Raw genomic sequence first — 115,343 nt, 5'->3', positions numbered from 1 at the left:
GGCATCGAGGAAGAGGAAGGCCTGATCGCCCCGGCCGGCCTGCGCGGCGTCGTCGTGCACTTCGGCGTCGCCGAGCTGGACGAAAGCAAGGAAATCTATCTGGTCCAGTTCGAAAACGGCCCGGAAGGCAGCCTCGGCCACCCGGTCGGCTGCCTGCCGGAAGAACTGACCCAGGAAGAACCGGTCAGCGCCTGAGGAACCGCCATGCCCAGAATCGGCATTTTCTTCGGCACCGATACCGGCCGTACCCGGCTGATCGCCAAGCAAATCGCCAAGAAGCTCGGTGAAGCTGCCGCGCCGCCGGTCAATATCGGACGGGCGACGCTTGCCGAATTCCTCGCCTACGACGCCCTCATTCTGGGCAGCCCGACGCTCGGCGACGGCGAACTGCCGGGGCTGTCCACCGGCCTCAGCCAGCCGAGTTGGGAGGAGTTCCTGCCGCTGCTGGCCGATGCCGACCTGAGCGGCAAGGTGGTCGCCATCTACGGCCTCGGCGACCAGAAGAAATACCCCGACGAGTTCGTCGATGCCATCGGCCTGCTCCACGACGCCCTGGTCGCCGCCGGTGCCCGTGCCGTCGGCCGCTGGCCGGCGGCCGGCTATGAGTTCGCCGGCTCGCTGGCCCTCGATGGCGACGACTTTCTCGGTCTGGCCCTCGACCAGATCAACCAGCCGGTATTCACCGAGCAACGCCTGGATACCTGGCTGGCCCAAATCCGACCGGAGCTGATGCGATGAACGTGAATCCCTGGGCCGCCCCCAAATCCCGCGAAATCCGCCGGGTCCTCGTCTCGCTCGACGAACGCATCGCCCAGGCCTGCGACATCGTCCCCGACGACGGCGCCGACCCGTGCATCGTCACGCTGCGCCATACGGAGCTGGAAAAACTGCGCGCCCATGTTTATCTGCATGGCCAGCGCAGCGGCACCTACGGCATCTTCTACGAATACCCGCACCCGGTGCCGGGCATTCTCGAATCGGAAGAAAACCTGCCGCTGCCCAAGGTGCTGGCCAGCCTGGCCCTGCATTTCGACGCCTAGGCCGGCACCCCGAGCACGACGTGGCTGGCCTTGATCAATGCACAGGCCGGCACGCCCGGCTTCAGGCCAAGTTCCAGCACCGCCTCGTTGGTGATCACGGCGTGCACCAGCGAACCGCCGGCCAGCCGGATCGCGACATCGCTATTCACCGCCCCCTTGTGCAGGCTGTCGACCGTCCCCGCCAGCTGGTTGCGGGCGCTGAACCTGACGCCGCCTTCACCGGCCAGCAGCATCACCCAGGGCGCCTTGACGTAGGCGATGGCCGGCTGGCCAACGGCGAGGCCCAGCGCCTGCACGCTGCCCTCGGTAACGATGGCGACGATGCGGTCGCCACCCGGCGTCGTCACCTCCACCTCGGCATTGACCTGACCATCGCGCAAAGCCGTGATCTGCCCTTCGAATACATTGCGTGCGCTGATTTTCATGCTGCTCTCCTGAAACCGTTGGTAGGCTGGCCCGCTTTTCGCTATATACGAAACATCATAGCGAAACAAAGCAGGCACGTCGTCACTGTACTGAAGCCCGTTGCGCGATATCAACCATAGCGCCGCGGCAAAATCGGCAAATTTTCGACGTTCACCGCAGCAGTTGCGCTATCGTTATATACACGACAACACAACGTAGCAAAGGCGACAAAATGGATCAAATCGCACATCGCTTGCGCAGCAGGCTGGAGGTCGATACCGAGTTCGGCAGCTTTCTCGGCGACACCCGCATCCGCCTGCTCGAAGCCATCGACAAGCACGGCTCAATCTCGCAGGCCGCCAAGGCCGTACCGCTGTCGTACAAGGCGGCGTGGGACGCCATCGACGCCATGAACAATCTGGCCGACCAGCCGCTGGTCATCCGCTCGACCGGCGGCAAGAACGGCGGCGGCACCTTGCTCACCGAGCACGGCCACAAGACGGTGGCGCTCTACCGGGCGCTCGAAGCCGAATACCAGGCGGCGCTCGACCGCCTGTCGGCGAGCATGAACGAAGGCCTGGCCAGCGATTTCCAGCAGTTTCGCCAACTGCTGAAGCGGATGTCGATGAAGACCAGCGCCCGCAACCAGTTTGCCGGCCAGATCGTCGGCCTGCGCGAAGGCCATGTCGATTTCGAAGTCCGCCTCAAGCTCGACGACACCAACGAACTGGTCGCCGTCATCACCCGCGAATCGGCCGAAACGCTCGGCCTGAGCATCGGCATGGAGATCAGCGCGCTGGTCAAATCGTCGTCGGTGCTGCTGCTCAGCGACACGACCATCCGGACCACGGCGCGCAACCATCTGTGGGGCGAGATCACCCGCATCCACGACGGCCCGGTCAATGCCGAAGTCACCCTCGCTCTGCCCGGCGGCCGCAGCGTCTGCGCCGTCGTCACGCACGACAGCGTCGAAAAGCTCGGCCTCGCCGTCGGCGAACAGGCCTGCGCCGTGTTCAAGGCTTCCGCCGTCATTCTTTGTCTTTACGCCTGAAAGGAAATTTCCGATGAAAAATGCCCTTTTTTTCGGGTTGACCGTAGCAATCGCCACGGTCAGTCATGCCGACGAAGTCCAGGTCGCCGTCGCCGCCAATTTCACGGCACCGATGCAGCAGATCGCCGCCCAGTTCGAAAAGGACACCGGCCACAAGGCCGTGCTCGCCTTTGGCGCCACCGGCAAGTTCTACGCCCAGATCGTCAATGGCGCGCCCTTCGAAATCCTGCTTGCCGCCGATGACGAAACCCCGGCTCGCCTGGAAAAGGAAGCGCTCGGCCTGGCCGGCAGCCGCTTCACCTACGCCATCGGCAAGCTGGTGCTGTGGTCGACCGATCCGGCGCTGGTCGATGCCAAGGGCGACGTTCTGAAAACCGGCCAGTTCAAGCATCTCGCCCTGGCCAACCCGAAGACTGCGCCCTACGGCAGCGCCGCCATCGAGGCGATGAGCAAGCTCGGCCTGCTGAGCAGCCTGCAGCCGCGTTTCGTGCAGGGTGAAAACATTTCGCAGACGCAGCAATTCGTCACCACCGGCAATGCCGAACTTGGCTTCGTCGCGCTGTCGCAGGTCCTCAAGGATGGCAAGGTGAGCAGCGGCTCGGCCTGGATCGTCCCGGCCCACCTTTACGAACCGATCCGCCAGGACGCCGTGCTACTCGCCAAAGGCCACAACAAGCCGGCCGCCGGCGCCCTGCTCGCCTACCTGAAAGGCGACAAGGCGAAGGCGGTGATCCGCAGTTTCGGTTACGAGTTGCCCTGACATGAGCGCCGCCCATCTCCACCCGGCCGCAGCCGGGCCAACGGCGAGCCGCCGGCGCACCAGCCCGCCGCCCCTCGACTGGCAGCAGCACCTGCCGGCCGATTGGCGCCAGCAGGTGGTGGTCGCCCTCGACTTCACCGAGCACCGGGAGTACGAGATGCCGGCCAGCCGCACCCTCGGCCATGACGCCGAGGGCGCCCTCTGCTATTACGCCCACCGCTATCTGCTGGAGGAAAGCCGGAGCGACGACGACGAGGACTTCTACCGGGTCGTCGCCTACGGCGAGCAGGCCCATGCCTGGCGGCTGCGCGACGAGCGCTGGCTGATCTACCGGCAGGTGCAGAGCGGCGACGAGCAGACGCCGGGCCGCGCCTTCTACAGTTTTTCCGCGCAGCCGCCACGGTGATGCGATGAATCCCTACACCCTGCCCGACCGCGAGCTCGAAGCCCTGCTGCACGACGACGCGCCGTGCGGCGACGCGACCAGTTTCGCGCTCGGCATCGGCCCGCAGCCCGGCCGGCTGGTGTTTCGCGCCCGCTACGACATGGTGCTGTGCGGCAGCGAAGAAGCCTTGCGGATGGGCGAGCTGCGCGGCCTGCACCCGGTCGGCCGCGTTGCCGCCAGCGGTGAAACACTCGCGGCCGGCGCTGAGATCCTGAGCCTGGAAGGCGCCGCCGGCAGCCTGCATGGCGTCTGGAAAACGGCGCAGACGCTGATCGAATACCTGTCAGGCATCGCCACGGCGACGGCGGCCATCGTCGCCGCCGCCCGCCGTGGCCATCCCGACTGTGCCGTTGTCTGCACGCGCAAGAACTTTCCCGGCACCAAGCCGGCCGCAATCAAAGCCGTGCTCTGCGGCGGGGCCAGCCCGCATCGCCTGAGCTTGTCGGAAACCCTGCTCGTCTTCGCCGAACATCGCGCCTTTCTAGGCGACCAGCCGCCGGCGGCCAGCATTGCCCGGCTGCGCCGGCAGTGGCCGGAACGGGCCATCGTCGTCGAGGTCGCCGACGAGGCGGAGGTGCTGGCCTGGGCGGCGGCCGGCGCCGACATCCTGCAGCTGGAAAAACTGCCCGTGGAGGCGGTCGACCGCCTGCATCGGCAAATTCCGGGCACGCGACTTGCTGCGGCTGGTGGGGTCAACGCCGGAAATGCCGAGGCCTATGCCCGGGCCGGCGCTCAAATCCTCGTCAGCAGCGCGCCGTATTTCGCCGCGCCGCGCGACGTGGCCGTGACCCTGACAGCCCTGCCGACCACCACCGAGCCCTGAACCATGAAAATCGCCATCGCCACCAAGGACTTCTCCGCCGTCAGCGGCCATGCCGGGCAAACCCGACAATGGCTGGTTTACGACCTGAGCGAGCACCGCGCCAACCGCTTGCTGCCCGCCCCGCAGCGGGTCGATCTCGACCAGGACCAGGTGCTCCACGTTTTCGCAGACAACGCGCCCCATCCGCTCGACGGCATCGACCTCGTCGTCTGCGCCAGCGCCGGCGACGGTTTCATCCGCCACATGAAGAAGCGCGGCGCCGAAGTGTTGCTGACCGGCGAAAGCGACCCGGCCATCGCCATCACCCGGATCCTGGCCGGTGAAGCGCTGCCCGACCCGCGCTTCGACATCACGACCAGCCTGTGTAAACTGCGCGATCTCTTCTCACGCCACTGATCATGGAAAGTACGGACCTCGCCGCCGTCTGGCTGACGCTAAAGCTGGCCACGGTGGTGACGACACTGCTGCTCGTCGTCGGCACCCCCATCGCCTGGTGGCTGGCGCGCACCCGCTCGCCGTTCAAAGGCATGGTCGGCGCCATCGTCGCCCTGCCGCTGGTGCTGCCGCCGACCGTGCTCGGCTTCTACCTGCTGCTCACCATGGGCCCGAACGGGCCGCTCGGCAAACTGACCCAGGCGCTCGGCCTCGGCCTGCTGCCCTTCACCTTCCCCGGCCTGGTCATCGCCTCGGTGTTCTACTCGCTGCCCTTCGTCGTCCAGCCGATCCAGAATGCCTTTGAAGCAATCGGCGAGCGCCCGCTCGAAGTCGCCGCGACGCTGCGCGCCAGCCCGTGGGATGCCTTCTGGTCGGTCGCCGTGCCGCTCGCCCGGCCCGGCTTCCTGAGCGGCGCCATCCTCGGCTTCGCCCACACCGTCGGCGAATTCGGCATCGTGCTGATGATCGGCGGCAACATTCCGGAAAAAACGCGCGTCGTCTCGGTGCAAATCTACGACCACGTCGAAGCGCTCGAATACACCCAGGCCCACTGGCTGGCCGGCGGCATGGTGCTGTTCAGCTTTGTCGTGCTGCTCGGCCTGTACACCTTCAACCCGGCCCGCCGCAAAGCCCTATGAGTTCAGCCATCCAGGCCCGCTTCCGCATCGAGCGCCGCGATTTCAGCCTCGCCGTCGACCTGACCCTGCCCGGGCGCGGCATCACGGCCCTCTTCGGCCATTCCGGCTCCGGCAAGACAACCTGCCTGCGCGCCATGGCCGGCCTCGAACGAGCGGCCGACGGCTATTTCGCGATCGGCGACGAAGTCTGGCAGGACGAAGCGGCCGGCCGTTTCGTGCCGACCCACCAGCGCGCGCTCGGCGTCGTCTTCCAGGAAGCCAGCCTGTTCCCGCACCTGTCGGTGCGCGGCAATATGGAATTTGGCCAAAAACGCGCGTCCACCGCCGGCCTGCGCTTCGCGCTGCCCGAAATCGCCGAATTGCTCGGCATCGATCACCTGCTTGAGCGCAACCCGGCCCAACTCTCCGGCGGCGAACGCCAGCGCGTCGCCATCGCCCGCGCCCTGCTCGCCGGGCCGCAGATCCTGCTGATGGACGAACCGCTGGCGGCGCTCGACCTCAAGCGCAAGCGGGAAATCCTGCCGTATCTGGAGCGGCTGCACGATGAACTGTCGATTCCCATCATCTATGTCAGCCACTCGCCGGATGAGGTCGCCAGGCTCGCCGACCATCTGGTGCTCCTCGACACCGGCAAGGTCGTGGCGAGTGGCCCGTTGACCGAAACCTTGGCACGCACCGACCTGCCTCAGGCCTTTGCCGATGATGCCGGCGTCGTCATCGAGACGGTGGTTGCGGCGCACGAGGAGGATGACCTGACACAGCTCAATTTCGCTGGCGGGAGCATATATGTCACTAGCTGTTCGAAAGCGACAGGGCATCGGTTGCGTTGTCGAATTCACGCCCGCGATGTCAGTTTGGCGCTGGAAAAACCCGTGGCGACCAGCATCCTTAATGTCTTCGAAGGCGAAGTGAGTGACATTGGCGCAACCGACACCCCTGGTCATGTATTGGTGCAGCTACACATCAGCAATACGCCTCTCCTGGCCCGCATTACGGAACGCTCTCGAAAAGCACTCAACCTGCACGTCGGAAAACAGGTCTGGGCTCAGGTAAAAGCAGTAGCCCTACTCGGCTGAATTTGACCGTCAGCAAATGACTGGCGGACAGTTACGGTATAGCTACGGATACGGTGACGAATCCAATGCTGTCTTGTTTAGACGAGTTCAGTCTGCGCCATGTAAACCGTCCGACAGGTGACGAATGGAGTATTTCTGGGTCAGCTTTCCTTTCCTGCAAGCCCTTCCAGAATCGGGCAATCCGGACGCTCGTCGCCATGGCAACAACTGACGAGGTGCGCCAAGGCATGTTTCATCGATTGCAGTTCCGCCAGTTTCCTGTCCAGGAAGTCGAGATGCTGCTTGGCTAACGCTTTCACCTGACGACTTGGGCGAGTCCGGTCTTGCCATAGGCTAACCAGACTTCGAATCTCCTCAATCGAGAACCCGAGGTCACGCGAACGTCGGATGAACTGCAAGGTTCGTAGGTCTTTTTCGCCATATTGACGATAGCCAGCCTCGGTACGGCTCGCCGGAGGCAATAACCCAACACTTTCGTAGTGCCGAATCATCTTGGCCGACACGCCTGAGGCCTTGGCCGCTTCGCCGATATTCATCTTGTACTCCTCTCAGTACTCATTCAGTTGCCGCCCCTCGCCAACGGCGAAGGAGCAACGCATTGGTGACCACACTAACACTGCTAAAAGCCATCGCAGCACCGGCGACCACCGGGTTAAGCATGCCCAGGGCCGCGAGAGGGATGCCCAGCACGTTGTAGGCAAAGGCCCAGAACAGCCCCTGCTTGATTTTGCTGTAGGCCCGACGCGAAACATCGAAGGCGTCGGCAACCAAGCGTGGGTCGCCCCGCATCAGGGTGATACCCGCAGCCTCCATGGCCACGTCAGTGCCGGTCGACATGCTTAGTCCAACATCGGCGGCCACCAGACTCGGTGCGTCATTCAGTCCATCGCCCACCATGGCGACCACGTGACCCTGGCCGCGAAGCTCCTGGACGATGCTGGCCTTGTCTCCCGGCAGTAACTCAGCGCGCACCTCATCTATGCCGAGTGCCTTCGCCACGACATGGGCACTTCCCTGGTTGTCCCCAGTCAGCATCACGGTTTTGATGCCCAATTGATGCAGTCGGCTTATCGCCTGATAAGCGGATGGCTTGATGGTGTCGCCGAAGGCAAGAAGCCCGACTAATTCAGCCGAGGAATCATGCTGGCGTAGCAGCCACGATATCGTTTTCCCCTCGCTTTCAAGTACGGCGGCGCGGACACCTAGTTCTCCCGGATCAACATGGTGCTCCTGCATCAGCCGGGTGCTCCCGAGGAGCATTAGCTCGCCATCCACCCGGGCTTGAATGCCTCGCCCGGGCAAGGCTTTGGCATCACTGACCTCGGCTGCGACAATTTTGAGCTCCCTGACCTTCTCCAGCACGGCATGGGCCAATGGGTGCTCGCTGGTTTTTTGCAGCGAACCCGCAATCCGCAGCACCTCTTCGGCCGAGACGCCCTGAACCGCCTCAATGCTGACCAAGGATGGCTTTCCTTCGGTGAGCGTGCCGGTTTTATCGAAGGCCACCGCGGTTACCGAGTGCGCGACTTCAAGGGCCTCGGCATCCTTGATGAGAATGCCCTGGCGAGCCGCAACTCCCGTCCCCGCCATGATGGCCGTTGGCGTAGCCAGACCCAGGGCGCACGGGCACGCGATGACGAGGACGGCGACCGCGTTAATCAACGCCTCTTCCCAGTTCCCCGCGTACGCCATCCAGCCGGCAAAGGTGAGCAATGCAACAACTAGAACGACCGGGACGAATACTGCACTTACCCGGTCCACCATGCGCTGGATGGGTGCCTTGGCGGCCTGTGCGGATTCGACCAGGCGAATGATGCGGGCGAGCGTGGTTTCGGCACCAACCGCGCCGGTTCGGACGTGCAACAGGCCTTCACCGTTGACCGACCCGCCGGTCACCTGGTCACCGACCTCCTTCGAGACGGGCAAGCTCTCGCCGGTGATGAGCGCTTCATCGGCCTGACTTTGTCCGCTAACGACTTTGCCATCAACCGGGATGCGTTCGCCGGGACGGACCACGACGAGGTCGCCAATCGCAATCTGCTCAACCGGCATTGAAACCTCATTGCCGTCGATTAACACACGCGCAATGGTCGGGCGGAGCGCATTCAGTGCCCGGATGGCGTCGGCTGTCTGTCGTTTTGCTCGAGCCTCCAGCCACTTGCCCAGCAGGACAAGCGTGATGACGGCCGCCGAGGCTTCAAAGTAGAGATGATGAAGATGCCCACCTTCGCTCTGAGTCAGCTGATAAATCGACAGGCCATATGCGGCGCTGGTCCCCAGGGACACCAGCAAATCCATATTGCCGGTGCGTGCCTTGACCGCCTTCCATCCGGCCCGATAGAAGCGCCTGCCCAGCCAGAATTGAACCGGTGTCGCCAACACCAACTGGACCCAGCCGTTGAGCATCCAATCGATGCCGACAAACTGGATCAGCATCGGCGCGATCAAAGGAAGTGTCAGTAATGCGCTCGCGGCAACAGGCCACCACTCGGGAATAAGGCCTGGGGCAGTTTCCGGTTGTAGCGCTGCTACCGGCTTTGCGCTGTAACCCGCTTTGCCGACGGCTGCCGCCAAGGTGGCAAAGGTAACGCTGGATAGCACCTCAACCGTGGCCTTTTCCGTTGCCAGATTGACTGCGGCATGCAGCACGCCCGGCACCTTGAGCAAGGCTTTTTCGACCCGGCCGACACATGAGGCACAACTCATACCGTCAATCTGTAGCTCAACAGATTGAGTCATCACTTCATATCCGGCCTTGCGAACGGCGTCAGCCAGTTGACCAACGAGGACTTCAGGCATCGCTTTCAAAGACGCCTGTTCCGTCGCCAGATTTACGCTGACCTCAGTCACGCCGGGGAGCTCCTTGAGCGCCTTCTCGACACGAGACACACAGGATGCACAACTCATCCCAACAATACCAAGTCTTAACTCAAGCGCAGCACTGGAAACAGATGAGGGGGCCATTTGAATCTCCTTTCGGGTTACCAATAAACCCATGATGGACCTTCCAACCATGGGAAGGTCAAGGAGCTTTGTGCGACTTTTTTGATGGTTTTATTCGGTTGACCTTTCCTCTATGGGAACCATTGCCGATATGCTGTTCCTTGCGAAGGCCGACAACAATCTCTTGATTCCGCTCCGGGAAGAGGTAGACCTGCGGGCCGAAGTATCCAGTCTGCTGGAGTATTACGAAGCTTATGCCGACGAGAAACAATTGCAGCTTTCGTATTCAGGAGAGGCAGCCATCGCAGGTGACCGGTTAATGCTACGGCGTGCCATCGGCAATCTTCTGTCCAATGCAGTCCGCCACACACCCAAACGTGGTCGCATCGCTCTTGAACTCACGGAAACTCCAGATGGAGAGACCGTGGTTTCCGTGGAGAACACAGGGGAAACTATCGCCCCGGAACATCTACCAAGGCTATTTGACCGTTTTTACCGTGCAGATGCGTCACGCCAACACTACGGGGAAGGCTCTGGACTTGGATTGGCAATTACTCGCTCGATTGTCCAAGCCCATGGTGGCGAGGTCTCGGTTATGTCCGAGAACGGCTTAACTAGGTTTTCCATTCGCTTTCCTCGTTGACTGGCAGGTTGCAGCAACGGGTCAGTTGCCGCCCGAAGGACCGTTGCCACGAGCGCTGGGGCCGAGTTTGGTCACGAGCGGCCAATGGGAAGCGCCAGTTAGGCGCAACCACGACGCCCGCTTCTGGCGCCGAAGCGGAGTTAGTTTTGCTATCATCCAGACCCATAATCAGGAAGTGAGGACGACCTCACCTCTCCACTTCGCATCGGGGACGGCCCCTCATTCGTGAGGAGCGTTTCATGAACTGGGGAATTCTGTTGGTTGCCGGACTGTTTGAAATCGGCTGGGCAATCGGGCTTAAATACACAGAAGGTTTTTCACGCCTCTGGCCTACCGTCTGGACCATTCTATCCATGGCGCTCAGTGTCGGACTGCTCGGTGCGGCAATGAAAACACTTCCGGTTGGCACTGCTTATGCGATTTGGGTTGGAGTCGGCGCTATTGGCACCGCAATATTTGGAATGGTTCTGTTTGGCGAATCAACCTCCACGGCTCGACTGCTGAGCCTTGCCCTTATCTTCGCCGGTGTTGCAGGTCTCAAACTTTCCGCGCCTTAGCTGGGGATTTGCCCTTGGCTCGCCCTGCGCGCCCAGATCAAGGCAGTTGCCCTGCTCGCCTGAAAGAAGCCTATGATGCGCGCCTAGCACGGCCAAGGGCCACCGGCGCACCGCAATTGCACCATACTGGTGCCGCCAAAAGCCCCGCTTTTCGGCCGGCTGAAATCATTCAACGCAAAATCAGTCACTTGGCAAAGCAAGCCGGAATGCACGACTTTTGCTTGGTAAACTGATAACTCTTTCTTGAAATTCTCCGCGATGAACACAGTCATTCGACTGGAACCTACGCCAGACAACGACGCGACGCCGCCCGAAGGGACTCGACGCATCATCGAGCAACAGGAGCGGGTGTATTACGACGGCTACTGGGTCAAGACCTACCCGGTCCCGGCCGATTCGCTGCTCGCCAAGAAACAGCTGATCGAAGCGCTGACCCGGCGCCTGTTCAACCATACCGAGCACGGCCTGAACATTCCCGGCACCCGGCTGGCCGAGGCGCGCGCCACCTACGAGGCGGAAACCGACCCCGGCCGCCGCCGCGTCAAGGGCGCCATGCTGGCCGGCGCCATGTTCAACCGGGCGACCGACATTTTCCGCAAGCTGGTCGACCTGCAAGCCGACGGCATCGAGATCCAGAGCGACAACGCGCTGATGCGCGAATGCGGCCAGTGCCTGCTCGACGCCATGGAACTCGGCCGCTTCGTGCTGCACCGCAGCGGCGAGGAAGGCATCGACGAACTGTGGGGCGAGCCGTTCCGCGCCTTCTCGATTCCGGTCGAGGACTTCTACGAAAGCCGCTACATCAAGATCGGCCAGAGCATGCGCGATATCGACCGCATCGCCGAAGCGATGCGCGCCAATTTCACGCAGATCCCGATGTTCGAAGGCATCGAGGCACCGATTGCCGACTTTGCCACAGCCGCCAAGCTGAAGACCGAAACCCTGCGCACCGACCCGAGCATCTTCGATGTCTGGTCGCAACTGGTCACCGCCGGCGAACGGCTCGCCAACTTCACCCCGAAAGCGCCGCTCGATCTGGCCAAGACCAGTCCCGAGCGGATTTCCCACCGCGCTTCGGATGGTCTGTTGCTGCTGCGCAGCGGCCGCGACCTGGTGTTCTACATCACCCGCGCCCGGACGCCGATGCCGAAAAGCACCCGCGAATATATCGAACGCTGCGAGGCCTACCTGGCGACCGGCAAGGTGCCCTTCACGCCGGCCCCGCTGCCGGCCTGAGCGACCAGTTCGGCGAGGATCGCCAGGCCGCGCTCGATCTGCTCGACGCTGGCGTGGCTGAAATTGAGCCGCAGCGCACTGCAGGCGGCCGGACGCTCGGGAAAAAACGGCTCGCCCGGCATGAAGGCGACGCCGCGCTCGATGGCGACCGGCAGCAGTTGCCGGGTATCGAGCGGCACCTTCAGTTTGAGCCAGACGAACAGCCCGCCCGGCGGTACCTGCCAGTCGGCCAGGCCGCTAAAATAGCGCTCCAGTCCCTGCACGAAATGATCGCGCTTGCGCCGGTAGATCTCGACCAGCGCCGCAATCCGCGCCGGCCGCCCGGCATCGCGCAACTGGCCGAGCACATACCACTGGCTGAGCCGGTTGCTGTGCAGGTCGGCCGCCTGTTTCAGGCGAGTCAGCGGCGTCAGCAGGTCCGGCGAAGCGACCATGTAGCCGAGGCGCAAGCCGGGCGCCAGGCTTTTCGAGAAGGAGCCCTGATAGACCCAGGAAGCGCGCTGCAGACGGGCGCAGACCGGCGTTCGCTCGCAGGCGTCGTAAGCCAGGTCGCGATAGGGATCGTCCTCGAAGAGCAGCACCTGCAGCTCATCGCAGGCCTCGGCCAGCGCCGCCCGCTGCGCGGCGTCGTAGCAATGCCCGGTCGGGTTCTGGAAAGTCGGAATGGCGTAGGCGAAGGCCGGCCGCTCGTCGGTCGCCAAGCCGGCCGCCGGCAGGTCGGGATCGAGCGTCGTGAAGCGGGCGCCGAAATAGCGAAAGACCTGCAGCGCGGCAAGATAGGTCGGCGCCTCGACCGCGACCGGCGTGCCGGCATCGATGAACAGCTTGCCGACCAGATCGATGCCCTGCTGCGAGCCGGAGAGAATCAGCACCTGCGCCGGCGTGCAGGCCAGCCCGAGGGCGTTGAGTTCGGCCGCCACCGCCTGCCGCAATTCGGGATCGCCTTCGCTGGCACCGTACTGCAGGGCCGCCGGCGGCACATCAAGGCTCTGCATGTCAGGAAAGGTTTCCGGCGCCGGCAGGCCGCCGGCAAAGGAAATCATGCCCGGCCGGTCGATGATCGCCAGCATTTCGCGGATCGGTGAAGCTTCAAGGCCGGCGACGCGGCGGGAGAAACGGGGAGCACAGGTTTCGCTAGTCATGGATATGCGTCAATGTTATTGACCAATCGACAGCCTAAGCAGCACGACCTATTATGTCAACATGATTGACCAAAATGATTCCCGATCGCTGCGCGCCGCGGCCGAACTGTTTTTCTTCACCTACCGCGCCTTCACCTCGCGCCCCGACCGCCTGCTCGCCGAGCGCGGCCTCGGCCGCGTCCATCACCGGATTCTCTATTTTGTCGGCCGCCACCCGCAGCTTGCGGTCAATGCCCTGCTCGGCATCCTCGGCGTGTCGAAGCAGGCGCTGAATGCGCCGCTGCGCCAACTGGTGGAAATGCAACTGGTTGCTGTCGAAGTCGCCGCCCACGACCGGCGCGTCAAGCAGCTATCACTGACCGCCGCGGGTCAGGCCCTGGAAGACGAGCTGACCAGCGTCCAGACCCAGCACCTGGCGGCCGCCTTCGCCGCCGCCGGCAGCGAGGCCGCCGCAGGCTGGCAACAGGCGATGCGGGCCATTCTCGACCAGGCCTGAGGCCGGGTCGCCGCCTACTCCTTGTCGATCAGTTCGACGCGCCGCATCTTGGCCAGGCAGGCCGGCGAAGTGCAGGTATTGCTGTTTTTTTCGCCGCCCAGCGCGTAACGCTGCAACTGGCGGGCCGGCACGCCGTAGCTGCGCAGCAGGCGAAACACCGCATCGACCCGCTGCTCGGCGATCAGCAGGTTGTAAGAACTGCTGCCACGATCATCGGTATAGCCGACCAGGCGGACCTGCAGCTTGGGGTTCTCCTTGAGGCGGGCGGCATGCAGTTGCAGCTTCTGCTTGCCCGGCTCATCGACCATCGTCTGGCCGCTGGCGAAAAAGATGCTTTTTTCGTCGTCGACCGCAGCAATCACCTGTGCCTCGCTGAGCGGCTTGCCCTCGTCGACCTGCACGGCGGCTGGCCGCTTCCCTTTTTTATCCGGCGCTGACGGCGCGACTGACGGCTGGCCGGCACAAGCCGTCAGCAGACAAAGCACCGGCAAGACGCGGCAAAATCCTTGAACGGACATTTCAGTCATCCTCGCTTTCCACCTGTCCGAGCATGTCGGCCAGCGGCGTACCGGCACAGGACTCGTCCTTGCCGGGTAAATGTTGGATCAACTCATTTAAGTTGATATGCAATGTTTTCAGCACCACCTCCGGCAAGGCCGCCAGGGCCTCCGGCAGAATGCCTTCGGCCGAGCCCGGCAAGGCGGCCAGCGCCCCCTGCCCCTGGGCGGTCAGACGGAGGCCGACCCGCCGCTGATCGCCCTGGCGCCGCGCCTTGGACAGGAAACCGCCGGCCACCAGCTTGTCCACCAGCAGACTGCAGGTGGACTGGTGCACGCCCATGCGCTGCGCCAGTTCGCCGATGCCGATCTCGGTCGTGCGCGCCACTTCCTGCAACACCCACATCTGCGAACCGGGCATGCCGCAGCGCTCCTCGACCAGCCGGAAATACTGGCGCATCGAGCCATAGATCAGACGAAACTGCTGCAACACCTCCAGCGCAACGGTGGAAGACGGGGCATCGGCGGGTGAATTCACGAGAATATCCAGACTGGGCTTGCGCGAACCTTGGGGCGTAAATTATATTGTTTATCAAACTAAATTTCAGATTTTTACAATCCAGGAATTTTCACAGAGGAGAGGCGCGGGGCCGCTGCCCCGTTCACGCATGCTCAATTCGATCCAACTGTTCGGCATGGTTCTGCTCGGTGGCCTGGCGGCCGGCGAACTGGCGCGCCGGGTCGCCGCCCTGCCACGGACCACCGGTTATGTGCTGTTCGGGCTGCTGACCGGGCAAAGCGGCCTGGGCTGGATCGACCCGCTGCATATCGAGTCGGCCCAGTTGTTCATCGACCTGGCGCTCGGCCTGATTCTCTTCGAACTCGGTTACCTGGTGCCGCGCACACCGCGCCAGGTCGGCCTGAAACGTCTGGCGGCCGGCACACTGGTGGCGCTGAGCACCGGCCTGGGCGTGCTGCTTTTGCTGCTTTACTGGGGGTTCACCGCCGGCGACGCGCTGTTCGCCGCCGCCCTTTTGCTCGCCACCTCGCCGGCCATCACCATCGCCACCTGCAGCGATGTCGGCGCCCGGGGCGAGAAGAGCGGCCTGCTCTATACGCTGGTCGCCATCAACGGCTGCATCGCCTTTGCCGCAATCGCGCTGATGACGCCCTTTCTCGACCAGACCATTCAGGCCGGCCCGCTGCTGCGGCTGGCCGAAGCACTGGGCAGCATTGCCGGCTCGCTCGGCATTGGCGTCGGCGGCGCGTCGCTCGTCCTGCTCGGCGCCCGCCGCCTGGAAAAACAGCCGGAACACCAGCATCTGCTGATTCTCGGCGGCATTGTTTTCGGCGTCGGCACAGCGATTTATCTCGACACCTCGGTCTTCCTGCCGATGCTGATCTTCGGCTTTCTCGTTCGCGCTCTCGACCGTGAGCAGAAAGTCGTCGCCATCCGCATTGCCAGCGATGCCCGGGTCTTTCTCGTCATCACCTTCGTGCTGGCCGGCGCCGCGCTCGACATCGCCTACCTGCGCGACTACTGGCTGGAGGCGCTGGGCATCGCGCTCTGCCGCTTCCTGGCGCAATGGCTGCCGTGCTCCGCCGCCGCCCGCCAGATCGGCCTGACGCAACGCGAAGCGGCGTTCATGGGCATCGGCCTGCAACCGATGTCGAGCGTCGCGCTGGTCCTGCTGGCCAATACGCAAATGCTCTACGCCGGGCTCGACCCACAACTGACCGGCATCCTGCTCGCCGCCATCCTGCTCATGCAACTCTTCGGACCGCTGACCACTCAGACAGCGATCAAGGGATTCGGCGAAGCCAGCCGGCTGATGCCGCCGCCCGCAGCAACCGCCCCCCAAGGAGGTACGCCATCATGAGTCGACGACCGCTGCGCATAGGCCTGTCCGCCCGCATCTACCACCCGCAGCCCGGCGCCACCGGCCTGCAGTCGAAATCGCTGCACTATCTGGAACAGTCGGTCGCCCACTGGGTGATGTCGCGCGAGGTCATGGTGCTGATGATTCCCTCGGTCAGCGGCGACGGCATCGTCCATCGCAGCAGCATCCGTCTCTCCGACTACCCGCAGTATCTCGACGGCCTAGTACTGCAGGGTGGCGCCGACATCAGCCCGCAAAGCTACGGCGAAGAGCCGCTCAACGCCGAATGGAACGGCGACCGTCTGCGCGATGCCTACGAGATGGAACTGCTGCACGAGTTCATGGAGGCTAGCAAGCCGGTGCTCGGCATCTGCCGCGGCCTGCAACTGATCAACGTGGCACTGGGCGGCACGCTGTACCAGGACATCCCGACCCAGTACGACAATCCGGCGATTCACCTGCATGCCGACTACGACAAATACGCCCACGCCATCGAGTGGGACGCCGCCTCCGGCCTGAGCAAGCTTTACCCGGAGCAGACCGGCGGCGGCGTCGTCTCCATCCACCACCAGGCCATCCGCAGCCTCGGCCGCGGCCTGCGGGTCGAGGCGCGCAGCGTCGGCGACGGCTTGATCGAGGCCATTCGCCTCGACGGCAAGCCCTACGTCCTCGGGCTGCAATGGCACCCGGAGTTCCACCCGCCGGGCAGCCCGCAACTGCTCGACTGCACGCCGATCCTCGACGAATTCCTGAACGCTGCCCGGGGCCGCCGTTGGTAAGGGCCGGACAAGCCGAGGCCGGCGGTCGACTGTCGAAAAAGGGCAAAAATGCTTGAGACCCTGCGGACGGCGTGGGAAGCGCTGCTTGAGCGCCTGCTCTTCCTGCCCCCCTTCCCCGAGCAGCTCGATTCGCTGGCCCTGTTCAGCCTGCTGCTGGTCGTCGGCCTGCTGCTCGGCGAATGGCTGCACGCCCGCGCCGGCTGGCCGAAGGTGGTCGGCTACGTGCTGGCCGGCACGCTGTTCGGCCCGACCCTGCTCGGCTGGATCAGCTTCGAGGCGCTGGCCCAGGCGCGGCCACTGGCCGATGCCGCACTCGGCCTGCTGATGATGGAAGTCGGGCGTCGGCTCGATCTCGGCTGGCTGTTCCGCAACCCGGAATTGCTGCGCGCCACCTTGAGCGACATCACCCTGTCCTTTGCGCTGATCTTTGCCTTTGCCTTCTGGCTGATCGGCATGAGTCCGGGCTGGGCGGCGGCGACGGCTGCCGTGACCATGGCCTCGGCGCCCAGTGTCGTGCTGCTCGCCATCGAGGACGGCAAGGCGCAGGGGCTGGTCAGCGACCGCATCATGCTGCACACCGCACTCAGTTCGGCCGCTTCCTTCGTCGCCTTCACGCTGGTCCTCGGCATCATCCATGCCGAACACAGCACCGACTGGCTGAATGCCGCCACCCATCCGCTCTGGGTGGCCGGCGGCGGCCTACTGATCGGCTGGCTGGGCGCCCGGACCGCCATCGTCATCGCCCGCCGCCTGCCCAAGGGCTCGCTGGCCCAGGTCTTCGTGCTGGTCGCCAGCGCCCTGCTTGCCGTCGGCCTGGCCCGCATGCTGGCCGTGCCGGTCTTCCTCAGCCTGTTCCTGATGGGCATCCTGCTCGCCGCCGGCGACCGCCAGCAGGTACTGCGCTACACCAGCCTGCCGGAAGGCCACTGGCTGCTCGCCATCATTCTCTTCGTCATCGTCGGCGCCTCGTTGCCCTGGCAGGAATTCACCTGGCTGACCGGCCTCCAGGCGCTCGGCCTGCTCGTCGTCCGCGCCGCCGCCAAGAGCGCGGCACTGGCCTGGTCGGGTGGCAGCCTGCCCCTGCCCAAGCGCCTGCTGGTCGGCCTCGGCATCCAGCCGCTGTCGGCCACCGCCGTCTTCATGGCTTACGAAATCGCCGCCCTCTACCCGGAAATCGGCCGCTCGGCGCTGGCCTTGCCGCTGTTCGCCGCCGCCATCATGGAACTGGCCGGCCCCGCCCTGTGCCAGATGGCGCTGCGCCGTTCCGGCGAGTGCGAGACGACAACGACACAAGCAGGAGGTATCGCATGACGCAGGCGATCGGCGAATTCAAGCACAGCGCACCGCTGACGCTCGGCGTCGAACTGGAACTGCAACTGGTTTCCCGGCGCGACTTCAACCTGGTGCGCGGCGCCACCGACCTGATCGGCAGTCTCGACTACGACGGCCGCTACGGCGAGATCAAGCTCGAAATCACCGAAAGCATGATCGAAGTCAGCACCCAGCCGCAGGCCACGGTCGATGGCATCGCCGCCGACCTGGCCGGCCTGCGCGACACCCTGCGCCTTCACGCCGACCGCAACAACATCGCGATCTGCGGCGGCGGCACCCACCCTTTCCATCACTGGCCGGAGCGCCGCATCTGTCCGGGCGACCGCTTCGAGGCGCTGTACCAGCGCTATGGCTACCTGGCCAAGCAATTCACGGTCTTCGGCCAGCACATCCACGTCGGCGTCACTTCGGCCGACGACGCGATCTGGCTGACCCAGGCGCTCGGCGTCTACGTCCCGGCCTTCATCGCCCTCTCCGCCGCCTCACCCTATGTCGATGGCGTCGACAGCTTCTTCCAGTCGGCCCGCCTCAACGCCGTCTCGGCCTTTCCGCTAAGCGGCCAGTGCCCACCGCTGGCCGACTGGGCGGCCTTCATCGAGCACTTCAGCTTTCTGCAGGCCTGTGGCATCGCCAGCAGCATCAAGGATCTGTACTGGGATGTCCGGCCGAAACCGGAATTCGGCACCGTCGAAATCCGCGTCTGCGACACCCCGCTCGCCATCGAACAGGCCGCCTCGCTCGCCGCACTGGCCCAGTCGCTGAGTTGCTGGCTGCTGCGCACCCGGCCCGAATTGCAGGCAGCGAAACAGGTTTACGTCGCCCGCGCCAACAAGTTCCAGGCCTGCCGCTACGGCATGGATGCGGTGCTGGCCGATCCGGCCGGACCAAGCCAGGTGCCGCTGCGGCAAAGCCTGCTCGACCTGCTCGACACCCTGAGCGACGATGCCCGCCAGCTCGGCTGCGAACACTGGCTCAATGCGCTGCGCCCGATCGTCAGCGATGAAGCAGGCGACGCCGCCTGGCTGCGGCGCCGCCATGCCCAACACAACAACCTGAACGACGTGGTGCGCGACGCCTGCGAACGACTGATGCCGCGCTCATCCGACAAATCCTGGGAGAACATTCGATGATGCGCCGGCTGACCGTCCTGACGCTGTTATTCGCCCTGCCGGCCGCCGCCCCGGCAGCGGCGCCGGCCTGCCAGTTCGAGAAAGTGGCGAGCGGCCCGCAAAAACTCGGTCGCTGGATCAACAAAAGCAACTGGTTGAACGACGAAAACCTGCGCCTGACACTGCCCGCCGCCCACCTCTTCATGTCCGCCCTGCGTCGTCAGCCGGAAGCCGACGGCGAAGCCCTGCGCCCGGCCAACCGCCAGCTCGACCTCGCTGCCGCCAAGGCCACCGACCCGAGCGACGGCCGCGAACGCGACCTGGCCTTCCTGCTCGACAGCCGGCTGCAGGCGGACGGCGTACTGATACTGCAAAACGGCCGCATCATCGCCGAGCGCTACCGCAACGGCCTGCGCGCCGACGAGCCGCGTCTGCTCCAGCAGGCGACACGGCCGCTGCTCAACCTGCTCGGCGCCATCGCCATCGGCCAGGGCAAGCTTGCCGCCGACCGCCCGCTCAATCGCTATCTGCCGAGCCTGAGCAGCCAGCCCGGCATCCGCAAGCTGTCCGTCCAGCGCCTGCTCGAAAACGAGGAAGGCCACAATTGGAGCGCCGACGAGATCGCCGGCTGGCGCCAGGCCGGCGGCTGGACCGCCAGCAATGCCAGCGAGGGCATGCGCCCCTGGCTGAGCCAGCCCGGCCGCTGGAACGCGCTGCCGGACAAGATCGACCTCCCCGGCGCCGGCAGCCCGGACGACGACCTGCTCGCCTGGCTGCTCGCCGAGAGCAACGCGACACCGCTCTCCCGCCTCTTTTGCGAACAATTGCAGAGCCGCCTGAAACCGGAACATCCGGTCCTCTGGCTGACCGACCCGCAAGGCGTCGAACTGGCCGACGGCCTGGCCCTGTCGCTGCGCGATTTCGGCCGCCTCGGCAACGTCCTGCTCGAAGCCCGCCACACGCGCCAGCGCAGCCGCATCCCCGGCTGGTTCACCGAAACCCTGACCGCCTCGACCGGCCTGCGTAGCCCGGAAATTCCCGGTCTCGCCAAAGGCAGCGAGGCGCGCTACGGCTTCATCCACCTCGGTGGCGAAAACAACCGGGCTGCGCTGATCGGCCCGCACGGCACCAGTCTGTACGTCGACTTCGACCGCCGGCTGGTCATTGCCCTTTACGGCAGCTACCCGGTCGCCAGTTCGCCGCTGCTGCTGGCGACGCTGGAACAGTTCTGGAAAGCCGTCGGCAGCTCGGGGCTGGCGCTGCGCAAGCCTTGAGCCGAGGCCGGGATATTCGCGACTGACCGACAAAGCGCCCGACAACGCGCGCTACAATCGCTTTTTCGCTTGGATCGCACGCCATGGGCTTGACTGCTGAACTTCTGACAGGAATTCAGGAAATCGACGAACAGCACGAAACCCTGTTCGAAATTCTTGAAAAGCTCCAGGGCGTGGTCAAAGGGGGCGACAACTGGTCCGTCGTGTACTTTGCGCTGAACGAACTCAGCCACTTCACGCGCACTCATTTCGTCGTCGAAGAAGCCCTGATGCGGCTGCACGGCTACCCCGACCTGGAGCAGCATATCGCGGAGCATCGCGCCTTCTCCGCCCATCTGGCGCAACTGGAAGAACAGGCGGTACGCCAGGATGTCAGCCTGACGATCATCCATCTCGTCCAGAAATGGCTGGTCGAGCACATCGGTGTCAGCGACAAATCCTACGTCGCCTGCCTGCGGACGATGCCCGTCCGCTAACGCCCGGCTGGCGACTTCAGCTTGGGCTGGAAGAAATGGCAGGGCTGCCCTGAGGATTCGATGACATCGCGCTCGGGCAGGCGCCGGCTCTTGAAATCCAGCGCCCGGCAACCGTAGCGGAAGATCGGGTCGAAGGTGATCCAGTAATACCGGCAGCGGTTGCAGCGCTTATCCGACATCGCCCAACTCAAGTGTTTTCCGGCCGGTCCGGCTAGGCGGGACGGAGTTTTCCCTGCTCTTGGGCTTGGGCACGAGTTCTGATCCGATCATGCCCGCCATTCTAGCCAAAGATCGGCGTCCTCCTTACCAGCCCCGGTGATGGCCCCGGTCACGATGATGGTGATGATCCCCGACCGGAATGAAAACCGGGAAGCAGCCACTCAGGCTGACCACAGTCAGGGCGAGCAGGAGGGCGGTGAAGATCTTTTTCATTGCAGTTCCGATCACAAAGCGTCGATAGCTAAATAACGCCCGAACGCCAGCGCGGACTGACCGCCAGTTGTAAGCGGATGTTGCCTGGAAGTATCAATTGCCGCCCCCTCCGGCAAGCATGATCAACTGGATGAATGCAATATCTGCATTGAAGCGCGAATTATCACCAAAGGCATAGCCAAAGGCTAAAATGAAAGTCTTACTCACATAAGCCGCTAACGCATCGGGGGGATGCCATGCCGAGCAAGACCCAGCTTCTCAAGATCATAGAAATTCAAACCGAGATCAGCAAACTCGGCTTCGACCTGGGTGAGGTCATGGCCCTGGTGGTCGAGCGCACCTTGACGCTGATTGGTGTGGATGGCGCCATCATCGAACTGGCCGAGGGAGACGAGATGGTCTATCGCGCCGCCTCGGGCCTGGCCAAGCCGCATCTTGGCCTGCGCCTCAAGCAGGCAAACAGCCTGTCCGGTGAGTGCATACGTACCGGAAAATTCCTGCGCTGCGACGATTCCGAGACCGATCCCCGCGTGGACCGGGAGGCCTGCCGCAAGGTCGGCTTGCGCTCGATGAGCGTCTGGCCGCTCAAGCACCAGGGCGCGACGGTTGGCGTCCTCAAGGCAGTCTCGGCGATCCCGAACGGCTTCAAGAAAGCGGACGAAGAACTCCTCTCCCTGCTGACCGAGGTGGTTGGCGCCTCGATGTACTTTGCGACCAAGTACGCGGACAACGATCTGTTCCACCAGGCGACGCATGACAGCCTGACCAACCTGGCCAATCGTTCGCTGTTCATGGATCGCTTGCGCAACGTACTCCTGCGCAGCACGCGCGAACAACGCGCGGCCGGGCTGCTGATGATCGACATGGATGGCCTGAAGCAGATCAACGACACCTACGGGCATCGCGCCGGGGATGCGGTACTGAAAGAGTTTGCCCAGCGCATCAAGCGGGAGTCCCGCCAGTCCGATCTGGTTGCCCGGCTGGGCGGCGATGAATTCGCAGTGGTTCTGGCACCGGTCGATGCCCCCGATGGCGTGGAAAAGGCAGTACAGCGTCTCCAGGTGGCGATCGCGCCACCTTTCTCGTTCGACAATACCAATCTCTCCCTGCGGGCCAGTATCGGCGCCGCGCAGTTTCCGGGCGATGGCGAGCAGATCGAGCATCTGCTCGAAATTGCCGATCAGCGGATGTACCAGATCAAGCGCACCCGCAGCAGCCAGCCGGAACGGGGCACATTGCACTGAAAATCAGCCGCCACCGGTGGCGCAATGTGCTAAAACACAAGCCCCCCAGGCAGCGGCCTGACTCTTATTCACCGGACGAGCGGATTTTCTTTCGCGCCAGCGCATGAACAAACTGATTACCCAGCTTCAGCGGCTTTACTTCCTGCCTGACCAGCCCGGGCTTTGCCAAAGCCCGGAGGACGACGGAAGCAAACAGCCCTTCCAGCCGGTCAGCGCCGACGGCACGGTGCGCACCCTGAGCATCAGATTCGCCCGCCCCGGCGATTGGGAAGCGCTGGCCCGGCTTTATCAGGCGCTGCAGGAGGAGCTTGATTTGCCGGCCCCGGCCATCTCAGTGTCGGGTGATCAGGGCTTTCGGCTCTGGCTGTCGCTCGCCCAACCGGTCCCCGTCGGGTTGGCCCGGCACTTCCTTGCTGAACTCCGGCGCCGCTACCTGGCCGATCTGCCGCCGGCCAGTCTCGAACTCGTTCCCGGCGCCGAATCGGCAACAATCAACCTGGTACCGGCGCTGAATGCTGCCACCGGCAAGTGGTCGGCCTTCATCGACCCCAGCCTGGGCAGCATGTTCAGCGACGAGTCGGGTCTGGAAATGGCGCCGAACATGGACCGTCAAGCCGATCTTCTGGCCAGCCTGAAATCTATCGACGCGGCTGCATTCCGGCATGGGCTGGCCCTGCTCGCAGCGGACGAACCCAGCCCAGCGCCGGACGACAGCACCCAGCGGCCCGCCGACAAGCCCTCGACACTGAGTGTCGGCAGCAACTACAGCGATCCGAAAAGTTTTTTGCTGGCGGTGATGAACGACCCGTCGGCCTCGGCCGGCCAGCGGATCAAGGCAGCCAAGGCCCTACTGCCCTACTTCGCGGGCAAGCGGGACTGAACAAAAAACGGGAGCCGCGGCTCCCGTAGATGTCTCAGGCGGAGAAACTCAAAGAATCTTGCCCGGATTCAGCAAGCCCTGCGGGTCGAGCGCCTGCTTGACCGAGCGCATCAGCGCCATTTCCACCGGGCTCTTGTAGCGCAGCAGTTCGTCGCGCTTCAATTGGCCGATGCCGTGCTCGGCGGAAATCGAGCCGTTCAGCGCGTGCACGGCGTCATGGACGATTTCGTTGACCGCCGGCTGGCTGTCGATGAAAGCGCTGTTCTGCTGGGCATCCGCTTTCGACAGGTTGTAGTGCAGGTTGCCGTCGCCGACATGGCCGAAGGCGACGACGCGAATGCCGGGGAAGGCGCTGGCCAGCGCCGCATCGGCCCGTTCGAGAAAAGCCGGGATGCGCGAGACCGGCACCGCGACATCGTGCTTGATGCTGATCCCTTCGATCTTCTGCGCTTCCGAGATGTTCTCGCGCAAGGCCCACAGCTTTTTCGCCTGGGCCGCCGACTGGGCAATGACGCCATCGGCCACCGCACCGCTTTCCATCTGTGCCGCCAGCCAGCTTTCGACCGCGGCCGGCGCCGCCTCGGAAAACTCGGCGAGCACGTACCACGGGCTGGCTGCTGCCGGCCGGGTGCTGTCCGGGATGTTCTTCAGGACCAGGCCGAGCGCGGTTTCGGAAACCAGCTCGAAAGCGGTCAGTTGGGCATCAAAAACGGTTTTTGCCAAATTCAGCAGGTCGACCGCAGCACTCGGCGACGCGACGTTCAGCCAGCAGGTGGTCTGGGTTTTCGGCAGCGGAAAAAGCTTCAGTAAGGCGGCGGTGATGATGCCGAGCGTGCCTTCGGCGCCGATGAACAATTGCTTCAGGTCGTAGCCGGTGTTGTCCTTGCGCAGGCCGCGCAAGCCGTCCCAGATTTCGCCGTTGGCCAGCACCACTTCGAGGCCGAGCGTCAGTTCGCGGGTATTGCCGTAGCGCAGCACTTGCACGCCGCCGGCATTGGTCGACAGGTTGCCGCCGATCTGGCAGGTCCCTTCCGAAGCCAGGGCGAGCGGGAACAGGCGGTCGGCAGCGCGCGCCGCTTCCTGCACGGCGGCCAGCGGGCAGCCGGCCTCGACGGAAATCGTGTTGTTTTGCCGGTCGACCGCCAGGATGCGGTTCAGGCGGCCCAGGCTGAGGACGACGGCCCGGCCAGTGCCATCCGGCGTCGCCGCGCCGCACAGGCTGGTATTGCCGCCCTGCGGCACGATGGGCGTTTGGGTTTCAGCGCAGATTTTGACCACCGCCGCGACCTCGGCGGTATTTGCCGGGCGGACGACGCACTGCGCCGCGCCCCGGTAACGCCCGCGCCAGTCGGTAAGGAAGGGCGCGAGCCCGGCGGGATCGGTCAGGACGTTAGACGCCCCGACCGCTTTGGCCAACTGAGCGGCCAGCCGTTCAGACAGGCTGGGCGTAGAGGTCATGGTGATCGGCGTCGATGACCTTGACTTGCAGGAAGTCGCCCGGCTGGGCATCGAAGTAGCCGTCGAGATAGACCAGACCGTCGATTTCCGGCGCGTCGGCCTTGGAACGCGCAATGGTGCCCTCTTCATCGACGGCATCGACCAGCACCTGGATGGTGGTGTCGATCTTGGCTTCCAGCTTGGCGGCGGAGATGTCTTCCTGGACCTGCATCAGCCAGCGGCGGCGATCTTCGCGCACCTCTTCCGGCGGCAGGCCTTCGATTTCGTTGGCCTTGGCACCGTCGACCGGCGAGTAGGCAAAAGCGCCGACGCGGTCGAGCTTGGCATCTTCCAGGAACTGGATCAACTGGTCGAAATCCTCTTCGGTTTCACCGGGGAAGCCGGTGATGAACGTCGAGCGGATGACGATTTCCGGGCAGATTTCGCGCCACTTGGCGATCCGCTCCAGCGTGTTCTCGGCCGAGGCCGGGCGCTTCATCGCCTTCAGAATGCGCGGGCTGGCGTGCTGGAACGGTACGTCGAGGTAAGGCAGGATCTTGCCTTCGGCCATCAGCGGAATGACGTCGTCGACCGACGGGTACGGATAGACGTAATGCAGACGGACCCAGATGCCGAAACTGGCCAGCGCCTCGCACAATTCCTTCAGGCGGCTCTTCACCGGCTTGCCGCCCCAGAAGGCGGTGCGGTACTTGAGGTCCACGCCGTAGGCGCTGGTGTCCTGCGAAATGACCAGAATCTCTTTGACGCCGGCCCGCGCCAGGTTCTCGGCTTCGGCCAGGATGTCGCCGACCGGCCGCGACACCAGCGGGCCGCGCAGCGACGGGATGATGCAGAAGGTGCAGCTATGGTTGCAGCCTTCGGAAATCTTCAGGTAGGCGAAGTGGTCCGGCGTCAGGCGCACGCCCTGCGGCGGTACGAGGTCGGTATAGGGGTCATGCGGCTTCGGCAGATGGCTGTGCACATAGCCCATCACCTCGTCGGCCGAATGCGGGCCGGTGACGGCGAGCACCGAGGGGTGCGTCGTCTGCACGATGTCGCCCTTGGCACCGAGACAGCCGGTGACGATGACCTTGCCGTTCTCGTTCAGCGCCTCGCCGATGGCGTCGAGCGACTCCTCGACGGCGGCGTCGATGAAGCCACAGGTATTGACGATCACCAGGTCGGAATTGTCGTAGTTCGGCGAGATTTCATAACCTTCGGCGCGCAGCTTGGTCAGGATGCGCTCGGCATCCGATGAAGCCTTCGGGCAACCCAGGGAAACGAAGCCGACGGTCGGCACTTTTTGTTCAATAGTCATGCGAAAAAAACCTTGTCCGGGAATGCCCGAATGCGAAAAAACCGTATTTTACGGGGGAATCAGGCCGGCAGGCGGTCGAGTGCCTGCTTCAGCGCCTCAAAACAGCGTGCATCGATCGCCGTGCCGACGTTTTCGGCCATCATTTCGAGTGTCTTTGGAATCGGGATTGCCCCTCGGTAGGGGCGTTCAGCGGTAATCGCATCGAAAATGTCGGCCGTCGTGATGATCCGGGTTTCGATGCTGATCTCGTCGGCCAGCAAGCCGCGCGGGTAGCCCTTGCCATCCAGGCGCTCATGGTGCGCCGCCGAAACGCGGGCCAGTTCGGCAAAGGCTTCGATGCGCGCCAAGATGGTTTCGGTGTACATGGCATGCGCCTGCACCGCTGCCCACTCGTCGGCATCGAGCTTGCCCGGCTTGTCGAGCACGCTGTTGCTGACGCCGAGCTTGCCAACGTCGTGCAGCAGCGCACCGCGCTTCAGCCAGCGCCGGCGCTCGAAGGAAAGGCCCATCTGCTCGGCGATCAGGTCGGTATAGAGCGCCACCCGGGCGCTGTGGCCGCTGGTGTAGGGACTTTTCGAGTCGACCACCTGGCCGAAGGCGGCGGCGATATCGTCAAGATAATCGTCGTCGAGGGCCACGACGTGCGAGGCCGGTTCCAGCGCCAGCACGGCTTCGCCGATCTGCGGCGAGCTCAGCGTCGTCCAGAACACCTCGACTTCGGCGATCTGCTCGAAAGCATCGACCAGTTGCGGATCGAACCAGCGCCCGGCGCGCAGCCGGATTTCGTCGAGCGCCGCCTGTTGACCGCCGGCCGTGTGAAAGACGTCGATCACCTGGGCGAGCAGCGCGATCCGCGAAAACAGCGGCACCGCCTCGCCGGCCAGCCCTTCCGGCTTGCCCTGGCCGTTGTAGTGCTCGTCCAGGCTGTAGATGCCCTGGGCGACACTCTCCGGAAAGCGCAGCAGACGGGCGATTTCGGCGCCGCGCTGGCAACGGGTGGCGATCAGTTCCTGGGCAATCTCGCTGCCCTCGCGCATGATGTTGAGCACGCCGCGAAAGCGCTCGGCCAACCCGGCTTTCAGGCCGGTATGCTTGAGCACGAACTGGAGCACGCTGGGCAGGCTGTCGCCGACCGTCTTGAAGTCGCGCTTGAAACTGAGGTCGTCGGTCAGGTACAGCTCGCAGATACGGGCGGCGTTGCTGCTGCAGCCGAGATCCTTGAGCAGCAAGGTGTAGTACAGGCCCCACAAGTCCTCGTCGGCGAGGCCGATGGTCCTCCCGATGTGCATGCCGATCCAGCAACAGCGCACGCAATGGCCTTCCGGCTGGCCTTCGGTGATGTCGAGCGCATGCGACAGCGCCGAAATCAGCTCGGCCAGCTTCAGGCCATACGGTGAAGGGCCGGTCGACACACCGGGGAAAAGCCTGTTCATCGGCATCGGGAATATTTGCTCAGGGCTGCGGTCGACCGCCCGAAACGGGCAAAAACCGGGCGGTACGACCGATGACGATCAGGCCAGGGCAGCCAGGGCCGGGGCGTAATCCGGCTCGTTCTTGATTTCGCTGACCAGCTCGCTGTGCAACACGCGATTGTTTTCGTCGAGCACGACCACGGCGCGGGCGGCGACACCGGCCAGCGGGCCGCTCTTGATTGCCACGCCATAGGCTTCGAGGAATTCGCGGCCACGCATCGTGGACAATGTCTGCACGTTGGCCAGGCCTTCGGCGCCGCAGAAACGGCTCTGCGCGAACGGCAGATCGGCGGAAATGCAGAGCACGACGGTATTGGCCAGATCGTTGGCGGACTGGTTGAACTTGCGCACCGAGGTGGCGCAGGTCGGCGTATCGATGCTCGGGAAGATGTTCAGGATCTTGCGCTTGCCGGCCAGGCTGGCCAGCGTGACGTCCGCCAGATCCTTGCCGACCAGCGAGAATTCGGCAGCTTGCGCGCCCTTGGCGGGGAAAACACCGCCCACTTCAATCGGGTTGCCGCCCAGCGTTACGGAATTAGCCATTTGAAACTCCTGTGGTTGTGATCGAGAGCGACTGAGACCGCGCAATCGTGAATCAATTCCCGGAAAACCCCGAAACCGGGAAATTTTTACCGAAAGGCAGCTTTTTCAGCCCAGCAACTTGCGAATGAAAGCTTCGACATAGGCCGGCCGCAAGGGCTTGATGATGTAACCGACCGCGCCAAGCCCGGCTGCCTGCGCCACCAGCACCTTGTCGGCACAACCGGTCACCATCACCACCGCCGTCTCCGGACTGGCTTCGACGATCAGCGGCAAGGCTTCCAGGCCGCCCATCACCGGCATATTGACATCGAGGCAAAGGACGCGCGGCTGGTGGGTCTTGGCCGCGTTCAGTGCTTCCGCCCCGTTGGCCACCGACTGCACGACGCGCAGGCCGCACTCTTCGAGCAAGCCTTTGAGGACCAGGCGCACCGAACCGTTGTCGTCGGCGATCACCGCCGTGCCGCGACTGCTGCCGCGCGCCGGGGTCGCCGCGGCATTGGCGCCCTGCCCGGCCTTCTCGGCCAACTGGCGCGTCGCGGTGATTTCACGCAGCTCATTGATGATCTGGTTCTGCCCGAAGGGCTTGCGGATGAAGCCGGAAGCGCCGGCATCGGCCGCTTTTTCCTCAAGTCCGGCCTCATTGGAGGCGGTCATGAAGACGACATCGATGTTCGGCGCCTGCGTCTGAATGACTTTCAGCAACGTCAGGCCGTCACGCCCCGGCAGGTTGTAGTCGAGGCAGACCAGATCCGGCGTGGTCTGGCGGAGGCGCTCCTCCAGGCCATTGCCATCCGGATAGGCACCGACCACCTCGTGCCCGGTCTTGACGAAGACAGCAGCCAGCACTTTCAGCATGGCGGCATTGTCATCGATGATCATGATCCGCATCGAACCGGCTCCAGATATTCAAAATTCACAAAGATGTCGAATTTTAACAGAAGGCAACGGCTGACAAGGCCTGCCGGCCAGCAAACCACACTGACCGGCACGACATTGCCATGCACTGCCTGAACTACTCAACCACCGGTTCGGCAGGCGCCAGCAGGGAAACCAGCGATTCCCACTGATGCACGCTGAGACCGGAGAGGATCAACGCCGTGCCTGCCCACAAACGCAGACTGATGCTTTCGCCATTCAGCACGCTGCCCAGCCACAGCGCCAGCGCTGGCGTAACCAGCGTGATCAGCGCCACTTTCGAAGCTTCCAGGTGCTTGATCACGTAGTAATACAGCGCAAAACCGATCACCGAGCCGAAGATCCCGAGATAGACGATCGCCGCCCCCGAGCGCGGCGGCACCATCGTCGGCAACTGTCCGTCGGTGAGCAGCCAGACCAGACCGAACAGCGGCAGCGAAACGCTCAGCGAGCCGACCGTGGTCGCCAGCGGCGGACTGTCGTCGCCGATCTGCTTCAGCCAGACCAGCGAACCGGAATAGATGAAGACCGCCACCAGCAGCGCCAGCAAGCCGGCCAGCGCATGTTCGCCACCGAGGCTGTCACCGTGGATGAAGATCACCGCCAACCCGAGCATGCCAAGCACCATGCCGGCCAGCCGCCACGGCGTCAGCGAGCGTTCGCCGAGACAGACCGCCGCCAGCACGCCGGCCATCAGCGGCGACAGGCCGAACAGCACCGAGATCAGGCCGGAATGAATGTAACGCGCCCCCCAGTAGGTCAGCGCCATGCCGCCGAACAGGCCGAGGCCGCCAACCAGATAGGCGCGGCGGGCACGGGCATGCAGCGGCAGCTTGATTCGCCAGACAGCGAGCAGCAAGGCGGCAACGATCACGCCGATCAGCATGCGGGCGAGCACGGCAAAGGCGAAGCCGGTGCCTTGCGTACTCCACTGGATAGCCAGTGGCGTCGTGGACCAGATAAGGACGATGGAGAGATAGGCGACAGGAATGGACACAGGGTTCTCCTACTGAATTTTAATGGGGCGATGGCGGGCGCAACATCGCCTGCTCGACACGCTCGGCTTCGATGAAGGCGCCAATCATTGCCCGCCAGGTGGCCTCAACCACCGCCGGATCGGCGCCGCTTTCGCCAGCCAGCGCCCTGACGTGGGCCAGCACCTGGGCAACCCGTTGCGGCGCCGGCACTTCTGCCGCGGTCTTCTTGAAAGCGGCGGCCTGCCTGACAAAGGCGCCGCGCTCGGCAATCAGCGCTACCAGTTGGCGGTCGATGCGATCAATGTTGCTGCGCACCTCATCGAGCGAGGTGCATCGCGTATTCAGGGCCATCATTTTTCCTTTCGGCGGATGAAAAACAAAAAGGCCGCGGGTTTGAGTCCGCGGCCTTTGCTGAAAATCGGTGGAAACGTTCGACTACCCCGCCCCAGGCCCCGGACAAACGGCATCGCGCCACGCACGCAGGACGCGGTGGCACGGGAAAATCAGGGCGAACAGGGAAAGGACGTAAACCATTGGCCTATTTTGCCGGTGAATTGTGCGGTGCGTCAATGGCGTTTTTTCGGCATGCCATTGCTCTATACTTTGCTGAACGTCATACCACACCCTTGGTCGAGCTGGCCGTGGCCAAGCGATTTCCTGAGAAGCCCTTTACTGCGGAAAGCTCATGAACCTGATCCTCGACATTGCGCGTGGTATTGCCGCCCTCGGCGTCTTCCTCTTTCACATCAGCGACGGCCTGCGGGAATCGATGCCGGCCATGGCCAGCATTTTCCGCTTCGGCAGCCTGGGCGTGCCGCTGTTCTTCGTTATCTCCGGCTATGTCATTTCTGCCTCGGCCGATGCCATCATCCGCAAGAACGAATCGGCGAACGCCTTCCTGAAACGGCGCTTCCTGCGGATTTATCCGCCTTTCTGGTGCTCGATCCTGGTCGTCCTCGCGCTGCCCTATCTGATCGCCGCCATCTCGATGCTCAAAAGCGGCGTCTATGAAGCCCCCTTGCCGCAGTTCCTGGCACTCTCCGGCGGCGAGTGGTTGCAGTTGATCAGCCTGGCCAAGGTTTTTTTGGCCGACAACGGCGACCTGCAAGGCCAGTTCAGCCAGGTCAATTCAGTGTATTGGACGCTGGCCATCGAGTTCCAGTTTTACCTGCTGGTCTATCTGGCGCTGCTCTTCCGCCACCATTTCCTGTTGATCGTCGCTACGGTAACCGCCGCCAGCCTGGTGCTGCTGGCCTACCCGCAAGCACTGAACAGCGGCCTGTTCCTATATTTCTGGCCGATGTTCGCGCTCGGCATCGGCCTTTTCCACGCCATCAAACACGACTGCAAAATCGACCGTCTGGCCGTTTCGGCGCCCGCCGTAGCCCTGCTCCTCGGCACGCTGCTCGGCCTGGCCTATCGCGGCACCCTGACCGACGTGCTGGATCAACTCTTTCCATCGGCCAGCCTCGGCTTTGCGACGGTCTGCGCACTGACCCTGTGGTTCTGCCAGCCGATCGGCCTATTGCTGGAAGCAGCGAAACACGACGGCTATCGGCCGGTGCGCTGGCTGATCAAGGGCGCAGCCTTTCTCGGAGTAATTTCATATTCTGTCTATTTGCTGCACGGCAAGCTGTTCGAGCTGCCGGCCATGGTTGCCCGGCAGCTGGTGCCCATGACCAACCCGCTCAACGTCCTGCTGACCGTACTCGGCACCCTCGCCCTGTGCGCGGTTTTTTACATGTACTGCGAAAAGCCTTTCCTCAGCAAAAAACTGCAAAAACTGAACGAAAAGACCCTGGGCAACTGAGCGACCAGCACAGCAAGGCCGACCTCAATACTGTTCGGCCTGCCGCCAGGCCTGCACCAGCCGGGCCACCAGTTCGGGAATGCGCTGTTCCTCGGCCATGCCGTAACCGAGGACCAGCCCGTTCTCCGCCGGCACTGTGGCCCCTGCGGCGTAGTACTCGCTAAGGGCGCGGACGGTGACGCCGAGCGCGGCGGCCTGCCGGACGATTTCCGTATCCGGCGGGCCGGCCGGCAAGAGCAGGGTCAGATGCAGGCCGGCGTCGCCGCCGAGAATTTCGGCATCCTCGCCGAAGCCAGCGTGCAGCGCCTGGCGCAGCAGCGATTGGCGCGCCCGGTAGCGCGGCGCCATCACCCGCAGATGGCGGCTCAGCCGGCCGCTTTCGAGCAAGCGGGCCAGCGCGCGCTGCTCGACAGCCTGGCCGGAACGGTAGAGGCTGCCGATCCGCTCGCCGAAATCGCCGGCCAGCCAGCCCGGCACCACCATGTAGGCCAAGCGCAGGCCGGGATGGAGCAGCTTGCTGAAGGTGCCGACATAGACCACCGGCGCCTCCGGCCGCAGGCCCTGGATGGCCGGCAGCGGCGCCAGCCCGGGGCGGGCATGGTTGAATTCGCTGTCGTAGTCGTCTTCGATGATCCAGCCGTCGCCGATCCGGCGCAGGAAATCCAGCCGCCGCTCCAGGCTGAGCACAGAACCGAGCGGGTACTGGTGCGACGGGGTCAGATAGAGCAGGCGCGGCGGCCGGCTTTGCCAGAGGCTGTCGGGCGGCGCCAGACCGGCGCGGTCGACTGGCACGAACTCTGGATTCAGGCCGGCTGCCTGCATCGCGGTGCGGGCGGCCGGATAACAGGGATTTTCCAGCCAGACGGTATCGCCGGCATCGGCCAGCAGGCGGGCGCAGGCGTCGAGCGCCAATTGCGCCCCGCCGACGATGAAAATCTGCTCCGGACGACAGCGCACGCCGCGCCGCGCCCGCAGGAAATCGGCCAGGGCCTGGCGCAATGCCGGCTCGCCGCCGGGCGGCGCGTAGGCCAACTGCCGGGCGCTGACCTCGCCCCAGGCCTTCTGCAATTGCCGCGCCCAACTCACCCACGGAAAGGCGTTCAGATCGGCGACACCGGGCGCAAACGGCAACACCGCATCGCCCTGGCGCACCTGCAAACTTGCCGCGCGGCGCGCCAGTTGCGGCTGATTTTGCGCAACACCGGCGGTCGACCTCGTCGCAGGTGGCAAAACCGACAGTACCGCAACCCGCGTGCCGCGCCGGTCGGCCAGTAGAAAACCTTCGGCGATCAGTTGCTGGTAGGCGTAAAGCACGGTGTTGCGGGCCATGCCGTACTCGGCGGCAAGGCTGCGGCTGGCCGGCAAGGGATTGCCGGGGGCCAGCACGCCGCCGAGTATCGCCTCCTTGAGCAAGCGGTAAAGCTGCTGCTGGCGCGGCAGGCCGCCGGGCGGCGCAGTCAGCGGCTGGAGAATATGGGCAAGCTGCATCTGGCTCCATCAATATCGATATTTATGGCTCCATGAATAGTGCCACAGGCCGGCTATGCTGGTCCTACCCTTTAACGGAGCCCGCCATGAACGCCTCGCCCCCCAGTCCGCGTACCGAAATCCGCCGCAAGCCGCAACGCGGCCATTACGACCCGGCCAGCATCCATGCCATTGTCGATGCCGCCTTCCTTTGCCATATCGCCTTTGCCGACCAGGGCAGCACGCATTGCCTGCCGACCGCCTGCTGGCGCGATGGCGACTTTCTCTACATCCACGGTGCCAACAATTCGCGCCTGACCGCTGCCCTGCTCGCCGGCCAATGCGCCGTCTGCATCAGCCATCTCGACGGCCTGGTGCTGGCCCGCTCGGCCTTTCACCATTCGATGAATTACCGCTCGGTGGTGATCTACGGGCAGTTTGCTGCGGTCGACGATGAAAAAGACAAGAAAACGGCGATGGCCGCCTTTCTCGAACACGTCAGCCCCGGCCGCAACGCCCTGGTACGGACGAGCAGCTCGGCCGAACTGGCCGGCACCCGCATCCTGCGTATTCCGCTGGTCGAAGCCGCCGCCAAGATCCGCAACTGGGGGGTTGAAGACAGCGCCGAAGACATGCAGATTCCGGTCTGGGCCGGCGTCATTCCGCTGCGCTGCCAACCCGGCGCAGCGCAAGCCGAGAGCGGCGCCGATCTTTACCCCTTGCCGGCCCTGCCGGCAGCCCTTGGCAAGGCGCAGGAATGAGGCAAACCAGGGTCGGCACTCTTCATTTTTTTTAGGTCGAAGTCCCCGATTTCGCCGGCCCGTAAGAGGTCGTCACAACCGCCAGCCGGTTCGCCGGACGGCGGCAGTCAGGCGCGGCACCTCATCTCTATCAATCCGATCGCTGATTCAGAATTTGCCGCTCAATCCGGTCTGACATTCTGATTAAGGCGGAAAAAGTTGTCGGGATCGTATTTGGCTTTGACTTGGGATAGCCGGTCATAGTTATTGCCGTATGCACTCCGAACCCTGTCTTCACCCTCGCTGATGAAATTGACGTAAACGCCCCCGGTGGCAAATGGCTCCGTGGCGGTGTAGAACTCGCGTGCCCAGTTCATGCACGCACTATCCTGATCGGCAGTGTCCCAGCGGGTGTGAACGTTCATGATGAACTCGACATCACGATGGGGATAGGCGGTGGCATCCGGTGAAACGCGGTTGGTAGCCCCGCCCATTTGCGCGATGAAAATCTCTGATTGCGGACTGGGTAGTCTGCCGGCGTAATCGATCAGTGTGTCGATCAAGCTGTCGCTCAGTTCGGTGAAGTTGTGCGATTTCCAGTAGTTGCGCGCACCGGGGGTAAGCAATGGGTCGAAAGCCTGCTGGAAGCCGGTGAAGGGATAGGCCCCGAAGCCATCACCAATCGGTTCTCCCAAGGTTCTGAGAGCGGCCAACGCCTTTTCTCCCGCGTCCAACGGGCCGTTGTAGAACGCAGGAAGAATCAGCACTTTCGTGCCATGCACTTCGGGCGGGAGAAAAGGCAGCGGCGGCGCATCGCGCATGACGGCCCATACCGTCAAGGCGTCCGGACAACTGGCGCAGAACTCGCGATATTTATGTAATACGGCCTTTGCCTGATCGAATGGAAACACAATGGGGCCGGACATGACTACCGGGCCGACTGCGTGCAATTTGAACTCGAAAGAAGTCACCACACCGAAATTTCCGCCCCCGCCGCGAATGGCCCAGAACAGATCTGCGTGCTCATTTTCATCACAGCGAAGGCGCTCCCCTTCGGCAGTCACTACCTCGGCCGCAATCAGATTGTCGGCCGTCAGTCCCAGCGAGCGACTGGTCCAGCCAAAACCACCACCGAGGGTGAGGCCCGCGATGCCCGTCGTGGAGTTGATTCCGGTAGGAACTGCCAACCCATAAACCTGGGTCTCATGATCCACATCCCCGAGCGTAGCACCGGGGCCAGCCACGGCGATTTTTGCTTCCGGATCGACCCGGACCGTATTCATGGCGCCAAGATCGATCAGTAAGGCGCCATCGTGGAGGGACTTGCCGGCAATATTGTGACCGGCACCACGAACGGATATGAGCAGTTGATGCTGCTTGGCAAACCTCACGACCTGCAGCACATCGGCCGTTCCACTACAGCGCACGATGAGGCCCGGACGGCGATCAATCATCGCATTCCAGATCTCGCGCAACTCGTCATAGTTGGCGTCGGTCGGGACGACTATTTGGCCGCGAACATGAGCTTGAAGGTCGTCCAATGCCTGCTTGTTGAGGGAAATAACGGCGCCTTGTAGCGAACGAACCTTGATTGCATGCATTATTTTTCCAATAGGAAGGACTTGCCGTTAGAGCCAACTGTTATAAACAGAGCCGGTTTTATTTCGATCATGCAAACGTTGGGCGCGGATTCACCGTTTAAGTTCGATTTGCAGTCAAGCTAAAAGTCATCAGGCTGATGAACTTGTGGCCTGTCATTTAACCGGCGCAGAGCCGACGATCGGCAGCGGCACGGGCATACGCCTGCGCAGGATCGGAAACTGATGTTCGGAGCGACGCGTTGTCGAGGGGCAACTCGCCAGCGCGTTGCTGACAAAGTCAGACCGCAGCCCGAATGTCGGCTTTGGCCGAGTTCCGAATGTTGCCTAGCTGCGTGAGGCGGTTGGTCGGCGCTTTCTGCCGTAGGACGGTGGGCCAGGAGCGGAAGGCCATCGCTTTCAGGTGCTATCGGATAAAATTCCATCCTTTTAACCGTGTGTTGAAAGTGAGCCTTTTTGGGTAGAGGTTAACTATCACCACCGCAGAGAGCAGCAGTGAATCCCAAGCAAAAGGCAACTCAGTACCCGAACTCTAGTGAAGAGAGCAACACCCCGCTCGATGGTTTGGTAACCAATCTGAGCAACGGCATGAGCCGGGTTGGAACAGTCTTCAAGCAATTGTTTAATTCTCAACGATCAACCAAGACGCTCGAGTCTTCACTCGAGGATCGCCTGCCAGCCAGTGAGAACTCCAAAGCGGCAGCCGTTGCAGCCGCCCTCGCCACGCCACCGTCCGCTCCGGCGATGCCGTCCAAGCGCCCCCCCCCGGCGACAGGCGCCGACTTACGCCAACACCTTGCGGATGATCACGCCTGGATTCGTCAGAATTTAGAGCGCCACTATCGCGGACGCCAACTACCGTCGGTGCCTGACAGACTCCCGGACGCCGAGCCAATGGACGAGGCAGCAATTCGCGCCCGCCTGCTCAAAATCCACGGCGGCCGCCTTCCTGGCCGGGCGGGACGGCAAACAAGCAACAGCGCTCAGGATGCCGCTCTCTCCGAGCCCGGCATCGCCTCAGCGCAAGCAATTCCGACTCAGTCCATTCGACCGTCACAGCCGGCAATGGCCAAGCCAGCCAAGCCGGGCTCGCAGTTGTCAGCGGAATCCCAACCCGCTCGCGTGGTCGGGACTGCCCAACGAATGCCACCGGTCACGACCTCAAAGCCGCGTGCCAGTCTGGTCAAACCTGTCCCCGCCAATTTGCGCAAGCGTACGCCCCCCATCGAAACGGGACCGTCCGCGCCAGAGCTTACGCCCCCAAAACTGTCGGAAGAAAATAAAACAACGACTAATTCGCATTTGCCTGGAGCACCGATCGTAGCTGTTGAAGTGATTGCGCCAGCCCCCGTTCCCCACACGGCTTCGTCAGCGGAGTTGCTCGTCGCTCCAGCGCCGAAGGTTGCGGAACCCACGCTTCTGGAGCATCAAGCATTACCGGGGATGAGGAGCGCACCGTCACGCGACCAGATCCCGCCTAGCAAGCGGCAACGCAGCGAGCAGGCGCCAAGGAGGCCGATCTCGGCCAGCATCAGCGCCCCTGCGCGGCCCAGATCGCCGATGCACGAACCGACAACGCTGCCGGAAGCTGCATTTCCTGGCATGACAGAGGTCCGAGCCTCAAACAGCTCAGCCTCCCCAGCTTCCATTCCGGTCGAAGCAATCGCCGCGACCACCTCATTGTCGGCCGAGCAGGAGCCTGCAGCTTTTGATGAACGGCCGCCATCAGCGCCGGACATGGTTCAAATCCCGTTCGTCAAGCCGCGCATTGTCATCCGGCCGACGATTTCAGTCGGGATGGCAGCGACTGCTTCGGTGCCCGAATCGGACCTTGGCATCGTTCCAGAAAATGCAAGCCGCGATCTGTTGGCCGATGAATTTGCGACATCTGCCGCCTTTGCTTCCCGCAACTGGTCAAACTACGCGCCCCCCCTGACCCTTCTACAAGCGCCGTCCGGGATGGAAACCCCGGTCGACCAAGATGCACTGAGCCGAAATGGCCGACTGATCGAAGAAAGGCTGGGTGAATTTCGCGTTAAGGTCGCCGTTCGTGATGCCTTTGCCGGGCCGGTCATCACGCGTTATGAGGTAGAACCTGCCGTCGGCGTACGCGGTGCGCAAGTGGTGAATCTGATCAAGGATCTGGCGCGCGCCTTGAGTGTCACGTCGATTCGTGTGGTCGAGACCATCCCGGGCAAAACCTATATGGGCCTCGAACTGCCCAATGTGCAGCGCCAGATGATTCGCCTCTCGGAAGTCCTCTCCTCCGATGTCTTCCAGCATCACCCCTCCAAACTGGCGATGGCACTGGGGAAAGACATCACGGGCGAACCCATCGTCGCCGACTTGGCCAAGGCGCCGCACATGCTGGTTGCCGGGACGACCGGCTCCGGCAAATCGGTCGGGGTCAATGCGATGATCCTGTCGCTGCTCTATCGTGCGACCCCCGATGAAGTCCGTTTCGTGATGATCGACCCGAAAATGCTGGAGCTTTCAGTGTATGACGGTATCCCGCACTTGCTGGCGCCGGTCGTCACCGACATGAAACTGGCTGCCAATGCCTTGCACTGGTGTGTGACGGAAATGGAGCGCCGCTACCGCTTGATGAGCATGCTCGGTGTACGCAACCTTGCGGGTTTCAACCAGAAAATCCGCGAAGCGGAGAATGCCGGGCGCACGATCTATGATCCTGATCCCCTGGTTACGGAAAGTCCGGCTCCATTGACGACATTGCCCTTCATTGTCGTCGTGGTCGATGAATTTGCCGACCTGATGATGGTGGCCGGCAAGAAAATCGAGGAATTGATCGCTCGCCTGGCACAGAAAGCCCGCGCTGCCGGCATCCACCTGATTCTCGCCACGCAACGCCCCTCGGTTGATGTCATCACCGGACTGATCAAAGCCAACATTCCGACGCGGATTGCCTTCCAGGTATCCTCCAAGGTCGACAGTCGGACCATCCTCGACCAAATGGGCGCCGAAAGCCTGCTGGGCCAAGGGGACATGCTTTACCTGCCGCCGGGTACGGGCTATCCGCAACGGGTGCACGGTGCCTTCGTCGCCGATGACGAGGTGCATGCTCTGGCTGAACACCTGAAACAATACGGTGCTCCCGATTACATCGATGCCGTACTCGGCGCCCCGGCTGACAGCGAAGCGGAAGCTGGCGGGGCCAGTAATGTCGAGGAAAGCGACCCGCTGTACGATCAGGCGGTGGCTATTGTCATCGAGTCACGCCGTGCCTCGATCTCGCTCGTCCAGCGCCATCTGCGCATTGGCTACAACCGCGCCGCCCGCCTGGTCGAGCAAATGGAAGTGGCCGGTATCGTTAGCCCGATGGAAAGCAACGGTAGTCGAACCGTGCTCGTACCGAGCCATTGAAGATGCTTCAATGGCTACTCTGTGCAGTTGCCGGCTGGACTGGATACCCTTCGGACAACCGGCGCATTGCCGCCTGAATCAGACAACCACGCTTCAGAACACCGGGTCGACGAAGACGTCCTTGAAATAGGCATCAACGTCGTTTTCCAGGTGGCGAAGACCAGGCAGGTAATTGTCCGAGTCACCGGTATTCGCTGGAACGATGGATTTGCCCTTGAAGATGGCATCGTAGCTAACGATTTCAGCAGACTTCCCGTTATGCCCGCCGCTAACACGGGCGAGAAAAGATTTGAGAGACATTGCTGGACTCCTTTTATGGCTTATTGATTTGAACTGCTGGAGTCAATATAGTGACAATGCTGCAGTGCAGCAAACAATGGTTTATTATGTCCGACATTAGAATTACTTAACTGCTTGCCAATTCGGCGGGAGTTCATCGTGGGCTATCGTCTTCCCCCGCTTTCCACCTTTCGCACCTTTGAGGCTGCGGCCCGCCATCTCAGTTTCAAGATCGCGGCAGAGGAACTGCATGTCACGCCCGCCGCCGTCAGCCAGCAGATCAAGGCTCTGGAAACCTATCTTGGTCTGCCGCTGTTCGTGCGTCGCCCGAACGTGCTGCGCCTGTCGGAAGACGGCTTGGCAATGTACCCAAAAATCCGCGATGGCCTGGACCTGTTCGCAGCAGGCGTCGAGGCAACCCAGCACAGACGGGCCCAGGCGCTGAACGTCGTCGCGCCCCCCTCGTTTGCGACGCGCTGGTTGGTGCCGCGTCTGGCCCGCTTTGCCGCCGCCCACCCGGAAGTGGCGATCAGGATATCCAGCAATCCCGACAACATCGATGGCCCGTCGAGCCAGCCCACCCTGCCGAAGTCATTGATCGACCCGCGCCGCGAGACCAGCGAGGTCGAAATCCGTTACGGCAGCGGACTCTACCCCGGCTATCAGGTCGAAATGATGTTGACCCCGGACTACGTGCTGGTTTGCAGCCCACGCCTGATCGATGGCGAACCGCCGCTGCGCACACCGCAGGATCTGGCCCGCCACGTCTTGATTCACGATGAATCGATCCCCGCCATCGACAAGCGCCCCAACTGGGGCGAATGGCTGAAGCTGGCGGGCGTCACCGGCATCGACAGCCAGCGTGGCCCGCGTTTTTCCAACTCCATCCTGGCACTGGAGGCCGTCCTCGAAGGCCAGGGTGTCGCGCTGGCCCTGAAGCAGCAGATCGAAAGCGATGTGGCAGCCGGTCGTCTCGTCACCCCCTTTCCGATCAGCCTGCCTTCGGCCTATGCCTATTTCCTGCTCATGTCGAAAGCGGCAGCCGCACAACCCGTGGTTCTTGCTTTTCGGCAATGGCTGCGCGCCGAACTCGGGCCGGAGTACGGTCATTGAACCAGCCAGGGCGGTCACACTGATCAGGCAAGGACGAATTTCCGCTCCTGGCTGCCCGATGACATGGGCCAGCATCTGATCGAACGCTTGGCCGGGCGTGAACTGGCCATCGCCACGGTGCGGCAGATGGAGCTTTGCGGGGAGAAGCGCGGCGGCTGAGTCAGGCTGGCCGCTGGCCGTTTTGACGGAGGGCGGCGAGGAATTCGCTGAACGAGGTTTCGCGCACGGTCATGTCAGCCAGGGCATCGCGCAGGTCGAAATTCGACAGTTCGGCATCGCCGGCGCGGGACGTTTCCCACCCCGCCGGAACACCGGCAGTGGGCGAAGCGCCTTGATTGCGATTGAGCGAGGCCATCTCGGTCGTCCTGTCAAATTGAACGTGAGTTCATGATGGCGCGACGCCTCCAAACTGTCTGTGAATCAATTCACGATGCGGCAATTTCAGCCAGCCCGGCCGCGAGAAAGTCCATCAGCACGCGGACCCGGTGCGGCACGTGGCGGTTACTCGGCAGCATGGCGTAGATGCCGAGTTCGGGAATCGGAAAGTCGGCCAGAATGGCTTCGACGCGGCCGGCGGAGAGGAAGGTATCGAGGATGAAATCCGGCTGGCAGGTCAGCCCCAGGCCCTGGGCGGCGGCCTCGGTCAGCACTTCGCCGTTGTTGGCATTGAGGCGGCTGTGGATCGGGTAGCTCGCCATCTGGCCATCGACCATGAACTGCCAGACCTGATTGCTGCCGGCCGCCGTGTAGCCGAGGCATTCGTGATGCGCCAGTTCGGACGGATGCTGCGGTCGACCGTGGCGGGCGAGGTAATCCGGCGCGGCGACGACCAGCATGTGGCCGATGCCGATCTTGCGCGCCACGTCGCCCGGCTCCAGCCGGCGGGTGATGCGGATGGAGAGATCGATGCCCTCCTCGATCAGCTTGACCCGGCGGTCGGTGTAATCCATGTCGAGCCCGACCTCCGGATAGCGCCGGGAGAAATCGAGCAGCAATGGGGCCAGCCGTTTCAGGCCGAAGCTGAGCGGCAGGCTGATCCGGATATTGCCGCGCGGCGTCAGGCGCTCCTCGGCGACATCGGTTTCGGCCGACTCGACCAGGTTCAGGATGACCCGGCACTTTTCCAGGTAGGCGGTGCCGGCCGAGGTCAGCGCCAGGCGGCGCGTGCTGCGCACCATCAGCTTGACGCCGAGGTGGGCTTCGAGGGCGGCGACCTGCCGCGTCACCACCGAGCGAGCGACGCCCATCTGCTGCGCCACGGCGGAAAAGCTGCCGAGTTCGGCCACCCGGACAAAAAGATGCATGGCATCGAGTCGATCCATTGTTGCAAATCCAGCAATAAATATTTGCAGATTGTCGGCTATTTCGCTGCAGAAAGGGGGAATAAAGTACGCCCATCGCTTCTGGAGTCATTCCGATGAACGCCTCACCCACCGCACTATTCGTTCCCCACGGCGCGCCGACCTTTGCGCTGCGCCCGGGTGCGGCCGGCGCCGCGCTGAGCACGCTGGCCGGCACGCTGCCGACGCCGCGCGCCATCATCATCATCAGCGCCCACTGGGACACCGCCGTGCCGACCGTCGGCTTTGCCGGCCGACCGGAGACGATCCACGACTTCTGGGGCTTCCCCGACGAACTGTACGCCATTCGCTATCCGGCCACCGGTTGCCGCGAAGCGGCCGACGAAGTGGTGGCGGCGATTGCCGCTGCCGGCCTGCCGGTCGCCAAGGATGCCGAACGCGGCCTCGACCACGGCGCCTGGGTGCCGCTGCGCCTGATGTTCCCGGAAGCCGAAGTGCCGGTCATCCCGCTCTCCATCCAGAGCCGGGCCGGTGCCGAACAGGCCTACCGCCTCGGCCAGGCGCTCGCCCCACTGGCCGCCCGCGGTTTCCTGGTCATCGCCTCGGGCAATGTCACGCATAACCTGCGCGATTACCAGCGGGCCTACCAGAGCGGCGGCCAGACCCCGGCCTATGTCCGCGAGTTTTCCGACTGGCTGGCCGGCCGCCTCGCCGCCCACGACATTGCAGCCCTGCTCGACTATCGCCGACAGGGGCCGGGCGCCGTCCAGGCCCACCCGAGCGATGAACATTTGCTGCCGCTCTATGTCGCACTCGGGGCGGGCGGCGAGCAGGCGCAGGCCAGACGCTTCCACGCCGGCATCGACGATTACGTCATTGCCATGGATGCCTATTCATTTTTGCCCCAATAAGGAGGTCGACCGTGGCAACTCACTACACCAAAACCGCCAAGAGCCTGCACTGGCTGATGGCCGTCCTGCTCTTCGGCCTGCTCGCGCTCGGCTTCTACATGCAGGACCTGCCGCTGTCGCCGGAAAAGCTCAAGCTCTATTCCTGGCACAAGTGGGCCGGCGTCACCGCCTTCCTGCTCGTGCTGGCCCGCCTCGGCTGGCGCGTCACGCATGTTCCGCCGGCCCTGCCGGCCACCATGCCGAAACTGATGCAACTCGCCGCCCATGCCGGCCACCTGGCGCTGTACGGGCTGATGCTGGCGATTCCGCTGTCCGGCTGGCTGATGAGTTCCGCCAAGGGCTTCCAGACCGTCTGGTTCGGCGTACTGCCGATCCCCGACCTGCTCGACAAGAACAAGGAGGTCGGCGACCTGCTGCAAACCGTCCATCAGGGCCTCAACCTGCTCTTCGTCGCCACCCTCGCCGCCCACATCGGCGCCGCCCTCAAACATCATTTCATCGACAAGGACGACATCCTGACCCGGATGCTGCCCCAGCCCGCCAAGGAGATCTGACATGCAACGTTTCGCCCTCGCCACCGCTTTTTCCCTGCTCACCCTGGCCGCCGCCTCGGCCCAGGCCGTCGAATACAGCCAGGTCCAGGCCGACAAGAGCGCCATCCACTTCACCTACAAGCAGATGGGTGTCGCGGTTGATGGCAAGTTCAAGAAGTTCGCCAGCGTCCTCAGCTTCGACCCGGCCAAGCCGACCGCCGCCAAGGCCACTTTCGATGTCGACCTCGGCAGCGTCGACACCGGCGCCGCCGAAGGCGACCAGGAAGTCGCCGGCAAGGCCTGGTTCAACACCAAGGCTTTCCCCAGCGCCCGTTTCGTTTCCGGCACCGTCAAGCCACTCGGCGGCAACAAGTATGAAGTCGCCGGCCAGTTGAGCATCAAGGGCAAGACGCAGGACGTCGTCGTCCCCGCCACCTTCACGCCCAATGGCAACAGCGGCGTCTTCGATGGCAGCTTCACCATCCGCCGCGCCGATTTCTCGATCGGCGAAGGCAGCTGGGCCAAGTTCGACATCGTCGCCAACGACGTCGTCATCAAGTTCCGCATTACCGCAGCAAGCAAGTAAAACCCCACCCCAACCCCAGGAGAATCACCATGCAAAAACTGACCAAGCTCTCTGCCGCCCTCGTCCTCGCCGCCGCTGCCGCCGCCCCGGCCCTGGCCGCCCCGGAAACCTACGTCACCGACGGCACCCACACCTTCCCGCGCTTCTCGTACAGCCACTTCGGTTACTCGACCCAGCTCTCGCGCTTCGACAAGGCGAGCGGCAAGGTCATCCTCGACAAGGCTGCCAAGACCGCTTCGGTGGACATCGTGATCGACACCACCTCGGTCAATACCGGCTACGCCACCTTCAACGAGCACATCCAGGGTGAAGACTTCCTCGACACCGCCAAGTACCCGACCGCCACCTTCAAGTCCACCAAGGTCGTCTTCGAAGGCGACAAGCCGGTCAGCATCGACGGCAACCTGACCCTGAAGGGCGTCACCAAGCCGGTCACGCTGACCGTCACCTCCTTCCAGGCCATGCCGCACCCGATGGTCAAGAAGGACGCGATCGGCGCCAATGCCTACACCGTCGTCAAGCGTTCCGAATTCAACGCCGGCAAGTACGCCCCTCACGTCGGCGATGACGTCCGCATCGACATCGCCATCGAAGCCATCAAGCAATAAGTCTTCTCGGCTGAAAGCAAGCGGGCCGGACACCTTGCGGTGTGCGGCCCGTTTTTCGTGCACGGCTGCCGCCCGGGCCTGGCGTGAAAAGGGCAAAAACGGAATTCGGTTTTTGCCCTTTTTGACCGGTCGACCGCAGCGCTCAGAAGCGGAAGATCGTTTTCAGCAGCACGCTGCGCCCGAGCTGCGGCATGCGCCAGCGAGTGATCGGGAGCTGCTCGTCGACCGAGACCGGATCCTGGTAACGCTGGTCGAACAGGTTGTAGATGCCGAAGGAAACCTCCCAGGGCTGCGTCGCCGGGGCATAGCTGAAGTTCAGATTGGCCAGGCCGTAAGCCGGCACTTTCTCGCTGCCGCCGGCCGCCCGCCGCTCACTCACCCACTGCCCTTCGAAAGCGGCCATGATGCCGGCCAGGCCGGTCGGCACGGCGAGGTTGAGTTTGAGCATGTGCTGCGGCGAATTGTCCATGCCGCCCTCGGCATTGGCGGCATATTGCGTCGTGTAGCCGGTACGCAGCCGGGCGCGGTTGCTCCACTGCTGTTCATATTCCAGTTCCAGGCCGGTCGCCCGCACCGTGCTGCCATTCATCGCCTGGCCGGTCGTATCGGTCGACACCAGGCGCTGCAGGTTGAAGGTGTAGAGCGCCGCGGTCAGACGCGAAGTCAGGCCCAAACGCTTCTCCCAGGCGAATTCGAGCGACTGCATTTTTTCACTCTGCACGTCCGGGTTGCCGTAGGAGTAGCTCGGTGCGACATAGAAGCGCTCATAGACCGACGGCGTCCGGAAGGCCGTGCCGTAGAGCAGCTTGAAAATACCGTAGTCGGCCGCGTCATGCACCAGACCCAGGCGCGGGCTCCAGAACGACTCCTGGCCGGGAACCTGATCGTAGCGGACGCCCAGGGTCAGCAGGTTGGCACTGCCGAGCTGGATTTCGTCCTGCAGATAAAGGGTGCCCTGCCGGCGCTGCCGGCTGTCGTTCAGGCAGGGCGCGCTGCCGACGCCGTAGCAGCCGTAGCCGGGGTCGTCGTTGAGCTGGTACTGGCGGGTATCGAAGCGGTATTCGAGACCGAGCGTCCACCGCTGGTCGGACCAGGCGGTGGACACCAGGCGGTTTTCGAAACCCCACCAGTTGCCACGCGCCCGGTCGCGGTTGATCACCCGGGCGACATCCGGCGAATAGTCGTAGGGGAAATTCGCGTCGTAGCCGTACTCGCCGACGTAGAGGCGCTGGTAGAGCGCGGTCCGGGCATTGATCTGCCAGTCCTTGGCCAACTCGGCCAGCGAATAGCGATCGCTTTCCCGGTGGCCGTGGTCGTCGAAAATGGTGCCGTAACTGGCGGTCGGCACCGTCTTGTCGCGCTCGCTGTGGATCAGCGTGAAGCGCCAGTCGCTGCCGCGGGCCCGGACGAAGAGCTGGCCGCCGTTCTCGGCGCCGACCCCGTGCGCCCGCTGCGGCTCGCCGCTGGCGCTGACATCGTCGAAATTGAGGCTGCGCCCGCCGGCATCGAAACCGCTCACCGAGAGCAGCAGGTCGGTTTCCTTGGCTCGCCCGCCCCAGCTCAGGCGAGCCCGGCCTTCCTGCCCGCTGCCCAGGGCGAGGCCAAGCTCGCTGCCCTTGAGGCTCTGGCCGCTGCGGGTGATCACGTTGATCACGCCGAACATCGCGTCGCCGCCGTAGACCGAAGCGCTCGGCCCACGCACGACTTCGATCCGCTCGACGAGGTCGAGATCGAGCGGGAAAGCACTGTCCACCGGCGCCCCGGCGTAAATGTTCTCGTTGATCGGCACCCCGTCGATCAGGATCTGCAGGCGCGGCCGGTAGTCGCCCGGCGCCGAAATGCCGCGCACCCCAGCATAGGTGTAGGTGTGGTCGTTGGTGACATTGAAACCCTGCAGCGTGCGCAAGGCGTCGCCGAGGCTGCGCCAGCCGTAGAGGCGGATGTCTTCGCGTTTGAGGATCGAGACGACCGAGGGAATCGCATCGGCATTCTCGGCAAATTTCGGCGTCGACATGATGCGCACATTGACCAGATCCTCGAGCGGTATTTCGATCGCATCAAAGTCGGCCCGCGCCAGCCCGGCCGCCAGCAGAGCCAGCATCAAGGCGCTGGCACGGGGCAGCAGGCGGCGTGAAAACAGCATGCTCATTGCTCGATGGCCTCCGCGGCGATGGGCAGTTGGAAAGCGATGAACTCCGCCGCCGGCATCGGCCGGGCAAACAGGAAGCCCTGGAAGATATCGCAGCCCATCCGGCGTAACAGCGCCGCCTGCTCTGCCGTCTCAACACCTTCGGCCACCACCTTCAGGCCGAGGGCATGGCCGAGATCGATCACCGCCTGGACCAACGCCCGTTCGGTGCGGTCGCTAGCGAGATCGGTGATGAAGGAACGGTCGATCTTGATTTCGTCGATGACAAAGCGGTTCAGGTAGCCGAGCGACGAGAAGCCGGTCCCGAAATCGTCCAGCGCGATACGAACACCGAGCGCGCGCAGCGCGTCGATGACGCGACGGGCGGTTTCGGCGTCGCGCATCAGCACGCTTTCGGTCAGCTCGACGATCAACAGGCCGGGCGGGATGCCGTGCCGGGCCAGAGCCTCGTCGATCAACTCGACCAGGCCGCGCTCGAAGAAGCTTTCGGCCGACAGGTTGATGCTGACGCTGGCGAGCGCCTGGCCTTCTGCCAGCCAGTCGGCCAGTTGCCGGCAGACGGCGTCGAGCAGCCACTCGCTGATCGGGTGGATGAGGCCGGTTTCCTCGGCCAGCGGGATGAAATTGACCGGCGAGATCATGCCCATATCCGGATGCTGCCAGCGCAGCAGGACTTCGGCCCCGACCAGCTCGCCGCTGGCGGCGGCAATCTTGGGCTGGTAATAGGGCTGCAACTGGCCGCCCTGCTCGACCGCCTGGCGCAGGCCGCGTTCGAGGATCATCCGCTGCGCCGCTTCGCGATCATGCTGCGGGTCGAAGAAACTGACCAGGGCGTGCTCCTCGGCATTGGCGGCGTGGGTGGCGACCAGCATCGCCCGCCGCAGCAGTTCGAGCGTATCGGCCGCGTCTTCAGGATAGAAGGCGATGCCGATCGACGTCCGGATCAGGAACTCTTCGCCAAGCAACACCATGGGCTGGGCAATGACGCCGACGATGACATCGGCGAAGCAGTGCAACTGCTCGCGCCCCTGGCTACCCGGCAGAACAATGACAAAGGACTGCTCATCGTAGCGCGCCAGCTTGGCGGACTGGGCATGGCAACTCAAGCCACTGCAACAGGTCGGTGGCGTTTCGAGCACACTTTTGAGGCGGCCGGCCAGCACCTTCATTGCGGCGTCCGCCACTTCCTGGCCGGAAACGCTGGAAATATCGCGCAGACTGTCGATATGGATGAACAGGGCCGCCATGTATGTCGGCTCGCTGCCTCCCTCGCCGCCACCCTCGATATCGCGCTCGATCAGCTCGACCAGGCGACTGCGGTTATTGAGGCCGGTAACCTCGTCGTGCCAGGCCAGCTTGCGGATGCGCTCTTCCTGTGCGACGCGCAGCGTGATGTCCTGGGTAAAGCCGCTGCTGCCGCAGACAACGCCTTGCTCGTCGAGCGTCGGGAAAGCCGTTTCATGGACATGGAAGCATTCCTTGTCGTCGTTCAGGCTGCGCAGCCGGTAATCCAGCCGGTAGGCGCGCCCCCCCTGCAGGCCGGCCCGTGCCTTTCTCAGCATGGCCTGGTCCTCGTCGTGCACGCGGCCGAACAAGCGCGCCGCATCGACCGGCACATCGGCCGCCCCGATAATGTCGAGATACTGGCGCGAGGCCGCAATCACCGTACCCCGGCCATCCATCTCCCAGTTGCCGAGCTGGGCAATGCGCTGCGTGTTGATCAGGATCTTCTGGCTATCGACCAGCTCCTTGTAGGTCCGGGCCGAACGCAGCAGGTAACGGACGCGGTGCGGCAACAAGGGCATGTTCAGTGGCTTGGTTATGAAATCGGTGGCACCGCAGCGATAGGCCTGGTCGATCGAGGCCTGATCGTCGAGCGCCGTCAGCATGATGATCGGCAGGTGCTGGCAACGCTCCTGATGCCGCAGCAGGCGGCACATCTCGAAACCGTTCATGCCCGGCATCAGGACGTCGAGCAGCAGGAGATCGGGCACTTCGCCGGCCTGCATCAACTGCAAGGCCTCCTCGGCCGACTCGGCGACGCTGACTTCGAATTCGTGCTGGGCGAGTACCGAATGGGTAATAGTGCGCATGACCGGCTCGTCATCGACGATCAGGATGCGGGGTCGCCTGTCCATTACATTCACTGCGCACCTCCACGGGACAACTGCTTCAGCCATTCGCCCACGACTTTCTCGACGGCGGGAAAATCGGCCACCAGACGCCGGATCAACGGCCGCGCCGCAGCCCAGTCCCCGGCCCGGGCCAGCGCCTCGGTCTCTTTGCAGAGGGCCGAAAAGCCGGTCAGCCCGATGGCGGCGCTGGCGCTTTTCAGGTTGTGCACGATACGAATGATGCGGTCGACCTCGAATTCCTGGTCAATATTGTTCAAGAAGGCGATCTGCTTGCTGCCCTCGCGCAAATAGGAGCTCAGGACGACGGGAATCACCATGTCCGCCTCCTTGCCGAGACTGGCCCGCAAATCGGGCAGGCTGAGCGCCGGTGCCGGGCCGCTCGCGGCAGGCAATGCCACCTCGAGCGGCGGCGTATCGGGCGCCGCCGGGCTGGCCGCCGGCGGCCGACGCACGGCCGGCAGCCAGCGCAGCAGCGCGCTGCGCACCCGGGCGATGGTCACCGGCTTGCTGACGTAATCGTCCATGCCGGCCTGCAGGCACATCTCGCGATCGCCAGCCAGGGCATTGGCGGTCAGTGCGATGATCAGCTGACGCGACAGGCCGCCCGCCGCCTCACGTTCGCGAATCAGGCGGGTCGCCGTCAGGCCGTCCATCACCGGCATCTGGACATCCATCAGCACCAGATCGAAGGATTCGCGCTCCAGCACGGCCACCGCCTCGGCACCATTGACCACGCCATGCACCGAGCAACCGAGCGTGGCGAGGATCTGTTCGAGGATCAGGCAATTGGTTTCGTTGTCTTCGACCATCAGAACGCGGGCATTGAACTCGACCTCCCCCGTTTCTTCCGGCTCGCTCGGCTCGTCGGCCGTCAAGCCCCAGAGGATGGCCAGCTCCCGCCACAGCACCAGGTCGCCGAACGGCTCGCGCAATTCGCCCCTGGCCCAGGCCGGGCGCGGCGCCAGCTGGCTGCCGGCACCGGCAAAATCGCGGACAAACAGAATCGGGGGCTCGAAGTCGCCTGAGGCATCGGTCAAGGCTTTGACGAAGGGATCGCCCTCGGCGACCAGCAAGGCATCCGGCATGCATTGGCCGATGGCCTGGATGACCTCATCGCGGCCCGACACCCGTTCGGCCTCCAGGCCGGCCCAGCGCAACATGGCCAGCCAACTGTCGCAGCGCGGCCCGGCCGGGGCGACGACCAGCACATAACAGTTGCGCAGCATCGGCATCCAGCTCGGCAGCTTGCGCGACGACTGGGCGATGTCGACCGGCAGATCGATGATGAAGGTGGAACCTTCGCCGACCGTGCTCTGCGCGCTGACCCGCCCGCCCATCAGGCCGACCAGGTCGCGGACAATGGCCAGACCGAGGCCGGTGCCGCCGAAACGGCGGCTCATGCTGTTATCGGCCTGCCTGAAGGGCGAGAATATTTCCTCAAGCGCCTTCGGTTGAATGCCGATGCCGCTGTCGCGGACGGTAAATTGCAGCGCCGGCAACGACTTGTCGGCCAAGCGGCAGCTAATGGCAATGCTGCCGCTTTCGGTAAATTTGATGGCGTTGCTGACCAAATTGGACAACACCTGGCGCAGCCGGTGCACATCGCCGAAGATGTAGGCGGGCACGTCGCCGCCCACCTCGAACCACAGGGTCAGCCCTTTCTTGCGGGCGGCCTGGGCAAAGACGGCGACGACCTGTTCGACGACCTCGCGCACATTGAACGGCAGGCATTCCATTTGCAGGGCACCGGCCTCGATCCGCGAAAAATCGAGAATGTCGTTGAGCAGGTGAAGCAAGGTGTCGGCCGAGGTGCTCAAGGTTGCCAGCTGGCTACGCTGCAGGGCGGTCAGCTGGCCAGCCGCCAGCAGGTCGGCGACGCCGATGATGCCGTTCATCGGGGTCCGGATTTCGTGGCTCATGTTGGCCAGGAACTGGCTCTTGGCGCGATTTGCCCCCTCCGCAGTCTCCTTGGCCAGGCGCAGCTCCTGGGTCCGCGCCTCGACCATTTCTTCGAGATGCAGGCGATGCTTTTCCAACTCGCGGTCGCGGTCGGCCACCTCGCCCAGCATCAGATTGAAGGCATCGGCCAGTTGACCGATCTCGTCATCGGCAAAGCGCGTCGCGCGCTGCGAAAAATCCTTCGATTCGGCCACTTTGTGGGCGGTTGCGGTCAACGCCGCCAAAGCAGCCAAAATGCCCTGCTGCAATTTACGGGCAATCAGCAAGGCGACGACAAAGGCGATCAGGGCAGCGAGCAGGAACAGCGCCGAATCCCGGATAACTTCGCGCCAGACGCTGTCGAGACTGGCCGTCAAGGCCACCGAACCGATCACCGCATCGTGCAGTTGAATCGGAACGATGACCGTGGCGTGGGCAAAATCGGCCACCCGCAGCAGGCGCCAGTGCAAGCGCTCCCCCTCGCGGACCTGGAGCGGCAAATGCGCGCCCGGCCGGTCGTAGCGGAAACTGAAGCCGCTTTCGCTCCCGAGCAGGCGGGCCGCGACGATATCGGGGTGCCTGGCCAGGGCGCTGAACAGCCGCTCGGCCCCGGGCGTGTCCTGGAACTCGACGACTGCCGAAGCGTTGAAGGCAATCACCTCGGCCATCGACTGCAATTCGGTCAGCTTGCCTTCGCGCCGGTGCTCGATCTGACGCCAGGCAAACAGCACAAAAACCAGCAGCAGGCTGACGCCGACCGAAATGGCCAGAATCTGCGCCAGCTTGCGGCGTATCGGCTGGTTTTGTTTCATCGTGATCCTCCGCTAACCTGGCGGGCCAGCCGCAACATCGGCGAGCCGGCCTTGAGCCCGGCGCGATTGACGGCATCGGTGTTGATATCGAATTGCAGGCGCCCCTCGCCCCGGATCAGCGCGATCGCCCCGCCCTCCCGGAGGAAACTTTCGCCATCACTGACAGTCAGGATAGGCAGCTTGTCGGCCCAACGCAGCACGGCGGCAAACCGCGCCTCTTCGCTTTCCGGGACGAACAGCTCCTGGCAGTCGGCCAAATGCTCGGCGCTGCTCACCCGGCGCACGCGCAGTTCGCGACCGGCGACCTGGCGTCCTTCGTAACTGGTCAGATAGGGGGCGATGCTGTCGCGGCCGAACAGGCAGATGGTCAGCGTCGGATGGCTGTCCGGCCACTCGACGTACTTCAGGAAATTGACCAGATAGGCCGCCTTCAACTGCGCCTCCGACGCCGCCTGGCCAATGCCCGGTGTCCCGGCCAGCCCAAGCATGGCGAAGGCGAGCGGGAAACGCAGCAGGAGGAGCAGTTGCCGGAAAGTCATGGGCTCCGGTCAGGATCTCCAGCGCACAGCCGAGCTCGGGCCGGCCTTGTCCAGTACGTCGCCGCTCGCCGGCATCATGATTATCTTTTTCATACCTTTACCCGATCGACGCTGTGCAGCCAGGCCGCTGGAAAACGGAAGACCGCAAAAATCGATATCAAAATTACCACAAATGAATGTTTTTGCCACTTTAAGCATTACGACAAATGACAGAAGTGCGCCGCGCGACGATCACCGTGGGCAGAGCGAAAAGCATTGTGACAGAGGCTTTTCTTGGATCATACCGAGGCTGACGAAATGACAATGTTAAATCTGCCGGCAGATTGCCAGCCGGCCGGGAAATTTCTTGATTTACCTCACCTGAAGCGCCCTGGGCGCGACCTATAATCAGCTGCTTATGAAGACTGCCGCCACGCTCGCCGACCACCTCCGCCTTGCCGCCAGTCAGGCGCCGAAAGCCACGGCGCTGATCGCTGGCGACCAGCACTGGTCTTTCACCCAATGGCTGGCCAGCTGCGCAGCCCTCGCCGCCAGCCAGGCAAATACCGGCCAGGCCTGGTGCGCCAGCGGTAGCAGCCTTCAACTGGCCAGCCTGGCCTGTGCCACGAGCCTGCAAAATCGTCCTTTCTGGCCGGTCGACCGCAGCCCTCGCAATATTCCGTCGCCCACTGCCCTGCCCGCCGCCACCGCGCTGATCATCTCGACCAGCGGCAGCGAAGGCAAGCCGCGCGCCGTGCTGTTGAGCGCCGCCAATCTCGATGCCGCCGCCGCCGCTTCCAACCAGCGCCTGCCGCTCGGCCCCGGCGATCTCTGGCTGAACTGCCTGCCGCTTTACCATATCGGCGGCCAGTCCATCCTCTGGCGCTGCGCCCGGGCCGCGGCCGGCGTCCTGCTCCATGACGGCTTTGCCGCCGAGCGGGTGGCGGCCGATCTGGCACGCTACCCGGTCAGCCATCTGTCGCTGGTCCCGTCCATGCTCGCCTTGTTGCTCGACAGCGATGCCCGGCCGCCGGCCACCTTGCGCCACGTCCTGATCGGCGGTGCCGCGCTGTCGCAAACCCTGTACGCGCGGGCGACGGCTGCCGGCTGGCCGCTGACGCCGAGTTACGGGATGAGCGAGACGGCGGCGCAGATCGCCAGCTGGCAGCCGGCCGACGGCCCCTGGCAGCAGGGGCAAGTCGGGCAGGCGCTGCCCGGCAGCGAAATCGGCATCACCAGCGACGGCCGCATCCGCCTGCGCGGGCCGCAGCTCATGCTCGGCTACCTCAACGGCGGCGGTCCCGACGCCGACGGCTGGCTGACTACCGGCGACCTCGGCCATCTCGATGGCGAGGGCAGGCTGACCGTCATCGGCCGCGCCGACGACATGCTGATCAGCGGCGGCCGCAATGTACATCCGCTCGATGTCGAGGCCTGCCTGGCCGCTTTTCCCGGGGTCAGCGATGTCGCAGTCACCGGTCTCCCCGATCCGCTGTGGGGCGACCGGGTCGTTGCACTGGTGGTTGGCACGGTCTCGGCCGAGGCCTTGCTGGCGCACGCCCGCCTGCACCTGCCGTCGGCCGCGCTGCCGCGAAAAATGATCTTTCTCGACCGTCTACCGCGCAACCCCGCCGGCAAGCTGGAACGGACCACACTGCGCCGGATCGCCGCCGAGGCTGCGGCATGATCGACCGCCTGCGCCAACAACTCGCCGCCGCCGACCTGCCCGACCGGCTCCGGCAACTGGCCGCCGGCGCCCCGGCCGCCGCCCCGGTCAGCCTGGCACTGGACCTCGGCAAACTGAATACCGACTGGCTGCACCTGCTGCCGGCCAAGGCCCCCTTCTGGTATCGCGCCCGGCCGCAGCGCGGCGAATTCCGGCTCGCCATCGGCCATGCCCTACAAGTCAGCAGCAGCGGCGGCAACCGGTTCGCCGCCCTCGACAACGCTTTCAGCGGCCTGTGCAACAATTGGCGCCATGCCGCCGGAGAGCCACCACCGCTCGCTTTCGCCGGCTTCGCCTTCGATGCGGCGAACCAAAATCCGCTGCCCAACGCGCTGCTCGCCGTGCCGGCCATCCTGCTCGAAAACCTTGCCGGCCATTGCCGCGCCGTGCTCACCGTGCCGGCAGGACGGATCGCCCAGGCCATCGACGAATGGCGGCAACTGCTCGCCCAGCCGACCCGTCGCAGCAACGCCCGGCTGCTGCCCGCCGCTCCGCAGGCACTGACCCAACGGGCGTGGACCGCCCGCGTCAACGCGGCGCTGCGCGACATTGCCGGCGGCCGCGTCGACAAGCTGGTACTCAGCCGCAGCCGCCACGTCGAAGCGGCCGGCCCCTTCTCGCCGGCGCTGATCCTCGGCCAACTGGCCGAACAGCAGCCGGACAGCCTGCTCTACGCCCACGGCCAGGGCGAACTGTGTTTTCTCGGAGCGACGCCGGAACGTCTGGTCCGGCTCGATAACGGTTTGGCCGAAGCCGATGCGCTGGCCGGTACCGCCTGGTCCGGTTCCCTGTCGCTGGCCGAACAGAAAAACCAGCACGAACAGTCGCTGGTCGTGCAAGCGGTGGTCGATGCCCTCGCCCCGCTCTGCGCCGCGCCGCCACAGGCCAGCCCGGCCGCCGAACACCCGGCCGGCCACCTGACCCACCTGCGCAGCCGGATCAGCGGCCGGGTCGCCCCCGGCACCACGCTGTTCGATCTGGTCCGCGCCCTGCATCCGACGCCGGCCGTCGGCGGCTACCCGAGCGCCGTCGCCCAGGATTGGCTGGCGGCCCACGGCGAGCAGCGCAGCGGTTGGTACAGCGGCGGTTTCGGGATTTTGACGGCAGCCGGCGACGGCGAGTTTTCGGTCGCCCTGCGCTGCGCCCTGCTGCATGGCCGGCAGGCCGAACTGCAGGCCGGCGCTGGCATCGTCGCCGGCTCCGACCCACAGCAGGAACTGGCCGAAACCGAAGCCAAGCTCGGCACCCTACTCGCCGCCCTCGGCCCAGCCGGCGAACTCGACAGGAACGGCACCAGAGACTGAAAAGTCCGCAGTCATTCCCGCGAAGGCGGGAATCCAGTCCAGTCGCCCTCTGGATCCCCGCCTACGATCAAAGGAAGTCCCCGTGGGACGCGGGGATGCCGGGTCCCCCTTCAGGGAAAGAGGCGTCGCCTTTCTAGCGATTGACGTCGACGACGACGCGACCGCGCACCTTGCCTTCGAGCAGTTCGGCGCCAACGGTCAAGGCCTCGGCCAGACTGATTTCGCGGGTGATCGCATCGAGTTTGGCAATTTCCAGATCGCGACCGAGCCGTTCCCAGGCCTCAAGACGGACGGCCAGCGGCGCCATTACGCTGTCGATGCCGTAGAGCGTCACGCCACGCAGGATGAAGGGGGCGACGGAAGCCGGGAAATCCATGCCTTGAGCCAGGCCGCAGGCGGCGACGGCGCCCCGGTACTTGGTGGTGGCGCAGGCATTGGCCAGGGTATGGCTGCCGACCGCATCGACGACGCCGGCCCAGCGTTCCTTGCCGATCGGCTTGCCGGGTGCGGAGAATTCATTGCGATCGATGATGGCGCTGGCGCCGAGCGCCTTCAGGTGCGCTTCTTCGGCGGCACGGCCGGTCGAGGCGACGACCGTGTAGCCGAGCTTGGCGAGCAGCGCGATGGCGACGCTGCCGACGCCACCGTTGGCACCGGTGACCAGGATTTCACCATCGGTCGGCTTGATGCCGTGCTTTTCCAGGGCCAGCACGCAGAGCATCGCCGTATAGCCGGCAGTGCCGATCGCCATCGCCTGGCGGGTGCTGAAGGCCTTCGGCTGCGGCACCAGCCAGTCGCCCTTGACCCGCGCCACCTGGGCCAGGCCACCCCAATGCGTTTCGCCGACACCCCAGCCGTTGAGGATGACCTTGTCGCCGACCTGCCAGGATGCATGGCTGCTCGCCGTCACCGTGCCGGCGAAGTCGATGCCGGGCACCATCGGGAAGCGGCGGACGACCGGCGATTTGCCGGTGATGGCCAGTCCGTCCTTGTAATTGAGCGTAGACCAGTCGACGCGGACGGTGACATCGCCTTCCGGCAATTGTGCTTCGTCGATCTGTTGCAGGCTGGCGCGGTAGCCGGCCTCGTCCTTGTTGATCAGGATTCCGTTGAACATGGTTTTTCCTTTGGCGAAATTGAACTGCAGACTATAAGGCAGCGGCTTGAAAAATGGCCTTTTTCGACCGTCGACCGCCGGCCTTGGTTCAGCACTATCCCAGAATGCTTCGCTGTCATTTAACTGAAACATTTATGCAACAAAATGATGGGCTTGGGGAATATACTTGAGATAACACATGGACTGCGCGCGATGAACCACACTTACCTGACCCCACGCTTCCCGACCGAAAACTACCTGAACCGCGAACTCGGCCTGCTCGCCTTCAACCGCCGCGTGCTGGCCCAGGCGCAGGACGAACGGGTGCCGTTGCTGGAGCGCCTGCGCTTCCTGTGCATCGTGTCGAGCAACATGGACGAGTTTTTCGAGATCCGGATGGCCGGACTGAAGGAGCAGGTCAAGGCCAATACCCGGATCATCACCACCGACGGCAAGACGGCCCAGGAAGCCTTCCGGCTGGTTTCGGCCGAAGCCCACGCCATCGTCACCGAGCAATACCTGCACTTGAACGAAGTCATCCTGCCGGCACTGTCCGAGCAGGGCATCCGCTTCCTGCGCCGGTCGACGTGGAACGAGGGGCAGCGCGAATGGATCCGCAACTACTTCATCCGCGAAATGGTGCCGGTGCTGACGCCGATCGGGCTCGACCCGTCGCACCCCTTCCCGAAAGTGCTCAACAAGAGCCTGAATTTCGCCGTCGAACTGGAAGGCAAGGATGCCTTCGGGCGCAGCTCCAACGCTGCCATCGTCCAGGCGCCGCGCGTCCTGCCGCGCGTCATCCAGTTGCCGGAAGAACTGGCCGGCTGCGCCTACGGCTTCGTCTTCCTGTCCTCGATCCTGCACGAATTCGTCGGCGAACTGTTCACCGGCATGACCGTGCTCGGCTGCTACCAGTTCCGTGCGACGCGCAATTCCGACCTCTTCGTCGATGAGGAAGAAGTCACCAACCTGCGCACCAAGCTGCAGGGCGAACTGCCGCACCGCCATTTCGGCGACGCCGTGCGCCTCGAAGTGGCCGACAACTGCTCGCCGGCGATGACCGAATTCCTGCTCGCCCAGTTCGGCCTCAAGGCAGCCGATCTCTATCGCGTGCACGGCCCGGTCAACCTGGTCCGCCTGATGCAGGTGCCGGACTGGGTGGACCGCCCGGACATGAAATTCCCACCGTTCACGCCCGGCCTGCCCAAGGCGGTCGGCAAGGGCGCCAACATCTTCGAGAGCATCCGCCGCGCCGACATCCTGCTCCATCACCCCTACCAGTCGTTCGCACCGGTCATCGAACTGCTCAACCAGGCGGCCAGCGATCCCAATGTCGTCGCCATCAAGATGACGGTCTATCGTACCGGGACCGACTCGGTGCTGATGCAGTCGCTGATCCGCGCCGCGCAGAACGGCAAGGAAGTCACCGTCGTCGTCGAACTGATGGCGCGTTTCGACGAGGAAGCCAACATCAGCTGGGCGACCAAGCTGGAAGAGGTCGGCGCCCATGTCGTCTATGGCGTCGTCGGCTACAAGACGCACGCCAAGGCGCTGCTCATCGTCCGCCGCGAGGAAGGCGGCCTCAAGCGCTATGCCCACCTCGGCACCGGCAACTATCACCCGCGCACCGCCCGCCTCTACTCCGACTTTGGCCTGATGACGGCGAACGACGAAGTGACCCGCGACGTCAGCGAAGTCTTCAAGCAACTGACCGGGCTGGGTCAGGCGCGGACCCTGAAGCACCTGTGGCAGGCCCCGTTCACGCTGCAGCCCAACGTCGTTGCCGGCATCCAGGCCGAGGCAGCGGCAGCCCGCGCCGGCGGCAAGGGGCGCATCGTCGCCAAGATGAATTCGCTGGTCGAACCGGAGGTCATCAACGCGCTCTACGAAGCCTCGCAGGCCGGCGTCGACATCGAACTCCTCGTGCGCGGCGTCTGCATGCTGCGCCCGGGCGTCCCCGGCCTGTCCGACAAGATCCGCGTCCGCTCGATCATCGGCCGCTTCCTCGAACACCACCGCATCTTCTACTTCTACGCCGGCGGCAAGGAAAACGTCTATCTGTCCAGCGCCGACTGGATGGAGCGCAATTTCTTCAAGCGTATCGAACTGGCCTTCCCGATCCTTGACCCGAAACTGAAGAAGCGCGTCATCACCGAAGGCCTCAAGTTCTACCTGGCCGATAACCAGCAAGGCTGGGACATGAACAGCCAGGGCGTCTACCAGCGCCGTCGCTCAAGCCGCGCCAAGCCGCACAATGCGCAGGGCGAACTGATGCTGACGCTGGGCGGCGGCTAAACCGGCCAGGCCTGCGGTCGACGGCTGAAAATGGGCAAAAATGCGGCGGCAACGCCGCATTTTCTTTGGCTGGCAGCGTAGCCGTTCAGCCGCCCCGGGCCAGCCACTTGAGCAAGGTGGCGAACAAGGCGGCCGGATCGACCGGCTTGCCGATGTGGTCATTCATGCCCGCCGCCAGGCAACGCTGGCGATCCTCGTCGAAGGCATTGGCGGTCAGCGCCAGGATTGGAATCTGCCCCCGCCCGGGCAAGGCCCTAATCGCCCGCGTCGCATCGATGCCGTTCATTTTCGGCATCTGCATGTCCATCAGGATCAGGTCGTAATCGTGCTCGGCAACCAGGGCCACCGCCTGCTCGCCATCCTCCGCCAGATCGACCTGCAGGCCGACCGCCTGCAGCAATTCCCGCGACACTTCCTGATTGATCGGCTCGTCCTCGACCAGCAGAATGCGTCGGCCGGCATAGGCGGCCTGCAATTGCGCATCGGCACCATGGGCCGGGGCCGGGGCCGGCGTCGCCACCACCGGCAGTGGCTGGCTGCGCACCAGGCGGGCGGTAAACCAGAAACGGCTGCCCACCCCGGGCTGGCTGTCGACGCCGATGCTGCCGCCCATCATCGCGGCCATCCGCTTACTGATCGCCAGGCCAAGACCAGTGCCGCCATAACGCCGGGTCAGCGAACCATCGGCCTGTTCGAAGGCGGCAAACAGGCGCTGCTGGTCGTCGCGAGCAATACCGATGCCGGTATCCTGAACCTCGAAATGCACCAACACGTCATTCGCCGATTGTTCGGCCAGCGTGATGCGGATCGTGATGCCGCCCTGCTCGGTGAATTTAAGCGCATTGCCGGTCAGGTTGAGCAGGATCTGGCCGATCCGTAGCGGGTCGCCCTGCAGTGCCAGGCCGGCCAGTTCCGGTGCTATCTCGGTGCGCAGGGCCAGGCCTTTGTCGTGGGCCTTCTGATTGATCATGCTGCCCAGATTTTCCAGCACACTGCCCAGCTTGAAGGGAATGATTTCCAGCTGGAGCCGCCCGGCCTCGATTTTTGAAATATCGAGGATGTCGTTGATCACCGCCAGCAAATGTTGCGACGCCAGCGCCACCTTGCTCAACTGGGCTTCTTGCTTGGGGTCGGTCGCCCGCCGCAGGGCGAGTTCGGTCATCCCCATGATGGCGTTCATCGGCGTCCGCAGTTCATGGCTCATGTTGGCCAGGAAAGTGCTCTTTGCCCGGTTCGCCGCCTCGGCCGCCTCCTTGGCGATCATCAGCGCCGCCGTGCGCTCTTCGACCATTTTTTCCAGATGATGGCGATGCTGTTCGAGCTCCGCCTCGTTCTGCTTGCGCTCGCTGATGTCGCGCGTGATGCCGAGGATCTGCCGCGGCTGGCCGGCAGCATCGAGCAGGATGGTGGTCACCACCTCGGTCGAAATGATGTGCCCATCCTTGCACGGCTGATCGATTTCGGTCAGCGCGAAGCGGCTGCCCTGGTCGCCACCGACCAGACCGGCCAGGCTGGCCGCCAGGGCATCTTGAACCCGCTCAGCCGACTCTGGCGTCATCGCTTCGGCCAGCGGCTGGGCCATGATTTCCTCGGCGGTCCACCCGCGCAGGCGATAGACGGACGGGCTGATGTAGGTGAATTGCAGGCTCGGCAGATCCATCAGCCAGATGACGTCATTGCTGTTCTCGGTAATCAACCGGTAAAGCTCCTGGCTACGCTGCAGCGCAGCTTCCGTTCTGGCGCGTTCGACGGCAATCCGGGCCAGGCTGGCATAGTCCTCGATCAGCGAAATCTCGTTGGCCGTAGGCTGGCTCGGCTGGCGCTGATAAATGGCAAAGGTGCCGAGCACCCGCCCGTCGCGGTCCTTGAAGGGCTGCGACCAGCAGGAGCACACGTCGGCCAGACGGGCCAGTTCCCGATAATCCTGCCAATACGGATGCTCGTAAATATTCTCGACGATGACCCGTTCGCCAAGATAAGCGGCCGTCCCGCAGGAACCGACCGCGTGACCGATCGCTGCCCCATCGATCGCCTGGTTATAGGCCTCGGGCAGGCTGGGTGCCGCACCATGACGCAGGTGCACGCCATCCTCGTCGAGCAGCAGGATGGAACAGAGCATGCCCGGGTGCAGTTCCTCGACCTGCCGGGCCAGATGATCCAGCAGCTCGGCCAAGGGCAGGCCCTGGCTGATAGCCTGGAGAATCCGGTTATGCAGCAAGATCTCGTGGCTGCGCTGGGCCAGTTCGCCTTCAGCCACCCGGCGGGCAGCATCGGCATCGCTCAGCCTTTGCCGCGTTTCGGCCAGCCAGCCGATCACGCTGTCCTTGCGGCTGGCCGGCAGGCTGGTCACCGAAAAATCGCCCTGCCCCAAGCGGACGATTTGCGCATGCACTTCATCGACCGATCCGCCAAGCATCTGGCGCGATGCCGCGTAGGTGCGCCAGAGTACGAAAAGCACGGCGCCACCGAGCAGGATGAAGATGATCCGCAGCGCGGTGGCCCGCGCCTCTGCCGCCCGAACGGCGGCCTCGGTACGCCGGCTGACCAGTTGGTTGAACTCGTACAGCGGCAGCATGATGCCGGCCTTGGCCTGATGGTAAGGCGCATCATGCAGCATTTGGCGGGCCTGCTCGCGGCTCGACTCGGCATCGGCCGCCGTCGATTCAGCCATCGTCATGGCAGTGAATTCGGTACTGGTCAGGCGGTCGGAATTTCGCTTCGACTCGGCCAGTTTGAGAAATTCGGCCTCGGCAAAACCGGCCTGGCGCATCAGTTCAAGCAGCGGAACGTACTGCCCGCTGGCCGGGCGCGGCGGCGCCTGGCCGGGAAAAACCAGATCCCAGTAGATATCCTGGTATTGCTCCGGCCGCGCTTGCCGACCGTCACGGATATCGAGGATGCTCTGGTAATGCTTCTTGTAGGCCGGATCGCCGGTCAGCACGTAGGTCCGCGCCATCCGCGTCAGATCGTCGGACGACTGCCGCATTTCATGCGCCAGACGCAGCGAAAGATGGCGCTGCTCATTGGCGCGGTCGATGTCCTTTTCGGCCCGGATATAAATGGCGAAGACGACAACCAGCAGCAGCAACAGGAAGGCAGTCAGCGCCAGTCTTTTGGATGAAGATGGAATCTTGCTGTCGATGGTCACAATGATTCATTGGGCGCATGGCGCGCCTGGCATGGAAAAGGGAACGTTGACGAACTGTCCGGCTCGTTACCGATTATCTGCCTGCTTTTGATTCGGTTCCAGTATCGCTAGAAATAGAAACCCGGCCCAGGCCACATTTAACGGCAGCGACGCAGCCATGCGGTAAGATATTTGGCCTCGGCAATTACAGACAGCAGCAGCCGCATGTTTCGACCGCAGTACACCCCGCTTCTTCCCGCCCTGGCCCTGAGCATCGCACTGAGCGCCTGCAGTTCCTCGCCGACCCCGGCCTACTGGGCCGAATCCTTCGAAGCGGAAACGCCCTACCAGTTCCACAGCGAATTACCCCCCCTGCTGCTCTGCGAGAACGGCAAGCGCGCCCTGCTCAGCCAGGGTTACGAAGTGGATGCCTCGTCGCCGCTCAATATTCGCGGCTCGAAGTTCTTCCAGCCGCAGGCCGAGCAGCAGGTCCAGCTCCGCATCACACTGGTCTGCGTACCGACCGGCAAGGATTCGACGGTTTATGCCAACGCCCTGCAGACGCGCTACGAGCTGAAATCAAGCGGCAGCAGTACCGGCCTCAGCGTCACCGGCATCGGCTCGATCTCGGTGCCGTGGCCGACCGACAAAGGCTCGCTGGTCAAGGTCGGTGAGGAAACGGTGGCCGATTCCGGCTTTTACCACCGCCTGTTCGTGCTGATCGACACCTTGCAGCACTGAGCCCAACAGGACGCTCAGTCGCGTTTCGGCGCCGTGCCGTCCGGCGTCAGGAAAAGCGCCAGGCCCAGCCCGATCAGGGCCAGCGGCCACCATTTGCGGAGCAGCGCGACGAGGTCGAATTCCAGCCAGTCGAGGTTCACGGCCAGCGCCAGGGCGCCGATGACGACCAGGGCGACGGAGACAAAGTTACCTTTCACGGTTTTTCCTCATTTTCGACAGTCGACCGCCGGAAGTCTCCCGGCCACAAACAATCAGGCGCGGCGGACGCCGACGACGCCTTCGACATCATGGATCAGCGTCATGGTCCGCGTCACCTGCTGCAGATTGGTAATCTCGACCGTGAAGCTCATGTGCGCCTTGCCTTGCTTGGACTGCGTATTGACGCCGACGACGTTGAGTTTTTCGCGGGTGAAAATTTCCGAAATATCGCGCAGCAACCCCTGACGGTCATGGGCATCGACCACGATATCGGTCGCGAAAACGCCGGTCGTCTGCACGCCCCAGTCGGTTTCGATCACCCGTTCCGGGTGCAGCGCAGCGAGGTTGGCAAAATTGGGGCAATCCATCCGATGGATCGAAATCCCCTTGCCACGCGTGATGAAGCCCTGAATCTCGTCGGGCGGCGCCGGTTTGCAGCAACGCGCCAGCTGGGTCAGCAGCTTGTCGACACCGACGATCAGGATGCCCTGGTTGCCTTCGACCGGTTTGCTCGGCTTGGTCTGCACGGCATCCGGCAACTGCGTTTCGGCCAGCAGGTCGCCGCCACGGGCGACCGCCTGGAACTGGCGCTGGTTCATTTCGCCGCGGGCGGCGGCGATATAAAGGTCGTCGGCCCGCGAGAAACCAAGCTTGTGGGCCAGCTCGTCGATATTGGCCCCGGTCTGCCCGGCCCGCTGCAACTCCTTACCGACGATGCCGCGCCCTTCGGACAAGGTTTCTTCCAGCGCCAGGTTGGAGAACCAGCCGCGTACCTTGACCCGGGCACTCTTGGTATGGATGTAGCCGAGCGCCGGATTCAGCCAGTCGCGCGACGGACCGCCGAGCTTGGCGGTGACGATCTCGACCTGCTGCCCGGTTTCCAGCGGCGTGTTGAGCGGCACCAGATGGCCATTGACCTTGGCACCACGGCAGCGATGGCCGAGATCGGTATGGACGCGATAGGCAAAATCGACCGGCGTCGAGCCCTGCGGCAGGTCGACCACTTTGCCTTGCGGCGTGATGACGTAGAGCGTTTCGTCGAGCGCCGCCTGCTTGTAATGGTTGATCCAGTCGGAACTGTCGGCGACTTCGTCCTTCCAGGTCAGCAGCTGGCGCAGCCAGGCGATCTTCTCGTCGTAGTCGTCCTCGTGCGAGCGCTTGCTGCCCTCCTTGTAGCGCCAGTGGGCGGCAACGCCGAGTTCGGCATGGCGGTGCATTTCCCAGGTGCGGATCTGGATTTCCAGGCTGCGCCCGTCCGGGCAGCGCACTGCCGTGTGCAACGAGCGGTAATAGTTGCCCTTGGGATTCGAGATGTAGTCGTCGAATTCCTTGGAAATCGGCGACCACAGGTTATGCACGATGCCAAGCGCGGTGTAGCAGTCCTTCAGGTCGTCGACGATGATGCGCAGGGCGCGGATGTCGTACACCTCGGAGAACTCGACGCCCTTCTTGCGCATCTTGTTCCAGATGCTGTAGATATGCTTCGGCCGGCCATAGATTTCGGCCTTCTTGACGCCCGCCGCTTCCAGTTCCTCGCGCACATTCCTGACCGCGTCGGTGATGAACTGCTCGCGCTCGCTGCGCTTCTCGTCGAGCATCTTGGCGATTTTTTTATAGACGTCCGGGTGCAGGAAGCGGAAGGACAGATCCTCCAGCTCCCATTTCAATTCCCAGACACCCAGCCGGTTGGCCAGCGGCGAATAGAGTTCCAGCGTCTCGCGGGCGACCTGGACGCGCAGTTCGTCCGGCTGCGCCGCGTAGAAGCGCAGGGTCTGCGTCCGGCTGGCTAGGCGCAGCAGCACGACGCGGATGTCTTCGACCATGGCCAGCAGCATCTTGCGCAGCACTTCGATCTGCGCCTTCATTTCGGCCGGGTTGGCCTCGCCGGCTTCGACATTGGCGGCCAAGAAACCCTTGGTGATCGGCCGCAGCTTGTTGAGGCGCGAAATGCCGTTGACCAGATGCGCCGCCGGCTTGCCGAAGCGTTCCTCGATGCGGGCGATGCCATGTTCGTCATGCGACGGAATGGCAAAAAGGACGGCGGCGACGCGCGATTCGGCATCGAGCTTGAGGCCGGCGATGATCACCGCCATGCCCAGCGCGTGCGACCAGATGCGCTCGCCGCTGCCCAGGGTCTTCTCCCCGTAACATTCCCAAGCGTACTCGACGGCCCGCTTCAGGTTGTCCGCCTCGGCAGGCGTCAAGCCCTCGGCAAGGGTGGCGAGAAACTGATCGAAATCGCTCTGGGCGGCGACGGAGTGGACGACGGATACCATGGGGGTAATTATAAAGCGGTTCGCCAGGCAACGCCTTCCGGGTAAACCGCAACAAGCACCGCTCATGGCTTCAGGCATAATCCGCCGACCATGCCGAAACTGCTGACCAATCCCTACCTGCTCCTGACCCTGACCGCCCTCTTCTGGTCGGGCAACATGGTGCTCGGCCGAGGCATACGGGCCGACGTGCCGCCGCTGGCCCTGGCTTTCTGGCGCTGGGCGATCGCGCTGATGCTGGTCCTGCCGCTCGCCCTGCCCCACCTGAAAAGCCAGTGGCCGCTGCTGAAAAAAGGCTGGCCGCCGGTGCTGATCCTCGGCCTAATCGGCGTTGGCAGCTACAACACCTTCGCCTACATCGCGCTGCAATACACCACGGCGACCAATGCGGTGCTGCTCAATTCCTTCATCCCCGTGGTCACCATCGCCATCTCCTGGGCCTTCCTCGGCAAGCAACTGACGCGGCCGCAGGCGATCGGCGTGCTGATCTCGATGCTCGGCGCCCTGAGCATCGTCGCCCGCGGCGACCTGCAGGTGTTGGCCCATCTCAACCTCAACCTGGGCGACGCCTGGATGCTCGCCGCCGTACTGGTCTGGGCGCTGTACACGGTCGGCCTCGCCTGGCGCCCGGCCGGCGTGCACCCGATGCTGATGCTGGCGGCGATGACCACGGTCGGCGTGCTGGCGCTGCTGCCGGCCTATCTCTGGGAAATGGCGCAGGGCCGGCAGATCAATGTGCATCTCGGGTCGCTCGCCTCGCTGGCCTATGTCGGTATCTTCCCCAGCTTCCTCGGCTATATCTTCTACAACCGTGGCGTTGCCGAAGTCGGCGCCAACAAAGGCAGCCTGTTCATCCACCTGATGCCGGTTTTCGGCACCATCCTGTCGGTCATCTTCCTCGGTGAAATCCCCTACTGGTACCACTACCTCGGTATCGGCCTGATCTTTACCGGGATCTGGCTGACCATGAAGAAGTGATGGGCCTTCTCGACTGGTTCAGGAGCAAGCGTCCGCCGGAAATCGACCCGGCCCTATGGGCGAAGACGCTGACTGGACTGCCTTTTCTGGCCAGTCTGGCGGTCGACGAGCAAAAAAGGCTGAAAACGCTGGCCGAAGGATTTCTCGCCGAAAAGGAATTCAGTGCCGCTGGCGGCCTGCCGCTGAGCGATGAAATCTGCGTCGCGATCGCCGCCCAGGCCTGCCTGCCCATCCTGAATCTCGGCCTCGCCGCCTACCGCGACTGGGTCGGCATCATCGTCTATCCCGACGAGTTCGTCGTCGCCCGCCGTATCGAAGATGAAAACGGCGTCATTCACGAATTCGACGACGTGCTTTCCGGCGAAGCCTGGGAAGGCGGCCCGCTGATCGTTTCCTGGCGCGACGTGCAGCAGGCCGGCGACGGCTACAACGTCGTCATCCACGAGTTCGCCCACAAGCTCGACATGCTCAATGGCGAGGCCGACGGCATGCCGGCCCTGCATTCCGGCATCGACGAAGAAGAATGGCAGGACACTTTCCTCGCCGCCTACGACGACTTCTGCCGGCGCATCGACGACGGCGAGGAAACCGTCATCGACCCTTATGGCAGCGACGATCCGGCCGAGTTTTTCGCCGTGCTGTCGGAGAGCTTTTTCGAGATGCCCGAAGTCGTCGCGGGGGACTACCCGGCCGTTTACGAACTGTTCAAGCGCTATTACCGGCAGGACCCGCTGACCCGGTCGACGAAAGCGGCCAACGCCGCCAACACCGCCGCCTCCTGATCCTTGTGCGGCGAGTGGCCGCACTGCGCCAGCTTGAGCAGTTCAGTTCCTGGCACCTGCTCGGCGATCGCCTCGATCTGGCGCATCGTCGCATATTCGTCGTCCTCGCCCTGCACCGCGAGCACCGGGCAACGGATCTTCGGTAGATAGTCTTCAATGTTCCAGTCGCGGAAGGCCGGCGACAGCCAGGTATCGTTCCAGTCGCTGAACACCCGCTGGACATCGGCGTGATAGCGGCCCAGCTTGTGCGGCATGTCGGTCGTCGCCCAGACGTCGCGGGCGGCACGGATACCGGCCAAGGTTTCTTCCTCGACGAATTCGTGCGGCGCCATCACCGCTACGCCGCGCGGCACTTCTGGAAAGGCGCCGGCGAAGATCAGCGCGATGCTGCCGCCGTCGCTGTGGCCGATCAGGATCGGCCGTTCGATGTGCAAGGCGTCGAGCAGCGCCAGCAGCGCCTCTTCCGCCTCGCGGTGCATGTAGCGCGGCGTGCGTGCCTCCGGCCACGGCGACGAGCCGCCGTAACCGGCCCGCGACCAGACGATCAGCCGGCAACCGGTGGCGGCCGCCAGTTTTTCAGGGAAATGCCGCCACATGCTGACGCAGCCCAAGCCTTCGTGCAGCAGCAACAGTGTCGGCCGGCCTTCTGCAGCCGCCGGGTAATCGCGGTATTCAAGCCGCAATCCATTAACGATGATGTGTTTCATGCGCTCAACAGGAAATCGCGAGCAATCGAAATCTGCTCGTCATTCATGAACATCGGCGCGTGGCCGACCCCTGAAATTTCGGCCAATTTGGCCCGTGGACCGCGGGAACCCATCGCCTCCCAGGTCGCCCGGCTCAGCAGATCGGACTCGGCGCCGCGCAGGACCAGCGTCGGGCACTTGATCTGCTCGTAGAGCGGCCACAGATCGACATCCTGATCGGCGAAAGCCGCCTTGAACGGCGCCGCGATCAGCGGGTCGTAGCGAAAGCCCCAGCGCCCGTCGCTGCGCTGGGTAATGCTGTGCTCGGTCAGGTGGCGCCATTGCCCCTCGTCCAGATTGCCGAACGGCGCGCTGATCAGCTTGATGTAGGCCAGCGCCTCGTCGAAGCTAGCCCAGGTCGGATCAGCCCCGACATAGGTGGCGATGCGCTGCAGGGCGTCGACGGTAATCAGCGGCCCGACGTCGTTGAGCAGCAACTTTTGAATCGGCGTGCCCTCCAGGCTGGCCAGCGCCATGCCGATCAGCCCGCCCATCGAGGTGCCGACCCAATGCACGCTATCGACGCCGAGCCGGGCGATCAACGTCACCATGTCGCCAACGTATTGCGGAATGCCGTAGCCCGCCGGGTTGCGCAGCCGGCTGCTCTGGCCGCGACCGACGACGTCCGGACAGATCACCCGGTAATGGCTCGCCATCGCCCGGGCCAGCGCATCGAAATCGCGGGCGTTGCGGGTCAGGCCATGCACGCAGACTAGTACGCGCGGATTGTCGCGGGCACCCCACTCGGTGTAGGCCATCCGGTGCAGGCCGGACGGGCTGGCGCATTGCACAGTATTTTGCGTAAATTCCATGTTCATCTCCTCCGCCGCCAATGTATCACCGGCCATGCCAGTAGCGGCGATGCTCGTCGCGCCAGGCCGAAAGTTCGACCGCTGACGGCTTCAGCAAGACCTGCACGGCACCGTCGCGGTCGGTACGCCAAACCGAACTGCCGGCGGCAGCGTAACGGGCCAGCACCTCGGCTTTCGGATGCCCGAAGCGGCTGCGGTAGCCGACAGGAATCACTACATCCCGCGCGTTGACCGCAGCGATGAAGGCGGCGGTCGAGGAAGTTTTTGACCCGTGATGCGGCACCAGCAGGACATCCGCCGTCAGCTTTTCCGGCGCGCGGGCGAGCAGCGCGGCCTCATCGGGGGCCTCGATATCCGAGGTCAGCAGGGCTCGGCGGTCGCCGGCCTCGATACGCAGCACACAGGAGACATGATTGCTCTTGCCATCGGCCGCATAATTTTCTGCGACCGGGTGCAGCACCTCGAAGGTGACACCGTCCCACACCCAGCGCTGGCCGGCCAGGCAGCGCACGCCGCCATTTTCCGGCAGCGACGAGCGGACTTCATCGACGGTCAGCGCCGCCAGCACCGATGCCATGCCGCCTGAGTGGTCGCTGTCGCGATGCGTCACCATCAGCATATTGACCCGATTGATGCCCAGCGTCCGCAGATAAGGCACGACCACGCGCTGCCCGGCATCCGACTCGGCGCTGTACAAGGGCCCTGGGTCATAGATCAGCGTGTGTTCGCGGGTCCGCACCACACTGGCCAGGCCCTGGCCGACATCGAGCACATCGATCCACGCCTCGCCGGCCGGAGGCCTTTCCTGCGGCCAGAACATCGCGGGCAGCAGCAAAACGAAACCGAGCGAACGCCCGGGCATGCCACGCGGCAACAGACAGAGGGCAACCCCGCCGGCCGCCGCCAGCGCCGCCCACAAGGGCGGTGCCGGCGCCTGCCAGACCGGCCAGGCGGCGCACCATACGAGGAAGGCCATCAACCAGTCGAGCACCGTGTGGGCCAGCCAGAGAATCGGCCACCACGGGATCAGCGCGGCGAGTAGTGCCAGCGGCGTCAGGATGAAACTGATCAGCGGAATCGCCACGGCATTGGCCAGCGGCGAAACCAGCGACAGTTGCTGGAAGAGCAGCAACAGGATCGGTAACGAGGCCAGCGTCGCCGCCCACTGCACGACGCCCCAGGCTCGTAACCGCTGGCGCCAGCCCCGGCCGGCCCCGACCTCGGCCGAACCGACGTAAAGCAAGGCGGCAACGGCGCCGAAGGAGAGCCAGAAACCGGCCGCCAAAACTGCCCACGGATCGAAAATGAGGACGACCAGCAAGGCCAGCGCCAGCGTCCGACTGGGTGCCACGATGCGCCCGGAAAGCATGGCCAGCGCGGCGACCAGCAGCATGTACAGGGTGCGCTGTGCGGGCACCGCGAAGCCGGCCAGCGCAGCGTAGAACAGTGCCGCCAGGCAGGCCGCCAACACGCCTGCTTTTTGCGCCGGCAGGCGCAAGGCCAGCCAAGTCACCCGGCGCCAGCCGACATTGACCAGCCAGCCGAACAGCGCCGCGACCATCGTGACGTGCAAGCCGGAAATGCTTAACGCATGAGTGACGCCGGTTCGATTGAAGGTTGGCCACAAGTCGCCCTGTGGTTCTTTAAAAATGAAAGCTGCGCTGTTAAAAATTAAGTTGCGTTTAAAAATTTAGCGGCGCTGTTCCCGAAACCACGGCATACCGATATTACTCTATTAGCATATACACACGTTGTAGCCCGATGCACCACAATCTTTTTAGCCAGCGCAACTTTCATTTTTAAACCATTTTTCATATGGGACAGCATCGCCAACCCCGCCGTCGCCTTACCAAATTTTCAAGCACGCCTCGCGTGAAACCCAGAGGTTTCCTAAAAAATAGGCAAATCAGGCACTTTTTAAAATTTTACCTGCGCTGAAAAAGTCGACTTTAAAATAAAGTTGCGCTGTCGCTACATGCCCAGAAAACTGCGCACCAGATTCGCTTGAACCGGCTAGTAGACCCCGCCATAGACTGTTGTTGCGCGGCCAGCACCTACTCATAGGTGCGTCACTTTGAGAAGAAGAGGTCTATCTTCTCAAATACATACCAATTTTGAGAAGATAAAGCCTTTCTTCTCATATTTTTATCGCTTTCCGACAATACCGCTGGACGCTGGAGAGCGCGGGGTTCTGTTAGTTTTCAGCCAGTGATTGCTGTCAGCAACAATTAGCCGCCATCGGTAACGCCGTGTGACTTTCCGACGCTGAGTCACTACGCTCGGTATTCTCGAAAATATTGGCAGGAAATTCTGTGCCATTTACCAGGCCGTTTGCGCTCAAACTGACCGATGGTCTGCGGTCGCCATTTCATCATGAGGCATCACAATGGGACAAATTAGCAGAGGGATAGATGCGCTACTCTCCATAGGAGAACAGTTAAGAGCCGATAGCGCTGCTCGTCGACTTACTGACTACACACTTGAAGTCGCCCGAGAGCTGCAAGCGGATTTCCATGTCCGCAATGAGCGGGTAATTTGTAATGTGCGGGGTATTTCCGGAGAAGGTGACAGCTACGTACAAGCTGCTATGGTCGCAATCCTCTCCTACGACTTGGCACAAAATTAAGTGCAACCGCTGCATGATATGTAGTATTTCGGCCCCTCCTCGGGGCCGTTTTCTTTGGCAGGCTCTAGGCTGTTGCTTCAAAGGCTTTGGAGAATACAACTTCTCCATTTGGCAATTTGTCGCTGAAGCTCTTGACCAGAACGTACTCCGGAGGAATCCCTAAATACACCAGCTCAGAACACGGCGCGAAGCCAAATCGAGAGTAATAGGCTGGGTCACCAACCAATACACCCCCCTTGGCTCCTTGCTGCTGGAGTTGAGCCATCCCCTGTTCCATTAAGCAACTTCCAACTCCTTTCCGCTGAAATTCTGGCAATACCGAAAGCGGCCCTATCCCATACCAGCCCTCCTCGCCGCTTGAGACGGTCACCGGAGAGAAGGCGATATGACCAACCAAGGTCTCATCTTCGATTGCAACTAGAGACAAAGCCATGTGCCCAAGCTGACGCAGGGCATCCACGATGAACTGCTCAGTACCGCTTGTGTGTGCAGCCGTCGAAAATGCAAGTCTAGTGACCTCAAATATCTGTCCTGTATCGACTGGCTGTTCGGTTCTAACTACGAAGGTCATTTCATTTTTCCCATAGTGGTCCGTGATACCGCAGCCACCACATCATGGCAACTGCGGTACGGAGGTTATTGATTGTCGAGTTGGGCGCGAACGGCGCGAAGCCCGGTTCTATTGATTAAATAAGGCTGTCCATTCTTGGAGCTGATTAGTCGTTTGCTTTTCAGTCGCCGAAATACAAAAAGGGTACAGTCCGCTAGGACGTAGCCTTCGCGGGTGTAGCAGTCGACTGAGGATATACGGCCTTCTTCATTGCGCCTATGCACAATGCGACCGCCCTTAGCGAGGACATGGAGCGTCCTCTGCTCTGGCTTTGAAATATTCATTTTGGGTAGTGTTCAAGCAATCAAATGCACAACAGGCAGCCACCTCATTGAGGTCGCCACCGGCTCTTGGGCATTGCGATAACTGACAGCCTGATAAACAGGTCTGCGTTATCGGATTGCTACACTCTCCAACATTCAAAGCCTATAGAAGTTGTTCTTCTTGCCAACCATTTGACAAGATGACGTGATAATAACTTGCTGTGACTTGGTAGGCAAACGGCACACCGACATCACCACCATCAGAAGTTTTGGATAGTCTTAGCTCTGTGAAAACATGAGTCAGTTGCCGGCCAGAAGCCGCCGTTCGAGGTGGCCATCCAATTTCGATAGTTTGGGCTTCAGCTGATGCGCCTGAGTGTCAGGTATTCGGCTAGCAGTTGGATGCCCTCACTGCCTAGACTCGGCCACAAGCGACCAGTCAAATCTCGGTTTAACAGCAGCCGTTCAGTTTCCCTAAGAGCATTAAGGCATAATTCAAATCAATATCATTTCGGCAGAGTCTATTTGTATGGGAAGGCACAACATACCGCACCGGAGTTCAAAAATCGGGCGAAACTCCCTCTGTCCATGCGGAAGTCAAAAGAAATACAAATACTGTCATGGCAACCCTGCTGAGGTGCCTGAGCTTACCCCTGGAAGAGTGGATGCCCAAGCAAGGAAATTATCGCCTCCACGTAAGTGCTTAGCGCCGACGTCGATGACAACAGGGTGTGCCGGGGGCACTATTAATGCGCACACCGTTTCGCGTTCTGGAAGCCTAGGGGCAATAGCTCGCAATAGTCATGTCTATTCGTACAAATTATCAGTTGAGGGCCTAAATAAGGCCGGAGGGAAGATTCTTCCAACCTTAATCGGGTGGCGGGAAGCCTCAACATTTCCCGGTTTCTGTTCCACTCACGATAAGGCACTTTTTGCGCCTCTAGAGGATGAGCCCTTTATCGGGTCCGCACAGCAATGTTTCCTTCTCGCATATCGCATCGTCGCGCGAGAGTTATATACAAAACTTGGTTCATCACTTCAAAGTGATTTTCGCGATGCTCTAACTAGCTCAAACGCCCCTCTAAGCGACCTTGTAAGCGCCATGAATCTAGGGGTGGATATTGGGCTACGTGACGCTGAAAGACACAAGGACAGGTATGACTTTGTTCTGGAAAACAGTAACTGGGGCGCTGTTAGAGCGGTCCTATTTAGATTTAATACAATCTTTCCGATTCAATGTGCAGGCGGTTTTTTCCCAGAGAAGGATATCAGAGGAAGAACAATCCAAAATTATGGAATCGGTAGGAAAACCCCAGATGCAATGACACTAGCTTCTTTTGCAGCGGGCGGGAATTCATACATTAGCTTTTGTTGGCTCGAAGACAGCGATGTTAGCTGCAGTGCATATGTTTCCGCTTTACTCGAACAGCCTCAATCCGAGCTTCCAGCTATTCTTGGAGCCATAATATTGCAGGTCAGCGAGAATTGTCACTTCGCTCCCGATTGGTATGACAACCTATCTGCGCAAGGTAAAGAGTGGGTATGTCTTCAAGCTTATGCAGGCCTGCCTCCAATCATGCCCTTGCCTAAAGTAGCTTCTCCAATTGCATACAAAGACTTGCCTTACCTAAGTCCGTTTTCCGTGGAGTCAATAGTTAAGCTACCTTAGTCTGAGTTTTTGTACGTCCACTTGGCCGAAATAGCACGGGCGGCTTTGGGGCGAGAGTACCCAGTGACGACTGGCCGCCTCCAGGAAGCGGAATTTCGCTGGGCGCTTTCCGGCTATGTATTCGAAGCGAGGAGTGCCGCAGGACGACTCTTTTCGGACATAGGCCAGCTGGGAAAGCGGACGCTCAGGAGCGTTAAGGCAACCGGCCTTGCGCGGCATTTTCGCGCCAGTCCGTGTTGATGGAGGGGTTAGCTTGCACGTTTGACGTCCAAATCTATTGTGGCTGATTGCAAGACAACGGAATACGCCTTGTCGGCAGCAGCAAGGCGCCTTGCATAGAAGTCTTCCGGTTTTCCCTCAATTGATTGGTACCAGGCGAGTGCGATTTCGTCTAAGGCTTTTTGCGCTTCATCAGTCAAGAGAACGCCGGCTACGCCACGAGCCTTCGAAATTCGCTTTATTGCCGCAAGACTTTGCGTTCGGTTCTCCTCGATGAATTTTTCGCGGAGCACCAAAATGTCGGACTCCGTTGGAACTGGCTGCTTCTCTTCGTCGGAGAGCTTGAATATCGCTTCTTTCTCGGAATAGAGGCTGTCGAGTAGTTCCATGTAAAGCTCTCGCTTGAGCGTCCACCGTTGTTGGTCAACCCAACTCACACGGGAGATGTCAGTCTTGATTTTTTCGGTTTCTTCCGTTGTCTTCTTGACTTGGGAAAGCAATTCATCAAAGTCCTCCTTTGTGGCCAAGTTCTCCGCCTTGCGCTTGGCATAGGAACCGAAATATGAACCAACGAAGGGGATAACAAATGCGACAAAGTACGCCCACCACGGAAAGGCCAAGCCATCTTTCAGAGCTGTCTCAACAATGGATTTGATTTGTTCGGGCGACATGTCCATGTTTGCAACCTAACAGTTATTCAACGGGCCCAGCGGCCCACATATGCAATGATAGTACCGACCGGCGAAAAGCTGGTATGCCGATAGCAAGAAGGTCTGGCGAATGACTGCTATAGGGCAAATTCTTGAAAGGCCGTTTCTGGCCGGTAGGGTGGCGTCGTCAACGGCCGCTATGTGGTCGTCGGGTTCGATAATCCGGCCTTTGGCTGAGTAGCCGCTATCGGGAAACCTCGACGGCAGCTTTGGGTCGGGACACGCCGGCACACTTTTCAAGTTCGCCGCCCGTTGGCGACCTCTTCTGCAACCGAGTTCCCTCGACCCATAGTGGCAATGCACCAACATGACAAATTGCAACACCTACCGAGGTGGGCGGTGACGTAGTCGAAGGTTGCGCCGGAATTCCTGAAGGTCTTCAGCGAGAAAGCTAGAGAAACGCCGAGCATTTTTTCGCACATCCTCATGTGGCGAATTTCGCTTACGCTCTTCCCAATGGACAATTCCGTTCAAGTACGATTGGTTCATGAACGACACAGCATCACAATTGCATGGACGAATTGCGATGAATGGCAGACCAACTAACACATAAGGCCGCCTTTCTGACGAGCCGTAAATATCCCGTTGGGCCAGCCACAATGCTCGATGAAGCTCGACTCCAATGTATTTCCCGAACAGCGCACCGCCAACCTCCTGGGCTTCTACATCTGTTATCGGAAAAAGGCTGCCAAGATAGCCGCGCGCGCCAGCAAATGTCGTTCGTATACTGAGTTCGTGCCAAGACCAGCACGAGTTATTGACGAAAAGGGGCGCAGCTCCAGGAGCAAAGCCATGAGCAGCGTATAACCAAATTCCGTCGTGTAGCTTAATCGCCATTGAGCCATTGACACGGGGAATCGACTGTTGCGCAGTGATGTAGTCTTTGCGGTCTATTGGTCCCTCCATGGCGCTCCATGTTGTGATGGCTGAACCAACAGGTAACGCAGACTTACCCGCTTTATCGCGCCAGTCAACACCGTCAAGTGAGTGGAAACGATGGTACTCGACGACCATAAACTTGTCGTCAAATGCGTCGTGACCTATACCCAATGCTCGGTCGACGACAAGTTGGCGCTGACGTCCCTCGGCGTCAGGATATTCATAAGTGACTCGTTCTCCAGGCGCATCCCCTGCATGACTGGATATAACGATTACGTCGTGGGGTAACAGGTCCAAGAGAAATTGGACCCGTGTCTGGGTTGCAGCTGGACCGCGAACGACACGCGTCAACGTTCCATTCTTGAGAAGCGCCTGGTTAATGGCTGGAATCTCCGAACCGTCGACTGTCTGTGGGTCGATGAGCAAAGCTGTCCTCGCACTGCGGTCAGGCTTCTGCGACGCCCGTATTCCCTCAATGACTGCACGTCCGAGGTCCGGATAGCGGTACATATGGGTGGTCGCCACTTCGGGCACTGCGACGCCCCAGGGGAAACCAGCAGTAACAAAAAGGACCGATTTGTACCGTGCGAAGTCTATCTGCCCCAGATGAGCGCGAGCACGGTGTTTTAGGTCACTAAACCGACCGGTGAGGTCGCCTCCCTCCCCGAGCGCATATATTTCCTCTATCCAGTCCTCTCGTTCGCCTTCTGCCAGCTCCGAGAACACTGCGTAAGATGCGCCACAGGAGAACGCCAAATTACTAGCTACCACTTCGGCCAGCAAGTTACCCCGTTCGCATGCCACAAGAAGATGAGTTCCAGCCTCGACTACTCCCTCCGACGGCGATATATCCAAGTCTGGCAGGAGTTCCTGGCGCGCAAGGCGAGCTCGGTAGACGCCGACACCGAGATTGTCTGGCCCCCACCGCAAGCTGCCCCTTGGGCTCTTAACAGAGCCGCGTAGCGCTTGAAGGTGTTCGCAGTATTGGTCTGCGACCGTGCAATTTTTCCAGCCAGGACGGATGCCATCGACGGCAGAAGAAGAAAGGCCGCCCATCAATACTTGCCGAGCTTCAGTCAAGGCAAGTGCATTACGGCGGCGCACTACTTCGTTGTCGGCATCCGGTCGAGACATACGCGGGCCGTCCATGACAGGAATGTATCGACCTGGATAAACGAACAAAGCTGAAATTTGCGCCGCGAGCAGTGGGTCGTCTGTAACCAAAGCAGAGTGTTCAAATGACGGAATTGTGAGCATCGCAGTAGGGTTCAAAAATTCGAAATGTCCTCGGAGTTCCTGTGTCAGAAGAGGAGTAGGCAGAACGATAATGACGTTGTTATTTTTTCCGAAGTATGACAGAGCAAGCCATATACATTGATTTTGATATGGCGTCGGTTCCCGTTAATGGCTCCAGAGATTTCTGCATTTGTGACGTCCTTCGTCTCGAAAAGTCGGACATGTGGGCAGAAAAAATCTGTGGCGAGGCAGTTTAGTCGTCAACGGGTCGCCGAAAACCGGCCATCGAACTGGCTCAGAGTACGTTTTGCCGATTGAAAATAGATAACTAACTCGACCGGCAGCTTCTGGCCGGTTGTCTGAGGTCGGCAACGTCAGCTTCGGAGAAGTCCTGTTCGCTGAAGCAGATTTTGGCTGACAGGCCACTTTCGGGAAACCGCTATGGCCGTTTTGGGTCGGTACCCGCCCTATACCCGACCCAAACTGGGCCAAGGATTCAAGCATGCACCAGTGCCTCTTCTGGTTCCTGAATCACATGCTCTTCGACCGGCTCGGTTAGCAAAACCATTGAGCACTCGGGGCAGACGAGGCTTAGGTGCCCGTCGACAGTGGCTTGCTCCAGCTCAGCACTGGAAAGTGGGCTGTGGCAGCCAGGGCAGACGATACGAATCATGGTGTGCTCCTTCATTGAATACTGTAATTTTATACAGCAAACAGGAAGAAGCAATACTGTATGCCCACAAGACATCACTGGCCAAATCAAAGTTAGGCAGGCAAGGTACCTAAACGCTGATGACCTATTGAGCGACCTTGTTAATGAGGGCTGCCGCGTCTAGGGGCTCTGGGAAGGTGAATTACTAAGCGGAGCTAAAGAGATACGAGAATGCCTTGCATGCAAACCGATTCCTAAGAAAAATAACCGTATGCCAACCATCCAAGCAACTTTTAAAGCATCGCTTTTTTCCCTCCTCTTTGTCATTTCAGAAATTGCCCTTTCTGAAACTTACGGTGCCAGCGTTGTCGGTGTCTCTGATGGCGACACCATAACCGTTCTGGATAGTTCAAATACTCAACACAAAGTTCGCTTAGCTGGAATTGACGCTCCTGAAAAGTCCCAAGCATTTGGCCAGCGCGCTAGAGATGGTTTAAGTGCCTTGGTCTTTGGGAAACCAGTGGTTGTCGACTCCAACAAGCGTGACCGGTACGGCCGCGAAATAGGCAAAGTCATTGTTGGTGGTCAGGATGCCAACTTGTCACAGGTTCGCATGGGACTAGCGTGGCACTACAAGGCATACGAAAAAGAGCAATCGACTACTGACCGCGCAGCATATGCCCAGGCTGAAATTGCAGCACGCAGTCGCCGTGCAGGTCTCTGGCAAGAGTCGAAGCCCACCCCTCCCTGGGACTTCAGGCATGGCAGCAGGGACGACGCATCCCTAAGAAATCGCATGCATTCAGGAGGAAGCTGCGCCTGTGGCAGCGGGCTCACTTGCACCGGCCCTAAAGGTGGAATCTATTGCATGACTGTGGGCGGCGCAAAGAAATACCAATAAAGCTGCGCCACTCCATCCGCCACGCAACAATTGGACTGTCGTTTGATTACCGACGAGTCTCCACTTGAAGAAGTAGTTCTCCACCATCAAGCGCGCACGGCCAGACTGAGGTTTCAAGAAAACCCATAAGTCGTAAGAAAGTATTTTTGTCATAATGCATGGACAAGCCTGTCTTGGAACATTGGGGCTCGAACTAAGGGAGCGAGAATGGCAGCCAAAAGCCAATATGAAGCGCCAAGATGGCAGCGTGACCTTCTGCGGTTTTTACCGCTTAAGAGTCAGTTTGTGCTCTCAGGCAATGTACGCGATTTACAAGCAGCAGAAGTCGCGCCAGGGGTAGTTACTGCACAGTCGTTGCAGCAATGCCTAGCTTCGACATTCCGCAGTTTCGGCTATGGTCATACTTTCCTGTATGAGCCTATTAACGGCTTTAGTTGCCTAGGGGGCATTGGCGAAAGCACTACCCCCTCTGAAGAATTGCTTAAGCAGGTGGGGCTAATCCTCACCAATGGGCGTGCAGCAGGCGGCACAGACGCACTATCTTCATTCATTGAGCAGTTCGTTGAATTGCAGGATGCTCCTTCCGTTTTGGTCATCGACTTTGCCGCGAGGCTCGTGACACGTCCATCTGACCTTACTCCTGCAGAACATTTACTTTTCACCCGCGCGCTTATGCTTTCTCACAAGGCGCGCAACCGCCCGGCAGGCCCAAATGGAAAGCCATTCTTTAATTCCATCGTATGGGTGGTCGAAAAGGAAAGTGACCTTCCTGACTGGCTTGTTGTGGGCAATCCACGAATTCGACACATTCCTATATCCCGACCGGATGGCCCAGCCCGCCGTGCCCTAGCCTCTGCATTACTTCGACCGCTTCAAGGAGCTTCGGGGGCTACTCAGGAGGTTCTCGACAAAGCAGAAGACGCGTTTGTCGATGGCACGGAAGGGCTTCTCCTCCTAGATATGAATGCCATCGCGCTTTTAGCTCGAGTCGAGGGAGTTTCCCTCGATAAGGTTGCAGATGCAGTTAGGCGATACAAAGTAGGGGTCACCGAAGACCCTTGGCTAAAAATCGACCGCGACAAGATACGCAATGCCGAATCCGTTGTCCGTCAGCGGGTCAAGGGTCAGCAGGAGGCCGTAGTTCACATGCTCGACATGGTCAAACGTGCAATGACGGGTGTTGGCGGCAATAGACGAGGAGGTCGCCCTAGGGGCGTAGCTTTTCTGGCGGGCCCCACAGGCGTTGGCAAGACAGAGCTCGCCAAGACCATTACCAGCCTGCTGTTCGGAGACGAAAGTGCATATATCCGGTTCGACATGTCGGAATTCAGCGCAGAGCACTCCGACCAACGACTAATTGGTGCGCCTCCCGGATATGTAGGCTATGACGCCGGCGGCGAACTTACAAACGCCATTCGGGAGAAACCTTTTAGCGTGGTTCTTTTCGACGAAATCGAAAAAGCCCATCCAAGGGTGTTGGACAAGTTCCTGCAAATCCTGGATGACGGAGTTTTAACGTCAGGCCGAGGGGACCGCGTTTACTTTTCTGAAGCTCTCATTGTCTTTACCTCGAACTTGGGGATTTACAAGACCAATGAAGCGGGGTCGCGGGTACTCAATGTCTCATCCACGGAACCCTACAACATTGTCAAGGAGCGGGTTGAGTCGGAAATCGACCGGCATTTCAAATTCGTACTAAATCGCCCTGAAATTCTGAACCGAATTGGGGAAAACATTATTGTTTTTGACTTTATTCGTGAGGAAATCGCAGTAGAGATTTTCGAGCAGATGGTCACGGGCGTATTGGCCGACCTTGGCCAACAAGGCATAAACATCACAATTTCAGCATCAGCAAAGGAAAGCCTTCGTATGCTCTGTCTATGTGATTTATCTAATGGCGGCCGAGGGATTCGCAACCAAGTAGAAGCCCACTTGCTCAATCCCCTCGCACGCTCGTTGTTTGACCTGGATGCAGTGCCTGGCGACGGATTTGTAGTGGTAGGACTTGAGCCAGGAAAACTGATGCTCACCAAGCAATAACGATGCAGTTGGCTATCTCACGTATCCACTACCCAGTGACAACGCTTGGACCGGGACGACGGGTGGGAATCTGGTTCCAAGGGTGCTCCATCCGTTGCCCAGGATGTATATCGACCGACACCTGGCGAACTGCGCAAGGTGAGGTCACCGCTGAAGAGTTGGTTGAGAACATTAGACCCTGGCTGGCTGAATGCGACGGGGTAACCATCTCAGGAGGCGAGCCATTTGACCAACCTCTTGGCTTGGCATCGCTCCTTCAGACACTCAGAGACAAGTTCGACACCAATATACTGGTGTTTTCAGGCTATCCGTTCGAGACCTTGCTTGAGAACCAGCGGTCTTGGCACGGCATGATTGACGCCTTGGTAACCGACCCTTTCTTAGAATCCGCTCCGCAATCGAAAACCTTGCGTGGTAGCGACAACCAGCGTTTGCACTGCCTCACGACACTGGGAGAAGCCCTGTTCTCCAGCTACGAACATCGCTCCATGGATGCTAACAAACAGCTAGACGTCATGTTCGATGAGGATGGGACTGTTTGGCTAGCCGGAATACCAACCCGAGGCGATATGGCCAAGCTCCGCACATTGCTACTTGAGGACGGACACTCGGCCTACACAACCGAAGCTCCCATATCGCTATGCAAAACAACACATTGATTCGGTACTGCCCCCACTGTCACACTGAACGCTCGTTGCACGAGCTGTTCTGTGAAGGCGATGTCGGTACAGAGAGGTGCAACTGGAGCTTGGTGGCGGAGCCAATTCGCCCCGCCGGTTGGCGACCTGCTCAAGTGGTGCCCATCGAGTCCCCCTCTCTTTCCACACTACCTCCAACTAGCTCAGGTCTTCTATGTGCCAATGGGCACACCATGGAAGATGGTGACTTAATGTGCTCGGCATGTGGCGCCGATGCTGCAACTGCCCCACCCTGTGAAGCTCCAGTAGAACCACCACCTTCTTCCGGGGATAAAACGGTGATTGCTGGGTGGCACGTACTCCGTCAAATCAGTAGCGCCGATGGACTACGCGAGCGCTACCTGGTCGAAGAGGAGGCATCAGACCGCCGCGGTGTGCTGACGCTTTACTGCCATGGGGCTGAACCCGATGCGACTGTTTATGACGCCCTGAAACGTATATCCAGAGAGCACGTCGCCGAAATATACGCAACAGGACGCTGGAACGAGCGGGCCTTTGAGGTCACCGAAGAACTGACAGGTGGAAGTTTGGCAGACCTCGGAATCGTGGTTCACGACACCGCAGCCATTCGTCGCATTGTTTATGAACTGGGTCGTGCGCTGGATGCTCTCGCCGAAGTCGGGCTGCGGCATCGTGACTTACGCCCTGGCACTCTACTTGTTCGCAACAAAGACCCTTTAGACTTGGTCATCAGCAGCTTCGGCTCTGCTCGCCTATCCGTATCTGACCTAGACATCGTTGCGCCGCTGGAAATCACCCGTTACACGGCACCAGAGGCTGTAGCTGGCGGCGTTGCCGCTGCATCAGACTGGTGGAGCCTTGGTATTGTCCTTCTGGAACAAATTACTGGGGGGGCCTGCTTTGAAGGGGTCAATCAACAAGCCTTCCTAATTCATGTGCTGGCAAGTGGCGTTCCCTTGCCAAATGACCTCCCCCCAGAGCTGACACTTTTGTTCCGAGGCCTGCTGGCCCGGGACCGTGTGCATCGCTGGCATTGGAATGACGTGCAAGCCTGGCTAGAGGGCAAGTCACCAGAAGCCCCTTTTTGGCCAAGTTCTACCCCTGGCATCGAGCAAGGCCCATCAATCACTCTAGGTGGGATGCCCTTCTACACCCCTCAAAACTATGCTCTGGCAGCCGCTGAGGGCAGTCATTGGGACGAGGCTCGGGAACAGCTCACAAAGGGGAGCCTGACCACATGGGCTCAAGACGCCAACTTTACATCTCAGCTTCTCGCCGGATTGCGGCGCATCGTGAGGCACGAATCCTTAGATGAGGATTTCCGCCTTCTTGTTGCGCTGAAAATTCTCAATTCTGAAATGCCGCCGATTTTCCGCGGCAATATCGTTTCACCGAAGTGGCTCTTAACGGAGCCAATTGAGGGTTATGAACTCATCACCGGGCCAGTTCCAGAGATGCTGGAGCAGCTGGGCACTGACAACTGGCTCCTCAAGCTAAAACAGCGAGGTGAAGTCGTACGACACCGTGCCCAGTCCCTCTCCATTGACCTTGATGAAGATACCCTTCGTATCAACCTTCTGAGCACCTCAAGAGCTCGACTGGCCGTCGAGTGGGACGAACGTCGTAAGCTACTACCCGACACTGAACATCATGGATTGCTATCGCTGATTGAGCGACGCACTGTCACCGAAGAAGACCTTATCGTCCTACTGAGTGCTGCTATTAGCCAATTCAGGTCCTGTGACGCTATTGTCGAAGAAGCCAGGGCCCTGGCGAGCTTGCATGGCGTCCATCAGTTTGATGAGGCGGCAGCGCGGGATACCGTCAAATGGCCACGTGGCGAGATTCTGCAGCTCGTCGCAGAACGAATTGAAGGATTTGCCAGTTGCAGTAACGCCGAGCTTAATAAGTGGGCTGACGAGTTCAGGCTCGAGAAACGAATGCCCCTGGCGAAAGCCTTGGCCCTACTCTCAGTACCAAAGGAACAATGGCAGGAGCCCCAGAAGCAGCAGTACATCTCGCAGATTCTTGAGTTCTTTGAGAAGAAGGTTGTCTCAGCCGTCTTACGAGGCCCCTTGGTCCGAATGACAATTGGAAAGAGCACCCCTCGTGTGGACCTCACAGAACTTGGAACACCTAGAGTTGAGGCTTCTGGCGTCCTAAACCACATTCTGCAGCGCAATACTCAAACGGTCCCTCTGGACCCAACAGCTCTTAACCGTCCTGAAGGCACTACCAGGGTTCGCTTGCAAAGTCTGGAGAGGCATACCCAGCTCTATAAGCGAGACACTGGTATCGACGGGTTGTATCTTGGCTTTCCTTTCTTACTGGCCAAGGATGGAAAAAACAACACCGCAACCCGCATCGCACCTTTGCTGCTCTGGCCGGTACGCCTCCATCACGAAGTCGGGACCATAGGCAATGTGACCGTTGCATTCGACGGCGAGCGCGAAGAAGTTCGACTGAATCCTGCTCTGGACGCGATTCTCGGCCCAGAAACAACAAAGATTTGGCGAAAGACGGCTGAAGAGTTGCTTGGTCGTTCTGCCCTCACCCCAGCCGATGTCATCGATGAGTTCGGTACCTTGGCGACGCCGCGGTCTCGCAAGCTAATTTCGTTGCCAGGACCAAAGACCTCGATTCCCGCTAACACGGTTGAGTTGGAATGTTCTGCCGTTCTCTTCCACATGACCTTCATGGGTCAGGCAATCGGGGAAGACATTCGGCTTCTGAAAGGACTTCCACCGGCAGGAACAGGACTTGAGACTGCGCTGAGACTAAACAGCAACCCCATTGAGTCCGAAACGAGCACAAAACCTCGTGAAATTGAGCGCTACTTCACAGTCAACAGCGACCCTTCCCAAGAAGAAGCGGTACTTCTCGCACGAAAGAGTCCTGGCTTACTAATTGAAGGCCCTCCCGGAACTGGCAAGAGTCAAACCATCGTAAACATGGTGAGTGATGCCATCGGTCAAAAGCGAAGCCTACTCATCGTCTGCCAAAAACACGCAGCCCTCGAGGTGGTTCACAAGCGGCTAGTTGCCGAAGGGTTAGGCAACCGTATCGTCATCGTTAACGACGTTAATCGTGACAGACTGCCAATCATTCGTTCAGTGCGGGAACAACTTGAAGAATATTTCCGACTTAATGGGGACCCCGCAAACCAGGTAAGGCGCAATCGGGAAGTAGTGGCAGCTAGGATTGAATCACTAGAGGGCGCTCTCGATAAACATCACGAGGCTCTCCACAGGGTCGACAACCGAATCGGACTGAGCTACCGCGTCCTTCTCGGTGAGCTCATCAAGCTTGAGGCTCCACGAACTCCCCTAGATGTACCCTCCCTTCGTCCAATCCTAGTAAAGCTCAACGTCGGCGAACTTGCATCTCTTGAGGAAGAGCTGGCTCCATTAGCACGTTACTGGCTGCCAGCCCGATTTGAAGGTAGCGCACTTAATAATTTGGTGCCCTTCACTCCAGACCAAGCCACGATTTCTGATTTCTCAAAATCCTTCGAGGCTTTTTCCAAGGCAGAAGCACTGCGTGCTGTCGTGATAACCACGCGCCAAGCCAGCTTTGAGGTGGATGACCCTACCCCTCACCGAACTTGGCTCGGAGCTTACGGTAACGAGGTTCTCGGGCTTTCAGACCATCAAAGAGTCCTGCTCGCTCGGTGGCTGCCACTCTTCAGGTCCACGGATGGGTCTGCATTCGCTGGCGACAAACTTATTGCCGAATTGACTCAAATCCGCGACGCTCTAAGCACTTGCCGCGAAGCTGACTACGACAGCAGTATGTCGCCGTCGTTAAGTAGAGTCCCGGTAGAAAAGCTGCAAGAAGCGCTGACCTTGGCAAACGAGGCTCTCGTTCCTACAAGCTTTTTCGGCAAGTTGAATCCTTTCCGAGCCATACGCAAGCGTAAGTTGGTCCAGTTCCTAATCAGTCTCAGCGACAGAGGGACGCCTGAGCGCTTCGCGGCCTTAGTTGCCTCAGCATCACTGGAACTGCGCTGGCGCCCGCTTCGTGCGGAGCTTGAGGAGATTCATCGCAAGCTTCACCTACCAGACTTAGAGGCGGGCTCAGGTCCAACATTGCTAAAAACGGCTTCGGTCTCTTTGGGCTTGCTCCAGCAGACCGCAACCTATGCCTCACATCTAAGCTCTGCACCATGGCAAGAAAGGATGGATACAGCTGCCCTCGCTGGAAGCCGGGATGTCGTTATGCGGCTCTTTGCTGAGTTCGATGCCGCATTCGCACGCTGTGAAGCTAGGCTTGATAGTGTGAAGGCACTCAAGCAACTAGAGAGTTGGATTACACCAGAATGGTTTGTCGCCTGCAGCACAGCGATTGCAAAAAATCAGGCAAACGCCCCTCTCATTCATCCAATCGAAGCAGCCTTACCTTCGCTATCAGCATATCAATACTTCAGAGGAAGGGCTCAACATCTCAGCGAACTAGCGGCGACTGTGTTCATTTCACTGCGCAGCAAAGAAGCCAATCTTGATGCAATCTCAACAGGAAAACTCGAAAACGAAGTTCGCCGGATTCTCAACCGTGAAGCTCGACTGGGCTGGAAACACTCTCTGCAGCAGTCAGTTCCGGAACTCACATTAGAACGAACCGAACTTGAATCGAAAATTAATACACTGGAAAAACTGGATGTAGAGATGCGCCTGCTGAACCGTGAGTTGCTTAAGAACGACTTTGACACTCAGGCCATTCGGCCACGTCGTGAATGGGAAGACATAACACGTCTGTCAGGGCAACGAAGCAGAAGGTTGCGCGAGTTCATTGATTTGGGCGGCAATCTTGGCCTGATGAAATTGAGGCCCGTCTGGCTAATGAACCCTGACGTGGCAAGCCGCGTTTTGCCCTTGAAGGCTGCAATGTTCGACACAGTCATCTACGACGAAGCCTCCCAGATGCCCGTGGAGTTTGCATTGCCATCCCTCTTTAGAGCCAAGGTTACCGTTGTAAGCGGTGACGAAAAGCAGATGCCCCCGACCGCCTTCTTTACCAGCAAGCTTGAGAGCGATGAGGCAAATATTTTCGATGGCGAGATGCCGAATGAAGATGCAACCGATGAAGAGCGAGACAGTTTTGATGAAACCTGGAACCGGCGTGAGATAAAAGATTGCCCAGACCTGCTTCAGTTGGCTCGAACATGCATGCCAAACACAAGACTCAAGATTCACTACCGCTCTGCTTTCCGCGAACTCATTGGCTACTCTAATGCGGCCTTTTACGGAAATGATTTGAGCGTCCCTGTAAGGCATCCTGACTCGGTTGTACTCAGCTCCAAACCCATCGAAATGATTCGTGTCGATGGCATTTACCAAGAGCAGACCAACCCTATCGAGGCAGCAAAGGTCGTCGAAATCTTGGCTGAACTATGGGAACTGGACTACGACAAGCGGCCGTCCGTCGGGGTCGTGACGTTTAACCGCAAGCAGGCTGACCTCATTGAGGAGGCCCTAGAACTTCGCGCCCAGAACGACTTTGCATTCCGTGAAGCCTATCGCCTTGAGAGTGAACGCCATGAGGATGGCGAGGACATGGGGGTTTTCGTCAAAAACGTTGAGAACGTGCAGGGGGACGAACGGGACATCATCATCTTCTCGTCGACCTTTGGTCGCAACAAACAGGGCTCCTTCATACGAAACTTCGGGGTATTGGGCCAAAAAGGGGGGGAGCGACGACTTAACGTTGCGGTAACCCGTTCAAGGAAGAAGGTCATCATGGTTACATCGATGCCGATTGCCGAAATCTCCGACTTGCTGACTACGCGGCATCCACCTTCAACTCCCCGGGACTTCTTACAGGGCTACATGGAGTACGCGCGTGCTATTTCCTCGGGTGAGTTGAGCTTCGCCAATACCTTGCTGTCTCGGATGACCGTTTTGCGTGAGACCAGCACCTCCGCCCTGATGAAGCGTGCAGATGACGGCTTCTACCACTCAGTCGGTGAGTACATTCATACCCTCGGACATAAGGTAAAGGTCACAGAAGAGGGAGACGCATTTGCCGTCGATTACGCTATTGAGCATCCTGAAACAGGACTGTTTGCGTTAGGCATCGAATGTGACGCCCCGCGACATCCGTTGCTTGGATTCGCTCGAGCACGTGAAGTTTGGCGCACCAAGGTGCTCAACCGGGCAATCCCTGTCATCCATAGAGTATCTTCTCAAGATTGGTATCAAGACCCCGAACAAGAGCGTCGGCGGCTGCTCGATGCTGTTTCGAGAGCAATCAATATGGAAACTGCAACATGAGTGGTCCAAAAGTCGTTCGTGTCATCACAAGGGAAGAACGTGTCAGCCAATGCCTGGTCGTGCTGGCAAGACTCGACCAAGCTTTGGCTATCTGGCAAGAAAGTTGTCAGCGAATGGAACAACCCACGAAAGGCGACCAAGAGAAGGCTCTTGCTCGACGCAATGAGTTGGAGTCCATGTTCCGCTCAGACCAGTTCGACGCTTTCATGAGCGCGGCCAATGGCGAGGTTTCATTTCTGGAAAGCGACCTAACCAGAAGACAAGCTGACTTTGTAGATGCTAAAGCTAGGGAAGCATCACGCCACGAATCTGGTTTGCATACAGCTCGAACGCTACTTTCTGCATTGAAGAACAACAAGGCACAGGCAGACATGAGGCTTTTTGAGGCTCTTGAGCAGGCGGCCTCTGGCAAGTTGGGTAGAGAGGAAGTCGACAAGTTGCTTGCCCAGTGTTTCAAGTCGCTTTCCCCTGCACAGGAGACCGTGCTGAGTCCTGAACAACGGGAGCTAGCCAATCGACTGAAACCAGGAATCGCTGCTGCCCCCCTTGAGCAATGGAAGGCACCGAGCGCGAAACCAGACCTTAGGTCTGAAGCAATTGCCCGCGGCCTTGCTGAGTTGTCACTTAATGCTCCACTAAGCTTAGTCGAGGAATTTGGAACGCGTCTTGACTCAGCACGCGGTATTCCAGATACGGGGCAACGCAACCTGCGGCTCGACAGCCTCATTATCGAAATCAATGAAGCTCGCCTCCGGGCAATTCGCTCTAGTGCTCTGGTCTCCAATATCAAGCTGCTCGAAGCTGAGCTAAGGGCCTTCGGTAAAGATGCTGAGGGGCTCAAGCGTGAACTGCAAGCAGCTTTGGGCGCGAACAATCCTGAACAGATGGAGGCAGCACTTCATGCTACACGTACTGGCCTATCAGCCTTGCAGAAGCAGAAAGCTGCGGCAGAGCGCCGACACGTGGTACTACAGGGGCTGGCCAAGCTGGGATATGCGGTCAATGAAGGGATGGCGACTGCACTCACGAATGCCGGTCGAGTCGTTGTGCAGAAGCCTGACTTCCCAGGATATGGAATTGAGCTACTTGGAGGAGCGGAATCTGAGCGCCTCCAAGTTCGCACCGTAGCACTAGCCTCAGCACGTGACACGACCCGTGATACTGATGCTGAACAACGCTGGTGTTCTGACTTCACGAAGTTGAGAGCGGACTTAGGTACTTCAGGTACTCAAATAACCATTGAGCAAGCGAGAGCTGTGGGAGAGGTACCTTTAAAGATTGTTGAGCTTGCTACTCATTCAAATGCAGCAGGCATTGGAAAACAAAATCTCCAAAAAGCCACATGAATTGCAGTTTTTACTGCATCCATTACACAAATTAATAGTAGCTGGTAGTTCACATTAACGGTACTGCGGGATTCAAGACAAATGGAATGCAGATTGCAAATTAACTAAATCCCTGCGAGGGCTACCAGAATATTTCTGTAATAAAGGCACACCAGCCAGCCCTAGACGACTTCTTGGTCTAAGAAACATCCTGAGCTTCGTATCCCTGCTAAGAGCTGCTCATCTGCGTACGAACATCCTGTGCTTTCGATAGATGTCTGTTTGCCTTTCCCTGCCTCATCAGGAGCATGGCCCTCCCCATTGTGTAAACGCTCCAGCATAGGTTGGTAACCGGGTTCCCAAGCAGAAAGTCCATCAAAAACATCTCGAAGGGCAGCAAGGATGCGCATCCCTGAATAATCTAAGTCACCCCAGAACCAACTACGTAACTTCACGCTTGCGCGTAGCCAGCCAAGAAATTTTGCCGTCAGCTTTTCGTCGAGAGTCCCGTGAGCTGCAAAGTAGACAGATGCACCAGTCGGGGAACGTAGGCGCTTGGCCCCACCTTTGAAACCAGATGCAAACACCAGCGCCAAACTAGCGTAGCGGCCAGAACCATCTCGAGTCGCCTGCTCAAAAGTTGCTTGGTTCTCGATGAACAGAACCCCAGAAAATCCGTCTTGAGGCAGGAACACTTGCAGTTGAACCGGCATCTCCGGAAATGGACACTCCTCTTGCTGCAACAGGATAGCCACCAGCTGCTGCCGGCCATCCAGTACCTTCGATTGTCCCCAGAACAAACGAGCAGACACTTCTCGCAGGAGAAGTGGCTCATTTGCCAATGAAGCTAGTTGCCCTAATTGCCCAACAATTTCCTCTGGCGAGCGCACTGGAATATCAATTTTGAGGCGGGAAACCGCTTCCTTCACTGCCTCCTCTGCTGCGAGACATGAATAAACTGCTGCTCTCCAAAGTTCCGAAGCAGACTTTATTCTTTCCGGGCGCCCGGTTACTCGACGTATTTCAGTCTCATTCTGTACAGTCAGACGGGGATTTCGCTCGTACGGAGCTAGGCCTGGTTGAGCACGCTCGAGTTTCATGTCGAACCAGCCCCAGGCAATCATTTGCTCGAGGAATGCCCACTGTTGTTCGCGTTCCTCCTCAAAATTGGCTTTGAATAGTGCAGGAAATGACTTCCCGTCAAGCTTTATTCGTCGAGCAAGAGCCTTGCCCTGAGCATCAGCAGCATCGAGCTTATCAACGATAAAGTTCAGAAGCTGGAGTATTCCAGGAGTCCTTAGCCAGAGCGGTTCGGTCATGCGACCTCCTTGGCCTCAGCAGCTTCGAACATTAGCTGAGCCTGTTGGCGTACGTCCTGACGTCTTGCCTCCCAAAGTTCGCGAAGCTTGTCAGTATTCAATTCACGCTCATCTGCCTCAGAGATGAAGTCAACTTCCCCATTAGCTTCAGCCTCGGTCCTAGTGAAACACCACTCTCTGGTGAATTCGGATTTGAGAGCACCAGCATGCTTAGTCGGCATCGCACAAATCAACTGCATGCCCAAGCTGTCTCTGATGAACTTCATAACGTCATGTGCGCGCCCTTCGTCCATCTTCGCAAAAGACTCGTCATTCACTAGCAGCTTGAGATTGGTTCCCTTCTCAAAATGCTTAAGTCTATTTGTCACGACTGCCGCACGCACAATGTAGGCTGGCGTTTCTAGCTGTCCGCCCGAGCCCGTGCCCCACTGTGACAAGGCGATTTTTGAGCCGGAATCAGATTCCTTCCAGATTTCGTAACGACGATAGTTGCGGTAGTCAGCAATCCGCTGAAGCTCCTTCTGAGCTCGCTCCTGGTCATTCGATAGGAGCAGGTCCAAGAGCTTGTCCCGCACGACGCAATTCTCCGGACTCAAGGCTTCTTGGTCAAACAAACCACGAGACTCTTGTGCTTCAGCAAGGTCATGCGCTGCGCTAAAGAACTTGTAATACTCCTCAAATTCCGAGACCCAACCCGACCAATCAATTCGAAACTTATCTGTTCCAAATTTCAGCTTTTCCAGTTCTATGTTCAGTGCTTTAAGAGTGCGAATGCCAGAGTCGACGGAGTTACGAATTTCGTAACAGAACTGCTTAGTGAAGACATCCCGGAATGAGTCTTCTGCCAACCTTAGCTGCTCGAGGTTTTTGTAGAGACCAATATCTTTCTGGGTGCGAAGCTGCTCCCGTACGTTGGCGTGCAACTTCACCAGCAGACCGTAAACTGGCCCAAAGTTACCTTCCCGATGTTCGCCATAGGGAAACTCTAGCTTTTCGTCTTGTCGCGCGTACTGGTTGTACTCCCCGACTCCTTCTCTCACGTCACTCGTGAAATCTCGCGCACTCAACTCAAGACGCTGCACCGCTTCCTGTAAATTTTGAGGCCCTTCGCCTGTGACAAGCAAGGCATCGACCTGCTCTTCCATAGAGATGAATGAAAGAGCAGCGTTTACCTCAGTAAGCGCTTTGAGTTTTCCGAGCTCCTCCCTAACTCGTGCTTTACGATTGGGAATAGCTGCTTCTTTCTGGCTAACTGTTGTTTGCTGAGAGGTAATTTGAGTCCTGAACTCACCAATCCGCTGGTTAGCCCCGGTAATCGAGGTTTCACAACGAGCGATTTGAATATCCAGGACTTCCTTCTCGCCAATCAGAGCTTTGACTTCCGTTAGGTCCAGACGCTTTACATCCTCCCAAATAAGCTCAATGTCCGATACAGCCTGACTCGCTGAGGATGTGGCATCAAAATTCGGCAGCTTCCCTTGTTTCACAACGCCAAGTAGCGCCCCCAACCCCAGTCGCTGCTGCTCTATCTTGGAAAGGGCTTCCATGGCAGCCAAGTGGTCGGCCTCTGCCTCCTCTCGAGCCTTGGCTTGCTGCGCCTTGCCGAAGACCAAATTCTCGGCATGTGCTGTAAAAAAGGTACGACTACCCGCAGCACGACCATCCTTCATCAAACCTCGGGAGGTGTAGCGAAGAGTTTCAAAGTCATGGACCTTCACCACGGGACCGTATTGCTCAACTAGATAGGCCTTAGCGACTGGATGGTCCGTCGCCAATTCATGAATAATTGAGTCGTTCGGCACCAATTCTGGCTTGGCTTTTCTTCTGCACAAGGCGCCCTGGATAACTCGTACCCGAGGGAAGCGGCCCTTTACGAAGCGCGTTGCTGCCTCTTCGTCGCTCTCAGGCACAATCAGGTTAAAGCGGGCACCGTCTAAATACCCTTCGATAGCAGGCATCCAGTCAATATCAACAGGCTCAATCAAATCGCAAAGAACTTGTATTGGAATATGTGGCAACTCACTGCGGAACGACTTGAGTGCGTATTGCACTTCTCTTGGGTAATCAGCACCACCTTCCGCCAAGTTTCTTTTACGTTCGGCTGCATCCCTTTCCCGACCAGATGCAGCTTCCTGTAGTGACTGCAGCGCCCCCAACTGTCCATTCACGGCTGACACAAAACTGTCAGTAGCCCCAGACATCACCTCATACAGGGCATCGAAGTTATCAGCAATATTCTCGAGGTCGCGCAATGCCTTCGAGATGGTGAGAGTTTCTTCAAGGGACTCCTGCCCCAAGAACTTCACTAGCTGCTCCTTCCATTCCTGAATCGGAAGACGGCGTAACTTGGAGAGTTCATTTCCAATCGCCGTTGCAGACGCCTGAATAGTCCTAAAGTCGTGAGGGATAGGTAATGCTATTAACTGGTTCGCTGCACTCTGAAGGGCTACGACATGAGATAGCGCAGTCACCAACTCCGCCAGACCATCCTTCAAAGATTGATAGGCGCGATTTTCCCGCTCATCCAAACGAGCTTTTTCATTTGCAGCAGGAATACCGGAGAGTTTTGCTTCAATTTTCACCAGGCTTTCATGGTGAGTTTTCTTGTCGCTGGTGGCTTGTCTAACGACTTCGTTTTCTGACTCAATCTTCGTATTGAGCTCGACAATTCGGTCGTTCGCTTGCGCGAGGAGGCGTTCATCTTCAGCAAGTAGCCGCTTGGATGATAGCACCTGATACACCGTTGCTTTCTCGTAGGCATCAGTAGCCTGAGCTATTGCCCCTCCGAGAACCTTCAACCTACCAATGTTAGCTTCGAGCCGCTCACCTTCTTTACGCAAATTGTGGACTTGGCGGACCAGGTCGCTGATTTGAGAGATACGCTGAGATAGCTGCTGAGGGTCGTGCTCCAGAATCTGGGTCTTTACGAGTTCATCGACGCTGCCGATTGGCTTGTGAGCAATAGCCTGACACCAAGCTTTTGCGGCAGCTTCAGCCTCGGTAAAGGACACAACTTTTTGCCCACGAAAACGGCCGTAAAGCTGACAAAGGTATTCGCGCTTGTTGTCACGAAAATTGTGAACCTTTGGATACAGCGCCTTTAGATGGGATTCGATTTTCTCGACCTCAACCACCTGCATGTTGCCTTCAAGGTCCAACTTAACCAGGTCGTCCATGCGGAGCTCTGCATCATCAATGATTAACAATGCCAATCGCTCTTGCACGGCCTGACGACGCTCTCCTGACCCATCTACCCTGGCTGCCGCTGCAACGAGAGCGGTAAAGCTCTTCCCGCCCTCTTCGCCCTCGCTAGGCTTAAACACCAGACCGACATAGCCATGAGCACCGTCAGGACGAGCGAAGAGATTATCTTCGGCACCTACGATGTAGGACCAAAGAGTTCGCTTGGTTTTCCCATTGCGTGCCGACTGAGTTGTTTCATCCTGCCCTGGGTTGTAGCTGAATATGTGCTGATAGATAGCAGTCATGCCAGTCTGAAGAGCGTCCAGCATGGTCGACTTTCCTGAACCAGTGGGCCCCGTCAGGAGAGTCATGTTTCCCATTGGGTATTCGCCGCAACGCAGTGAGCCCCAGTTAACGAGAATAAGTGACTCCAGTTTCATTGGTTTTCTTCCTGCACACCGGCATCTGAAGCAGCTTCAACCGGCTCACCGCCATCAGCTTCCAGCGCAGCTGCTAACGCATCGTTACTAATAACTCCCAGAATGGTCTGGCGAATGGCAATGAGAGCATCCTCATCGGACATCGAAAATGTCGGACTCAACCGAATCAAACGGTGGCGTTTGAGCTCTCGAAGAACCTTGTCTCGGTCAACAACTGACTCAGGTAGCGGTCGTTTCAGTTGTGTTTGCAACGTGGCAGCCAACTCATCAAAGCGAATTAGCACCTCTCCCTCATCAGTGAGGTCTTTTCCTCCATCGGTCAGACCCTTTTGATAGAGAAACCGTAAAGCTAGAGCTGCTGCTACAAAATCGGGGCTGACGCGCGCTCTTAGTGATGGCACAGGTTCGACATCAACTGGGGTGATTCCAGGAACCTGTGCACCAGGGGCATACAATCTGAAGAACTCACCTTTGATGTCATGATGCAGATGAAACCCTGCTAGGCCAAAATACTCGGTCAGCAATCCTTCGATACGATGAGAGTCATCGTAGTAGCGTTGCTCTGCCCCATCTTCGTCTCGAACAACGATTCCATAGGAAAAAAGGCGCGTAACCAATTCTTGGAATCGCTCCAATTTGATGCTAGCAACTTTCAGTTGCTCAAGCGCTGCGGTCGTTAGGCTCATGTGCAAACTCAATTTGGTAATCGTCAGCTGAGTAGAAGTCGTTTGTGAGCTTGGTGGGAAGCTTCGTTGCCTTCATGTCAGCAGCCTTGGAATTTCGTATAGCCTCTACTGCCTGCATTGCATGCAATACGTCTGTGGCGGTCTTAACCGGGAGAGTTGAAAGACGAACGGGGCGATTCCGTAGCCGTAGCTCCCGCCGAATACTTTCAGCAACGTCATCATTTGACAGAGCAAAGGCTCCGGCTTCCGCACGGTGCAATGCGGCAGCCAGACGGGAATCTCTACTCACCCTGGGCTGAACCGTGATTGCCAACGCTTTCCGCCTTTGAGATGCCGAACGAAGCTTGAACGAATGTGGGTCGAGAATCCGAACCTCAGCCGCCGACAAAGCCTCACCAATTTTGGATAGCAAGGCTGACTGCCGCTCACCTTCCAACTCGGCGACCATTGCAATCGCTTTACTGTAGTTGTGTTTCGCTTGGCCACCGCGAAGAAGCATTGCCTGCTGCACGATGCTTGTTGCCCGACGAACATAGATGTTCATTGCCTTAAGCAATTCAGGATGCTTTGTTGTGCAAGCCGCCTCGACCATTTCCTCTATACGGTCTAGCATCCAATCAACCGTACTGCTTGAATGACGCTCAGGATTTGCCCAGGTTGCAATGTCTTGTAGTTGTTGCTCAAGAACCTTGAACTGGTCATCCTCAATGCAGCGCAATTTATGGATAGCTTCTCGGATGGACTGGCGGTGACGCTCGACATTATCGGCCGTCATCTGCTTTTTGAAGTCTTTCTCGAATCGGTCGAGAAACTCCATGAACTCATCCCAAGGAGTTCTAGTGGCTTCTGACATTAGTCGCCGCACCAATTCTTGGAAGTAGTCGACACCCTCAGAAAGGTCACTGATAACTTTTTCCGCATAGTCGTAAGCATCAACCAAGTCATAAGCGTCGACGTTCTTTCTGGCTGCATCCAACGCATTTCTGCAACCGCGGACATTGCGTTGCCTGCTTCGGGTTCTCAACCGACTTAACGACCATATCGCTTCGGCAAACAGCTTTCCCGGCCTAGTGAACCGATAGGCTGTAACAAGGCCTACTCGGTCACCAAAAGTTTCCAGCCAACCATCTTTTAGCAAAGCACGAATTAGTGCCCCGGCTAGTTGCTGAGCATCTCCACTATCAATACCTGCGAGCTCATCATCGCCAGCTACAGCATCAACAAGCGCATCACCAGAATGCTCCTGGATGACAGGCATCAGTACGTCACGAAGACTGTCTCGGTTAAGATTTTGTGAGTAGTCCGCACCAGGTCCATGCAATCGCTCATAAAGCGAACGAAGACAGGCAGCCACAAGCTCCCGACCCTTGCCGTTAAGCGGGCGGAAAAAATTCTGGCGTTCAGCTTCAAAAAACATTGACTCGTCTTATTGTTATGACAAATGAAGTATAGCGCTCAAATATCTGAGTCCTCGAACCAGTCAGCATTTCAAGTGATTAACTAAGTAGCAAATTCAATAGGAGTCATTGGGAAAACAACTCCCCCCTGGCAGAGGGCCCCATAAAACCCCGCCGTCCCGACAATCAAGAAAAACAAAGGCCATCCATCGGTACGTTCCATTGACTGTCTTGACCATTCCGAAAGGTCAATTCCAGACGGAGTTGGATGCTCTTCCGGATGGGTGTGCCACTCGCCAACATAGTCTGCTAGGGAGCCAGTTTCACGCCATTTAGCAACGGCTGCTGCTGCGTGACCAATAATCTCCCTGACAAAACCAAAACGCTGACGTTTATCAGTCTCGCGAGGAATGGTCAGCCACTTTATTTCGATGCTCTGTCCGCGGCGTAAGCCCATGAGAAGGCCACCGGCTTCAGTTGCGCTAAATGATTTCTGGCAATACCCAGCGGCCTGTTCGATGACGTCTTGGTCAATAGCAACCAAACGTCCTGATTTTGGTTCAAGCCAGCCGGTTACGAAGCGCACGCAGGGCACCCTTCGATTTTCTCGAGCTCTTGGTCTTGGGTTCCTTGCAAAGCCCCCTTCATGACTCTAGAGCGAAATTTCGGAGTGCTCTGGCCATTCACCCAATCCAGGACGGCATCCAGGGCTAGCGCGGCAGCTGACACAGAAACGCTAACTGGGAAAGGCACATAAAGGCTTTCACAGCCAAAACCTGCGTATGTGGGTGGAACAACAGCCCCTGTAGCAGCTTGATGAGTAGTCATGCAGTGATAGCAGGCCACGTCGGGTGTATCTCTGATTAAGGCGTGAACACTTTCTCCTGCACCTGCAACCCAAGAAAAAACCATGGGAACAAAGCGCTCCTGACGCATTGTTTTGTTGAGAAAATTGGAAAGCGCCTCCTCCCCGGTTGCATCAATAACAAGGTCAAACTCGGCCAAGTTAGCAACCTTTCGGACATCCTCTACGCATGCTTCAACACAAGCACTCGGTACAACGCGCTTAAGTTCATCTGCCAACTCAGAAGCTTTGGATTTGAAGATGCTGGGCAACCCCAAACGATGCCGCCCCATGTTTCCCGGCATAAAGCTCTCTGAATCAATCAAAGTTAGCAATCCCCCTTTTAGGCCCGCGCCTGCCCGAATCAGCAAATCAGCCAGATAGCCACCAATCGTCCCGCACCCGACAAGGGCAATCCGAAGCCCAACGAGTGTTTTTCTTTCTGGCACGTTCCTACTCGCCAGATAGTCATCATCAATACGAATTACTGACAGCGGGAAAATTCGAGACTTAAGTAGTGCGGGTCGTGCATTCAGCCGATGAATCAAGCTACCGCTCCGCTCTGATTGGTCGAAGTCAGTCAGAATTCCATACCAAGATGTTGGCGACTGAATCAGAATGGCTGCATAACGGCACCCTGATTTCATCCCCCTATCGAGCGACCTGACAATTCGTCGAGAACAATCTGAATCCAGCTCCCCTTGCCAGGACAAGAATTCACCAACAGTCGTTGGCGGCCAGGAGGTCTGCCTTACACCGGGGCTAGTCTTTGACTTAAAGACCTGAACATCCACCGCATGATGCTGTGCGCTAAAAATGCTGTCAGATAACTTTTTCTTTGTTCGCTCGACGTCATCAGTTAGAAATACAAACTGGTAACCACTGCTGGAGTGCTTGCAAAAAAATGCTTTACCGCTGCTAGCCTTGGTAAGTGGCATATCGGCAAACACTACCTCCCCTGGCCAATAGGCAAAAAACTCTTCGGCCAGGTCGGCAGCTAAATCCCCCCTAACTGCACTTTCCACAACTTGGACAGCCCGCTCGATGCACGCCAGTGTCTGACCGGCTGGGTCGAATATATTCAACGCCAGTGTTCCGCGGGCTGCATAACAGATGAACCCGTCTGGAGAAACATGGGGAACGATAGCGGGCATGCCGACAGGTCGCTCAAGAAGCTGGATTTCCGGGAGGTCCACGAAAGAGTCATCTTCAAAAGTTACCCTGATTCGCACCAAATTCCCGCAAATAGGCACCGCTCCCTCGAAGGCATACCCAGCCGTCGAATAGACGAACTGGAACCCGCGCTGATGAAGTGCTTGTGTTGCCAGCTGAATGCCTGACGACAAAATTTAGCCCGCCTTACTTCTACCGACCAGAGGTGAGGCAACAGCCACTGCAGGTGCTGCCTGCACGGTACTTTTAACGCTTTCAGTCTTCACCCGCTCAGGTAGCAACGGAAAACGAGTACCAAACATGGCTTGCAGCCATGTGCATGCTTGCATAGGCTCCGAAGCATGAATTGCCGCCTCCAGGTACTTGGCCAGCTGTTCTAGTTTCGTGCAAGTGTCCTCGACCCCCTCTTTACCTAAGCGCTTGGTAAGCGACTCTTCGCGGTCAACAGGATTCGATACACCACGCCTAAGAATAGCGGGAAGTTGTTTGACTACATCCAGTAACGCCAAGTCGTCTCGACGCTCCCTAGTCTCGTAGCATTCTACGGCAGCAGCCATCAGGAGAATAGAAGCAGGACCGCCAGACTCCCACTGCCAGTCCCGAAACGCTTTCAGGTACCGAACTACTCGACGAAGCTGCTCTCCATGTACAAATACTGCTTTGACAAACCAATCTTTCACAGGTCGAGGGTCCGAGCGAATCCAATCGTCATCACGGTGCGCCAACAACACCGATTGCGTTGGCAGTGCTTCCCATACATCCTGTTCAGACTTAGCAAGCACGGCATCGAGCGCAGCAACGCGACGATTTCTTGCTTCAGTAAGCTTTACGTATTCACTGTCAGGAATTGCATAGAGTGGAATGTCCTCATGCGCGTCTGCGGCGATGATGACTCGAACACAGGTTGCCTTCGATGTATCCAGCCGCCAACCTCGCATATTAACGAGGGGCTTTAGCGTCTCTTCAACAGCCCGAAAGAAGACTTTGCTCGCAATACTTGGGCGCGGCGTTTCTTTCACAAAACTCATGGGCAAATACGCCCCGTCATCAATATCTGCCTGCTGCGTCTTCTTAGCAGGAGCATTCAGCGTTTTATAGGCCCAAGAACCCTGAGTAAAAAACCTCGGCGTCACAGCTGCCTTGACTTCATCATCAGCGGCCAAAGCCACTGGCAAATGCTCCTTTAGCCAAACTCGAATTTCAGCTTTTGACTCGGCCAAATTGCCTTTACGAACTGGATGGAGTTCGATGTTGGTCAGCAGAGAAACCTCATCGACAGACGAGTAAAAAAGTGAACTCAGATTTAGCATTGGGGCAACTCCCTGTTCTTATTGGGGCCATGGAAAAAGGTGGGCGATGAGGCAACGTGCGTTCTAAATGGGGAAAATGACTTCATACCGAGAGCACCTTGAGCAGCATTTCGAGCACGCAGGGTTAAAGTTTTAACGGCCGCAGGGGAAACCACGTCGAGGCGGCGAATGTCGTCGACCTGGTCAGGTGTCGCCTCGTCATCGATACGGGCGTAGCGTTCACCAAGCTCATGCTGAAGCAGGAAATTGGTTGATGACTCCTGTGCCGAAATCATCAACGAGATGAGTGCTTCGCTCCAGTCGAGAACCCCCCTGTCTCGACGGGCACCACCTGGCACGGTATTACCTGAACTCATCGTTCCGATTGCAAGCAAGCGCATAGAGGCCGGGTCAGCTTCCATGAAGTGCTTCGCTTCATGAAGACCGAAAAATCCTGGGGAGTTACCTACCAAACCTCCGTCACAGAATATTCCCCGAGAATTTTCGGCCAGCGGCAGAAAAACGGGAGCAGCCGACGTTGCCAAGGCGACATCTACCAGTGAGAGTCGGTGGTCGAGTTCCACACGGGGATGGTGGGGTGTCTTGAACATTTGTGCACGACCGGTTGAGTAATTTACGGTCGGAATCAGGACAGGATGTTTTAGGTCGCCGAGCAACCGACCTTCGAACACCTTCTCCAGGGTCTCACGCAGACCTTCGTCACTGTGCTTCGCCCTGAAGATGCCGCGCCCAAGGCGCCGCAACCAGGACTGACGCCCGAATATATCTTTACCATGCTTGGTAAATATCTTGGTGAGTTCTGAGGTCGGAATCTCAGCAGCCAACCCCATTGCCAACAAACCACCCACAGAAGTGCCACAAATCAAGTCAAAGCGATTTGCGATGGATGAACCCAAGGTGGCCTCTAGTTCCTCGAGCACTGTCGCGGTATAGAGCCCACGAAACCCGCCACCAGACAAGGCAAGGATGTGGAACGGCTTAGGTTCGCTACTACTCATATTTAACCCTTCGGAGGAAATTCGTCTTTACCGTGGCTATCACGCTCGCGAATACGACCATCACGACCATGAATCAGCAATTCCGTACCCTGATTCCGCGCAATGTTGCGAGCTCGGTCTATCGCCTCTTGCTGTGTATCCACGATTACCGTTGCACGCTCAGCACCGGCGCCTTTCACTGCCCATCCGTCATTACGGGGTACAACGTGTTGATTTCGTTTCGTCATTTTTTTACTCCAGGACAAGAGACATCCGTTCGTATAGGTGCATCCGCATCTGTAAGATATATCTAACCCATGGAAAATTCAACCCTTGCACCACAAATTTGTTCGGGTGTATCTTACGCGCCACGCTTTCAGCTGGCTGGTGCCAGTCCGGGCGAAAGAACTAGGAGGATAATGTCATGTCCCTCGGGGCTAAGCTCAACGAGCTTCGCATGAGAAAGGGAGAGTCGCTGCAACAGATAGCTGACACCATTGGTATAACCAAAACGCATATATGGGAGCTTGAGAAAGGTAAATCCTCGAATCCGTCAGCAGAGCTACTTCGAAAGCTGGCTGACCACTTCAAAGTCACAGTGGACTACTTAATTGACCCAACTCGGGATGGGCTCACTTCAGATGATGAAGCGATGGTTTTCTACAGGGACCTGAAGTCACTGGAACCTCGAGACCAAGAAACGCTCAAGCAAATGATGGAATTTCTAAAAGGCAAAAAAGATTGAGTTCAAGCATTTCCCTCGACCTTATGGAGCTGGATGGCAAGGTCCGCCCCGTAGAAATTGTTGACGAAATCCTGCGCCAGAATCCAGACATGCCCTACCCAGTTCCACTTGAAGAACTGGCTACTGCTGTAGGGATTCAACAAATCGGCGAGTTGGTTACCGAGGGGTTCGAGGGAATGCTTATGACCAACCCTGAAAAGTCTCAGGGGGTCATCATGGTGAAAGCAAATGCCAACCCACAACGCAGGCGATTCACTATTGGCCACGAGCTAGGTCACTACTTGCTTCCCTGGCACCGGCAATTGAGCTTCTCCTGTTCCTCAGAAAGCATCAAAGACTCTGGGACTGATTCAAAATCTGCCAAGGGTGTAGAGATGGAAGCTGAAGCAAACACATTCGCTTCAGAGTTGCTAATGCCGTCTGCGGTATTCAAGAAATTGCAGAGAAACGCAGGAGAACCTGACATTGAGCAGGTTGTTAAATTCTCTGCCCACTTTGATGCCAGCGTCGAAGCTACGGCTCGCAGATTCATGAACCTCTCCGACTACCCAGTTGCTTTCGTTTTTTCGCTAAACGACACCGTCCGATATTGGACGAAGGGACCTGAATTTCCTTACCTGTTGAGTATCAAAAACGGTCAGCAATTACCAAAGCAATCGTCGGCTCGTGGCAGTGGCCAAGGCATAGGCGAAATGGAAGAGTTAGACGGGTATATTTGGCTGTCTGATGCAAGAGGGCCTGGTTTGCCAGACAAGATTCTTGAACAGACCCTGCATCAGCAAGACGGTTACAAAGTAACCATGTTGTACGTTGAAGAAATGCCTGATGAGGACGAGGACGAGGACGACGAATAGCATCTGGTAGGACTTTCTTCGACCGAGAATGCGCCTCCTTTTTCGCTCCCATCTTTTCATGGCTTAACGCCTGGTAAGAATGTACCAAGCCTAACCGGGTTAAGCCGAACAACTCGCCTGCTTGGGCTGTTTTTGAAGGGCCTGGCGCCACACATGCCACAACCACACCCCTTCCTGGTTGCACACCTAACAGGCGAAAAGGCTCGAATATTGTTCAGCCTCCACGTACGAGCTAAATCTCGATTGAAAGGCGAAAGCTTGGCGTGCATGCCACAAACAACATACGGTCTGCAGTCGTGTCATCACTGACGATATTCCGCCTAAGCCAGCGCAGTAGGAGTCGCTGACGGATGAGCTTACGGAAGCCGTCCGTCATATTTACCAGACGCATGGTAAGAACTGTGGACTTGGCGATATCAAAGCATTTGCCCGAGCCATCGAAGCTACCCACGGCATCAAGCAACAACAGGAAAACCACTCTAGCCTTTCTTTGTGAGGGGTTTATTCACATCATTCAGTAAGACCCCAGAATAATGTGGCAACAGACAGCATAATGATTCATTTAACATATAACCTGACGCCTGTTTGGCTCTCCAATGATGGCAGGTTCACCTATCAAGGCCGATTTTGACTCATCAAGAACATGCAAAAGAACTCCTGTTTCTTGTAGCGGCGAACCGAACTCCTCAATTTTCGGGTGTTGGGGTTGTCTTCTACAAAAGCTTGCGGTCAATCCCTCACATTTCCTTGGGAACACCAAAACTATCAGGCCCTCAGCTCCCAATTTCTGGATACGAGGAAATTGCATCCACTTTGGTATCAATTTCTGATGCTGCATCGCCCTGGCACGACGGCTTTCACCTAATCAACACCAAAACTAGGTCACTGACACATATTTCACAGTTTCTTTCGCCAGTTTTGCCGAAAAACGATGCTGAAATTGGAGATAGACGACCAAACGGAGCACGCCACATGACGGCCTACCTCGTTTCTAACCTTCCTGAAATTGCTTGCGTTGGGCTACTGACTCACACTGGTGAGCTATGCATCTTCGAACACGGAAGAAAAATCTGAGTATCTATTGCGATGAATCTACTAAGCCTGACTTACGCAGAATTTGAACGCCTCTTAAAAGGCTTCACCATTGTCACCATCGTTGTCGCCGGCCTAATCCTAGCTGTGAGACTTGCTCTCGATACGCCACTAGCGACTGCTGCTTGGCAAGCCATAACCTCTGCCTTAACCGTGACTGGCTTTGCCTTTGGTTTCTTTGCGAGACAAACTTGGAACTACCCTTTACTCGCCAAGTGGCTTGGCCGCCCGATTGTCCATGGCCTCTGGCGAGGAACTCTAAACACAAGCTATAAGCGTTCCGACGGCCAAACGGTGCCGCCAATCGAAATCGCATTTGTAATTCGACAGACCTACCTTTCTTTATCGATTGAGTCATTCACTAGTAATCAAGAAGGCGAATCGAAAGTAGAGGCACTCATTCAAAACATGCGGACTGATGCCACACGGATTTGCTACATCTTCGAACTGCGAAGGCAGTACAACGGCGAAAACAAGCTCACCACCGGCTCGGGTGAATTAAAACTTCTTGATGCAGGCAATCGACTGAAAGGTCACTACTGGACCAACTCTCCAACCCAGGGGGACCTCGAACTGACATTGGTCACGCGCGACTGCGAAGGCGTCAATTGCTATGAAGTAGCAGAACGCAAGTGGATTGAATTTGCATCTCAAGCAAGAGTCACCGCTTAATTCGAAGTCGGAGTGAACGTGAATATCCCACCTGACTCACCTGTTCTTGCACTTGAACATAACGTCACATGGGCATTCGAGAATGCGACGCCATATTCGGGAAAGTCCCTTTCTGAATCAGTGCAAAATGGACATATAAACGCAGAAATCGGCCTGAACTGCAACCAAGTAGACGCCCCACCCCAAGGACCATTTCTTCATCGCCCCAATGCCAAAGCCATTCCAGAAATGCATCTGAGCTTGAAGCATCTGGAGTTATTGTGGTCGTTCATTTATTCGTGGATGGTGATTTACGAGAGCGGTATCCAAAAGCCCATGCTCGAAGGAAGTTGGAGCGGTTCCCTCGACATAACAAATCCAATAATCCATCGCGCTCTTCGACTTCGTGAATGGTCAGCCTCTCTCCGCACATCGGCTAGCAAATGGCCTGCCGACCTACCCTCTCCGATTCACTATCCATCGAAGCAAGAGCAATGGTACGGAGAAAAGGCAAACTTGGTTTTCCAACAAGCAGCCGCCTTTTTACTCGGGCACGAATACGCTCATGCTCTTGGTAAGCACCTTGAAGCAAAAACACACGATGTCTCTGACTACGAAGTGTTATTAGCTGAAAAAGAAGCTGACGTAAGGGCATTTGAAAGCTTGGTCGAATTTGCGACAGATGATGACGAAAAACTGGACAAGGCTTGGGCAATCATCACCGCGCTACTTAGCTCCCTATATCTATGCTCCGACATGAAACAAGCGTTTAGGCAGCGCCGCCACCCTCAGTTGCATCATCGACTTCAACATTTGTTGAGCATGTTGAATTTTCAAGGTGAGCAATACCAAAGCTACTTCCCAATGCTGTGCGTAATCATCCTTGAGTACGCCATACCTGAACTCGAAATCATGTCTAGTTCAGAAGCAATTTTCGAGGATGCAAATCACGTGCTTGAAGACGTAGTTGAACGCATTACTGCTTGGTCAAAATAAAACCTTCTAACCTTCAAGCCACTCCTTGCAAAGTGATTTTTCACGTATTGCCCTCATTTTGCCCCAAGGTATAAAACCGCCAAGCCAATTCATAAGTAATGCTGCTGTGAGCCCAGCCATAGGCAACCAGGACGGAAGCTCCCAGCCAAACATCAAGACCACATACCAAAGGGCGCAGAACAATATCCTGGTAGACATTTTCATTGAAAGGCGTACTGTGAAATCAAGTTTTGACCCGATGCTTTGGTCAGAATCTGATAGCAACGACACGACTGGAGGCAACATGGTTGATAGTCCGCCGCAGTACGAGATGGTTGCGTAGTAACCAAACGGCTCTTGCCGAATGCCTTGGTTAATCGCTCCGAGGCCTAAGATTTACGAAGCCCATGTCTAACCTACATGGGCTTTATGCTTTTCAGCCCCCTGTCACATCGTTATGACATCGGGTAACCTGGTTGTCTCTTTCTGAGTGACACCATGAGCATCCAGGAAATCCGCGACCCAGCCGCAATTCGTGCGGCTATGAATGAGTACGACCGCGTCGGACGTACCTACTTCCTCGAAAAATACGGCTTTGGCAAAGCGCGTGAATACCTGCTGCGCGACGCGGCCACCGGTCGCCTTTACGACTCTAAGGCGATTGTTGGTGCAGCCTACGGCTATGCCTTTCCCGGCCAGTCTCCCCTCAGCGCGGGTGATTTCAACGGTGGAGAAGCGACCGTTGAACACCTACTGACCAGTCTGGGATTTGAGGTTGTTCACATAGGCCAAGACTGGTCTCGCGAAGAGGTCGTGGCAACTGTTCGAGACTATTTTGAAATGCTTCGCCTGGAGGCCAGCAGCCAGGTGTTCAACAAGTCAGAACACAATGAACATCTCCGGCAGAAGCTACGCACCCGCAGCAAGGGCTCCATTGAGATGAAGCACCAGAACATCTCGGCTGTGCTGGACCAACTCGGCTTACCGTATATCCGGGGTTACAAGCCACGCTCCAACTTTCAGGAACTACTGCGTGAGGTCGTCCTGGCCGAGGTTCAACAGGAACAGCCTGTTTTGCAAAAAATCGTCGATGCCATAGAAGACCAAACCGAACCTGGCAACCGAAACTATCGTGGGGTTCTGATTGAGCCCCCTGTTCCCGAGTCCATGCCAACCTCCAAACGTCGTGAGCGCCTCCCCAGGAAACTCGACTACGCCGCACGTGATGAGCGGAACCGTAACCTGGGCCACAACGGCGAATCATGGGTAATGGGCTTCGAGGAAAACCGACTCAACGAGGCCAATCGGGATGACCTCGCCTCCAAGATTGACTGGATATCGTACCGCTGCGGCGATGGCACCGGCTACGACATCATGTCCTTCGAAGAGGATGAGATTACCCGGTTCATCGAGGTCAAAACCACCAATGGAGGTTCTCTGACCCCGTTCATTATCAGCCGGAACGAGTTGGAATTTTCAGAGGAAGCAGAAGATGCATTTTGCCTTTACCGCGTGTTCGAGTTTGCGAAGTCACCAAAACTTTTCATCGTGAGGGGTGCGCTGAACCGTAGCCTGCATCTCGAAGCCCTGGATTACCGAGCGAGACTAAAAGCCTTGCTCGCCTAGCAGGCAGGGCGCTAAGCCCTGAGTACCTGCAGTCGGTCGTCCTCCGTAATTTTCCAACTTGCAAGAAACCCTGCATTAACTAGATGGACAATCGCCTGCCTCAAAGTTCGACGGAAGAGCCGAAGTTCGCCTGCCCTGGAACCAGACAGCTCACGGAGCGTGGATACAGGAAGAGCTATTGGCTTAGCATGTGTGGCCAAGAACGCATGCAACCACTGCGCCAATGGTCTGCCCACCAGTTTTGTCCGAACATTGCTGTCGATAGAGGTCCAGCGGGCCACCCCAAATAGCCTTGCCATAGTCGGTGAAACACGCAGGCTGATTGTCGACTTACTGACTTGCTCCCGTTCTTCATAGACCACCATACGGTCTGCGACCATGACGGTTACGCCCTCATGTTTTACCTGAATGACTGCCATTCCAAGCCGAACCAAACTATCCCGCAACCACTCTTGGCTAGCAGCCCCCTCGGTTCTCCCTATTCCCCGCAGAAAAGGGAGTAAACCAACCTCGACATGCTCCCCCAAACAGTCTCGAGATAGATGCAAGCAATGCAACCAAACATCGAGGTCTGCTTGGTCCAGTTGAATCCCTGAGAACAGCACCTCATACCCACCTTGAGAGGCCACCTTTTCGCGCATCAATGTCGCACGTTGCCCTTTCTTCAAGACAGCAAATACTGCGCCTCGTAGGAGACAATTCGGTGAAGCACGCTTTTCCGCCCCAACGAGCGGTAACTGGACAACACCATCAGTGGCAACGGCCGAGCGTTTTCGACGCTGAACCACCTCGGCTGATTTGGTGGTCACACCGGCGGAAAATTGCCCGATGGTGCCTTGTTCAGCCAATCTAGCTGTAATAGCCAGCAGCTGAGTGTTCAGCTTCTCGACCTTTGCTGCAGCCATATCGATTGATGTTTGGTCGCCAAACCGGCGAGCTTGGTCAAGTTCGGTATCTGCAATTTGCATTTGCCGCTTGAGTGGTTTCTGTCGTGACATCACAAAGTCCCTTTTCAAAAGTGACCCTGTATAGCCATCGGCAATTGAAATCCACAGCCAATTGGCAAATCGCCCATGCAAGTTTAATTAACTAGACATATCCCATTGACAATGGATAACACGCACACACTCAATGGATAACACGCACGGCAAGCATGGATAGCACGCACACTGATATGACAAAAACCATTGCGGCACAATGATTTCCGAGTTGCGTAATACTTTTAATACTCCCCTATTGCTTCGCAATTGCTGATGCTCAGCACCGGTGAGCTTGTTATTGACCGGAGCCCCCACCCCATCCCCTTTGACAAGAACATTGTTACGACCCAAACCGCTTTGCCTGGTTAGCCGTCCGTGGCACCACCCCCACTAACCGGGTACGGCAATACTAGTATCAAATTTCTAACTAGAGCCAATACACCTGTTTCGCGGTTCAAACGTCTTGACGTAAAGCCCATCACCTGAAAAAGCTTCGCGGCCCGTCAGTTAGCCCCTCCCATCAGGTTCACGCCTTTGCCTCATCCTGACCTCAGATAACCGAGCATAAGGAAGGTTTTTGGTTATCCCAACCAAGGATGAGCTGATAGATGCACGGTATCAAGCATCAGTCAAAAAATTCATACATGACTAACACGGGAATAAGAAAGCCCCGACTAGCAGGGCCGTCTTGATGCCATCACCCTAGGTGGCCTACCATGGCGCCGCTTGCTGCCTGAGAAACTTCAAGCGCCGCTCTGAGGTGAATCCAGGCCTCCCTGTAGTAAGTAACTCAGGTGATACTCGAACCATCCTGTAACAAGCTACGACTCAATCAATACATCAGCAAAGCGCTGCTAGGCAAGAGGGCTGCCTTGTCATACGGATAACCACTTATGAGGCAGACCCAAAAAATGGGTACCCGAAATTCGGATACCCAAAAAATCACGACGTACGGTTCAAACGCAACTCAAACGAAGAGTCAGGCCGGCTCAAGACATACACCTGACTCAAGCTGACCCTGGGTATCAGGCTAACGTGTTCTGCGCGTTCGTACAGCACAACCAGCAAGCGCTGCACCTGCACCGGCAGTTCACACAGCATTGGAACAGCGACACCAGTCGAAGCAGCAACTGGCGATTCGCCAATTTGTACCAACGCCTTAGTTAGCTGCGCCTCCGCATCTACTGCCTTTTCCAGAAAATCATCAAAACGCAGCCTCCCAGCCAACACATAGACCAGCACCAGCGGCACGTTCAAATACCCCGCGCACGCCCGCAAAATCTGCTCGTCCAGCGCAGCCATCGATTTCACGCCTCGCAACAGTTGCGACAAATAACTGCGACCGACACCCAAGCGGGATGCCAATTGCGCAATACTGAGTTCATCTTGCCTCATACGCGCAAACAGCAACGTCGCTAGTGGGCGACCTACAAAATCCACTACTTTCACGATGTCCTCCAAGCCACAAGCAAAATGCCTGTGTCTGGTCTAGCTACATCGCGTCGAGAAATAGTCTCCTTCGTCAAGAATTTACGCAAACTACGTTGCCAGTAGCTACGATTTGCCACTGACAGCCTCCATTTTTGCGAATTTAACCCGTTGGAGTAGCGTTCATTTCCTCTATCGAATCTAGCGGAGAGTAATGAACCATCCGTCTACACGGCTTTGCTTGATGGCTGAGTTCCTGCTGGTCCACAACAGGTGCCCCCTGGCTTGCGTTCTCTCGCAACAGAGGGCAAACACAGTTGATGCCCGGTGCCACCATGAGGTGCCCAGAAAACGAAAACGGGAAAGTGCCACGCTCGTTTCTATTTGGTAGCGGAGTTTCGTACTCATGAGCATTCTCAGCATCAGCCAACACGCCGATACCTCCCTCATGCCCCCATAACGCGCCATACGCCCTTCAGTTTCAGGGCTGATTCTGAAGTCAATCTCCTGTAAGCCACCTCCTCAACCCAATACACGCCTGAGAATTTTGGCCGTTAGCTAGACTTTCGCCATTACGGAAACAGGAAACAGATATGGCCCGACACCCTACATGGACCGAAATCAAAATTGCCCAGTTCATTAAGGAGGGCCGCGGCAAAGGTGCAGGCCCCAACTACAGCGCCTGGGTCCAAGTCCCCGACTTCTCTTCCAAAGGCGACAGCCGGCGCGTCTTCAGCCGGAAGACCGGCCGTGTCCATCACCTGATGTCGACAGTCGAGTGGTGGCTTTTCCTGCTTCTTGAATTCAGCGAAGACGTTGTCGACATTCGCGAGCAATTCCCCATCAGTCGCGACGACACGCAACAAATTGCAGTCGAGCTCGGAGTAAAGCACCCTCGATATCCTGGCACCGACGTCCCCACCGTCATGACGGTAGATTTCTTTGTTGTTAGGCAACTCCACGGTGTCCGCCGCGTCGAACTATATGACTGCAAACGCACCGATGATGCGGAGGATGTCCGTGCCCTAGAAAAGCTGGAAATCATTCGTAGGTACGCAGAGGGAGTCGGCATACCGCATCACCTGGTCTTCAGCTCGGAGCTCCCCCAAAACAGGGTTCGCAACCTCGAATGGATTCGCACCGCGGATGCTGGCCAGGACGAGTCCGAGGAACAAGTCGATTACTTCGCACAGCATCAGGCTCGACTCCTCAACAACCTGGCGAATTTCCAGCGAACCTGGAGTCTTGCTCACTATTGCGAACACTACGATTCGCTCGTTGGAGCCATCCCCGGCACTGGTCTTCGTGTCGTTCGGCAACTTCTGCTGAGCCACCAACTGACTACGGACCTAAACCAGCCTGACCTTGCTGCGTCGCCCATCGCGATGTTCAAGCCGCGCGGCGACAATAGGCTTCGCCTGGCAGTCGGGGGCTGAGATGGTCTACCTGAACGACATACTTTATTGTGCGGAATCGCAGAGCCGCTTCCGTGTTATCCACCTTGATTTCAGCGAAAACCAAGCGTGGTTGTTTCAACTGACTGGCGACAATTGTTTACCGAAGCTGGCACTGCTGGATGAATTAATAGACGTCATCGAAAGCAGGCAATTTGTTGTAGAACAATGCCATTCCGCTCCCATTACCCTTCAGCCTTCAGAGGCAGCGAAAAAAGCCCGGAACAGCGCACACGAGCTTATCAAGCCATTGGTGGCGACCACTGACATCCTGATTCCCCGGCTGCGCAATACGCTCATCAATCAGCGCGCCAGTGAAACAGGCACCTCGCCCCGCACCCTGTTGAAACATTTGCGGGCATGGTGGTTGAACGGGCAATGCCCGGATGCGTTACTGCCGGCGTTCAACAAACGTGGTAGCACCTCAGGGAGCACAGCCAACCGCGGCCGCCCCCCGAAATATGCAGACCGCCCAATTTTTCAGGTCACAGCTGACGACCTTGCGTGCTTCAAGACTGTAATTGACGGAGTCTATCTAAAGGGCGAAGTTTCGACGCTAGCGGGAGCGTACCAAAAGCTGCGTGAACGGTATTACTCCCGGACGGATAGTGAGGGACGCCCAGTTTTGCTGCCCGATGGCGAGGCACCGACCTATATGCAGTTTCGGCGAGCTTTTTTTGCCGCATATCCGCAAGCGATAGTGATTCGCAAAAAGAAGGGGGATTCCGAATACGAGCTGAATAGTCGGCCCGTTTTGGGTAGCTTGTACGCGGAAACGTACACCGTCGGCGATATCTTTGAAATCGATTCCACCATTGCAGACGTCTTCCTTGTTTCCAGCAAAAACCGGGCACGGATTATTGGAAAGCCGACGCTTTACCTGATTGTCGACCGGAAAAGTTGGTTAATTACTGGGTTTTACGTTGGCTTCGAGTCCGCATCATGGCCCGCTGCCATGCAAGCCATTCTGTCGATATCTGAAGACAAGGAAAGGCTATGCAAGCGCTACGGTGTGCCTTATGACCCAAACGACTGGCCAGCCCACGGAGTATTCCCAAAAGAGTTCGTAGCTGACCGCGGCGGCGAGATGCTCTCGAAAGACAGTACGGCATTGTGTGACGGCCTGGCGGTCAATGTCCGCAACTTGCCCAAACGGCGCGCAGACCACAAGCCCTTTGTCGAATGCTCATTCAAACTGATTCATCAGCCAATCTCACAAGTTATACCTGGTTATGAACCGCCGTGTAACGTTACAAAACGGCAAGGAAAACATTACGAGCAGGACGCGGCCCTGACGCTCGATGAGTTCATACAAACCATCCTGCGGGTCATCATCAGGCACAACCGTAGCGTGCGTACTGTCGACCGACTCAGCGCTGAGCAGGTTCTTGACGGTGATTTTCTGCCTATCCCTATTGACGTGTGGAACCGCGAAATTCGGCAGCGTGCTGGCGCGCTGTCGCGCATTGGCGAAGAGCGAGTCAGGTTTGCGTTGTTGCCTAAAACCCAGGCTACGGTGACCCACGAAGGCATACGACTCGGTGAGTGCTACTACGGATGCCCAGAGGCAATGGACAGGGGGTGGTACGACATTGCAAGAAGAAGCGGCACATACGATGTGCCGGTCTCCTTTGACCTTCGTCTGATGGACGACATCTACATCCACGATACCCAAAGCCCTACCGGCTACGTCACCGCAACGCTGCTAGATAAATGTAGGGATTTTCGTGGTCTATCGAAGGCTGAAGCAGATGCGATTGCTTTCTTTCGTAAACGTCTTGAGAACGAACGTCAGATGGTTAATCGTCAAACAACGTTTGAGTTCAACCAGGCCGTTGAACCACTGGCGCAGAAAGCATTAGCGGAGGCCAAGGCTGCTTCAAAGGGCAAGAGTCGGAAAGCACGTAAGAAGGACATCGTTCAGGACCGGACTGATGAGTTACGCCGTGAGCGTCAGTCCCGTGGTGCTGCTGCACCTTCAACAGCCCCCATCACTGCAACGGTCATCCCGCTACCCGTTTCAACCTGCAACATCACTACTTCGAGCGACACCCCAGAGGCTCGGCGCCAACAAAAACTCATGGACTTGATAAATGGAAACTAGTCACTTGGCACCGGCCTACGCGACAGCAGTCTATTCAGAGCAACGCATTCCTCAATACCAAGGCAACCCGTTAATTGCGGCACTGCCTCCCATCGGCACCGAAGAAGAGGTCATGAATCGGCTCTTCAGTCTGCCGTATTTTGCTCCCGAGCAACGCAACTGGACTGATGCCGAGCGCATTCAGATGATTGCTCAGCTTGCGAGTTTCATGCTTCCCATGAGCCGCCATGTCCAGCTCGCGTACGCTTTGGACGCGATGATGCGCCAAGGCTACATCGGAAGGGTCCCACACTCTGTCCAGTCCTCTGCCATATTCCGGAAACTCTACGAGCAACAGACACATGGCAGGACGTTCCCAACTACCGGCGAAATTACCGCCCAGTTGTCTTCCTCGTTAATAGGGGTATCAGGTATGGGCAAAACCACGACCATCAAAAGGCTGTTTGCCGGCATTCCTCCGGTTATCCACCACCCCGATTTCGGTATCTACCAGATTCCTTACCTGCACATCGAAATGCCGTTCGACGGCGCAAGTTTGAAAGGCTTGGCGCATTCGATATTCCGAAAAGTTGACCTACTCTTGCCAGAAGCAAACTATTCAGAACAGTATGCAAAAGGGTCACACACGGGCACAGAAACTCTGATGAACCAAGCAGCCCGCGTTATTCACATGCACTCGGTTGGCCTCTTGGTAGTCGATGAAACACAAAACATTGAAAACTCTCCCGTGAATCGCAAGGGTCTGATGACCCTGCTGGTCTCAGCCTCAAATGAGCTCGGCGTACCCATCCTGTTCGTAGGCACCAGCGGCGCTCGTGAACTGCTGACTGATTCTTTCCGACAGGCACGTCGCTCGAGCGGCTTTGGCGTCCCTACTTGGGAAAGCCTAACCCGTGGGAAAGATGACAAGCAAGGAGAGTGGGAGCTGTTTGCACAGACGCTACTCAAGTTCCAATGGCTCAAAAAACCTGTTGAGACTACCCCGTTCCTTATCGACCTGCTCTATCACCACTCGCAAGGCATTATTGACGTCGCCATCAAGCTAGTAGCGGTTAGCCAAGTTCGAGCAATTATGGATGGCTCGGAAACCATTACTGGGCAACTCGTCGAAAGCGTGGCAAAAAATGAACTCAGCATGCTCGCTCCGATGATTGATGCACTACGAAGCGGTAATCTCGAAGCCTTGCAACGCTTTAGAGATATTAAACCGCTCTCCTTGACAGAGATTTTGCGTCAGACTGAGCTGCAATATGCCGGACGCAAAGTTGCCGGTGTCACTGCCAAGGCTGGTGGGTCGGATTTCAACAGAATGGTTTCGACTGCGCTTGAAACGCTGGGCTTTTCTTCGGAACAAGCGGACGAGCTTACGGAGAGAGCGGCAGACGCGGGGGCAGCAAATGCACTAGAAGCTGTGCAAGTTACGCTATCGACAACCACCAGTGGCAAACGGTCAAGGACCTCTAGTGGCAGGAAGGACAAGACCGCTGCGGGGGGTACCAAGGTTGCATTGCTCAACCTTCGTCCCGGGGATTACCGGAATGCGTTTGATAGGCCCGATGGCGGCACTATATTTGAACGCCTCGGGACACTCGGAATGCTCCCTGACCTTGAAGCACTATTCCCGGCGTAGCGAGTGCCATCCGGTTGTCCAGGTTTTACTATTTACCGAGGCCATACCCCGATGAGCTAATTGGAAGTGTGCTCATCAGGGCGGCCAGGCATCGGGGCCAACCCATCAAGCGCTTTGCCCATCAACTGGCTGGAACAATGAGCTCTCAGTGGCCGTTGTTCCTGTCATCGCATCTGGCCGTCCTCGCCAAGGCCATGAGTTTGACGTCATTGGGCCTGCTTTATGACCATACTGTATTTCCGTACTCGACGGCACGCATGGGTCCCTTCGAAACCAAACGCTTGGCCGAAAACGTCATCGAACTAAGAGGGAAAAGCCTCACCGTATTGGTCCAGTCTGCGTCCGTAGGCAGAGGCATACCGCGATATTGCCAAGCATGTATTGATGATGACCTGAGCCACTACGGCGAGTCATATTGGCGTCGGAGGCATAACTTACCATTTATCCAACGTTGCAGTATTCATGGGGAGTTGTTGCTAGCACTACCGGTAAAGAAGCACTCGGCGGCAATAGCAGTCACCCGGCTACCAGAGGAATGTGATGGCCTCGTAGTCAAAGAATTGCTGCCAGACCCAACCGCATCGGTGTTGATGGCCTTGAGTATTGGCTGCCTTGAAGCGATGGATAGGAGAGAGGAACTGGAGTGGCGCCAGGAATATCGGCAATTGGCGGAGCGAAAGGGATATCCCCGGCAGGGATGCGGCTTCTCAAGCTTGAGCGTGCTCACAGCATTCAGGCAGTTTTATGGAGAAGAGTTGCTGGACAGTGCAGGCCTGAATTTTCTACCGACAGAGACAAACGCATGGCCCATCATGCTCTTGCGAAGCGGATATGAGGTTGCTGCGACGACGGCAAGACATCTTCTGGTCCAGACCTTTCTCGAACACTCTGACGTCCCCATCCCGATGCAAATGACAGCACCGGGAAGGAAGCGTCGGGATATTGCCTTGGAGGATAAACTCCTGGCTCGGGAGGTCCGCAGGGTGATTGCCAAACTGCCTGCCGGCACCCGAATTTCGGTAACGGAACTGCTCGTACGTGCGGGGGGTTGGGCTGTATTCAGACACAACCGTAAGGCAATGCCGAGAACCAACCAAGTAGTACAGGACTTCCGAATTACCAATTTTTCTGAGAGACAGGTCGGCAGGCGCCCCTACTGGAGGAAACGCTTGGGACTGGAAAAATAAGCCAACTAGCTCGCAAACTTGGGAACAGGTGTCTGCCTCGGAATAATGGGTAGCGATAGGGACGACATGTTCCGCACACCATGTAGCCTCCTTGACGGCTGTACCAAACTACGGAAGTACCCCAAGGCTGCCTAGCCCCTGGTCTACCAACCAAGCAACTCCTTGCAGCGTTGCATCACCCACCCCTTCTCTGGTATCGAAATATCCCATCGCCCAGAGCGAATATGCGATGTCACCCCCTGTTCGGTACGCTGCAGAATCAACTCTTTCGTCCACCCGGGATTCTCGGAGCCTTTGCGCCGACAATAATCTGAGAGTTGGATGGCTAGGTCATCACATATCAGATAACGCTCCAGCCGCTCTTCCTCAGTCTCTCCCACAACATAACGCCCCTCAATGAGTCGGGCGGCAAACTTCGGCTGGGCACCGGCAACTGAACCTATACCGTCTCCATGAGGAAAATCCTCGGGCACTGACTTGATTGACGTATCAGACATATAAATTAAGCATCCCCATTAACACTCCTTGTTGTCCTTCCCGCTGTCCTACATCTGAATCAAACGGCTCACAGTCAAGTATTTTTGGCCGCTACCTATATATCCCAGCTCAAACTCTGGGATATACGAATGCAATGCATCGAACGCCTGTCCTATTCCTCAGGCACCTACCAAATTCATGCCCGTGACTTGCAAGGCCAACTTAGTCAGCACCCCATCACGTCGCTACCTACCCTTCTCTGCGATGATGATGCCGGCGATAGGCAACTCAATTGCAAAGGTCAAACGTCACTCCAGACCTGGGTTCCCCTGACCGCTGATGAGCTGACAGCCATGCTCAAGACGCTGGGGTTCAGCCCTCTGGGCAATGGCCCGCTGTTCGGTCAGTCGGTCTATCGCTTTTCCGAAGGAAAACAGACATTCCTGATACCAATCGGGGTGCTCATATGCGCGCTATTCAGACCATTTTCGGGAATATCACGCTACCTCCTGGCACCCCAAGGCTTGGACAACTTCATCCT

At 59.1% G+C, this 115,343-nt stretch carries 99 protein-coding genes and 1 pseudogene (2 of these 100 only partly in view); 53 read left to right on the top strand and 47 right to left on the bottom strand.

Annotated features, from left to right (window positions below; genetic code table 11):
• The 3 genes in view from GH663_RS04875 to GH663_RS04865 are tightly spaced (at most 9 nt apart) and all read left to right on the top strand, a layout consistent with a single transcriptional unit that may run on beyond the window.
• Positions 1-195 carry the 3' portion of a nitrogen fixation protein NifZ gene (locus tag GH663_RS04875; protein WP_153130556.1) on the top strand. It extends 75 nt beyond the left edge of the window, so 195 of the gene's 270 nt are visible here — the last part of the coding sequence; its start codon lies off the left edge, out of view; it ends in the stop codon at positions 193-195.
• 9 nt (positions 196-204) lie between these two features.
• Positions 205-738, top strand: a complete 534-nt coding sequence (locus GH663_RS04870) for a flavodoxin (protein WP_153130555.1) — start codon at positions 205-207, stop codon at positions 736-738.
• Positions 735-1,040 (top strand): hypothetical protein, encoded by a 306-nt coding sequence (locus tag GH663_RS04865; RefSeq protein WP_066880368.1) that lies wholly within the window; start codon positions 735-737, stop codon positions 1,038-1,040. Before GH663_RS04870 ends, GH663_RS04865 begins: the two co-directional genes overlap by 4 nt.
• Here the strand turns inward: GH663_RS04865 and GH663_RS04860 are convergent.
• Entirely contained in the window at positions 1,037-1,465 is a 429-nt protein-coding gene (locus GH663_RS04860; RefSeq protein ID WP_153130554.1) for a TOBE domain-containing protein, read from the bottom strand. The two genes, GH663_RS04865 and GH663_RS04860, sit on opposite strands and share 4 nt — an antisense overlap.
• A gap of 212 nt (positions 1,466-1,677) precedes the next feature.
• On the opposite strand from GH663_RS04860, the gene GH663_RS04855 reads away from it, so the two are divergent.
• Genes GH663_RS04855 through modC form a run of 7 tightly spaced genes read left to right on the top strand, consistent with a single transcriptional unit; the run spans position 1,678 to position 6,673 of the window.
• Entirely contained in the window at positions 1,678-2,496 is an 819-nt protein-coding gene (locus GH663_RS04855; RefSeq protein WP_153130553.1) for a TOBE domain-containing protein, read from the top strand.
• A 13-nt stretch (positions 2,497-2,509) separates the two neighbouring features.
• A complete protein-coding gene (modA, locus tag GH663_RS04850) occupies positions 2,510-3,256 on the top strand; it encodes a molybdate ABC transporter substrate-binding protein (protein ID WP_153130552.1) in 747 nt (248 codons plus the stop codon).
• A gap of 1 nt (position 3,257) precedes the next feature.
• A complete protein-coding gene (locus GH663_RS04845; protein WP_153130551.1) occupies positions 3,258-3,662 on the top strand; it encodes a hypothetical protein in 405 nt (134 codons plus the stop codon).
• A 4-nt stretch (positions 3,663-3,666) separates the two neighbouring features.
• Entirely contained in the window at positions 3,667-4,524 is an 858-nt protein-coding gene (gene modD / locus GH663_RS04840; protein WP_153130550.1) for a ModD protein, read from the top strand.
• Positions 4,525-4,527: 3 nt separating this feature from the next.
• Positions 4,528-4,920: a NifB/NifX family molybdenum-iron cluster-binding protein gene (locus GH663_RS04835; protein WP_153130549.1), complete on the top strand. Its 393-nt coding sequence runs from the start codon at positions 4,528-4,530 to the stop codon at positions 4,918-4,920.
• Positions 4,921-4,922: 2 nt separating this feature from the next.
• Positions 4,923-5,597, top strand: a complete 675-nt coding sequence (gene modB, locus GH663_RS04830; protein ID WP_153130548.1) for a molybdate ABC transporter permease subunit — start codon at positions 4,923-4,925, stop codon at positions 5,595-5,597.
• Entirely contained in the window at positions 5,594-6,673 is a 1,080-nt protein-coding gene (modC, locus tag GH663_RS04825) for a molybdenum ABC transporter ATP-binding protein (protein WP_153130547.1), read from the top strand. Before modB ends, modC begins: the two co-directional genes overlap by 4 nt.
• 140 nt (positions 6,674-6,813) lie before the next feature.
• On the opposite strand, the gene cueR is transcribed toward modC, so the two are convergent.
• Positions 6,814-7,209 (bottom strand): Cu(I)-responsive transcriptional regulator, encoded by a 396-nt coding sequence (cueR, locus tag GH663_RS04820; protein ID WP_153130546.1) that lies wholly within the window; start codon positions 7,207-7,209, stop codon positions 6,814-6,816.
• Between the two features lie 19 nt (positions 7,210-7,228).
• Positions 7,229-9,637, bottom strand: a complete 2,409-nt coding sequence (locus GH663_RS04815) for a heavy metal translocating P-type ATPase (protein ID WP_153130545.1) — start codon at positions 9,635-9,637, stop codon at positions 7,229-7,231.
• Positions 9,638-9,749: 112 nt separating this feature from the next.
• Here GH663_RS04815 and GH663_RS04810 point away from each other — a divergent pair, with 112 nt between their 5' ends.
• From GH663_RS04810 to GH663_RS04800, 3 genes are all read left to right on the top strand, one after another.
• On the top strand, positions 9,750-10,259 hold the full coding sequence (locus GH663_RS04810; protein WP_153130544.1) for an ATP-binding protein: 510 nt from the start codon (positions 9,750-9,752) through the stop codon (positions 10,257-10,259).
• A 239-nt stretch (positions 10,260-10,498) separates the two neighbouring features.
• Complete coding sequence (sugE, locus tag GH663_RS04805; RefSeq protein WP_153130543.1) at positions 10,499-10,816, top strand: quaternary ammonium compound efflux SMR transporter SugE; 318 nt, start codon at positions 10,499-10,501, stop codon at positions 10,814-10,816.
• Positions 10,817-11,074: 258 nt separating this feature from the next.
• Positions 11,075-12,052 (top strand): hypothetical protein, encoded by a 978-nt coding sequence (locus GH663_RS04800; protein ID WP_153130542.1) that lies wholly within the window; start codon positions 11,075-11,077, stop codon positions 12,050-12,052.
• Here GH663_RS04800 and GH663_RS04795 read toward each other — a convergent pair.
• Positions 12,001-13,194: an aminotransferase-like domain-containing protein gene (locus GH663_RS04795; RefSeq protein WP_153130541.1), complete on the bottom strand. Its 1,194-nt coding sequence runs from the start codon at positions 13,192-13,194 to the stop codon at positions 12,001-12,003. The two genes, GH663_RS04800 and GH663_RS04795, sit on opposite strands and share 52 nt — an antisense overlap.
• Positions 13,195-13,255: 61 nt before the next feature.
• On the opposite strand from GH663_RS04795, the gene GH663_RS04790 reads away from it, so the two are divergent.
• Complete coding sequence (locus tag GH663_RS04790) at positions 13,256-13,690, top strand: MarR family winged helix-turn-helix transcriptional regulator (RefSeq protein WP_153130540.1); 435 nt, start codon at positions 13,256-13,258, stop codon at positions 13,688-13,690.
• Positions 13,691-13,704: 14 nt separating this feature from the next.
• Here GH663_RS04790 and GH663_RS04785 read toward each other — a convergent pair whose 3' ends face one another.
• Both GH663_RS04785 and GH663_RS04780 read right to left on the bottom strand, forming a co-directional pair.
• Positions 13,705-14,208: an OmpA family protein gene (locus GH663_RS04785; RefSeq protein WP_170291337.1), complete on the bottom strand. Its 504-nt coding sequence runs from the start codon at positions 14,206-14,208 to the stop codon at positions 13,705-13,707.
• A 1-nt stretch (position 14,209) separates the two neighbouring features.
• Complete coding sequence (locus GH663_RS04780) at positions 14,210-14,725, bottom strand: MarR family winged helix-turn-helix transcriptional regulator (RefSeq protein WP_066880394.1); 516 nt, start codon at positions 14,723-14,725, stop codon at positions 14,210-14,212.
• Positions 14,726-14,855: 130 nt separating this feature from the next.
• Here GH663_RS04780 and GH663_RS04775 point away from each other — a divergent pair, with 130 nt between their 5' ends.
• The 6 genes from GH663_RS04775 to GH663_RS04750 all read left to right on the top strand — a co-directional run bounded on the left by GH663_RS04775 (position 14,856) and on the right by GH663_RS04750 (position 21,037).
• Positions 14,856-16,067: a cation:proton antiporter gene (locus GH663_RS04775; RefSeq protein ID WP_153130538.1), complete on the top strand. Its 1,212-nt coding sequence runs from the start codon at positions 14,856-14,858 to the stop codon at positions 16,065-16,067.
• Positions 16,064-16,846: a gamma-glutamyl-gamma-aminobutyrate hydrolase family protein gene (locus tag GH663_RS04770; protein WP_153130537.1), complete on the top strand. Its 783-nt coding sequence runs from the start codon at positions 16,064-16,066 to the stop codon at positions 16,844-16,846. Before GH663_RS04775 ends, GH663_RS04770 begins: the two co-directional genes overlap by 4 nt.
• Positions 16,847-16,894: 48 nt before the next feature.
• Positions 16,895-18,157 (top strand): cation:proton antiporter domain-containing protein, encoded by a 1,263-nt coding sequence (locus tag GH663_RS04765; RefSeq protein ID WP_153130536.1) that lies wholly within the window; start codon positions 16,895-16,897, stop codon positions 18,155-18,157.
• On the top strand, positions 18,154-19,308 hold the full coding sequence (locus tag GH663_RS04760) for a YbdK family carboxylate-amine ligase (protein ID WP_246181499.1): 1,155 nt from the start codon (positions 18,154-18,156) through the stop codon (positions 19,306-19,308). The genes GH663_RS04765 and GH663_RS04760 overlap by 4 nt, the downstream gene beginning before the upstream one ends.
• On the top strand, positions 19,305-20,561 hold the full coding sequence (locus GH663_RS04755; RefSeq protein WP_153130535.1) for a serine hydrolase domain-containing protein: 1,257 nt from the start codon (positions 19,305-19,307) through the stop codon (positions 20,559-20,561). Before GH663_RS04760 ends, GH663_RS04755 begins: the two co-directional genes overlap by 4 nt.
• Positions 20,562-20,644: 83 nt before the next feature.
• The gene (locus GH663_RS04750) at positions 20,645-21,037 is read left to right on the top strand and encodes a bacteriohemerythrin (RefSeq protein ID WP_153130534.1); all 393 of its coding nucleotides are present in this window, start codon (positions 20,645-20,647) and stop codon (positions 21,035-21,037) included.
• Here GH663_RS04750 and GH663_RS04745 read toward each other — a convergent pair.
• Positions 21,034-21,216 carry a hypothetical protein gene (locus GH663_RS04745; RefSeq protein WP_153130533.1) on the bottom strand — a complete coding sequence of 61 codons (183 nt, stop codon included), beginning with the start codon at positions 21,214-21,216 and terminating at the stop codon, positions 21,034-21,036. The genes GH663_RS04750 and GH663_RS04745 overlap by 4 nt on opposite strands.
• Positions 21,217-21,340: 124 nt before the next feature.
• Positions 21,341-21,469: a YgdI/YgdR family lipoprotein gene (locus tag GH663_RS21155; RefSeq protein ID WP_246181498.1), complete on the bottom strand. Its 129-nt coding sequence runs from the start codon at positions 21,467-21,469 to the stop codon at positions 21,341-21,343.
• Between the two features lie 236 nt (positions 21,470-21,705).
• Here GH663_RS21155 and GH663_RS04740 point away from each other — a divergent pair, with 236 nt between their 5' ends.
• Positions 21,706-22,713 (top strand): sensor domain-containing diguanylate cyclase, encoded by a 1,008-nt coding sequence (locus GH663_RS04740; RefSeq protein ID WP_153130532.1) that lies wholly within the window; start codon positions 21,706-21,708, stop codon positions 22,711-22,713.
• A gap of 103 nt (positions 22,714-22,816) precedes the next feature.
• Complete coding sequence (locus GH663_RS04735) at positions 22,817-23,593, top strand: hypothetical protein (protein ID WP_153130531.1); 777 nt, start codon at positions 22,817-22,819, stop codon at positions 23,591-23,593.
• Between the two features lie 48 nt (positions 23,594-23,641).
• Here the strand turns inward: GH663_RS04735 and GH663_RS04730 are convergent, their stop codons facing one another.
• The 7 genes from GH663_RS04730 to GH663_RS04700 form a co-directional block, all read right to left on the bottom strand.
• Complete coding sequence (locus GH663_RS04730; RefSeq protein WP_211371061.1) at positions 23,642-25,051, bottom strand: FAD-binding oxidoreductase; 1,410 nt, start codon at positions 25,049-25,051, stop codon at positions 23,642-23,644.
• Positions 25,026-26,348 (bottom strand): 30S ribosomal protein S12 methylthiotransferase RimO, encoded by a 1,323-nt coding sequence (rimO, locus tag GH663_RS04725; RefSeq protein WP_153130530.1) that lies wholly within the window; start codon positions 26,346-26,348, stop codon positions 25,026-25,028. Before rimO ends, GH663_RS04730 begins: the two co-directional genes overlap by 26 nt.
• Positions 26,349-26,407: 59 nt before the next feature.
• Positions 26,408-27,787, bottom strand: a complete 1,380-nt coding sequence (locus tag GH663_RS04720) for an HD-GYP domain-containing protein (protein WP_281349779.1) — start codon at positions 27,785-27,787, stop codon at positions 26,408-26,410.
• A gap of 72 nt (positions 27,788-27,859) precedes the next feature.
• Positions 27,860-28,363 (bottom strand): thiol peroxidase, encoded by a 504-nt coding sequence (gene tpx, locus GH663_RS04715; RefSeq protein ID WP_153130528.1) that lies wholly within the window; start codon positions 28,361-28,363, stop codon positions 27,860-27,862.
• Between the two features lie 105 nt (positions 28,364-28,468).
• On the bottom strand, positions 28,469-29,251 hold the full coding sequence (locus GH663_RS04710; RefSeq protein ID WP_153130527.1) for a response regulator: 783 nt from the start codon (positions 29,249-29,251) through the stop codon (positions 28,469-28,471).
• A 124-nt stretch (positions 29,252-29,375) separates the two neighbouring features.
• Positions 29,376-30,275 carry a DMT family transporter gene (locus tag GH663_RS04705; protein WP_153130526.1) on the bottom strand — a complete coding sequence of 300 codons (900 nt, stop codon included), beginning with the start codon at positions 30,273-30,275 and terminating at the stop codon, positions 29,376-29,378.
• Between the two features lie 19 nt (positions 30,276-30,294).
• Positions 30,295-30,609: a chorismate mutase gene (locus GH663_RS04700; RefSeq protein ID WP_211371060.1), complete on the bottom strand. Its 315-nt coding sequence runs from the start codon at positions 30,607-30,609 to the stop codon at positions 30,295-30,297.
• A gap of 331 nt (positions 30,610-30,940) precedes the next feature.
• On the opposite strand from GH663_RS04700, the gene GH663_RS04695 reads away from it, so the two are divergent.
• Positions 30,941-32,065, top strand: a complete 1,125-nt coding sequence (locus GH663_RS04695; protein ID WP_153130525.1) for an acyltransferase family protein — start codon at positions 30,941-30,943, stop codon at positions 32,063-32,065.
• A gap of 24 nt (positions 32,066-32,089) precedes the next feature.
• Here the strand turns inward: GH663_RS04695 and pdxR are convergent, their stop codons facing one another.
• Positions 32,090-33,553 (bottom strand): MocR-like pyridoxine biosynthesis transcription factor PdxR, encoded by a 1,464-nt coding sequence (pdxR, locus tag GH663_RS04690; protein WP_153130524.1) that lies wholly within the window; start codon positions 33,551-33,553, stop codon positions 32,090-32,092.
• Positions 33,554-33,639: 86 nt separating this feature from the next.
• Between pdxR and GH663_RS04685 the strand changes: the two genes are divergently transcribed.
• Positions 33,640-34,293, top strand: a complete 654-nt coding sequence (locus GH663_RS04685) for a pyridoxamine 5'-phosphate oxidase family protein (RefSeq protein WP_211371059.1) — start codon at positions 33,640-33,642, stop codon at positions 34,291-34,293.
• 161 nt (positions 34,294-34,454) lie between these two features.
• Here the strand turns inward: GH663_RS04685 and GH663_RS04680 are convergent, their stop codons facing one another.
• Positions 34,455-35,873, bottom strand: a complete 1,419-nt coding sequence (locus GH663_RS04680; RefSeq protein ID WP_153130523.1) for an FAD-binding oxidoreductase — start codon at positions 35,871-35,873, stop codon at positions 34,455-34,457.
• 492 nt (positions 35,874-36,365) lie between these two features.
• Between GH663_RS04680 and GH663_RS21335 the strand changes: the two genes are divergently transcribed.
• Positions 36,366-39,251: a DNA translocase FtsK gene (locus GH663_RS21335; RefSeq protein ID WP_281349778.1), complete on the top strand. Its 2,886-nt coding sequence runs from the start codon at positions 36,366-36,368 to the stop codon at positions 39,249-39,251.
• A 93-nt stretch (positions 39,252-39,344) separates the two neighbouring features.
• On the opposite strand, the gene GH663_RS04670 is transcribed toward GH663_RS21335, so the two are convergent.
• Positions 39,345-39,551 carry a hypothetical protein gene (locus GH663_RS04670; protein WP_153130522.1) on the bottom strand — a complete coding sequence of 69 codons (207 nt, stop codon included), beginning with the start codon at positions 39,549-39,551 and terminating at the stop codon, positions 39,345-39,347.
• Positions 39,552-39,689: 138 nt separating this feature from the next.
• On the opposite strand from GH663_RS04670, the gene GH663_RS04665 reads away from it, so the two are divergent.
• Positions 39,690-40,643, top strand: coding sequence for a LysR substrate-binding domain-containing protein (locus tag GH663_RS04665; protein ID WP_153130521.1), 954 nt, complete (start codon positions 39,690-39,692; stop codon positions 40,641-40,643).
• A 160-nt stretch (positions 40,644-40,803) separates the two neighbouring features.
• On the opposite strand, the gene GH663_RS04660 is transcribed toward GH663_RS04665, so the two are convergent.
• Positions 40,804-40,998: a hypothetical protein gene (locus GH663_RS04660; protein ID WP_153130520.1), complete on the bottom strand. Its 195-nt coding sequence runs from the start codon at positions 40,996-40,998 to the stop codon at positions 40,804-40,806.
• 70 nt (positions 40,999-41,068) lie between these two features.
• Complete coding sequence (locus GH663_RS04655; RefSeq protein WP_153130519.1) at positions 41,069-41,965, bottom strand: LysR family transcriptional regulator; 897 nt, start codon at positions 41,963-41,965, stop codon at positions 41,069-41,071.
• Between the two features lie 95 nt (positions 41,966-42,060).
• On the opposite strand from GH663_RS04655, the gene GH663_RS04650 reads away from it, so the two are divergent.
• Genes GH663_RS04650 through GH663_RS04635 form a run of 4 tightly spaced genes read left to right on the top strand, consistent with a single transcriptional unit; the run spans position 42,061 to position 44,582 of the window.
• Positions 42,061-42,855 (top strand): DODA-type extradiol aromatic ring-opening family dioxygenase, encoded by a 795-nt coding sequence (locus GH663_RS04650; protein WP_153130518.1) that lies wholly within the window; start codon positions 42,061-42,063, stop codon positions 42,853-42,855.
• Between the two features lie 11 nt (positions 42,856-42,866).
• Positions 42,867-43,409, top strand: coding sequence for a cytochrome b (locus tag GH663_RS04645; protein WP_153130517.1), 543 nt, complete (start codon positions 42,867-42,869; stop codon positions 43,407-43,409).
• Between the two features lies 1 nt (position 43,410).
• Positions 43,411-43,974, top strand: coding sequence for a YceI family protein (locus GH663_RS04640; RefSeq protein WP_153130516.1), 564 nt, complete (start codon positions 43,411-43,413; stop codon positions 43,972-43,974).
• 29 nt (positions 43,975-44,003) lie between these two features.
• Positions 44,004-44,582, top strand: a complete 579-nt coding sequence (locus tag GH663_RS04635) for a YceI family protein (RefSeq protein WP_153130515.1) — start codon at positions 44,004-44,006, stop codon at positions 44,580-44,582.
• Between the two features lie 142 nt (positions 44,583-44,724).
• On the opposite strand, the gene GH663_RS04630 is transcribed toward GH663_RS04635, so the two are convergent.
• Genes GH663_RS04630 through GH663_RS04615 form a run of 4 tightly spaced genes read right to left on the bottom strand, consistent with a single transcriptional unit; the run spans position 44,725 to position 52,155 of the window.
• Positions 44,725-46,725 (bottom strand): TonB-dependent receptor plug domain-containing protein, encoded by a 2,001-nt coding sequence (locus GH663_RS04630; RefSeq protein ID WP_170291336.1) that lies wholly within the window; start codon positions 46,723-46,725, stop codon positions 44,725-44,727.
• Positions 46,726-46,727: 2 nt separating this feature from the next.
• Positions 46,728-48,869, bottom strand: a complete 2,142-nt coding sequence (locus tag GH663_RS04625) for a two-component system response regulator (RefSeq protein ID WP_170291335.1) — start codon at positions 48,867-48,869, stop codon at positions 46,728-46,730.
• A 5-nt stretch (positions 48,870-48,874) separates the two neighbouring features.
• Complete coding sequence (locus tag GH663_RS04620; protein WP_153130512.1) at positions 48,875-51,616, bottom strand: ATP-binding protein; 2,742 nt, start codon at positions 51,614-51,616, stop codon at positions 48,875-48,877.
• The gene (locus GH663_RS04615; RefSeq protein WP_153130511.1) at positions 51,613-52,155 is read right to left on the bottom strand and encodes a YfiR family protein; all 543 of its coding nucleotides are present in this window, start codon (positions 52,153-52,155) and stop codon (positions 51,613-51,615) included. The genes GH663_RS04620 and GH663_RS04615 overlap by 4 nt, the downstream gene beginning before the upstream one ends.
• A 397-nt stretch (positions 52,156-52,552) precedes the next feature.
• Here GH663_RS04615 and GH663_RS04610 point away from each other — a divergent pair, with 397 nt between their 5' ends.
• Together GH663_RS04610 and GH663_RS04605 are read left to right on the top strand one after the other, a co-directional pair.
• Positions 52,553-53,821 carry a class I adenylate-forming enzyme family protein gene (locus GH663_RS04610; RefSeq protein WP_153130510.1) on the top strand — a complete coding sequence of 423 codons (1,269 nt, stop codon included), beginning with the start codon at positions 52,553-52,555 and terminating at the stop codon, positions 53,819-53,821.
• Positions 53,818-55,164 (top strand): isochorismate synthase, encoded by a 1,347-nt coding sequence (locus tag GH663_RS04605; RefSeq protein WP_153130509.1) that lies wholly within the window; start codon positions 53,818-53,820, stop codon positions 55,162-55,164. The genes GH663_RS04610 and GH663_RS04605 overlap by 4 nt, the downstream gene beginning before the upstream one ends.
• A gap of 133 nt (positions 55,165-55,297) precedes the next feature.
• Here the strand turns inward: GH663_RS04605 and acuI are convergent, their stop codons facing one another.
• On the bottom strand, positions 55,298-56,281 hold the full coding sequence (gene acuI, locus GH663_RS04600; RefSeq protein WP_153130508.1) for an acrylyl-CoA reductase (NADPH): 984 nt from the start codon (positions 56,279-56,281) through the stop codon (positions 55,298-55,300).
• A gap of 192 nt (positions 56,282-56,473) precedes the next feature.
• Here acuI and ppk1 point away from each other — a divergent pair, with 192 nt between their 5' ends.
• Entirely contained in the window at positions 56,474-58,555 is a 2,082-nt protein-coding gene (ppk1, locus tag GH663_RS04595) for a polyphosphate kinase 1 (RefSeq protein ID WP_153130507.1), read from the top strand.
• Positions 58,556-58,640: 85 nt separating this feature from the next.
• Here the strand turns inward: ppk1 and GH663_RS04590 are convergent, their stop codons facing one another.
• A complete protein-coding gene (locus GH663_RS04590) occupies positions 58,641-61,703 on the bottom strand; it encodes a response regulator (protein ID WP_153130506.1) in 3,063 nt (1,020 codons plus the stop codon).
• A gap of 204 nt (positions 61,704-61,907) precedes the next feature.
• On the opposite strand from GH663_RS04590, the gene GH663_RS04585 reads away from it, so the two are divergent.
• Entirely contained in the window at positions 61,908-62,423 is a 516-nt protein-coding gene (locus GH663_RS04585) for a DUF2242 domain-containing protein (RefSeq protein ID WP_153130505.1), read from the top strand.
• Between the two features lie 14 nt (positions 62,424-62,437).
• Here the strand turns inward: GH663_RS04585 and GH663_RS04580 are convergent, their stop codons facing one another.
• Positions 62,438-62,620 carry a LiaI-LiaF-like domain-containing protein gene (locus tag GH663_RS04580; protein ID WP_153130504.1) on the bottom strand — a complete coding sequence of 61 codons (183 nt, stop codon included), beginning with the start codon at positions 62,618-62,620 and terminating at the stop codon, positions 62,438-62,440.
• Positions 62,621-62,674: 54 nt separating this feature from the next.
• Positions 62,675-64,897, bottom strand: a complete 2,223-nt coding sequence (locus tag GH663_RS04575) for a RelA/SpoT family protein (protein WP_153130503.1) — start codon at positions 64,895-64,897, stop codon at positions 62,675-62,677.
• Between the two features lie 90 nt (positions 64,898-64,987).
• Here GH663_RS04575 and GH663_RS04570 point away from each other — a divergent pair, with 90 nt between their 5' ends.
• Positions 64,988-65,872, top strand: a complete 885-nt coding sequence (locus tag GH663_RS04570; RefSeq protein WP_153130502.1) for a DMT family transporter — start codon at positions 64,988-64,990, stop codon at positions 65,870-65,872.
• Positions 65,872-66,654 (top strand): M90 family metallopeptidase, encoded by a 783-nt coding sequence (locus GH663_RS04565; protein ID WP_170291334.1) that lies wholly within the window; start codon positions 65,872-65,874, stop codon positions 66,652-66,654. Before GH663_RS04570 ends, GH663_RS04565 begins: the two co-directional genes overlap by 1 nt.
• On the opposite strand, the gene GH663_RS04560 is transcribed toward GH663_RS04565, so the two are convergent.
• From GH663_RS04560 to GH663_RS04540, 5 genes are all read right to left on the bottom strand, one after another.
• A complete protein-coding gene (locus tag GH663_RS04560; protein WP_153130500.1) occupies positions 66,588-67,361 on the bottom strand; it encodes an alpha/beta fold hydrolase in 774 nt (257 codons plus the stop codon). The two genes, GH663_RS04565 and GH663_RS04560, sit on opposite strands and share 67 nt — an antisense overlap.
• Positions 67,358-68,212 (bottom strand): alpha/beta fold hydrolase, encoded by an 855-nt coding sequence (locus tag GH663_RS04555; protein ID WP_153130499.1) that lies wholly within the window; start codon positions 68,210-68,212, stop codon positions 67,358-67,360. Before GH663_RS04555 ends, GH663_RS04560 begins: the two co-directional genes overlap by 4 nt.
• 25 nt (positions 68,213-68,237) lie before the next feature.
• Positions 68,238-69,839, bottom strand: a complete 1,602-nt coding sequence (locus tag GH663_RS04550) for a DNA internalization-related competence protein ComEC/Rec2 (protein WP_281349777.1) — start codon at positions 69,837-69,839, stop codon at positions 68,238-68,240.
• A gap of 1,063 nt (positions 69,840-70,902) precedes the next feature.
• The gene (locus GH663_RS04545) at positions 70,903-71,409 is read right to left on the bottom strand and encodes a GNAT family N-acetyltransferase (protein WP_153130497.1); all 507 of its coding nucleotides are present in this window, start codon (positions 71,407-71,409) and stop codon (positions 70,903-70,905) included.
• A gap of 65 nt (positions 71,410-71,474) precedes the next feature.
• Positions 71,475-71,732, bottom strand: a complete 258-nt coding sequence (locus GH663_RS04540; protein ID WP_153130496.1) for a YjhX family toxin — start codon at positions 71,730-71,732, stop codon at positions 71,475-71,477.
• 508 nt (positions 71,733-72,240) lie between these two features.
• On the opposite strand from GH663_RS04540, the pseudogene GH663_RS21435 reads away from it, so the two are divergent.
• Positions 72,241-72,336, top strand: a pseudogene (locus GH663_RS21435) (SEC-C metal-binding domain-containing protein); the annotation flags it as partial.
• Between the two features lie 477 nt (positions 72,337-72,813).
• Positions 72,814-73,380 carry a hypothetical protein gene (locus tag GH663_RS21145; protein WP_246181496.1) on the top strand — a complete coding sequence of 189 codons (567 nt, stop codon included), beginning with the start codon at positions 72,814-72,816 and terminating at the stop codon, positions 73,378-73,380.
• A gap of 248 nt (positions 73,381-73,628) precedes the next feature.
• Here GH663_RS21145 and GH663_RS04530 read toward each other — a convergent pair whose 3' ends face one another.
• From GH663_RS04530 to GH663_RS04520, 3 genes are all read right to left on the bottom strand, one after another.
• Positions 73,629-74,276 (bottom strand): hypothetical protein, encoded by a 648-nt coding sequence (locus tag GH663_RS04530; RefSeq protein ID WP_153130494.1) that lies wholly within the window; start codon positions 74,274-74,276, stop codon positions 73,629-73,631.
• A gap of 357 nt (positions 74,277-74,633) precedes the next feature.
• Positions 74,634-76,445 (bottom strand): hypothetical protein, encoded by a 1,812-nt coding sequence (locus GH663_RS04525; RefSeq protein ID WP_153130493.1) that lies wholly within the window; start codon positions 76,443-76,445, stop codon positions 74,634-74,636.
• A 475-nt stretch (positions 76,446-76,920) separates the two neighbouring features.
• Positions 76,921-77,097, bottom strand: a complete 177-nt coding sequence (locus GH663_RS04520) for a hypothetical protein (protein WP_153130492.1) — start codon at positions 77,095-77,097, stop codon at positions 76,921-76,923.
• Between the two features lie 250 nt (positions 77,098-77,347).
• Here GH663_RS04520 and GH663_RS04515 point away from each other — a divergent pair, with 250 nt between their 5' ends.
• The 5 genes from GH663_RS04515 (at position 77,348) to GH663_RS04495 (ending at position 88,291) form a co-directional block, all read left to right on the top strand.
• Positions 77,348-77,977: a thermonuclease family protein gene (locus tag GH663_RS04515; protein ID WP_153130491.1), complete on the top strand. Its 630-nt coding sequence runs from the start codon at positions 77,348-77,350 to the stop codon at positions 77,975-77,977.
• A gap of 207 nt (positions 77,978-78,184) precedes the next feature.
• The gene (locus GH663_RS04510; protein WP_153130490.1) at positions 78,185-80,017 is read left to right on the top strand and encodes an AAA family ATPase; all 1,833 of its coding nucleotides are present in this window, start codon (positions 78,185-78,187) and stop codon (positions 80,015-80,017) included.
• Positions 80,018-80,019: 2 nt separating this feature from the next.
• Positions 80,020-80,676, top strand: coding sequence for a 4Fe-4S single cluster domain-containing protein (locus tag GH663_RS04505; RefSeq protein WP_153130489.1), 657 nt, complete (start codon positions 80,020-80,022; stop codon positions 80,674-80,676).
• Positions 80,677-80,888: 212 nt separating this feature from the next.
• Positions 80,889-86,945: an AAA domain-containing protein gene (locus tag GH663_RS04500; protein WP_246181495.1), complete on the top strand. Its 6,057-nt coding sequence runs from the start codon at positions 80,889-80,891 to the stop codon at positions 86,943-86,945.
• Positions 86,942-88,291, top strand: coding sequence for a hypothetical protein (locus GH663_RS04495; RefSeq protein WP_153130488.1), 1,350 nt, complete (start codon positions 86,942-86,944; stop codon positions 88,289-88,291). Before GH663_RS04500 ends, GH663_RS04495 begins: the two co-directional genes overlap by 4 nt.
• A gap of 161 nt (positions 88,292-88,452) precedes the next feature.
• Here GH663_RS04495 and GH663_RS21050 read toward each other — a convergent pair whose 3' ends face one another.
• From GH663_RS21050 to GH663_RS04450, 9 genes are all read right to left on the bottom strand, one after another.
• Positions 88,453-89,589: a DUF2220 family protein gene (locus GH663_RS21050; RefSeq protein ID WP_211371058.1), complete on the bottom strand. Its 1,137-nt coding sequence runs from the start codon at positions 89,587-89,589 to the stop codon at positions 88,453-88,455.
• Positions 89,586-93,212: an SbcC/MukB-like Walker B domain-containing protein gene (locus GH663_RS04485; protein WP_153130487.1), complete on the bottom strand. Its 3,627-nt coding sequence runs from the start codon at positions 93,210-93,212 to the stop codon at positions 89,586-89,588. Before GH663_RS04485 ends, GH663_RS21050 begins: the two co-directional genes overlap by 4 nt.
• The gene (locus GH663_RS04480; protein WP_153130486.1) at positions 93,209-93,898 is read right to left on the bottom strand and encodes a DUF4194 domain-containing protein; all 690 of its coding nucleotides are present in this window, start codon (positions 93,896-93,898) and stop codon (positions 93,209-93,211) included. The genes GH663_RS04485 and GH663_RS04480 overlap by 4 nt, the downstream gene beginning before the upstream one ends.
• Positions 93,873-95,315, bottom strand: coding sequence for a Wadjet anti-phage system protein JetA family protein (locus tag GH663_RS04475; protein WP_153130485.1), 1,443 nt, complete (start codon positions 95,313-95,315; stop codon positions 93,873-93,875). Before GH663_RS04475 ends, GH663_RS04480 begins: the two co-directional genes overlap by 26 nt.
• Before the next feature lie 83 nt (positions 95,316-95,398).
• Positions 95,399-95,881 (bottom strand): Mov34/MPN/PAD-1 family protein, encoded by a 483-nt coding sequence (locus tag GH663_RS04470; protein ID WP_153130484.1) that lies wholly within the window; start codon positions 95,879-95,881, stop codon positions 95,399-95,401.
• Complete coding sequence (locus GH663_RS04465; protein WP_170291333.1) at positions 95,869-97,485, bottom strand: ThiF family adenylyltransferase; 1,617 nt, start codon at positions 97,483-97,485, stop codon at positions 95,869-95,871. Before GH663_RS04465 ends, GH663_RS04470 begins: the two co-directional genes overlap by 13 nt.
• 3 nt (positions 97,486-97,488) lie before the next feature.
• The gene (locus GH663_RS04460) at positions 97,489-98,622 is read right to left on the bottom strand and encodes a CBASS cGAMP synthase (protein WP_153130482.1); all 1,134 of its coding nucleotides are present in this window, start codon (positions 98,620-98,622) and stop codon (positions 97,489-97,491) included.
• Entirely contained in the window at positions 98,616-99,620 is a 1,005-nt protein-coding gene (locus GH663_RS04455; RefSeq protein WP_153130481.1) for a CBASS cGAMP-activated phospholipase, read from the bottom strand. Before GH663_RS04455 ends, GH663_RS04460 begins: the two co-directional genes overlap by 7 nt.
• 2 nt (positions 99,621-99,622) lie before the next feature.
• Positions 99,623-99,847, bottom strand: coding sequence for a DUF2188 domain-containing protein (locus GH663_RS04450; protein ID WP_153130480.1), 225 nt, complete (start codon positions 99,845-99,847; stop codon positions 99,623-99,625).
• Between the two features lie 176 nt (positions 99,848-100,023).
• On the opposite strand from GH663_RS04450, the gene GH663_RS04445 reads away from it, so the two are divergent.
• The 5 genes from GH663_RS04445 to GH663_RS04425 all read left to right on the top strand — a co-directional run bounded on the left by GH663_RS04445 (position 100,024) and on the right by GH663_RS04425 (position 105,542).
• Complete coding sequence (locus GH663_RS04445; protein WP_153130479.1) at positions 100,024-100,344, top strand: helix-turn-helix domain-containing protein; 321 nt, start codon at positions 100,024-100,026, stop codon at positions 100,342-100,344.
• A complete protein-coding gene (locus tag GH663_RS04440; RefSeq protein WP_153130478.1) occupies positions 100,341-101,198 on the top strand; it encodes an ImmA/IrrE family metallo-endopeptidase in 858 nt (285 codons plus the stop codon). Before GH663_RS04445 ends, GH663_RS04440 begins: the two co-directional genes overlap by 4 nt.
• A 1,086-nt stretch (positions 101,199-102,284) precedes the next feature.
• The gene (locus GH663_RS04435) at positions 102,285-102,962 is read left to right on the top strand and encodes a hypothetical protein (protein ID WP_153130477.1); all 678 of its coding nucleotides are present in this window, start codon (positions 102,285-102,287) and stop codon (positions 102,960-102,962) included.
• Between the two features lie 18 nt (positions 102,963-102,980).
• Positions 102,981-103,937 (top strand): phage exclusion protein Lit family protein, encoded by a 957-nt coding sequence (locus GH663_RS04430; RefSeq protein ID WP_153130476.1) that lies wholly within the window; start codon positions 102,981-102,983, stop codon positions 103,935-103,937.
• Positions 103,938-104,414: 477 nt separating this feature from the next.
• Positions 104,415-105,542: a protein NO VEIN domain-containing protein gene (locus GH663_RS04425; RefSeq protein ID WP_153130475.1), complete on the top strand. Its 1,128-nt coding sequence runs from the start codon at positions 104,415-104,417 to the stop codon at positions 105,540-105,542.
• A gap of 11 nt (positions 105,543-105,553) precedes the next feature.
• On the opposite strand, the gene GH663_RS04420 is transcribed toward GH663_RS04425, so the two are convergent.
• Positions 105,554-106,540, bottom strand: a complete 987-nt coding sequence (locus tag GH663_RS04420) for a replication initiation protein (protein WP_153130474.1) — start codon at positions 106,538-106,540, stop codon at positions 105,554-105,556.
• Positions 106,541-107,464: 924 nt separating this feature from the next.
• Entirely contained in the window at positions 107,465-107,971 is a 507-nt protein-coding gene (locus GH663_RS04415; RefSeq protein WP_153130473.1) for a helix-turn-helix domain-containing protein, read from the bottom strand.
• A gap of 572 nt (positions 107,972-108,543) precedes the next feature.
• Between GH663_RS04415 and GH663_RS04410 the strand changes: the two genes are divergently transcribed.
• The 5 genes from GH663_RS04410 to GH663_RS04390 form a co-directional block, all read left to right on the top strand.
• Positions 108,544-109,386 carry a TnsA endonuclease N-terminal domain-containing protein gene (locus GH663_RS04410; protein ID WP_153130472.1) on the top strand — a complete coding sequence of 281 codons (843 nt, stop codon included), beginning with the start codon at positions 108,544-108,546 and terminating at the stop codon, positions 109,384-109,386.
• Between the two features lies 1 nt (position 109,387).
• Complete coding sequence (locus GH663_RS04405) at positions 109,388-111,508, top strand: TnsB C-terminal domain-containing protein (protein ID WP_153130471.1); 2,121 nt, start codon at positions 109,388-109,390, stop codon at positions 111,506-111,508.
• A complete protein-coding gene (locus GH663_RS04400; RefSeq protein ID WP_153130470.1) occupies positions 111,498-113,138 on the top strand; it encodes an AAA family ATPase in 1,641 nt (546 codons plus the stop codon). The genes GH663_RS04405 and GH663_RS04400 overlap by 11 nt, the downstream gene beginning before the upstream one ends.
• A 14-nt stretch (positions 113,139-113,152) precedes the next feature.
• Positions 113,153-114,325, top strand: a complete 1,173-nt coding sequence (locus GH663_RS04395; protein ID WP_281349776.1) for a TnsD family Tn7-like transposition protein — start codon at positions 113,153-113,155, stop codon at positions 114,323-114,325.
• Positions 114,326-114,951: 626 nt separating this feature from the next.
• Positions 114,952-115,343 carry the beginning of a transposase gene (locus GH663_RS04390; protein WP_153130468.1) on the top strand. It continues 670 nt past the right edge of the window, so only the first 392 of its 1,062 coding nucleotides appear in the window; the start codon lies at positions 114,952-114,954; its stop codon lies beyond the right edge, outside the window.

This window comes from Dechloromonas hortensis, assembly GCF_009469765.1.
GTDB classification, from domain to species: Bacteria; Pseudomonadota; Gammaproteobacteria; order Burkholderiales; family Rhodocyclaceae; genus Azonexus; species Azonexus hortensis.
Note: the sequence above shows the minus strand (reverse complement) of the source record. Positions and strands in the feature narration are given on the sequence as shown.

Excerpts from the sequence above, each read along its gene's own strand:
- GH663_RS21050 (WP_211371058.1), bottom strand. The coding sequence starts at position 89,589 with ATGACCGAACCGCTCTGGCTAAGGACTCCTGGAATACTCCAGCTTCTG.
- GH663_RS04435 (WP_153130477.1), top strand. The coding sequence starts at position 102,285 with ATGAATCTACTAAGCCTGACTTACGCAGAATTTGAACGCCTCTTAAAA.
- GH663_RS04660 (WP_153130520.1), bottom strand. The coding sequence starts at position 40,998 with ATGGCCTCGCTCAATCGCAATCAAGGCGCTTCGCCCACTGCCGGTGTT.
- GH663_RS04810 (WP_153130544.1), top strand. The coding sequence starts at position 9,750 with ATGGGAACCATTGCCGATATGCTGTTCCTTGCGAAGGCCGACAACAAT.
- GH663_RS04515 (WP_153130491.1), top strand. The coding sequence starts at position 77,348 with ATGCCAACCATCCAAGCAACTTTTAAAGCATCGCTTTTTTCCCTCCTC.
- GH663_RS04605 (WP_153130509.1), top strand. The coding sequence starts at position 53,818 with ATGATCGACCGCCTGCGCCAACAACTCGCCGCCGCCGACCTGCCCGAC.
- ppk1 (WP_153130507.1), top strand. The coding sequence starts at position 56,474 with ATGAACCACACTTACCTGACCCCACGCTTCCCGACCGAAAACTACCTG.
- GH663_RS04755 (WP_153130535.1), top strand. The coding sequence starts at position 19,305 with ATGATGCGCCGGCTGACCGTCCTGACGCTGTTATTCGCCCTGCCGGCC.
- GH663_RS04785 (WP_170291337.1), bottom strand. The coding sequence starts at position 14,208 with ATGTCCGTTCAAGGATTTTGCCGCGTCTTGCCGGTGCTTTGTCTGCTG.
- GH663_RS04720 (WP_281349779.1), bottom strand. The coding sequence starts at position 27,787 with ATGCCGATGAACAGGCTTTTCCCCGGTGTGTCGACCGGCCCTTCACCG.
- GH663_RS04400 (WP_153130470.1), top strand. The coding sequence starts at position 111,498 with ATGGAAACTAGTCACTTGGCACCGGCCTACGCGACAGCAGTCTATTCA.
- GH663_RS04640 (WP_153130516.1), top strand. The coding sequence starts at position 43,411 with ATGCAACGTTTCGCCCTCGCCACCGCTTTTTCCCTGCTCACCCTGGCC.
- modC (WP_153130547.1), top strand. The coding sequence starts at position 5,594 with ATGAGTTCAGCCATCCAGGCCCGCTTCCGCATCGAGCGCCGCGATTTC.
- GH663_RS04650 (WP_153130518.1), top strand. The coding sequence starts at position 42,061 with ATGAACGCCTCACCCACCGCACTATTCGTTCCCCACGGCGCGCCGACC.
- GH663_RS04615 (WP_153130511.1), bottom strand. The coding sequence starts at position 52,155 with ATGACTTTCCGGCAACTGCTCCTCCTGCTGCGTTTCCCGCTCGCCTTC.
- GH663_RS04520 (WP_153130492.1), bottom strand. The coding sequence starts at position 77,097 with ATGATTCGTATCGTCTGCCCTGGCTGCCACAGCCCACTTTCCAGTGCT.
- GH663_RS04610 (WP_153130510.1), top strand. The coding sequence starts at position 52,553 with ATGAAGACTGCCGCCACGCTCGCCGACCACCTCCGCCTTGCCGCCAGT.
- GH663_RS04625 (WP_170291335.1), bottom strand. The coding sequence starts at position 48,869 with ATGGACAGGCGACCCCGCATCCTGATCGTCGATGACGAGCCGGTCATG.
- GH663_RS04835 (WP_153130549.1), top strand. The coding sequence starts at position 4,528 with ATGAAAATCGCCATCGCCACCAAGGACTTCTCCGCCGTCAGCGGCCAT.
- modA (WP_153130552.1), top strand. The coding sequence starts at position 2,510 with ATGAAAAATGCCCTTTTTTTCGGGTTGACCGTAGCAATCGCCACGGTC.
- sugE (WP_153130543.1), top strand. The coding sequence starts at position 10,499 with ATGAACTGGGGAATTCTGTTGGTTGCCGGACTGTTTGAAATCGGCTGG.
- tpx (WP_153130528.1), bottom strand. The coding sequence starts at position 28,363 with ATGGCTAATTCCGTAACGCTGGGCGGCAACCCGATTGAAGTGGGCGGT.
- GH663_RS04620 (WP_153130512.1), bottom strand. The coding sequence starts at position 51,616 with ATGAAACAAAACCAGCCGATACGCCGCAAGCTGGCGCAGATTCTGGCC.
- GH663_RS04775 (WP_153130538.1), top strand. The coding sequence starts at position 14,856 with ATGCTCAATTCGATCCAACTGTTCGGCATGGTTCTGCTCGGTGGCCTG.
- GH663_RS04455 (WP_153130481.1), bottom strand. The coding sequence starts at position 99,620 with ATGAGTAGTAGCGAACCTAAGCCGTTCCACATCCTTGCCTTGTCTGGT.
- GH663_RS04475 (WP_153130485.1), bottom strand. The coding sequence starts at position 95,315 with ATGTTTTTTGAAGCTGAACGCCAGAATTTTTTCCGCCCGCTTAACGGC.
- GH663_RS04420 (WP_153130474.1), bottom strand. The coding sequence starts at position 106,540 with ATGTCACGACAGAAACCACTCAAGCGGCAAATGCAAATTGCAGATACC.
- GH663_RS04485 (WP_153130487.1), bottom strand. The coding sequence starts at position 93,212 with ATGAAACTGGAGTCACTTATTCTCGTTAACTGGGGCTCACTGCGTTGC.
- cueR (WP_153130546.1), bottom strand. The coding sequence starts at position 7,209 with ATGAATATCGGCGAAGCGGCCAAGGCCTCAGGCGTGTCGGCCAAGATG.
- GH663_RS04405 (WP_153130471.1), top strand. The coding sequence starts at position 109,388 with ATGGTCTACCTGAACGACATACTTTATTGTGCGGAATCGCAGAGCCGC.
- GH663_RS04700 (WP_211371060.1), bottom strand. The coding sequence starts at position 30,609 with ATGATGGCCCTGAATACGCGATGCACCTCGCTCGATGAGGTGCGCAGC.
- pdxR (WP_153130524.1), bottom strand. The coding sequence starts at position 33,553 with ATGCAGCTTGCCCATATTCTCCAGCCGCTGACTGCGCCGCCCGGCGGC.
- GH663_RS04670 (WP_153130522.1), bottom strand. The coding sequence starts at position 39,551 with ATGTCTCTCAAATCTTTTCTCGCCCGTGTTAGCGGCGGGCATAACGGG.
- GH663_RS04735 (WP_153130531.1), top strand. The coding sequence starts at position 22,817 with ATGAACAAACTGATTACCCAGCTTCAGCGGCTTTACTTCCTGCCTGAC.
- GH663_RS04655 (WP_153130519.1), bottom strand. The coding sequence starts at position 41,965 with ATGGATCGACTCGATGCCATGCATCTTTTTGTCCGGGTGGCCGAACTC.
- GH663_RS04545 (WP_153130497.1), bottom strand. The coding sequence starts at position 71,409 with ATGACCTTCGTAGTTAGAACCGAACAGCCAGTCGATACAGGACAGATA.
- GH663_RS04770 (WP_153130537.1), top strand. The coding sequence starts at position 16,064 with ATGAGTCGACGACCGCTGCGCATAGGCCTGTCCGCCCGCATCTACCAC.
- GH663_RS04745 (WP_153130533.1), bottom strand. The coding sequence starts at position 21,216 with ATGTCGGATAAGCGCTGCAACCGCTGCCGGTATTACTGGATCACCTTC.
- acuI (WP_153130508.1), bottom strand. The coding sequence starts at position 56,281 with ATGTTCAACGGAATCCTGATCAACAAGGACGAGGCCGGCTACCGCGCC.
- GH663_RS04560 (WP_153130500.1), bottom strand. The coding sequence starts at position 67,361 with ATGAAACACATCATCGTTAATGGATTGCGGCTTGAATACCGCGATTAC.
- GH663_RS04860 (WP_153130554.1), bottom strand. The coding sequence starts at position 1,465 with ATGAAAATCAGCGCACGCAATGTATTCGAAGGGCAGATCACGGCTTTG.
- GH663_RS04685 (WP_211371059.1), top strand. The coding sequence starts at position 33,640 with ATGAACGCCTCGCCCCCCAGTCCGCGTACCGAAATCCGCCGCAAGCCG.
- GH663_RS04865 (WP_066880368.1), top strand. The coding sequence starts at position 735 with ATGAACGTGAATCCCTGGGCCGCCCCCAAATCCCGCGAAATCCGCCGG.
- GH663_RS04710 (WP_153130527.1), bottom strand. The coding sequence starts at position 29,251 with ATGCGGATCATGATCATCGATGACAATGCCGCCATGCTGAAAGTGCTG.
- GH663_RS04800 (WP_153130542.1), top strand. The coding sequence starts at position 11,075 with ATGAACACAGTCATTCGACTGGAACCTACGCCAGACAACGACGCGACG.
- GH663_RS04450 (WP_153130480.1), bottom strand. The coding sequence starts at position 99,847 with ATGACGAAACGAAATCAACACGTTGTACCCCGTAATGACGGATGGGCA.
- GH663_RS04730 (WP_211371061.1), bottom strand. The coding sequence starts at position 25,051 with ATGACCTCTACGCCCAGCCTGTCTGAACGGCTGGCCGCTCAGTTGGCC.
- GH663_RS04480 (WP_153130486.1), bottom strand. The coding sequence starts at position 93,898 with ATGAGCCTAACGACCGCAGCGCTTGAGCAACTGAAAGTTGCTAGCATC.
- GH663_RS04565 (WP_170291334.1), top strand. The coding sequence starts at position 65,872 with ATGGGCCTTCTCGACTGGTTCAGGAGCAAGCGTCCGCCGGAAATCGAC.
- modD (WP_153130550.1), top strand. The coding sequence starts at position 3,667 with ATGAATCCCTACACCCTGCCCGACCGCGAGCTCGAAGCCCTGCTGCAC.
- GH663_RS04500 (WP_246181495.1), top strand. The coding sequence starts at position 80,889 with ATGGAAGATGGTGACTTAATGTGCTCGGCATGTGGCGCCGATGCTGCA.
- GH663_RS04445 (WP_153130479.1), top strand. The coding sequence starts at position 100,024 with ATGTCCCTCGGGGCTAAGCTCAACGAGCTTCGCATGAGAAAGGGAGAG.
- GH663_RS04740 (WP_153130532.1), top strand. The coding sequence starts at position 21,706 with ATGCCGAGCAAGACCCAGCTTCTCAAGATCATAGAAATTCAAACCGAG.
- GH663_RS04530 (WP_153130494.1), bottom strand. The coding sequence starts at position 74,276 with ATGGACATGTCGCCCGAACAAATCAAATCCATTGTTGAGACAGCTCTG.
- GH663_RS04845 (WP_153130551.1), top strand. The coding sequence starts at position 3,258 with ATGAGCGCCGCCCATCTCCACCCGGCCGCAGCCGGGCCAACGGCGAGC.
- GH663_RS21155 (WP_246181498.1), bottom strand. The coding sequence starts at position 21,469 with ATGAAAAAGATCTTCACCGCCCTCCTGCTCGCCCTGACTGTGGTCAGC.
- GH663_RS21145 (WP_246181496.1), top strand. The coding sequence starts at position 72,814 with ATGAATCTAGGGGTGGATATTGGGCTACGTGACGCTGAAAGACACAAG.
- GH663_RS04750 (WP_153130534.1), top strand. The coding sequence starts at position 20,645 with ATGGGCTTGACTGCTGAACTTCTGACAGGAATTCAGGAAATCGACGAA.
- GH663_RS04680 (WP_153130523.1), bottom strand. The coding sequence starts at position 35,873 with ATGCATGCAATCAAGGTTCGTTCGCTACAAGGCGCCGTTATTTCCCTC.
- rimO (WP_153130530.1), bottom strand. The coding sequence starts at position 26,348 with ATGACTATTGAACAAAAAGTGCCGACCGTCGGCTTCGTTTCCCTGGGT.
- GH663_RS04635 (WP_153130515.1), top strand. The coding sequence starts at position 44,004 with ATGCAAAAACTGACCAAGCTCTCTGCCGCCCTCGTCCTCGCCGCCGCT.
- GH663_RS04795 (WP_153130541.1), bottom strand. The coding sequence starts at position 13,194 with ATGACTAGCGAAACCTGTGCTCCCCGTTTCTCCCGCCGCGTCGCCGGC.
- modB (WP_153130548.1), top strand. The coding sequence starts at position 4,923 with ATGGAAAGTACGGACCTCGCCGCCGTCTGGCTGACGCTAAAGCTGGCC.
- GH663_RS04540 (WP_153130496.1), bottom strand. The coding sequence starts at position 71,732 with ATGAATATTTCAAAGCCAGAGCAGAGGACGCTCCATGTCCTCGCTAAG.
- GH663_RS04510 (WP_153130490.1), top strand. The coding sequence starts at position 78,185 with ATGGCAGCCAAAAGCCAATATGAAGCGCCAAGATGGCAGCGTGACCTT.
- GH663_RS04870 (WP_153130555.1), top strand. The coding sequence starts at position 205 with ATGCCCAGAATCGGCATTTTCTTCGGCACCGATACCGGCCGTACCCGG.
- GH663_RS04815 (WP_153130545.1), bottom strand. The coding sequence starts at position 9,637 with ATGGCCCCCTCATCTGTTTCCAGTGCTGCGCTTGAGTTAAGACTTGGT.
- GH663_RS04425 (WP_153130475.1), top strand. The coding sequence starts at position 104,415 with ATGAGCATCCAGGAAATCCGCGACCCAGCCGCAATTCGTGCGGCTATG.
- GH663_RS04855 (WP_153130553.1), top strand. The coding sequence starts at position 1,678 with ATGGATCAAATCGCACATCGCTTGCGCAGCAGGCTGGAGGTCGATACC.
- GH663_RS04495 (WP_153130488.1), top strand. The coding sequence starts at position 86,942 with ATGAGTGGTCCAAAAGTCGTTCGTGTCATCACAAGGGAAGAACGTGTC.
- GH663_RS04765 (WP_153130536.1), top strand. The coding sequence starts at position 16,895 with ATGCTTGAGACCCTGCGGACGGCGTGGGAAGCGCTGCTTGAGCGCCTG.
- GH663_RS04630 (WP_170291336.1), bottom strand. The coding sequence starts at position 46,725 with ATGCTGTTTTCACGCCGCCTGCTGCCCCGTGCCAGCGCCTTGATGCTG.
- GH663_RS04460 (WP_153130482.1), bottom strand. The coding sequence starts at position 98,622 with ATGCTAAATCTGAGTTCACTTTTTTACTCGTCTGTCGATGAGGTTTCT.
- GH663_RS04525 (WP_153130493.1), bottom strand. The coding sequence starts at position 76,445 with ATGCTCACAATTCCGTCATTTGAACACTCTGCTTTGGTTACAGACGAC.
- GH663_RS04790 (WP_153130540.1), top strand. The coding sequence starts at position 13,256 with ATGATTGACCAAAATGATTCCCGATCGCTGCGCGCCGCGGCCGAACTG.
- GH663_RS04555 (WP_153130499.1), bottom strand. The coding sequence starts at position 68,212 with ATGGAATTTACGCAAAATACTGTGCAATGCGCCAGCCCGTCCGGCCTG.
- GH663_RS04585 (WP_153130505.1), top strand. The coding sequence starts at position 61,908 with ATGTTTCGACCGCAGTACACCCCGCTTCTTCCCGCCCTGGCCCTGAGC.
- GH663_RS04410 (WP_153130472.1), top strand. The coding sequence starts at position 108,544 with ATGGCCCGACACCCTACATGGACCGAAATCAAAATTGCCCAGTTCATT.
- GH663_RS04760 (WP_246181499.1), top strand. The coding sequence starts at position 18,154 with ATGACGCAGGCGATCGGCGAATTCAAGCACAGCGCACCGCTGACGCTC.
- GH663_RS04570 (WP_153130502.1), top strand. The coding sequence starts at position 64,988 with ATGCCGAAACTGCTGACCAATCCCTACCTGCTCCTGACCCTGACCGCC.
- GH663_RS04695 (WP_153130525.1), top strand. The coding sequence starts at position 30,941 with ATGAACCTGATCCTCGACATTGCGCGTGGTATTGCCGCCCTCGGCGTC.
- GH663_RS04575 (WP_153130503.1), bottom strand. The coding sequence starts at position 64,897 with ATGGTATCCGTCGTCCACTCCGTCGCCGCCCAGAGCGATTTCGATCAG.
- GH663_RS04505 (WP_153130489.1), top strand. The coding sequence starts at position 80,020 with ATGCAGTTGGCTATCTCACGTATCCACTACCCAGTGACAACGCTTGGA.